The sequence below is a fragment of the Pseudomonas sp. F3-2 genome, assembly GCF_038804275.1.
GTDB lineage: Bacteria > Pseudomonadota > Gammaproteobacteria > Pseudomonadales > Pseudomonadaceae > Aquipseudomonas.
On the sequence record NZ_CP152388.1, the window covers coordinates 687762 to 802092 of the forward strand.

Annotated in this window: 100 protein-coding genes, 4 tRNA genes and 3 rRNA genes (2 of these 107 only partly in view); 47 read left to right on the top strand and 60 right to left on the bottom strand. The window is 60.2% G+C overall.

The genetic code is table 11. From position 1 onward, the window contains the following. The 3 genes from AAGQ88_RS03125 to AAGQ88_RS03135 form a co-directional block, all read left to right on the top strand. On the top strand, positions 1-68 hold the 3' end of the coding sequence (locus AAGQ88_RS03125) for an acyl-CoA dehydrogenase family protein (RefSeq protein WP_342654412.1). It extends 1579 nt beyond the left edge of the window; the window shows 68 of its 1647 coding nt (coding positions 1580-1647); its start codon lies off the left edge, out of view; it ends in the stop codon at positions 66-68. A gap of 223 nt (positions 69-291) precedes the next feature. Continuing rightward, on the top strand, positions 292-1764 hold the full coding sequence (amn, locus tag AAGQ88_RS03130; RefSeq protein WP_256214587.1) for an AMP nucleosidase: 1473 nt from the start codon (positions 292-294) through the stop codon (positions 1762-1764). A gap of 67 nt (positions 1765-1831) precedes the next feature. After that, the gene (locus AAGQ88_RS03135) at positions 1832-2464 is read left to right on the top strand and encodes a pseudouridine synthase (protein ID WP_342654413.1); all 633 of its coding nucleotides are present in this window, start codon (positions 1832-1834) and stop codon (positions 2462-2464) included. Between the two features lie 117 nt (positions 2465-2581). On the opposite strand, the gene AAGQ88_RS03140 is transcribed toward AAGQ88_RS03135, so the two are convergent. From AAGQ88_RS03140 to AAGQ88_RS03150, 3 genes are all read right to left on the bottom strand, one after another. After that, entirely contained in the window at positions 2582-2788 is a 207-nt protein-coding gene (locus AAGQ88_RS03140) for a DUF2788 domain-containing protein (RefSeq protein ID WP_285424271.1), read from the bottom strand. A 23-nt stretch (positions 2789-2811) separates the two neighbouring features. Further along, the gene (locus AAGQ88_RS03145; RefSeq protein WP_093469156.1) at positions 2812-3294 is read right to left on the bottom strand and encodes an Lrp/AsnC family transcriptional regulator; all 483 of its coding nucleotides are present in this window, start codon (positions 3292-3294) and stop codon (positions 2812-2814) included. A 679-nt stretch (positions 3295-3973) separates the two neighbouring features. After that, a complete protein-coding gene (locus AAGQ88_RS03150) occupies positions 3974-4213 on the bottom strand; it encodes a hypothetical protein (RefSeq protein ID WP_306470352.1) in 240 nt (79 codons plus the stop codon). Here AAGQ88_RS03150 and AAGQ88_RS03155 point away from each other — a divergent pair. Then, positions 4199-4942: a DUF6515 family protein gene (locus AAGQ88_RS03155; RefSeq protein ID WP_306470351.1), complete on the top strand. Its 744-nt coding sequence runs from the start codon at positions 4199-4201 to the stop codon at positions 4940-4942. The two genes, AAGQ88_RS03150 and AAGQ88_RS03155, sit on opposite strands and share 15 nt — an antisense overlap. Positions 4943-4972: 30 nt before the next feature. On the opposite strand, the gene AAGQ88_RS03160 is transcribed toward AAGQ88_RS03155, so the two are convergent. Beyond that, positions 4973-5878, bottom strand: a complete 906-nt coding sequence (locus AAGQ88_RS03160; RefSeq protein WP_285424269.1) for a cation diffusion facilitator family transporter — start codon at positions 5876-5878, stop codon at positions 4973-4975. A 28-nt stretch (positions 5879-5906) separates the two neighbouring features. Further along, positions 5907-6332 (bottom strand): polyribonucleotide nucleotidyltransferase, encoded by a 426-nt coding sequence (locus AAGQ88_RS03165; protein ID WP_093469165.1) that lies wholly within the window; start codon positions 6330-6332, stop codon positions 5907-5909. 143 nt (positions 6333-6475) lie between these two features. Here AAGQ88_RS03165 and hrpB point away from each other — a divergent pair, with 143 nt between their 5' ends. After that, positions 6476-9007, top strand: coding sequence for an ATP-dependent helicase HrpB (hrpB, locus tag AAGQ88_RS03170; protein ID WP_342654414.1), 2532 nt, complete (start codon positions 6476-6478; stop codon positions 9005-9007). Between the two features lie 39 nt (positions 9008-9046). Here hrpB and AAGQ88_RS03175 read toward each other — a convergent pair whose 3' ends face one another. Together AAGQ88_RS03175 and AAGQ88_RS03180 are read right to left on the bottom strand one after the other, a co-directional pair. Further along, a complete protein-coding gene (locus AAGQ88_RS03175) occupies positions 9047-10138 on the bottom strand; it encodes an endonuclease/exonuclease/phosphatase family protein (RefSeq protein WP_342654415.1) in 1092 nt (363 codons plus the stop codon). 9 nt (positions 10139-10147) lie between these two features. Continuing rightward, positions 10148-10801, bottom strand: a complete 654-nt coding sequence (locus tag AAGQ88_RS03180; protein WP_342654416.1) for a YciC family protein — start codon at positions 10799-10801, stop codon at positions 10148-10150. Between the two features lie 191 nt (positions 10802-10992). On the opposite strand from AAGQ88_RS03180, the gene AAGQ88_RS03185 reads away from it, so the two are divergent. The 8 genes from AAGQ88_RS03185 (at position 10993) to AAGQ88_RS03220 (ending at position 20483) form a co-directional block, all read left to right on the top strand. Beyond that, positions 10993-11790 carry a DUF2076 domain-containing protein gene (locus AAGQ88_RS03185; RefSeq protein WP_285424204.1) on the top strand — a complete coding sequence of 266 codons (798 nt, stop codon included), beginning with the start codon at positions 10993-10995 and terminating at the stop codon, positions 11788-11790. A 264-nt stretch (positions 11791-12054) separates the two neighbouring features. After that, positions 12055-12534 carry an NYN domain-containing protein gene (locus AAGQ88_RS03190; protein ID WP_093469181.1) on the top strand — a complete coding sequence of 160 codons (480 nt, stop codon included), beginning with the start codon at positions 12055-12057 and terminating at the stop codon, positions 12532-12534. Positions 12535-12620: 86 nt separating this feature from the next. Further along, a complete protein-coding gene (locus AAGQ88_RS03195; RefSeq protein WP_285424203.1) occupies positions 12621-13259 on the top strand; it encodes a 3'-5' exonuclease in 639 nt (212 codons plus the stop codon). Positions 13260-13440: 181 nt separating this feature from the next. Beyond that, a complete protein-coding gene (yedA, locus tag AAGQ88_RS03200; RefSeq protein WP_093469187.1) occupies positions 13441-14340 on the top strand; it encodes a drug/metabolite exporter YedA in 900 nt (299 codons plus the stop codon). A gap of 59 nt (positions 14341-14399) precedes the next feature. Further along, entirely contained in the window at positions 14400-15737 is a 1338-nt protein-coding gene (locus AAGQ88_RS03205; RefSeq protein WP_342654417.1) for a DEAD/DEAH box helicase, read from the top strand. 154 nt (positions 15738-15891) lie between these two features. Next, complete coding sequence (lapG, locus tag AAGQ88_RS03210; protein WP_342655729.1) at positions 15892-16536, top strand: cysteine protease LapG; 645 nt, start codon at positions 15892-15894, stop codon at positions 16534-16536. Next, positions 16536-18482 (top strand): cyclic di-GMP receptor LapD, encoded by a 1947-nt coding sequence (gene lapD / locus AAGQ88_RS03215; protein WP_342654418.1) that lies wholly within the window; start codon positions 16536-16538, stop codon positions 18480-18482. The genes lapG and lapD overlap by 1 nt, the downstream gene beginning before the upstream one ends. Before the next feature lie 321 nt (positions 18483-18803). Next, the gene (locus AAGQ88_RS03220; RefSeq protein ID WP_342654419.1) at positions 18804-20483 is read left to right on the top strand and encodes a methyl-accepting chemotaxis protein; all 1680 of its coding nucleotides are present in this window, start codon (positions 18804-18806) and stop codon (positions 20481-20483) included. A gap of 269 nt (positions 20484-20752) precedes the next feature. On the opposite strand, the gene AAGQ88_RS03225 is transcribed toward AAGQ88_RS03220, so the two are convergent. The 16 genes from AAGQ88_RS03225 to dksA form a co-directional block, all read right to left on the bottom strand. After that, a complete protein-coding gene (locus AAGQ88_RS03225) occupies positions 20753-21022 on the bottom strand; it encodes a DUF2845 domain-containing protein (protein ID WP_093469202.1) in 270 nt (89 codons plus the stop codon). Positions 21023-21070: 48 nt separating this feature from the next. Then, the gene (locus tag AAGQ88_RS03230; protein ID WP_342654420.1) at positions 21071-24070 is read right to left on the bottom strand and encodes a DUF748 domain-containing protein; all 3000 of its coding nucleotides are present in this window, start codon (positions 24068-24070) and stop codon (positions 21071-21073) included. Positions 24071-24136: 66 nt separating this feature from the next. Beyond that, positions 24137-25153, bottom strand: coding sequence for a class I SAM-dependent methyltransferase (locus AAGQ88_RS03235; protein ID WP_342654421.1), 1017 nt, complete (start codon positions 25151-25153; stop codon positions 24137-24139). Positions 25154-25378: 225 nt separating this feature from the next. Then, positions 25379-26557, bottom strand: a complete 1179-nt coding sequence (locus AAGQ88_RS03240; RefSeq protein ID WP_093469210.1) for an acetyl-CoA C-acetyltransferase — start codon at positions 26555-26557, stop codon at positions 25379-25381. 233 nt (positions 26558-26790) lie between these two features. Then, a complete protein-coding gene (locus tag AAGQ88_RS03245) occupies positions 26791-27660 on the bottom strand; it encodes an oxygenase MpaB family protein (protein ID WP_342654422.1) in 870 nt (289 codons plus the stop codon). 50 nt (positions 27661-27710) lie between these two features. Then, positions 27711-29648, bottom strand: a complete 1938-nt coding sequence (gene acs, locus AAGQ88_RS03250) for an acetate--CoA ligase (protein ID WP_342654423.1) — start codon at positions 29646-29648, stop codon at positions 27711-27713. Between the two features lie 144 nt (positions 29649-29792). Next, complete coding sequence (gene pgi / locus AAGQ88_RS03255) at positions 29793-31457, bottom strand: glucose-6-phosphate isomerase (RefSeq protein WP_093469219.1); 1665 nt, start codon at positions 31455-31457, stop codon at positions 29793-29795. A gap of 301 nt (positions 31458-31758) precedes the next feature. Then, the gene (gene panC, locus AAGQ88_RS03260; RefSeq protein ID WP_342654424.1) at positions 31759-32610 is read right to left on the bottom strand and encodes a pantoate--beta-alanine ligase; all 852 of its coding nucleotides are present in this window, start codon (positions 32608-32610) and stop codon (positions 31759-31761) included. Then, positions 32607-33407: a 3-methyl-2-oxobutanoate hydroxymethyltransferase gene (panB, locus tag AAGQ88_RS03265; protein ID WP_285424195.1), complete on the bottom strand. Its 801-nt coding sequence runs from the start codon at positions 33405-33407 to the stop codon at positions 32607-32609. The genes panC and panB overlap by 4 nt, the downstream gene beginning before the upstream one ends. A 347-nt stretch (positions 33408-33754) precedes the next feature. Beyond that, positions 33755-34237: a 2-amino-4-hydroxy-6-hydroxymethyldihydropteridine diphosphokinase gene (gene folK / locus AAGQ88_RS03270; RefSeq protein WP_285424194.1), complete on the bottom strand. Its 483-nt coding sequence runs from the start codon at positions 34235-34237 to the stop codon at positions 33755-33757. 4 nt (positions 34238-34241) lie between these two features. Then, entirely contained in the window at positions 34242-35639 is a 1398-nt protein-coding gene (locus tag AAGQ88_RS03275) for a polynucleotide adenylyltransferase PcnB (RefSeq protein WP_342654425.1), read from the bottom strand. A gap of 776 nt (positions 35640-36415) precedes the next feature. Then, positions 36416-37855: a sigma-54 dependent transcriptional regulator gene (locus AAGQ88_RS03280; protein ID WP_285424192.1), complete on the bottom strand. Its 1440-nt coding sequence runs from the start codon at positions 37853-37855 to the stop codon at positions 36416-36418. Between the two features lie 22 nt (positions 37856-37877). Then, positions 37878-40832: a sensor histidine kinase gene (locus tag AAGQ88_RS03285; protein WP_285424191.1), complete on the bottom strand. Its 2955-nt coding sequence runs from the start codon at positions 40830-40832 to the stop codon at positions 37878-37880. Beyond that, a complete protein-coding gene (locus AAGQ88_RS03290) occupies positions 40816-40992 on the bottom strand; it encodes a hypothetical protein (RefSeq protein WP_002552060.1) in 177 nt (58 codons plus the stop codon). The genes AAGQ88_RS03285 and AAGQ88_RS03290 overlap by 17 nt, the downstream gene beginning before the upstream one ends. Positions 40993-41119: 127 nt before the next feature. Beyond that, the gene (gluQRS, locus tag AAGQ88_RS03295; RefSeq protein ID WP_342654426.1) at positions 41120-42007 is read right to left on the bottom strand and encodes a tRNA glutamyl-Q(34) synthetase GluQRS; all 888 of its coding nucleotides are present in this window, start codon (positions 42005-42007) and stop codon (positions 41120-41122) included. 185 nt (positions 42008-42192) lie between these two features. After that, positions 42193-42639, bottom strand: a complete 447-nt coding sequence (gene dksA / locus AAGQ88_RS03300; protein WP_093469246.1) for an RNA polymerase-binding protein DksA — start codon at positions 42637-42639, stop codon at positions 42193-42195. A gap of 353 nt (positions 42640-42992) precedes the next feature. Here dksA and AAGQ88_RS03305 point away from each other — a divergent pair, with 353 nt between their 5' ends. Both AAGQ88_RS03305 and sfsA read left to right on the top strand, forming a co-directional pair. Continuing rightward, entirely contained in the window at positions 42993-44165 is a 1173-nt protein-coding gene (locus AAGQ88_RS03305; protein ID WP_342654427.1) for a pyridoxal phosphate-dependent aminotransferase, read from the top strand. Continuing rightward, positions 44165-44908 (top strand): DNA/RNA nuclease SfsA, encoded by a 744-nt coding sequence (sfsA, locus tag AAGQ88_RS03310; protein WP_342654428.1) that lies wholly within the window; start codon positions 44165-44167, stop codon positions 44906-44908. The genes AAGQ88_RS03305 and sfsA overlap by 1 nt, the downstream gene beginning before the upstream one ends. Here the strand turns inward: sfsA and AAGQ88_RS03315 are convergent. Then, positions 44877-45215: a Rieske 2Fe-2S domain-containing protein gene (locus AAGQ88_RS03315; protein ID WP_342655730.1), complete on the bottom strand. Its 339-nt coding sequence runs from the start codon at positions 45213-45215 to the stop codon at positions 44877-44879. The two genes, sfsA and AAGQ88_RS03315, sit on opposite strands and share 32 nt — an antisense overlap. A 173-nt stretch (positions 45216-45388) precedes the next feature. Here AAGQ88_RS03315 and AAGQ88_RS03320 point away from each other — a divergent pair, with 173 nt between their 5' ends. The 4 genes from AAGQ88_RS03320 (at position 45389) to deoC (ending at position 49025) form a co-directional block, all read left to right on the top strand. After that, positions 45389-46288, top strand: coding sequence for an ABC transporter substrate-binding protein (locus tag AAGQ88_RS03320; protein ID WP_342654429.1), 900 nt, complete (start codon positions 45389-45391; stop codon positions 46286-46288). Continuing rightward, a complete protein-coding gene (locus AAGQ88_RS03325) occupies positions 46285-47322 on the top strand; it encodes an iron chelate uptake ABC transporter family permease subunit (RefSeq protein ID WP_342654430.1) in 1038 nt (345 codons plus the stop codon). The genes AAGQ88_RS03320 and AAGQ88_RS03325 overlap by 4 nt, the downstream gene beginning before the upstream one ends. After that, entirely contained in the window at positions 47322-48089 is a 768-nt protein-coding gene (locus AAGQ88_RS03330; RefSeq protein ID WP_342654431.1) for a heme ABC transporter ATP-binding protein, read from the top strand. The genes AAGQ88_RS03325 and AAGQ88_RS03330 overlap by 1 nt, the downstream gene beginning before the upstream one ends. A gap of 174 nt (positions 48090-48263) precedes the next feature. Next, positions 48264-49025, top strand: coding sequence for a deoxyribose-phosphate aldolase (deoC, locus tag AAGQ88_RS03335; protein ID WP_342654432.1), 762 nt, complete (start codon positions 48264-48266; stop codon positions 49023-49025). A gap of 196 nt (positions 49026-49221) precedes the next feature. On the opposite strand, the gene AAGQ88_RS03340 is transcribed toward deoC, so the two are convergent. The 3 genes from AAGQ88_RS03340 to AAGQ88_RS03350 all read right to left on the bottom strand — a co-directional run bounded on the left by AAGQ88_RS03340 (position 49222) and on the right by AAGQ88_RS03350 (position 51733). After that, a complete protein-coding gene (locus tag AAGQ88_RS03340; RefSeq protein WP_342655731.1) occupies positions 49222-49518 on the bottom strand; it encodes a TfoX/Sxy family protein in 297 nt (98 codons plus the stop codon). 235 nt (positions 49519-49753) lie between these two features. Further along, positions 49754-50098, bottom strand: a complete 345-nt coding sequence (locus tag AAGQ88_RS03345) for a pentapeptide repeat-containing protein (RefSeq protein ID WP_342654433.1) — start codon at positions 50096-50098, stop codon at positions 49754-49756. Between the two features lie 99 nt (positions 50099-50197). Then, entirely contained in the window at positions 50198-51733 is a 1536-nt protein-coding gene (locus AAGQ88_RS03350; RefSeq protein WP_342654434.1) for an AAA family ATPase, read from the bottom strand. 132 nt (positions 51734-51865) lie between these two features. On the opposite strand from AAGQ88_RS03350, the gene mrcB reads away from it, so the two are divergent. The 3 genes from mrcB to AAGQ88_RS03365 are packed head-to-tail and all read left to right on the top strand — an operon-like array spanning position 51866 to position 55287. Next, positions 51866-54187 carry a penicillin-binding protein 1B gene (gene mrcB / locus AAGQ88_RS03355; RefSeq protein ID WP_342654435.1) on the top strand — a complete coding sequence of 774 codons (2322 nt, stop codon included), beginning with the start codon at positions 51866-51868 and terminating at the stop codon, positions 54185-54187. Positions 54188-54203: 16 nt separating this feature from the next. Then, the gene (locus AAGQ88_RS03360) at positions 54204-54965 is read left to right on the top strand and encodes a tetratricopeptide repeat protein (protein WP_342654436.1); all 762 of its coding nucleotides are present in this window, start codon (positions 54204-54206) and stop codon (positions 54963-54965) included. Next, complete coding sequence (locus tag AAGQ88_RS03365) at positions 54958-55287, top strand: YqcC family protein (protein WP_285424180.1); 330 nt, start codon at positions 54958-54960, stop codon at positions 55285-55287. The genes AAGQ88_RS03360 and AAGQ88_RS03365 overlap by 8 nt, the downstream gene beginning before the upstream one ends. Positions 55288-55289: 2 nt before the next feature. Here the strand turns inward: AAGQ88_RS03365 and AAGQ88_RS03370 are convergent, their stop codons facing one another. Beyond that, positions 55290-55715 carry a DUF4124 domain-containing protein gene (locus AAGQ88_RS03370; protein ID WP_342654437.1) on the bottom strand — a complete coding sequence of 142 codons (426 nt, stop codon included), beginning with the start codon at positions 55713-55715 and terminating at the stop codon, positions 55290-55292. 412 nt (positions 55716-56127) lie between these two features. Here AAGQ88_RS03370 and AAGQ88_RS03375 point away from each other — a divergent pair, with 412 nt between their 5' ends. The 11 genes from AAGQ88_RS03375 (at position 56128) to rrf (ending at position 67813) form a co-directional block, all read left to right on the top strand. Next, a complete protein-coding gene (locus AAGQ88_RS03375) occupies positions 56128-57852 on the top strand; it encodes an acetolactate synthase 3 large subunit (protein ID WP_285424178.1) in 1725 nt (574 codons plus the stop codon). A gap of 2 nt (positions 57853-57854) precedes the next feature. Further along, a complete protein-coding gene (gene ilvN / locus AAGQ88_RS03380; protein WP_093469284.1) occupies positions 57855-58346 on the top strand; it encodes an acetolactate synthase small subunit in 492 nt (163 codons plus the stop codon). Positions 58347-58394: 48 nt separating this feature from the next. Beyond that, entirely contained in the window at positions 58395-59411 is a 1017-nt protein-coding gene (ilvC, locus tag AAGQ88_RS03385; protein ID WP_093469287.1) for a ketol-acid reductoisomerase, read from the top strand. A 153-nt stretch (positions 59412-59564) separates the two neighbouring features. Next, positions 59565-60413: a CDP-diacylglycerol--serine O-phosphatidyltransferase gene (gene pssA / locus AAGQ88_RS03390; RefSeq protein ID WP_074759257.1), complete on the top strand. Its 849-nt coding sequence runs from the start codon at positions 59565-59567 to the stop codon at positions 60411-60413. Between the two features lie 61 nt (positions 60414-60474). Then, positions 60475-61488 (top strand): protein-methionine-sulfoxide reductase catalytic subunit MsrP, encoded by a 1014-nt coding sequence (gene msrP, locus AAGQ88_RS03395; protein ID WP_342654438.1) that lies wholly within the window; start codon positions 60475-60477, stop codon positions 61486-61488. Then, the gene (gene msrQ / locus AAGQ88_RS03400) at positions 61488-62108 is read left to right on the top strand and encodes a protein-methionine-sulfoxide reductase heme-binding subunit MsrQ (protein WP_342654439.1); all 621 of its coding nucleotides are present in this window, start codon (positions 61488-61490) and stop codon (positions 62106-62108) included. The genes msrP and msrQ overlap by 1 nt, the downstream gene beginning before the upstream one ends. Before the next feature lie 503 nt (positions 62109-62611). Beyond that, positions 62612-64148: ribosomal RNA gene (locus tag AAGQ88_RS03405) — 16S ribosomal RNA — on the top strand. 64 nt (positions 64149-64212) lie between these two features. Beyond that, positions 64213-64289, top strand: a tRNA-Ile gene (locus AAGQ88_RS03410). Positions 64290-64315: 26 nt separating this feature from the next. Then, a tRNA-Ala gene (locus AAGQ88_RS03415) sits at positions 64316-64391 on the top strand. Positions 64392-64647: 256 nt separating this feature from the next. Beyond that, positions 64648-67540: ribosomal RNA gene (locus AAGQ88_RS03420) — 23S ribosomal RNA — on the top strand. 157 nt (positions 67541-67697) lie between these two features. Beyond that, positions 67698-67813 (top strand): 5S ribosomal RNA (gene rrf / locus AAGQ88_RS03425). The 16S, 23S and 5S rRNA genes sit together here with 2 tRNA genes alongside, the layout of an rRNA operon. Positions 67814-68060: 247 nt before the next feature. Here the strand turns inward: rrf and mksF are convergent. The 3 genes from mksF to mksB are packed head-to-tail and all read right to left on the bottom strand — an operon-like array spanning position 68061 to position 72866. Then, on the bottom strand, positions 68061-70895 hold the full coding sequence (gene mksF / locus AAGQ88_RS03430) for an Mks condensin complex protein MksF (protein ID WP_342654440.1): 2835 nt from the start codon (positions 70893-70895) through the stop codon (positions 68061-68063). Beyond that, complete coding sequence (mksE, locus tag AAGQ88_RS03435; protein ID WP_285425550.1) at positions 70892-71599, bottom strand: Mks condensin complex protein MksE; 708 nt, start codon at positions 71597-71599, stop codon at positions 70892-70894. The genes mksF and mksE overlap by 4 nt, the downstream gene beginning before the upstream one ends. Beyond that, positions 71589-72866: an Mks condensin complex protein MksB gene (gene mksB, locus AAGQ88_RS03440; protein WP_093462618.1), complete on the bottom strand. Its 1278-nt coding sequence runs from the start codon at positions 72864-72866 to the stop codon at positions 71589-71591. Before mksB ends, mksE begins: the two co-directional genes overlap by 11 nt. Before the next feature lie 144 nt (positions 72867-73010). On the opposite strand from mksB, the gene AAGQ88_RS03445 reads away from it, so the two are divergent. Both AAGQ88_RS03445 and rimI read left to right on the top strand, forming a co-directional pair. Then, positions 73011-73820 (top strand): energy transducer TonB, encoded by an 810-nt coding sequence (locus tag AAGQ88_RS03445; protein WP_342654441.1) that lies wholly within the window; start codon positions 73011-73013, stop codon positions 73818-73820. Then, positions 73813-74265, top strand: a complete 453-nt coding sequence (rimI, locus tag AAGQ88_RS03450; protein WP_074759276.1) for a ribosomal protein S18-alanine N-acetyltransferase — start codon at positions 73813-73815, stop codon at positions 74263-74265. The genes AAGQ88_RS03445 and rimI overlap by 8 nt, the downstream gene beginning before the upstream one ends. A 135-nt stretch (positions 74266-74400) precedes the next feature. Here the strand turns inward: rimI and AAGQ88_RS03455 are convergent, their stop codons facing one another. Continuing rightward, positions 74401-74814, bottom strand: coding sequence for a serine kinase/phosphatase (locus AAGQ88_RS03455; RefSeq protein WP_285425552.1), 414 nt, complete (start codon positions 74812-74814; stop codon positions 74401-74403). Between the two features lie 151 nt (positions 74815-74965). Between AAGQ88_RS03455 and can the strand changes: the two genes are divergently transcribed. Beyond that, positions 74966-75607: a carbonate dehydratase gene (gene can / locus AAGQ88_RS03460; RefSeq protein ID WP_285425553.1), complete on the top strand. Its 642-nt coding sequence runs from the start codon at positions 74966-74968 to the stop codon at positions 75605-75607. A 146-nt stretch (positions 75608-75753) separates the two neighbouring features. Here the strand turns inward: can and AAGQ88_RS03465 are convergent, their stop codons facing one another. The 4 genes from AAGQ88_RS03465 to AAGQ88_RS03480 all read right to left on the bottom strand — a co-directional run bounded on the left by AAGQ88_RS03465 (position 75754) and on the right by AAGQ88_RS03480 (position 80178). After that, positions 75754-76920 carry a hypothetical protein gene (locus AAGQ88_RS03465; RefSeq protein ID WP_342654442.1) on the bottom strand — a complete coding sequence of 389 codons (1167 nt, stop codon included), beginning with the start codon at positions 76918-76920 and terminating at the stop codon, positions 75754-75756. 180 nt (positions 76921-77100) lie between these two features. Then, positions 77101-78723: a methyl-accepting chemotaxis protein gene (locus AAGQ88_RS03470; RefSeq protein WP_342654443.1), complete on the bottom strand. Its 1623-nt coding sequence runs from the start codon at positions 78721-78723 to the stop codon at positions 77101-77103. Positions 78724-78970: 247 nt separating this feature from the next. Beyond that, positions 78971-79621 carry an HD domain-containing protein gene (locus AAGQ88_RS03475; protein WP_285425556.1) on the bottom strand — a complete coding sequence of 217 codons (651 nt, stop codon included), beginning with the start codon at positions 79619-79621 and terminating at the stop codon, positions 78971-78973. 92 nt (positions 79622-79713) lie between these two features. Beyond that, positions 79714-80178 carry an Lrp/AsnC family transcriptional regulator gene (locus AAGQ88_RS03480; RefSeq protein ID WP_342654444.1) on the bottom strand — a complete coding sequence of 155 codons (465 nt, stop codon included), beginning with the start codon at positions 80176-80178 and terminating at the stop codon, positions 79714-79716. 123 nt (positions 80179-80301) lie between these two features. On the opposite strand from AAGQ88_RS03480, the gene mdeB reads away from it, so the two are divergent. Further along, entirely contained in the window at positions 80302-83007 is a 2706-nt protein-coding gene (gene mdeB, locus AAGQ88_RS03485; protein ID WP_342654445.1) for an alpha-ketoglutarate dehydrogenase, read from the top strand. Positions 83008-83111: 104 nt separating this feature from the next. Here mdeB and AAGQ88_RS03490 read toward each other — a convergent pair whose 3' ends face one another. Genes AAGQ88_RS03490 through AAGQ88_RS03505 form a run of 4 tightly spaced genes read right to left on the bottom strand, consistent with a single transcriptional unit; the run spans position 83112 to position 85778 of the window. Then, on the bottom strand, positions 83112-83999 hold the full coding sequence (locus AAGQ88_RS03490; protein ID WP_342654446.1) for a metal ABC transporter substrate-binding protein: 888 nt from the start codon (positions 83997-83999) through the stop codon (positions 83112-83114). Positions 84000-84025: 26 nt separating this feature from the next. Continuing rightward, positions 84026-84895, bottom strand: coding sequence for a metal ABC transporter permease (locus AAGQ88_RS03495; protein ID WP_285425561.1), 870 nt, complete (start codon positions 84893-84895; stop codon positions 84026-84028). Beyond that, the gene (gene aztA / locus AAGQ88_RS03500; protein ID WP_342654447.1) at positions 84892-85644 is read right to left on the bottom strand and encodes a zinc ABC transporter ATP-binding protein AztA; all 753 of its coding nucleotides are present in this window, start codon (positions 85642-85644) and stop codon (positions 84892-84894) included. Before aztA ends, AAGQ88_RS03495 begins: the two co-directional genes overlap by 4 nt. Beyond that, entirely contained in the window at positions 85641-85778 is a 138-nt protein-coding gene (locus AAGQ88_RS03505) for a hypothetical protein (protein WP_177182087.1), read from the bottom strand. Before AAGQ88_RS03505 ends, aztA begins: the two co-directional genes overlap by 4 nt. Positions 85779-85955: 177 nt before the next feature. Between AAGQ88_RS03505 and AAGQ88_RS03510 the strand changes: the two genes are divergently transcribed. Beyond that, entirely contained in the window at positions 85956-86558 is a 603-nt protein-coding gene (locus AAGQ88_RS03510; protein WP_342654448.1) for a flavin reductase family protein, read from the top strand. A 73-nt stretch (positions 86559-86631) separates the two neighbouring features. On the opposite strand, the gene AAGQ88_RS03515 is transcribed toward AAGQ88_RS03510, so the two are convergent. The 4 genes from AAGQ88_RS03515 to AAGQ88_RS03530 all read right to left on the bottom strand — a co-directional run bounded on the left by AAGQ88_RS03515 (position 86632) and on the right by AAGQ88_RS03530 (position 91058). After that, complete coding sequence (locus AAGQ88_RS03515) at positions 86632-88212, bottom strand: aldehyde dehydrogenase (NADP(+)) (RefSeq protein WP_342654449.1); 1581 nt, start codon at positions 88210-88212, stop codon at positions 86632-86634. 13 nt (positions 88213-88225) lie between these two features. Continuing rightward, entirely contained in the window at positions 88226-89884 is a 1659-nt protein-coding gene (locus tag AAGQ88_RS03520; RefSeq protein WP_342654450.1) for a thiamine pyrophosphate-binding protein, read from the bottom strand. Between the two features lie 126 nt (positions 89885-90010). After that, positions 90011-90715, bottom strand: a complete 705-nt coding sequence (locus AAGQ88_RS03525) for a hypothetical protein (protein WP_342654451.1) — start codon at positions 90713-90715, stop codon at positions 90011-90013. Between the two features lie 266 nt (positions 90716-90981). Further along, positions 90982-91058: transfer RNA gene (locus tag AAGQ88_RS03530), tRNA-Met, on the bottom strand. A 444-nt stretch (positions 91059-91502) separates the two neighbouring features. Between AAGQ88_RS03530 and AAGQ88_RS03535 the strand changes: the two genes are divergently transcribed. Continuing rightward, a complete protein-coding gene (locus AAGQ88_RS03535) occupies positions 91503-93560 on the top strand; it encodes a methyl-accepting chemotaxis protein (RefSeq protein ID WP_285425567.1) in 2058 nt (685 codons plus the stop codon). A 314-nt stretch (positions 93561-93874) separates the two neighbouring features. Further along, the gene (locus AAGQ88_RS03540; protein WP_342654452.1) at positions 93875-94531 is read left to right on the top strand and encodes a class I SAM-dependent methyltransferase; all 657 of its coding nucleotides are present in this window, start codon (positions 93875-93877) and stop codon (positions 94529-94531) included. 9 nt (positions 94532-94540) lie between these two features. Here the strand turns inward: AAGQ88_RS03540 and AAGQ88_RS03545 are convergent, their stop codons facing one another. After that, entirely contained in the window at positions 94541-95887 is a 1347-nt protein-coding gene (locus tag AAGQ88_RS03545) for an ATP-binding protein (protein WP_342654453.1), read from the bottom strand. Positions 95888-95892: 5 nt separating this feature from the next. Continuing rightward, the gene (locus AAGQ88_RS03550; protein ID WP_342654454.1) at positions 95893-96603 is read right to left on the bottom strand and encodes a response regulator transcription factor; all 711 of its coding nucleotides are present in this window, start codon (positions 96601-96603) and stop codon (positions 95893-95895) included. Between the two features lie 167 nt (positions 96604-96770). On the opposite strand from AAGQ88_RS03550, the gene AAGQ88_RS03555 reads away from it, so the two are divergent. Next, entirely contained in the window at positions 96771-97562 is a 792-nt protein-coding gene (locus AAGQ88_RS03555) for a VacJ family lipoprotein (protein WP_342654455.1), read from the top strand. Positions 97563-97662: 100 nt separating this feature from the next. On the opposite strand, the gene ychF is transcribed toward AAGQ88_RS03555, so the two are convergent. The 8 genes from ychF to AAGQ88_RS03595 form a co-directional block, all read right to left on the bottom strand. After that, positions 97663-98763 (bottom strand): redox-regulated ATPase YchF, encoded by a 1101-nt coding sequence (gene ychF / locus AAGQ88_RS03560; RefSeq protein ID WP_093462398.1) that lies wholly within the window; start codon positions 98761-98763, stop codon positions 97663-97665. 21 nt (positions 98764-98784) lie between these two features. Next, the gene (gene pth / locus AAGQ88_RS03565) at positions 98785-99369 is read right to left on the bottom strand and encodes an aminoacyl-tRNA hydrolase (RefSeq protein ID WP_093462395.1); all 585 of its coding nucleotides are present in this window, start codon (positions 99367-99369) and stop codon (positions 98785-98787) included. Positions 99370-99444: 75 nt separating this feature from the next. Further along, on the bottom strand, positions 99445-100053 hold the full coding sequence (locus AAGQ88_RS03570; protein ID WP_285425573.1) for a 50S ribosomal protein L25/general stress protein Ctc: 609 nt from the start codon (positions 100051-100053) through the stop codon (positions 99445-99447). 139 nt (positions 100054-100192) lie between these two features. After that, a complete protein-coding gene (locus AAGQ88_RS03575) occupies positions 100193-101134 on the bottom strand; it encodes a ribose-phosphate pyrophosphokinase (RefSeq protein WP_093462390.1) in 942 nt (313 codons plus the stop codon). Between the two features lie 47 nt (positions 101135-101181). Next, positions 101182-101256 (bottom strand) — tRNA-Gln (locus AAGQ88_RS03580). 35 nt (positions 101257-101291) lie between these two features. Continuing rightward, positions 101292-102143, bottom strand: a complete 852-nt coding sequence (gene ispE, locus AAGQ88_RS03585) for a 4-(cytidine 5'-diphospho)-2-C-methyl-D-erythritol kinase (RefSeq protein ID WP_342654456.1) — start codon at positions 102141-102143, stop codon at positions 101292-101294. A 2-nt stretch (positions 102144-102145) separates the two neighbouring features. Beyond that, complete coding sequence (lolB, locus tag AAGQ88_RS03590) at positions 102146-102763, bottom strand: lipoprotein insertase outer membrane protein LolB (protein ID WP_342654457.1); 618 nt, start codon at positions 102761-102763, stop codon at positions 102146-102148. Positions 102764-102767: 4 nt separating this feature from the next. Continuing rightward, positions 102768-104495 carry a tetratricopeptide repeat protein gene (locus tag AAGQ88_RS03595; protein WP_342654458.1) on the bottom strand — a complete coding sequence of 576 codons (1728 nt, stop codon included), beginning with the start codon at positions 104493-104495 and terminating at the stop codon, positions 102768-102770. A gap of 258 nt (positions 104496-104753) precedes the next feature. Here AAGQ88_RS03595 and hemA point away from each other — a divergent pair, with 258 nt between their 5' ends. From hemA to AAGQ88_RS03625, 6 genes are all read left to right on the top strand, one after another. Then, positions 104754-106031: a glutamyl-tRNA reductase gene (hemA, locus tag AAGQ88_RS03600; protein WP_285425576.1), complete on the top strand. Its 1278-nt coding sequence runs from the start codon at positions 104754-104756 to the stop codon at positions 106029-106031. Next, positions 106028-107110 (top strand): peptide chain release factor 1, encoded by a 1083-nt coding sequence (prfA, locus tag AAGQ88_RS03605; protein WP_342654459.1) that lies wholly within the window; start codon positions 106028-106030, stop codon positions 107108-107110. The genes hemA and prfA overlap by 4 nt, the downstream gene beginning before the upstream one ends. Next, a complete protein-coding gene (gene prmC / locus AAGQ88_RS03610) occupies positions 107111-107944 on the top strand; it encodes a peptide chain release factor N(5)-glutamine methyltransferase (protein WP_285425578.1) in 834 nt (277 codons plus the stop codon). Beyond that, entirely contained in the window at positions 107938-108693 is a 756-nt protein-coding gene (locus AAGQ88_RS03615) for a molybdopterin-synthase adenylyltransferase MoeB (protein WP_342654460.1), read from the top strand. The genes prmC and AAGQ88_RS03615 overlap by 7 nt, the downstream gene beginning before the upstream one ends. Before the next feature lie 10 nt (positions 108694-108703). Beyond that, positions 108704-109504, top strand: a complete 801-nt coding sequence (murI, locus tag AAGQ88_RS03620) for a glutamate racemase (RefSeq protein WP_342654461.1) — start codon at positions 108704-108706, stop codon at positions 109502-109504. A gap of 114 nt (positions 109505-109618) precedes the next feature. After that, entirely contained in the window at positions 109619-110137 is a 519-nt protein-coding gene (locus tag AAGQ88_RS03625) for an acyloxyacyl hydrolase (RefSeq protein ID WP_093462609.1), read from the top strand. Positions 110138-110281: 144 nt separating this feature from the next. Here the strand turns inward: AAGQ88_RS03625 and AAGQ88_RS03630 are convergent, their stop codons facing one another. The 6 genes from AAGQ88_RS03630 to AAGQ88_RS03655 all read right to left on the bottom strand — a co-directional run. After that, positions 110282-110590: a YkgJ family cysteine cluster protein gene (locus AAGQ88_RS03630; RefSeq protein WP_093462371.1), complete on the bottom strand. Its 309-nt coding sequence runs from the start codon at positions 110588-110590 to the stop codon at positions 110282-110284. A 150-nt stretch (positions 110591-110740) separates the two neighbouring features. Continuing rightward, complete coding sequence (locus tag AAGQ88_RS03635) at positions 110741-111517, bottom strand: SDR family oxidoreductase (protein WP_342654462.1); 777 nt, start codon at positions 111515-111517, stop codon at positions 110741-110743. After that, positions 111514-111939, bottom strand: a complete 426-nt coding sequence (locus AAGQ88_RS03640) for a nuclear transport factor 2 family protein (protein WP_342654463.1) — start codon at positions 111937-111939, stop codon at positions 111514-111516. The genes AAGQ88_RS03635 and AAGQ88_RS03640 overlap by 4 nt, the downstream gene beginning before the upstream one ends. Beyond that, the gene (gene phrB, locus AAGQ88_RS03645) at positions 111932-113377 is read right to left on the bottom strand and encodes a deoxyribodipyrimidine photo-lyase (protein ID WP_342654464.1); all 1446 of its coding nucleotides are present in this window, start codon (positions 113375-113377) and stop codon (positions 111932-111934) included. Before phrB ends, AAGQ88_RS03640 begins: the two co-directional genes overlap by 8 nt. Positions 113378-113386: 9 nt before the next feature. After that, positions 113387-114325, bottom strand: coding sequence for a MerR family transcriptional regulator (locus tag AAGQ88_RS03650; protein ID WP_342654465.1), 939 nt, complete (start codon positions 114323-114325; stop codon positions 113387-113389). A 3-nt stretch (positions 114326-114328) separates the two neighbouring features. Beyond that, positions 114329-114331, bottom strand: partial view of a DUF523 and DUF1722 domain-containing protein gene (locus AAGQ88_RS03655; protein ID WP_342654466.1) — the final stretch only. The gene runs 978 nt beyond the window's last position; 3 of the gene's 981 nt are visible here — the last part of the coding sequence; its start codon lies off the right edge, out of view — the gene reads right to left on this strand; its stop codon occupies positions 114329-114331.

A 114331-nucleotide genomic window follows, 5' to 3' on the forward strand; every position in this document is an offset into this window, starting at 1 on the left:
TGTATGGCGCGCTGCCGCGAGGGGTGAATGTCGAGGCACTGGTGGACAGATCGTCACCGCAGGTTTAACTGGGTGTACGCGGTCGCTGCGGGAGCAATCGGAGGTTTCGACGGTCGCGAATGCGGTGTGTCTGGCACAGCGAGATCGCCAGGCTTTGCTGCCGGTTCCCGGCAGATCGTCGGCAAGCCAGAGCGCTATGGCCTCCGGCCAGAATCAAAAGCATGATTCGCTAAGCTTGTCGTGCCTTCCCTTGCCGTTGCAGGCAAGATGGTGCCTTGCAAGATCAGAAGGATGCGTATCGTGACCGAAGCTTTTATTGTCGTAGAAACCGCCGAGCAAGCCGTGGACCGGCTTGCCGAGCTGCACGCACGTGCAACCACCGCGCTGAGCCAGGCCCTCAAGCGCTACCTGAAAGACCGCGTTGAGCCCGACGCCGCTGAGCGTCTGTTGTTCCGCTACCCGGAATTGCGCTTGACCTATCACTGCCACGGCGAAGTACCGCTCACCACCCGCGCTTACGCCAAGGTGCAGCTGCCCGGCACATACAGCGTCACCGTCACGCACCCGGCCGCATTCCGTAAATACCTGATCGAACAGCTCGTTCCGCTGATGAACGACTTCACCGTCACGGTCGAAGTGGGCGTCAGCGAGCAGAATATTCCCTATCCTTATGTGGTCGAGCAGGGCGACGAACTGGCCGGCACCGGCGTGACCGCCGCCACGCTGGCACGGGTGTTCCCGAGCACCGACCTTTCGGCGGCCACCGATGGCATTGCCGACGGTCTGTACGACTGGGCCAATACCGATCCGCTGCCACTGGCGCTGTTCGATGCTGCACGCGTCGATTTCTCGCTGCGCCGTCTGGTGCATTACACCGGCAGCGACTGGCGTCATGTGCAGCCCTGGATTCTGCTGACCAACTACCACCGCTACGTCGACCAGTTCATCGTTCATGGCCTGGAAAAACTGCGCGACGATCCGCGCTTCGTAAAGATGGTTCTGCCGGGCAACGTTATCGTCGACAAGAGCATGGATCATGGCGAGGCTCAGGCCATCGTTTCCAGTGTGGTCTGGCACCGCTATCAGATGCCTGCCTACCACTTGATCGCCGAAGACGGTCACGGCGTGACCCTGGTGAACATCGGCGTCGGCCCTTCCAACGCCAAGAACATCACCGATCACCTGGCGGTGCTGCGGCCACATTGCTGGCTGATGATCGGCCACTGCGGCGGACTGCGTCAGTCGCAAACCATCGGCGACTATGTACTGGCCCACGCTTACATGCGCCGCGACGGCATTCTGGACCGGGTGCTGCCGCCAAACATCCCGATTCCGGCCCTCGCTGAGGTGCAGCTGGCGTTGCAGGAGTCAGCCGCGCAGGTGACGGGCGAACGTGGCGACGACCTCAAGAAGCGTCTGCGCACCGGCACCGTGCTGACGTACGACGATCGCAACTGGGAATTGCGCTGGGCGCAGGAGCGACCGCTCATCAACCTGTCCCGCGCTGTGGCGGTGGACATGGAAAGCGGCACGATCGCGGCTCAGGGCTATCGCCTGCGGGTGCCGTACGGAACGCTGCTTTGCGTTTCCGACAAACCGCTGCACAGCGAAATCAAGCTGCCGGGCTCGGCCAACGCGTTCTATGAGCGCGCCGTCACTCAGCACCTGAAGATCGGCATCGCCGCGCTGGACCTGATGCGCACTCAGCTCAATTCGCTGCACTCGCGCAAGCTGCGCAGTTTCGACGAACCGCCATTCCGCTGATGGTCATTCAGGACAAGGGCCACTAAAGTGGCCCTTTGTATTTTCGCTTACGCCGTTTCGAGTCCCCATGCCCCGCAATCAACGTCCCGTTCACCGCCGCCCCGCGCCTGACCGCTCCGGCGCTCCTCGCCGCGTCTCGAAAGCGCCGCCTGCCGAACCCCGCCTGATCCTGTTCAACAAACCGTTCGACGTACTGACCCAGTTCAGCGATGGCGAGGGCCGCGCGACGCTCAAGGATTTCATCGATATCCCCGGCATCTATCCAGCAGGCCGCCTTGACCGGGACAGCGAAGGCTTGTTGCTGCTGACCAATGATGGTCAATTGCAGGCGCGCATTGCTGACCCGAAGCACAAACTGGCGAAAACGTATTGGGTGCAAGTGGAGGGCGAGCCCAGCGAGGAGCAACTGCACAAACTGCGCAGCGGCGTGGAATTGAACGACGGCCCGACGTTGCCGGCACAGGCGCGGCAGCTGGAAGAACCCGAGCTGTGGCCGCGTAATCCGCCGGTGCGATTCCGCAAGAGCGTGCCGACCAGTTGGCTGGAGCTGATCATCAGGGAAGGCCGCAACCGGCAGGTGCGCAGGATGACCGCAGCCGTCGGTCTGCCCACCTTGCGGCTTGTGCGCGTGCGCATCGGTGACTGGAGCATCGACGGGCTGGATCAGGGGCAGTGGCGGGAAGTGCCGGCAAAGTTGTAGCGTCCACCGTTCAACCGTAGGAGCGCGCTTGCCCGCGATTGCAGTGTGTCAGACAAGGCGGATGTGTCAGATCAAACGATATCGCGGGCAAGCGCGCTCCTACAGGGCCCAGCTCGATCACTTGTGCTGCTCGATATACGCAATCACCACGCTTTTGATCACGAAAGCCAGCACGCCCAACCCCAGCACGCCGAACAGGATCATCGTGCCGAAGCGTCCAGCCCTGGATTTCTTCGCCAGGTCCCAGACGATGAAACACATGAAACCGATGAGAACCGTCACCAGGATGGTCATCATCCACTCTTCGAACACCTCGGGTTCCATCGTATGTCTCCGGTGAATCGGGCCTACCCGCCGCGCAGATGCACTAAGGGTAGCTCGGTGCTCGCCAGCACCTGATTGAGCACGAAACTGGAACGCACGCTGGTGACCCCATCGATGCGGGTCAGATGCCCGAGCAGAAATTTCTGGTAGTGATCCATGTCCGGGACCACGACCTTCAACTGGTAATCAGCGTCGATGCCTGTGACCAGGCTGCATTCCAGCACCTGTGGCAGGTTGCGGATGTGCTGTTCAAAATTCTCGAATCGGTCGGGTGTATGGCGGTCCATGCCGATCAGCACGTAAGCGGTCAGGCTCAGGCCCAGTTTCTTGCGATCCAGCAACGCCACCTGACGCTCGATGTAACCGTCGTCCTCCAGCTGTTTCACGCGTCGTGAGCAGGGCGAAGGGGACAGCCCGATGCGTTCGGCCAACTCCTGATTGGAGATGCGCGCATCGCGCTGCAATTCGGCCAAAATACTCAAGTCATATCTGTCGAGCTTGCTCACTATAAGCACCTTTATGAGATCGATTGCGCTGAATTATTCATCCGAAGTGAAAAATTGCGCAAGTGGTGTTTTCATCAGCAACATTCGCAATCCGCTGTCGCCCGGTCAGGCCTATTCTTTTAACCACAATCACTGCCCGGACATAGCGTCCAGCGCGGCCCGCCGAATCAGGCCAGCCGCGGCCTCCAGCCCGACAGGGTTGACCAGGCCACCGGGCTGCGCAATGTCCAGAAGACGATGCGAGGTGAGCCGGCGTCAAAAGCGTCGAGCCAGGACGAAGTCTCCAAGAGAGGGCCAATGAGCCCTCTTTTTTTGTGCCTGCGATAACCGCCGAGGCCCAAACGCCTGCCCCTTGAGCGTGACGTGCCTGCGACGGCCTGGGTCGACAGATTTCAGGCAAGCTCACGCCTACAGTTTCATGCGGCACGCTGATAGAGTGCGGCGAACGGCGCACCCAGAATGCAGTCCTATCCACAGGTATCCGCGCCGCAGTGAGGAAAGCATGAACATGCGCATCTGGCGTTTGACAGGTGTCAGTCTCTTGGCCTTGAGCATCAGTGCTCAGGTGCTGGCGGACGATAACAATCAACAGCAACAGCAACAACGTCAGCAGCAACAGCGCGGGTTCGAGATGCAGCGTCAGCAGCAACAGAACCAGCAGCGTAGCTTCAACGAGGATTCACAGCGTCAGCAACAGCAGCGCCAGCAGCAGCAACAGCAGTATCAGCAGCAGCGCCAGCAGGAACAGTTGCAGCAGCAACGGCAGATCCAGCAGAACCAGCAAGAGCGCTTCGATCAACAGCGCCAGCAGCAGGATCGCGAACGCAATCAACAGCGTCAGGATCAATTGCAGCAACAACGCCAGCAACAGTTGCAGCAGCAACAGCGCCAGCAGCAACAGCAGTTGCAACAGCGTCAACTTCAGGATCGTCAGAGCAATCTGCCCATCCAGAGCCGACCTGATACAGCGGTGCAGACTCAAGAGCCGCGTCAGGGCTTCTACCGCGACCTGCCGCGAGACAGCCCGTGGCGAGGCGGCGACCGTCGTCCCGATAACGGCAACTGGCAGGGCGGCAGACCACCGGGTGGCCATAACGAGGGTTGGGGATCCGGCCCGCGTTATCGCCCCGGTTATGAGATAGACCGCATTCCGGGCGGCTACTCACGTGTGCCCTATCACGGCAGCGACTACTTCTATTCAGGCGGCTATTGGTATCGCCCGCAGGGCCCGCGCTACATTGTGGTCGCGCCGCCGCGGGGCGTTCGTGTGCGCTACCTGCCCGATTACGCGCAGCAGGTCTGGCTGGGCAGCGCGCTGTTCTTCCTGGCCGCAGGCACCTACTACACCTATGAGCAAAGCACTCAGGAGTATGTCGTGGCCGAGCCGCCGCAGAACGTCGAGCCGGTGTATTCGCCTGAGCAGGCGCCGCAGCAGGGCGGTCCTTATGACGTGATCGCTTACCCGTCCAACGGCCAGACCCAGCAGCAGATCGAGCAGGATCGCTACGATTGCTACCGCTACGCCGTGCAGCAGAGCAACTTCGATCCCGCTACGGCTACCTATCAGCCAGCGCCGGAAGTGCTCGGGCTGTACCGGCAGGCGATGGCGAGTTGTTACGCCGGGCGTGGATACAGCGTTCAGCAGTAAGCACGCTTGATGATGTGAAGCGGACCGGCATCAGTTCAAGACTGGACTGTTGCCCCGCTTCACGACTTCCTGCGGGTCGGCATGAACCAGCACTTCGGCTTTGGGGTATTCGCCGCGAATGGCATTCTCGACCTGCTCACACAGCTCATGGGCGGCGGTCAGGGTCAATGCGCCCGGCAGCTCCAGATGCAATTGCACGAACCAGTGATTCCCGGATATCCGCGTGCGCAGGTCATGTGCGCCCAGCACGCCGGGCACGCTTTCGGCCAGCGCCAGCATGCGCGCGCTGACATCCGCTGGCAGTTCGGCGTCCATCAACACCGAAACCGTCTCCCGGGCAATGGAAACCGCGCTCCAAAGGATGTAGAACGCGATCGCCAGACCGAAGTAAGCATCCAGTTGCGCATAGCCGACGTACGCCAGCCCAAGGGCCAGCATGATGCTGAAGTTAAGCAGTAGATCCGAGCGATAGTGCAGCGAGTCGGCCCTGATCGCCGCCGAGCCCGTCTCCTTGACCACCTTGTGTTGCAGCGCCAGCAGGCCGAGGGTCAACACGATCGACAGCAACATCACCAACACGCCCAGGCCCGGAGCACTGAGCGCTTGCGGGTGCTGGATGCGCTGGATCGCCTGAAATCCGATGAGAAATGCACTGACGGCAATGAACAGCGATTGCGCCATGCCAGACAACGCTTCGGCTTTGCCGTGACCGTATCGGTGATCGTCGTCGGCAGGGCGAAGCGCGTAATGCACCGCGAGCAGATTCAGAAATGACGCCGCCCCGTCGAGCAGGGAATCCGTCAGGCCCGCAAGCAGGCTGACCGATCCGCTCAGCCACCATGCCACCGCCTTGCTGATGATCAGGACGCTGGCAACGGCCAGTGAAGCTCGCGTCGCCAGCCGCAATAACCGGGCGTGTTCGGGGCTGCTGCTCATGGTGCTTCCTTGTCAGAACGTTGATGCATCAGGCGGAGGGCACCAGGCCCAGCGACGCCAGTTGCTCGGTGCTGCCTTTGTGCTGGATCAGACGCGGATCGTCCAGTGGCAGCGTGCGGCCCAGTTCGGTCTGAATGATGGCCTGCAGCTTGGCATTGTCGACTGTGCCGTCGGTGCGAACCGCCGGTTCGAGCTTCTCGGGATCGATCTGCGCCTGCTTGCCGCTTGGCAGGTAGATCGCGCCGGTGGCGAAGTCGACGCCGAAGGCAATCACGCCGGGGATGATGTAGAACAGCAGACCGATGGCATCGAGGACGACGATTGCCGGGTCCATCCGGCCGCTGCCTTGAATCTGTCCACGACGGTCAGGATAAAAGATGCTGCCGCAAGCGGTCAGCTGAGTCAGAAGGCTGGCAACCAGAACGCCGCCGATCAAACGCGAAGGAATGCGCATGGGGATCTCCTCAGAGGAAGTCGCAACTATACAAGGCAAATGCCTAATCAATAAGACTATCCGAGTTGCGCGACGGTTCGTTGTCACGGCAAACAAAGCAGCGGCCGCCTCCGTATAATCGGCAGCCTGTTTCTGGAGCCGCCATGAATTCTCTGCCCATTGATGCCGTCTTGCCTGCCTTGCGCCAGGCCCTCGCCGAACGTGACGAAGCCGTGCTTGAAGCGCCACCCGGCGCGGGCAAGACCACGCGCGTGCCGCTCGCTCTGCTGCACGAACCCTGGCTGCAGGGGCAAAGCATTCTGATGCTCGAACCCAGACGCCTCGCCGCGCGAGCCGCAGCCGAGCGTCTGGCTTCGGAGCTTGGGGAGCGCGTGGGGCAGACCGTGGGCTACCGCATCCGGCTCGACAGCAAGGTTGGCCCCGACACGCGCATCGAAGTGGTCACCGAGGGCATTCTCACCCGCCGCCTGCAGGACGATCCTTCGCTTGAGGGCGTGGGCCTGCTGATATTCGATGAATTCCATGAAAGAAGCCTGGACGCTGATCTCGCGCTGGCGCTCAGCCTCAATGGCCGCGCGCTGTTTCGCGATGAGCAAGCGCTGAAGATTCTATTGATGTCAGCCACGCTCGAAGGCGAGCGGCTGTCGAGCCTGCTCGACGACGCCCCGGTGGTCAGCAGCGAAGGGCGCATGTTTCCGGTGACCATGCAGTGGGGGCGACCTTTCGTGCCGGGCGAATTCATTGAGCCACGGGTGGTGCAGACAGTCCTCGATGCGTTGGGCAATGAGTCAGGCAGCCTGCTGGTGTTCTTGCCCGGGCAAGCAGAAATACGGCGGGTCAATCAGCAGCTGGCCGACGCGTTGGGCGAGCGCAGCGACGTGATGCTGTGCCCGCTGCATGGCGAACTGGATCTGAACGCCCAGCGCGCAGCGATCGAGCCCGCACCCAAGGGCATGCGCAAAGTGGTGCTGGCGACCAATATCGCCGAAACCAGCCTGACCATCGACGGCGTGCGTGTGGTGGTCGATGCCGGCCTGGCGCGTGTTCCGCGCTTCGATCCGGGCAGTGGCATGACGCGTCTGGATACCCAGCGCATTTCCCGGGCCAGCGCTACTCAGCGGGCGGGCCGGGCAGGGCGTCTGGAGCCGGGCGTGTGTTATCGCCTGTGGTCTGAAGCGCAGCACGATCAGCTGGCGGCCTATGGCACGGCGGAAATCCTTCAAGCCGACCTCGCTGGGCTGGCGCTACAACTGGCGCGCTGGGGCGTAGAGCCTGTCCAGTTGGCCTGGCTGGACACTCCACCGGCGGCGGCCTATGCGCAAGCCCGTGATTTGCTGGCGGGACTCGGTGCGCTGGTTCGCACGTCGGGCGAAGACTGGAAACTCACCGCCCACGGACAGGCGATGGCGGAATTGCCCGCCCACCCGCGCATCGCTCATTTACTGTTGCGCGGTCAGGAGCTGGGGCTTGGCGCGCTGGCGTGCGACGTCGCGGCGCTGTTGGGGGAACGCGATATCTTGCGCGGTGCCGGCGCCGATCTACACAGCAGGCTGACCCTGCTCGCCGGAACTGAGCGTGCAGCGCGGGGTGCGCAGGGAGGCGTGCAGCGTGCCAGGCAGCTTTCGCGACAATACCGTGGTTACCTCAGACGCCCGCCTGAGCAGGTCGTCGCCGATCCCGATCATCCTCGCTGGCTTGGCGCCTTGCTCGCGCTGGCTTATCCCGACCGGGTTGCCCGTCAGCGACGCGAAGGTGGCGCAGAATACCGTCTGGCCAATGGGCGTGCGGCGCTATTCGGCGAGCCGGATGCGCTGATGAAAGAGCCGTGGCTGGTGATTGCCGATCTGGGCAGTCGGCAAGGCCAGCGCGAAGAACGGATCTATCTGGCGGCCGAGTTCGATCCTGCGCTGTTCGATTCAGTGCTCGCCGAACAGGTGACTCAGCTCGACCAACTGGACTGGGACGAGCGCGAGGGTGTGTTTCGCGCTGAGCGTCAGCGCAAGGCCGGCGAATTGATCATCAGCCGCGAGCCGCTGACCGGGCTGGATGATTCGGCACGCGGCCAGGCGCTGCTTGCCCTCGTGCGACGCAAGGGGCTGGAAATGCTGCCGTGGACGCCAGAACTGCGGCAATGGCAGGCGCGGGTCGGACTGTTGCGCCAACTCGATCTGGAGAAGCCGGGCACCAGCGAATGGCCGGACGTCAGCGACGAAGCCCTGCTGGAACGCCTGGAACAATGGCTGCTGCCGTATCTGGGAAAGGTCACGCGGTTGAGCCATTTCGGCAACCTCGACTTGTCGTCGATCCTGCATAATCTACTGCCATGGCCGCTGCCGCAGCGCCTGGACGAACAGGCGCCGCATCACCTCAGCGTGCCATCCGGGTCATCGGTGCGCCTGGATTACAGTGAACACCCGCCCATTCTGGCGGTGCGCCTGCAGGAGCTGTTCGGTCTGGCGGACACGCCACGCATCGCCAATGGCCGGCAGATCGTCAAACTGCATCTGCTCTCGCCCGCCCGACGCCCCGTGCAAGTCACCCAGGACCTCGCCAGTTTCTGGCGCAACACCTACGCCGAGGTCAAGAAGGACCTGAAGGGGCGTTATCCCAAACATTACTGGCCGGACGATCCGCTGGTGGCTGAGCCAACGGCACGGGTCAAGCCGAGGAAGTGATTCCGCTCTGCGGCACGGAGGCGTCAGCCAGATAAGCCGTTATTTTCCGGCGGGCAGCAAAAAACGGGCGATCACCGGCAGATGGTCGGAGATCAGCAATGTGTCCGCCTGACGGACCTGAGCATCGACGCGTTTGAGTTTCTGGCTGTGGAAAAGGTAATCCTGCGTACGATCCGGCCCGCTGACGCGTGGGTCGTTGGGGAAGCGGGTGTACCACTTGCGCCGCTCGTCGCCATTGGCTTCCGCGTTGCTGGGAATCATCGGGAAGTTGTCCCACATCGGCTGCAGCTCGCTGTCGGGCGAGTAGCGCTGACGCTGCTCGGGCGGCAAGCGCGGGTATTGCCCTTGCGGCAACAAATTGAAGTCGCCGCCGCTGATCCACAGGCTGCCGCTCTGCTCGAACGCATTCAGCAATCCGGTAATGGATTGCACCTGCCGTTGCGCCGTGTCGTCATCCGGCTGCGGTTCGCTCAACTGAGTATTGATCACCGCCAGATCCCCGCCGCCGCGTATGGGCAGGTAGCTCACCAACAGCGCCGGACGCGGCGCGAACAGGCGACCGATCAGGTCGCCATGTGCCGAGGGCAATTGCACGCGCTCCCCCTTTTCAAGCTGATAGCGACTCAGGGTCGCCAGCTTCATGCCGACACTGCCGAGGATGTGCCGGTCAGCGATGAAGTCCGACTTCCAATAGAACGCCTCGGTGCTGCAGGGATAAAGGTCAGTGACACGCTCCTGCAGCAGCGCGAGCTGATTGGTGTATCCGGTGTTCTTGGCGCCGTCGTCGACCTCCTGCAGCAGCACGACGTCCGGCTGCTCGTCGCGAATCACGCGCGCGACTTCATCGAGGTTGTAGGCAATGTCTTCGGGAGTAGGGCGCTCATCCGGGCCGCTGCCGTCAGCCATGTCGTACCAGAAGACGTAGCGCTTGCCCGCCAGATGCTGGATGTTCCAGGTCATGACCTTGAGCGCCTGGCCGGGTAACAGCGTGGGCGGCGCGGCGTCCTTGACGTTGCAACTGACAGGAATCTGCTCATGACGCGGCGGGTGCCAGGTCACGTCATAGATCAGCGCGCCGAGCAGCACCAGCGCGATCGCGAGATACAAGGCATAACGCGTCGGACGGGGCATGGGCGTTCCTCAGGCCGACCGCGCCGGTTCGTCGATCAGCATGAACAGGCGGAACATCACGACGCTGATGAACAACTGCAGAAAACTCGAGGTGCTGTCTACCGCCAGCGACAGCAGCGGGCTTTGTTGCTCGGGCAGCACGTAGTAACTCACCGCTTCCAGCACCGACAGTGGAATGTAGACGCACAGCACGCAAAGCAGAATGCGCACCACGTGGCCTTGGGTCATCTTGAAACTCTCGCGCATGGCTTGAAGCGGACCCATGCCACGCAAGACCAGCAGGTACTCGGAGAACACCAGTTTGATCATCACCCACACGCCGGGAAGGATGAACAGCGACATGCCTGCCATGATCAACAAGGTGCTCAGGATGGTCAGGACGGCAAACTTGGGCCACATAATCAGCGTCGTGGCGAAGAGATCACGTGTCGTCGGCGCTTCGCCGCGGGTCTTCGCATCCAGAAAAAGAATCAGCGCGCCGGTGTACAGCGGATAGAACAGCAGACCGATCAGCAACTGCCACGTCGCCGAGTTTTGCCCGACTGCCAGCCATTGTTTGGTGACGGCTTCCAGAATTACCAGCGGCAGGCACAGCGTAAGGATGCTGGCGAAGTTGCGCCGGAAAAAGTACAGCGAGTCTTGAAGAATGGTCAGCGGATTCATTGAAAGATCACAGGCAGAAGCAGGCCGACACTGTAACGTAGAGCTGCAGAACGGGCCAACCGGATGGGCGATGGCGGCGTTCTTAACTTTTTCTACATTCTATTGAAACGCACTTGAACAGCCCCATTACTGAATGTGTCTGAGCATACGCCCAGCCAACAGAATTCCTACGGCAATCTAACGAGGTCGCCATGAACAGCGAAGAACAAACCCTGATCGACGGCTTGTTTACCAAACTCAAGCAGGCAGAAACCGATTCGGCCCCACGAGATGCGCAGGCCGAAGCGCTGATCAAGGAACACCTGACTCGCCAGCCCGCCGCGCCTTATTACATGGCGCAGGCGATTCTGGTGCAGGAAGTCGCGATCAAGCAGCTGGAAACCCAGAGCCGCCAGCGCGACGAGCAGATTCAACAACTGCAGGCCGAGCTTCAGCGCGCCAGGGCGCAGACCCAGGCCCCAGCGCAAAGCAGCGGAGGGTTCTTGTCGAGCATTTTTGGCGGTGGCTCGCGCGAACCTCAGGCGCAGCAGCCGGCGTCGTCGTTCTCGCGTCCTTCCAGCCCGCAGCCTTCGGCCGGCGGCTGGCGCGACAGTGGACCTGCCAGCCCGCCTCCGTATAACGCGCCCCCACAAGGTGGCTACGCCCAGCCGCAAGCGGCGCCGGCTGCGCCCATCGGCAGTGGTTTCCTTGGTGGCGCGCTGAAAACGGCAGCCGGCGTGGCGGGTGGCGTGATGCTCGCAGAAGGCATCAGCAGCCTGTTCCACCACAACAGCCAGCCGCAGGAGATCGTAGAGATCATCCAGGAAGAACCGGCCCAGCACGCCAGCGACACCAATGTCGGCAATGGCGACGGCGGTTGGGGCGATGACCAGCAGCGTGTCACCAGTAACGACACCTGGGGAAATGACGCCGGTGGTTTTACCGATACCGACTACGGCAATGACACCGGTGGCTTTTTCGGCGGCGATGACGACGATTCCTACGTCTGACCGCTGATCCTGTCATTCAAAACTGAAAAAGCGCGCTTGCCCGCGATAGCAGTGGACCAGCACACAACAGCTGACTGGCCCACCGCAAACGCCGGTAGCGCGCTTTTTCAATACTCCCGCAGCGCGCTGTTCGCGCTCACGCTTCACCGCGCCATTGCCTGCCACGCTGACACACAGCCCTTCAATCCACTTCTCAAACTGGCATACTGAGCGCCGGTCCGGTTTTCGGGCCCTTGTCGCTTGTCAGCGCATCGAGGAGTTCCGGTGAGAAAGATCGCGGTGTTCGCCGACGTACAAAATCTGTATTACACCGTGCGTCAGGCCCATGGTTGCCATTTCAACTATGCCGCCCTGTGGGCCGACATCAGTCGGCGCGGGCAGATCGTCGAAGCTTATGCATACGCCATCGATCGAGGCGACAGCAAGCAGCAGCAATTCCAGCAAATCCTTCGAAATCTGGGTTTTACCGTCAAGCTCAAACCCTACATTCAGCGCTCGGACGGCTCGGCCAAGGGCGACTGGGATGTGGGCATCACGATCGACATCATGGACGTCGCGCCCCATGTCGATGAGGTCGTGCTCGCCTCGGGCGATGGCGATTTCGATCTGCTGCTCGATCGCATCATCAGCAAGCATGGCGTCGAGGCAGTGGCTTACGGCGTGCCTGGCTTGACGGCCAATTCGCTGATCCGTGCTGCCAGCCGATATGTGCCGATCGAAGGCGCGTTGCTGCTCAAAAGCTGACCGCCGACACGCTTCTATCGTTTGCTCCCGGTCTGCGGGCAAGCGCGCTCCTACAGGCAATTTGGTCATTCAAGAAAGGTTCACACATGCAAGAACGCATTGCCGTCATCGACTTCGAGACCACCGGGATATCGCCCAGCAGCAGTTGCCGGGCCACGGAAATTGCCGTGGTGATCGTAGAGCAGGGCGTGATCGTGGAGCGGTATCAGAGCCTGATGAATGCCGGCGTGCGCATCCCTTCCTTCATCGAGTCGCTGACCGGCATCAGCAACAGCATGTTGCGCACCGCGCCGCCCGCCGAGCGGGTGATGAACGAGGTGGTCGAGTTCGTCGGCTCGACGCCGTTGGTGGCGCATAACGCTTCGTTTGACCAGAAATTCTGGGATTTCGAGCTCTCCCGCATCAAGCGCAACCGCGTGCAAAGCTTCGCCTGCTCGATGTTGCTGGCGCGGCGCCTTCTGCCCCACGCGCCGAACCACAAACTCGGCACACTCACCAGCTGGGCCGGCTTGCCCCACACCGGCAAGGCTCACCGGGCCATGGCCGACGCGGAAATGGCTGCCAACCTGACGCTGCACCTGGGCCACCAACTGCGCGATGCCCACGGGCTCGCCGGCGTCTCTCACCAGTTGCTGTGCACGCTGCAAAAAGTCCCCGCGAAGAAGATTGCCGACGCCATCAGCAAGCATCGAGGCCTCGCGGCGGGTCAACAGGACCGGCTTTAACCGGGAATCGGTGGGACCGACGTTGCGCGTTGTTTGTAGGACCGGCTTCAGCCGGGAAGAGGCCAGAGTGGGCGCGTGATGAAAATTGTACGGGTCGAATAAACCTCAGTTGTAGCTGACGCCAGCGGCTTGGACATTTTTAGAATCATTCCAACAATAAACGACTGTATTCGAGCCTTTCATGCCTGCCTCCCGCCGTTTTCCGCTGTTGCTCATCGGTGCCTTCTTCGCGCTTTACGTGATCTGGGGCTCAACCTACCTGGCCATTCGCATCGGCATCGAAACATGGCCGCCCCTGATGATGGCCGGTGTCCGCTTCACCATCGCAGGCTCGATCCTGTTTGCGTTCATGCGGTTTCGCGGCGCACCGATGCCCACCTTCAAGCAATGGAAAGCCGCCGGCATGATCGGCTTTCTGTTACTTGCCTGTGGCAACGGCGGCGTGACCCTGGCTGAGCACGCGGGCGTTGCGTCGGGCGTTGCCGCGCTGGCAGTCGCCGTCGTGCCCCTGTTCACCTTGTTGTTCGGTCTGATGTGGGGCCATCGCAATACCGGTCTGGAGTGGGCCGGCATCCTGCTCGGGCTGGTGGGCATCGCGCTGTTGAATCTGGGCTCCAACCTTCAAGCCAGTCCGATGGGCGCGGCACTGGTGATTTTCGCGGCCGCCACCTGGGCGTTCGGTTCTGTCTGGAGCCGTTACCTGCCGTTGCCGGGCGGACCGATGGCCAGCGCCTGTGAAATGCTCGTCGCCGGCGCAGTCCTTCTGGTGGGCAGCTTCGCCAGCGGGGAGCGCGTGACCCAGTCGCCCGGTCTGTCGGGCTGGCTGGTCATGGCCTATCTGGTGGTATTCGGCTCGATCGTTGCCTTCAGCTCGTACATGTATCTGCTGAAAAACGTCCGCCCGGCCGCCGCGACCAGTTATTGCTACGTCAACCCGGCGGTGGCAGTCCTGCTGGGCGTGCTGTTCGCCGACGAACACATCGGGGCGGCGGAAGCGGCGGCCATGGCCGTGATCATCAGCGCCGTGGTGCTGATCGGCCTGCCGCAGTGGCGCAAGCAGAAACCGCTGCAGAAAGGGTAAACTGCGCGCCATTGTCTTTCACCAGACCTGTGCGCTGACCTTTTTTCAACGGTAATCAAATGACATTCGCCTCTCTTGGCCTGATCGAACCCCTGCTGCGTGCTCTCGAAACACTCGGCTACCAGACGCCAACCCCCGTTCAGGCCAAGGCAATTCCTCCCGTGCTCGAAGGCCGCGACCTGATGGCCGCCGCCCAGACCGGCACCGGCAAGACAGCGGGCTTCGCGCTGCCTCTGTTGCAACGCCTGACCATGGAAGGGCCGAAAGTCGCTGCCAACTCGGTCCGCGCGCTGGTGCTGGTGCCCACGCGTGAACTCGCCGAACAGGTCCACGAAGCCATTCGCCAATACGCCGAGCATTTGCCTCTGGCCACCTACGCGGTGTACGGCGGCGTCAGCATCAACCCGCAGATGATGAAACTGCGCCGTGGTGTCGACGTGCTGGTGGCCACGCCCGGTCGCTTGCTGGACTTGCATCGTCAGAACGCTGTGAAGTTTTCTCAGGTTCAGACGCTGATCCTCGATGAAGCCGACCGTATGCTCGATCTCGGGTTTTCAGAAGAGCTGCGCGCCATCTACGCCGCATTGCCCAAACGCCGCCAGACGCTGTTGTTTTCAGCGACTTTCTCGGACCCGATCCGCCTCCTGGCCGGCCAGATGCTCGACAATCCGCTGAGCATCGAGGTCAGCCCGCGTAACGTCGCGGCGTCTTCGGTGAAGCAGTGGGTCGTGCCGGTGGACAAGAAGCGCAAGAGCGAGCTGTTCATCCATCTGCTCAAGAAACTGCGCTGGAGCCAGGTGCTGGTGTTCGCCAAAACCCGCGTTGGCGTCGATCAGCTGGTGGACCGCCTGCAAGGCCTGAGCATCAACGCCGATGGCATTCACGGCGACAAGCCGCAGGCCACTCGCCAGCGTGCGCTGGACCGTTTCAAGGCAGGTGAAGTGCAGATTCTGGTGGCCACTGATGTCGCGGCACGTGGCCTGGACATCGACGACCTGCCAACCGTCGTTAACCTGGATCTGCCGATCGTGGCCGAGGATTACGTTCACCGCATCGGCAGAACCGGGCGCGCAGGCCAGACCGGCGAGGCGATTTCGCTGGTGTGTGCGGACGAGGTCGAGTTGCTCAGCGCGATCGAGGTGCTGACGCGTCAGACGCTGCAACGCAAGGAAGAACCGGATTTCGAACCCGAGCATCGCGTTCCCGCCACAGATGCCACCGGGGCGATCCTGAAAAAACCGAAGAAGCCGAAGAAACCCAAAGCCAGCGGCGGTGGCGGTAAGCGCAATCTCGGCAAGTGGGTCGACAGCGGTGAATCCGTGGCCCAGGCGCCTGACGTCAAGCCGGTGCGCAAGGTGCCTGCGTTCAACACCGGGCCGCGCAAGCGCAAGCCATGATGCGCTCGGTCGGTGATCTCAAGACGCCATTGTCTTTTGCCCGCCGACCGCTCACCATCGCCTGAGTTACCCGCCTGCCAGATGGATAAAAAAATTGGCAGTACGTCCAGCCCATAAGCGCTTCCGGAGTCGGCTGCTATTCGCGCTGGCGACGATGTGCATGGCGTATGTGGGTTACCTCGCCGCCGACTGGGATTTTTCCGAAATCAGTCGCCGCGCCGAAACCTTGTATGGGCCGTCGGGGGCCGGACGGCAACGCATCGATGCCTGGCAGGATCTGCTGGCAACCGAGAAGCAGGTCAGTGAAATGGACAAGCTGGCTGTGGTGAATCAGTTCTTCAACAAGCAGCTGCGCTACGAAGAAGACAGCGACCTGTGGCATGAGGTCGATTACTGGGCCACGCCTGTCGAATCCTTGATCAAGGGCGCCGGTGACTGCGAAGACTACGCCATCGCCAAATATTTCAGCCTCCGCCGACTGGGTGTTCCGGGCGAGAAACTGCTGATTACCTACGTCAAGGCGCTGCGCCTGAACCGCGCCCACATGGTGCTGACCTACTATTCGAGCCCGAACGCGGTGCCGTTGGTGCTCGACAGCCTGATCAACGACATCAAACCTGCCAGCGAGCGCCCGGATCTGTTGCCGGTATACGCCTTCAACGCGCAAGGCGTGTGGCTGCCTGGCGCGCAGGGCAATAAAAAAACAGGTGACAGCAAACGTCTGTCGCGCTGGCAGGACGTACTGAAAAAAATGGGCGCCGAAGGCTTCCCGACCGAGCCTGGGAATGAGGAGCACTGATGTCACTGTTCAAGCAGCTGTTCATTGCTATCTGTCTGTTTCTGGTGGTCGCCTTCGCCGGCGGCTTCGTCGTCAGCCTGGAAAGCTCCAGGGCGCAGTACGTCAACCAGTTGCGTTCCCACGCGCAGGACGCCGCCACCTCGCTGGCGTTGTCGCTCAGCGCCAACGTCGACGACCCGGCAATGATCGAGCTGATGGTGACGTCGATCTTCGACAGCGGCTATTACGCCAGCATTCGTGTGGTCGATCTGGCGAGCGGCGCTGCAATCGTCGAACGCCGCGCGGCGACCGGCATTCAGGATGTACCGAAATGGTTCGTCGATGCGATAGGGCTCGAGCCTGGCGCCGGGGAAGCCATCGTGAGCCGGGGCTGGCAGCAGATGGCGAGAGTGGAAGTGGTCAGCCATCCCATGTTCGCGCTGGCCAAGCTGTGGCAAAGCGCGCTCGGCAGCCTCGGCTGGCTGGTCGCCTGCGGCGTCGTCAGTGCGTTGGCGGGCGGGCTGCTCTTGCGTCGCCAGCTAAAACCTCTGGACTACATGGTGGCGCAGTCTCAGGCGATCGGCCGTCGTGAATTTCTCACCTCGCCCGAGCTGCCGCGCACACCAGAGCTGCGCCGTGTGGTTCAGGCGATGAACCAGATGGTCGAGAAGCTCAAGGCGCTGTTCGAGGAGAGCACCGAGCGCAGCGAGCAGCTGCGTGTCGAGTCTTATCAGGACAGCCTCACCGGCCTGTCCAACAGGCGCTATTTCGATATGCAGCTCACTGCACGTGTCAGCCAGCTGGAGGACAGCCGCGCCGGTTATCTACTGCTGCTGCGGGTCAAGGATCTGGCCGGGCTGAACGAGCGCCAGGGTGGCCAGCACGCCGACGCTCTCATCGTCGCGGTCGCTGAGCTGTTGGTGCGCCAGTGCGAGCCCTTTGCACAGACGCGCAACCTTGTCAGCCGCATTCGGGGCGGTGAGTTCGCGGTACTTGCGCCCGGCATGGTGCGCGAGGATGCCCTGCAACTCGCCCACAACCTTGAAACATCGCTGCACAGCCTCGAAACGACCGGTGCCTGCGATGTTGCGCCTGTGGCGTACATGGGACTTGCGCCGTACAGCCCCGGTGACTCGTCGCTGATCCTGCTGGGGCTGGCCGATCAGGCGCTGTCGCAGGCCGAAGCGGGCGGCGATCCTACGTGGTGCTGCATTGAACGTGGCGCAATTGGCGATCTGGGCGAAGACCATCATGCCTGGCATCGATTGCTGGACGGGGCCTTGACCCACGGTCGCTTTGAGCTGTTTTTTCAGCCGGTGGTCGATGCCAGAGAGCCCAGCCAGGTGCTGCATTACAAAGTGCTTTCCCGCGTGGTCGATGCGCATGGCCAGACGATTCCCGCCGGGCGCTTCCTGCCGTGGCTCGAGCGCTTTGGCTGGTCGTCCCGGCATGATCTGTTGATGCTCGAGCAGGTGCTTCAGCATCTGCAGACGCACGACCAGCGTCTGGCGTTGAATCTTTCGGCAGCGACGCTGAATGACTCCGGAGCGTTCACCCGAATCGTTGAAGCATTGCGTGCACAGCCTGGGCTGGGGCCGCGCCTGACGCTGGAAATCGGCGAAGCGCAGTTGCCGGAGCAGGCGCTGCTGGAAAAACTGACCCGGCGGTTGCAAGAGGCGGGCTTCTCATTGGCGCTGCAGCACTTTGGCGGGCGTTTCAGCATCATCGGTAATCTGGCGCATCTGGGGCTGGCGTATCTGAAGATCGATGGCAGTTACATCCGGGCCATCGATCAGGAGAACCATAAACGCCTGTTCATCGAGGCTGTGCAGCGGGCCGCGCACAGCATCGATCTGCCATTGATTGCCGAGCGCGTCGAGACCGCCGGGGAGCATCAGGTGCTGGCAGAAATGGGCATCAAGGGTGTGCAAGGTCAGCTCTTTGGTGATCCGGCGCCTTGGCAGTGATTGGCCGTTTCAAAACGCCAGACCATCATATTTCTCCCTGAAACGGCGGTCATCGCGCAGGGTAAAAGCCGCCGCATCCCGCGCTTAAAACATCATTCAAAGCAATAGTCGAAGGCTTTCCATCACGGTTATCGATCCTGAAATCGAATACTAGCCTTGTGACATATTTCGCCTGTAATTTATATAAATAGGATCCTAAAGATCTGGCCCGAACCTGCGATACGGTGAGGTGAAGCTGTCGTCCCGCGACCATTAACTACAAGAGCTATTGGTCATTTTTTATCATCAAAAATGATACTTCCTGCATACAAGGAAATAGTCGTGACGTTGAATCTACGCCGCAAGGTCATTCTCCTTGCCATCATTCCAAGCCTGCTGCTGGCTGCGGTCATCAGCTGCATCACCTGGGTCGTGCTGCAAAAGCTCGCCACTCAGGAAGTGGAGCAAACTCGCGCGCTGCTGCTTGAGGAACGCAAACTGTCGCTGAAAAACTATCAGCAGATTGGCGAGGCGGCGATCAAGCCGATCTACGACGCTTCCGCGCCTGGCGACATGGACGCTCGTGATCGCGCGCTCAAAGTCCTGAAGAGTCTGCAGTACGACAAGGCCAGTTACTTCTTCGGTTACAACTCGTCCTACGTGCGCGTGTTCTGGTCCGACAAGGACCTCGACATCGGCAAGAACTTTTCCGACGCCAAGGATGCCAATGGCGTCTACGTCATCCGTGGCCTGGTCGACAAGGCCAAAGACGGCACTCATTTCTTCCGCTACGACTGGCCGACGCCGGGCAGCGACAAACCGATTCCCAAATTGGGGTACACCTCATACCTGCAGAAGTGGGACCTGGCGTTTGGCACGCAGGCCAATCTGGACGACATCGATAATCAGGTCGCTGCCATCGCGCAATCCACGCAAAGCCGCATCGGCTCCTCTGCCGCGCTGATCGTCGCGATCATCGCGGTGTTTCTCTTGATCGTCGCGCTCGTCGGGCTGGTGCTCGGCAACGGCCTGGTCAAACCGGTGCTGGTGATCAAACAGAATCTGGACGACATCGCCGCCGGCGACGGCGACCTGACGCGTCGTCTTCCTGAGAGCGGCAATGATGAATTGGGCGCGCTGTCCCGCTCGTTCAACCAGTTCGTGGCGAAGATCCACGGGCTGGTTCGCCAGATTGCCGAGATGACCGGGCAGTTGAACAGCCTGGTGGGCGACATGTCGTCTCAGGCGCAACGGTCGGAGGAGGCGATGGGCCGCCAGCGGCAGGAAACCGATCAGGTCGCCACCGCGATTCACGAGATGTCCTCGGCGGCGCATCAAGTGTCGATCAGCGCGCAGGGCGCCTCCCAGGCCGCGCGCAAAACCAGCGATGTCGGGCTGGATGCCAAGACGGTCGTCAACAAAAGCATCGACAGCATTCATGCGCTCATTGGTGAAATAGGCGCGAGCAGTTCGTCGCTCGATCACCTGCGTCAGGATGTGCAATCCATCGCAACGGTGGTGGATGTGATTCGCTCGGTGGCCGAACAGACCAACCTGCTGGCGCTCAACGCGGCCATCGAAGCGGCGCGGGCGGGTGATGCCGGGCGTGGTTTTGCTGTCGTCGCCGACGAAGTTCGCGCGCTGGCCAGCCGCACCCAGCAAAGCACTCAGGAGATCCACGACATGATCAGCTCGCTGCAACGTGGCGCGCAGGACGCCGTGGTCGCCATGAGTCGCTCCAGCGACACCGGCAAGACAACCGGTGAACTCGCCAACGAAGCCGGCACGTCGCTGGATGCAATTGGCCAGTTGATCGAAACCATCAACGACATGAACGCACAGATTGCCAGCGCCTCCGAGGAACAGACCGCTGTGGCGGAAGAGATCAGCCGCAGCATGACGCAGATCGCCCAGGCCGTGGACGAAGTCGCCGACGACGCGCAAGGCGGCGCACAAACCGCACGCAGCCTGACCGCCCTGGGCGACCGTCTGGGTGGTTTGGTGAAACAATTCAGGATCTGAAAATAGCGCGATGTGCGGAGTACTGGCAGCGTCTGTAGGACCGGCTTCAGCCGGGAAGAGGCCAGTACATCCGTTGGAGATGTAGCGTCTGGAAGTCAGTCTTCGCGAGCAAGCTCGCTCCCACCAGTGCGGTGCCTGGCGCGAGACCATGCCATGCCGCAATGCCCTTGTGGGAGTGAGCTTGCTCACGAAGAGGCCAGTGTCTCCGGTGGAGACGTTCCTGCTGGAACCAGTCTTCGCGAGCAAGCGCCCAAGGTTTTTGAGCGGTGCTACTTGCCCCGCTTGCTGTTGATTTCCACCAGCTTGCCACCTTCAAACCGCAGATACTGATACATCCCGTTGTTCGGGCCGTAGATCCATTCCTGAACCTGCACCTGATCCACCTGCCGGAAATGGTTGACGGTTTCCTTGTAGCCGATGATGTCCTGACTGACCGGCTGGCCGCATTTCTGCTGGACTTCGAACATACGGTCGCCTTCGCTGATCAACTGGCTGCCGCAGCGCAGCGTGTCGGCGTGAGCCAAACCGGTCGACGCCATCAAACCGAGAACGATCGCTATCCTCGTACGCACATTCTTCAAAAGTAATTACTCGCTATCCAGGTGCAAAGGGCTCACGACGCGGCCGTCTTTTTCCGGCTGGCCGAGGCTTGCGTCAACGAAATAGACCCGATCATCGGCCAATTGTCCCTTGTCCACCAGATAGTCCTTGATGCTGCCGGCGCGCGCCTGTCCAAGCTGACGCAGCAGCAGCGCGCTGGAACTCCACGACTTGAGCACAGCATCACGCATCTTGTTCTGACGTTCTTCCTTGCCCAGATCAACCCATTGCGCCGGTGGCTGCTGCTTGAGCCGTGTGCGGTAAATGCCTTCCAGCATCGGTGGTTTCTCGTCGTCCGGCACTTGCAGGTCGCTTGCCTGCGCCGGCACCTTGTCACCACGGCGCTGGAGGATTTTGTAATAGGTGCTCTGGTACTCACGCTCCAGACGTTGCTGAGCAATCAGCGGACCATCGCTGGCCTCGGCGCTGGTGCCTTCGATCTCGAGGCGCAGCGCCGGACGCTCCTTGAGTGCGCTGGCCAGTTTGTCCAGTGATGCCTGCGCGTCGCTGCTCAGATCGTCCGAACCGGGTGCGAACGCCACAGTGCCCAGGTCTTCAGAGCCACCGCCGCTGATCAGGCCGCCAATGAACTTGAACGGCGCGGCAGCCGCTTTCACCACCAGATTGCGCAGGGTTTGCCAGACGATCGGCATGACGCTGAACTGTGGGTTGTTCAGATCGCCGGTCACCGGCAGCTCGATCGAAATCTTGCCATCCACGTCCTTGAGCAGGGCAATGGCGAGCTTGAGCGGCAGATTCACCGCATCCGGACTGTCAACCTTTTCACCGAGCTGCAACTGCTCCACCACCACCTTGTTTTCGGCCTTGAGCTGGCCCTTGGTGATCAGGTAATGCAGGTCCAGGTTCAGGCGGCCCTTGCGGATTCGATAGCCTGCGAACTTGCCGGAGTAGGGCGTAAGCGTCGTCAGTTCGACACGTTTGAAGCTGGTGGCGATGTCCAGACTCGCCAGCGGGTTGAAGGGATTGAGCGCCCCTTTGATGGTCACCGGCGCGTAGCGATCCACCTTGCCCTTGATGTCCACCGGCGCAGGCTTGTCCTGACGATTGTCCAGGGTGCCGATCTTGCCGTTGAGTTGTTGGACGGCGGTCGCGAAATTCGGTGTGAGGCTGAAGTCGGCGAAGTTTGCCGAGCCGTTGTTGATGTTGACCTCGCCGATGTGAATGGCCATCGGTTTGTCGGCAGACGCAGTTTTCGCCTTGGGCGCTGCAGGGGCTTTGTCGGCAGGCTGCGGAATCAGCAGGTCGTCGATGTTGGTGGTGCGGTCATCGGCAATCACGAAGCGGGCGTAAGGTTGCTCCAGGTTGATCGCGGCGATGTTGAGGCTGTCACCGAGCTCAAAGTTAACGCCCTCGACGTTGACGCGCTGCCACTTCACGAAATCCCTCGATTTCAGCGTGTCGAGCGTGTGCAGTTGGTCGACCTGGGCTTTGCCGGTGATGCCGAGCGCCAGTGGTTCGGTGCTCTTGAGGTCGACTGCCAGATCGGTGTTGAGCATGCCGCTGCGCACCTCCAGGCGGATGAACGGCGTCACGTAAGACTGCGCGATCCGCAGGTCGATATCGCGGGTGGTGACATTGAGCTTCGCGCGAACGGGCGCCAGATTGACTTCGCCCTCGGCGGTGAGCTTGCCCTGTTTGCCCAGCCCGGTATCGAGCTTCAGCTTGAAAGGCGATTGATTCAGGCTGTCGAAGCCCGTCATGTCCAGATTCAACGGCCCAAGGTCCAGCGCAACGGGTTCCTTCGGCACTTTGTCCGCCAGATGGATGCGGTAGTCGCGCAGTTGGGTGTCGCGCAACAGAACCTGCCACGGCTTCCCCGGTGCTGCGGATTCCTGTCTGGCGGTGGTCTCGGTGCCCGTAGCGGTGGCCGGTTCCTGCTTCGCCGCCTCGTCTTTTTTGGCCTGAGCCTTGGACGGCTGACTGGCGAAAAGCTTCTGCCAGTCGAGCTGCCCGTCAGGCTCCCGCGCGGCCCAGGTTTCCAGGCCCTGACTGCGAATCTTGCCGACGCTGACCAATTGCCTGGCCAGATCGATGGAAGTGTCGCTCACCTCAAGGTTCTTCAGGCGGGCCAGTGGCCGACCATCAGGCGCATCGATGGCGAAAGGCGCGACGCTCAAAGACGTGTTGTCCAGCAACAGCTCGGTTTCTTTGGCCAGACTCAATTTGTAATGGGTATTGAAGTTCAGTACGCCGTCTTTCAGAACCAACGGCAGCGCGTCGCGCACGTACGGCCACCAGACTTTCATCTTGCCGTCGGTGACCTTGAGCGTGCCTTCGGAGGTGATCGGCACCAGACTGATTCGCCCGACCCAGTCGATCTGCCCGCCTTCGGGGCCGGCGGCGACCAGCGTCATATCGGCATTGTCCTCAGGCAGCGTGCTGAGGTTCTTCAGCTCGAAATTCAACGTGTCGTAGAGAAACTCGATCGGCTCGCTGGGGCGCAGATCCTGAAAGTGCACATAACCGTCAGCCAGTTTGATTTCATCGATTCGCAGTGGGAACGGCTTCGAGGGCGGCTCGTCCGGCTTGGCAGGTTCGCTGGGCGGCAACTTGAACAGGCCCGCCAGGTTCAGCGTGCCGTCTTTGGAGAACAGCAGTTCGGTCTTGGGCTTGTCCAGTTCCACGGCCTTGAGGTGCAGGGCCTTGGTCCACAGGCTGTCGATCTGCAGGTCGGCGTACAGACGCTCGAAACCAATCTGCTCCTTGCCGGGCGCACCGATATTGAGGCCCCACAGCGTCACTTTCAGGCTGTAGGGATTGAGCTCCAGACGTTCGACTCGCGCCGGAACCGTGGCGTAATTGGCCAGTTGCTGATTGATCACCCGCAACGCAATGCCCGGCAGGATCAGAAACCCCAGCAAGCTGTAGATTGCGAAGACGGCCAGCAAGGCGCCGATGGCGCGTTTCAATCCGTTGGGCATGTAGGTCGCCGACTCTCTCGATGGGAGGTGCTTGGAGTATGGCACGCCAATCTGGTTCCGAAGTCGATCGCCTCAATGCTCGTGGGAAATTTCTATCCGTTCGGTGGGTAATCAGAGTTGCAGGATCAATGTCTTAAGGGGCGGCTGCTGGTCCTGTGACGGAAAGTCGGCGCCGGGCGCCAGCACCTGGCAGTCGCGCACCGGACGGCCGATCTTGCTCGCGCAACGCAGGACCTGATCGCGCCAGTCATCCATGCTCACCTTCGCCAGGTTGTTGCAGCAGATCAGCACGCCATCGTCAGCGGTGGTCAGCAACGCAGGTTTGAGCAGACTCTGGTAGTCACGCAGCAGATCCACGGTACCAAATGCGCTCTTCGCCCAGGCTGGCGGGTCAAGCAATACCAGGTCGAACTGGCGCGGTTCGAGGCGGGTGTACGCAGGCAGTTTCTGGCCGCGGCGGGATGCGATGGGCAAGCCCGCCAGTTGGCGAATCGCCGGGAAGTAGTCGGACTGAATGAATTGCATCGTCGGCAGCTGCGGATTGAGCAACCCGTTCTCGCGCCCCACCGCCAGATTGCCTTCGGCGAAGTCCAGATTACACACCTCGCGCGCGCCGCCAGCCGCTGCGCTCAAGCCAACGCCGCAGGTATAGGCGAACAGGTTGAGGACACGCTTCCCTTTGGCGTGGTCTTTGACCCAGCCCCGGGCGTTGCGCAGGTCGAGAAACAGCAGCGGATCCTGCCCGGCGTGACGACCGCGAACCCGGTAATTCAAGCCCCATTCATGGCCGATCAGATCCTCGAGCGCGGCCTCGTCCGCCTTGTACACCGCGTCGGTGCGATCGATCCGCGAATTGCCTTGCGAGCGGTCGTTGTAAACCAGCATCAGCTCCAGGCCCAGACGTGCATTGACCGCCTCGTGCAGCGCCAGCAATGACTCGCGATCCAGGCTGTTGTGGAAACTCTGCACCAACAACTGCGGGCCGTAGCGATCGATTGTCAGGCCGCCGGCGCCTTCCTGGCTGCCATGGAACAGGCGATAGCAGTCAGTGCCTTGGGCGTGCAGTTCGGCGAGCAGAGATTGACGGTTATCGAGGGCGACGCTGAGCGCCTGATTCAACGAAGACATGCGCGGCGCCTTGGGGCAGGAATAAGGCGCGCCAGTTTAGCAGTTTGGTCCTGCCGGTGTTATTGGCAAGCAACGGCGCAGGCAGCATCAATCGGCTTAGAGAGTCGTAAGAGCGCGAACCCGTTCCGAGGCGGGATTGCAGCCGATGACCGTGCATCGGCTGCAGGGGGCGTGCCGCGAACCAACCGGCGCGCGCAATCGTTCAGGTGTCGCCGGCGCGGATAATTACCGAGCCAGTGCCAGGGCGACGCCTTGGCCGCCACCGATGCACAAGGTCGCGAGGCCTTTCTTGGCGTCGCGCTTGATCATTTCGTGCAACAGCGTCACCAGCACACGGCAGCCCGATGCACCGATCGGGTGGCCGATGGCGATGGCGCCGCCGTTAACGTTGACCTTCTCCATGTCCCAGCCCAACTCTTTGCCCACCGACAAGGATTGTGCGGCGAAGGCCTCGTTCGCTTCGATCAGGTCTAGTTCATCCAGCGACCAGCCTGCCTTGTCCAGGCAGCGGCGCGTGGCGCTCACCGGGCCGATGCCCATGATCGCCGGATCCACACCGGCATTGGCGTATGCCGCGATTCGCGCCAGCACCGGCAGGCCCAGCGCTTCGGCTTTTTTCGCGCTCATCAGGATTACTGCAGCGGCGCCGTCGTTCAGCGAGGAGGCATTGCCGGCGGTGACCGTGCCGTCTTTCTTGAAAGCCGGTTTGAGCCTGGCCAGCGATTCGGCGGTGGTGCCTGCGCGCGGCTGTTCATCGGTGGCGAAGGCGATCGGGTCACCCTTGCGCTGAGGGATCAGGATCGGAGTGATTTCGTCGGCAAATCGTCCGGTTTCGATGGCGGCGGCAGCCTTCTGTTGCGACGCCGCCGCGAAAGCGTCCTGCGCCTCACGGCTGATGTCGTATTTTTCCGACAGGTTTTCGGCGGTGATGCCCATGTGGTAATCGTTGAAGGCGTCCCACAGACCGTCGCTGATCATCGTGTCGACCATGGTGGCGTGGCCCATGCGCAGACCGGTTCGCGCGCCCGGCAGGACGTAATTGGCCAGACTCATGCTCTCCTGACCCCCTGCGATGATCACGTCGGCGTCGCCACAGCGAATCGCCTGAGTGGCCAGGTGCAGCGCTTTCAGGCCGGAGCCGCAGACCTTGTTCAGGGTCATCGCGGGAACAGCAAACGGCAGGCCGGCTTTGATCGCGGCCTGGCGCGCAGGGTTCTGCCCGGCGCCCGCGGTAAGGACCTGTCCCATGATGACTTCGTCGACCTGCGCACCGTCCAGCCCGGTCTGTGCCAGTAACTGACGGATGACCGCCGCACCGAGGTCAACGGCCGGGATGGTCGCCAGCGAGCCCTGGAAACTGCCGACCGCGGTCCGGGTCGCGGCAACGATTACGACGTCTTGCATGGTACGAATCCTCATTGTTGTGGGTCTGGCGCCGGGTTCGTTCGCGTTGAGCGGGATGTCCGGCACGGCGGAATCAAGGGCGCACATGGTGGCATGAATGACAGGGGTAATTTAAGCCCTCTGTCGTTTTGCTTCACGCGGGACAGCCTCACGTTCCACGACATTCCCCAAGGCTTCAGCGGCGCCTGTCGAGTGAGCGTGCTCCCGCAATCGAGGTGTGGGCGTCGGGCGAATCAAGCGACTCCCATCCGGCGTCTGGCCCGATGAACCGACGCGTTGCGCACGGCCCAGCGCAGCACGGGCGCGGTACGGTTCACACCGGCGCGAATCAGCCTGCGCTTGAAGTCGCTCATCTGGATATCGAACATGCCGCTGGCCCAGGCCGGGAGTAACTCGATACCGGCCTGCATCATCAGATTGCCCATTGGCCTGGCCATACGGCTGGGAGCCGGAGCGTTGCGCAGAATGCTCAGCACCTCGCGGGTGCGTTCATCGCACAGCAGCTGCGGACGCATTCGCTGCAGGTAAGCGGCAATTTCCTGCGAGGAGCGCGGCACGTCTCGCGCGCCCAGACGTTCGGCCACGACAGCGGTTTCGGCGTAGTACCGATCCTGATCTTGTAATGAAAGGTCCGGATTGAGATAGCGCAGATGCGCGGCCATGAAGCTGCTGACCTCGGCCACATGCACCCACGTCAGCAGCTGCGGATCATCGGCGGCATACGGGCTGCCGTCTGGCGCGGTGCCGCTGATCTGCGCATGAATGCTGCGCACCTTGTCGATCAGCCAGTTGGCATCCTGGGTCGAGCCAAACGTCGTGCCGGAAATGAACTGTCCGGTGCGCCGCAGCCGTCCCATCATGTCCTCTCGGAAATTGGAGTGATCCCAAACGCCCGCCAGTACGCGGGGATGCAGCATTTGCAGCATCAGGGCGCAGATGCCACCGATCAGCATGCTGGGAAAGTCGCCATGCACCTGCCAGCACACCGCCTGTGGCCCGAACAGGCCGGGATCGCCTTTGGGGTTTTCCATGTCCAGCTGACCCAGCGCCAGGCCTGTCATGCTCATGACCTGGGTTTCGATGCGTGTGCGAATAAATTCCATGCAGACCCGGTGATCGTGGAGGGAACGCCGAGCCTGCAGGCGCGCGTTCGCTATTGGTTGAGACGCGTGTCGATCAGGCCCTCCACGACACTGGAGTCCGCCAGGGTGGAGATATCCCCCAGACTGTCCAGTTCGTTGCAGGCGATCTTTCGCAAGATGCGGCGCATGATCTTCCCGGAGCGGGTTTTCGGCAAGGCCGGGGCCCACTGGATCAGTTCGGGTTTGGCAAAGCTGCCGATTTCCTTGCTGACCAGTTCCCGCAGTTCTCTTTGCAGTGCATCGCTCGGCTCGATGCCGGCCATGGTCGTCACGAACGCATAAATGCCCATGCCTTTGACGTCATGGGGATAACCGACCACGGCTGCTTCAGCGACGGCATCGTGCAGGACCAGCGCGCTTTCAACCTCGGCGGTGCCGATGCGATGCCCGGAAACGTTGATCACGTCGTCCACGCGTCCGGTGATCCAGTAATGCCCGTCGCTGTCGCGGCGCGCGCCGTCGCCGGTGAAGTAATAACCGGGGTACGGCTTGAAGTAGGTGTCAATCATGCGTTTCTGATCGCCATACACGCCGCGAATCTGCCCCGGCCAACTGGCCTTGATGGCCAGCAGGCCGCTGGTGGCGCCTTCGATTTCCTTACCCTTTTCGTCAAGCAGAGCAGGTTGTACGCCAAACATCGGCTGAGTGGCGCAGCCCGGTTTGAGCGGTGTGGTGCTGACCAATGGGGTGAGCATGATGCCGCCGGTCTCGGTCTGCCACCATGTGTCGACGATGGGGCATCGCTCTTTTCCTACCTCGTGGAAATACCATTCCCACGCTTCCGGGTTAATCGGCTCACCCACCGTGCCGAGTACGCGCAGGCTGTCCCGGCGAGTGGCCTTCAGCGGTTCCGGACCTTCGCGCATCAGGGCGCGCAGGGCAGTCGGCGCGGTGTAAAAGATATTCACGTGATGCTTGTCGATGACCTGCCAGAAACGCGAGGTGTCAGGGTAATTCGGTACGCCCTCGAAGATCAGCGTGGTGGCGCCATTCGCCAGTGGGCCGTAGACGATGTAGCTGTGGCCAGTGACCCAGCCGACGTCGGCGGTGCACCAGTAGATCTCGCCTTCCCGGTAATCGAACACGTATTTGTGGGTCAGCGCCGCCTGCAACAGATAGCCGGCCGTGGTGTGCAGCACGCCCTTGGGTTTGCCGGTACTGCCGGAGGTGTACAGGATGAACAGCGGATCTTCTGCGTCCATGGGTTCTGGCGGGCAGTCGTCGCTGATGCCGTGCAGCGCCTCGTGATACCAGACGTCCCGGCCCTCGACCCAGTCCACCTCGCCCTCGGTGCGCTGCACCACCAGCACCGTACTGACGTTCGGACAGCTCTGCAGCGCCTTGTCGACGTTCTGCTTGAGCGGAATGTATTTGCCACCGCGCACGCCTTCATCGGCGGTGATGACGGTCTGGCAGTCGGCGTCCAGAATGCGGTCGCGAAGTGCGTCAGGTGAGAATCCGCCGAACACCACCGAATGCACGGCGCCAATGCGCGTGCAGGCGAGCATCGCGTAAGCCGCTTCGGGGACCATCGGCATGTAGATACAGACCCGATCACCTTTCTTGACCCCGCGCTCTTTGAGCACGTTCGCCAGGCGGGCAACGTTATGGTGGAGTTTCTTGTAAGTGATTTCGGCAGATTCGGCAGGATTGTCGCCCTCCCAGACAATCGCCACCTGATCGCCGCGCGTAGGAAGATGCCTGTCGATGCAGTTGTAGCTGACGTTCAACTGACCGCCCTTGAACCAGGAAGCCGCGCCGGTCGTGAGGTCATATTGCTGGACCTGCTCCCATGGGGCTGACCAGTCGAGGAATTTCTTCGCTTGTTCGGCCCAGAAGGCATCAGGCTCTTCTACGGATTGGCGGTACATCCGCTGGTAATCGTCGGCACTCAACTGAGCGGCTTTGCGTGTCGCGTCGGCGTGTGGGAAATCGCTGAGATTGAACATGGCGTCTCCTTTTTTCTTGTGGGCTCGTCATGTCATCAGAGTAGTCGGACTCCTCAGGGTTCAGGATTCGGGGTCGTACCCCATCAACACAAAACCCGCCGCCTCTTGCGAGGGGGCGGGTTTCGAGGTGCAGCAGCGGGCCGATCAGCCGCGGTGACGACCGCGGAAGTAATTGATCAGGCCTTGAGTCGACGCGTCTTCGGCCGGAGTTTCTTCGGTGCCGACAAGGCGACTGTAAACACCTTTGCCCAGCTCCTTGCCCAATTCCACGCCCCACTGATCGAAGGCGTTGGTGCCCCAGATCACGCTCTGTACGAAGACCTTGTGTTCGTACATGGCGACCAGCGCACCGAGGCGGCGAGGGCTGATGCGCTCGCACACGATCGTGTTGCTTGGACGGTTGCCCGGAATGACCTTGTGCGGCGCGACGCGCTGCACTTCGTCTTCCGGCATGCCCTTGGCGCGCAGTTCGGCTTCAGCCTCTTCGCGGGTCTTGCCCAGCATCAACGCCTGACTCTGCGAGAGACAGTTGGCGTACAGCCACTGATGGTGATCCGAGACCGGGTTGAAGCTCACGATCGGCACGATGAAGTCGGCCGGAATCAACTGCGTGCCCTGGTGCAGCAACTGGTGGTACGCGTGCTGACCGTTGCAACCCACGCCACCCCAGATCACAGGGCCGGTATCGGTCTTGACCGGTACACCGTCCTGGCGAACGCTCTTGCCGTTGGATTCCATATCCAGCTGCTGCAAGTGCTTGGTGATGTTACGCAGGTAATGGTCGTAGGGCAGGATCGCGTGGCTTTGAGCACCCCAGAAATTGCCATACCAGACGCCAAGCAGACCCAGCAGAACCGGCATGTTCTTCTCGAAATCGGCGTTCAGGAAATGCTGGTCCATGGTGTAGGCACCGGACAGCAGCTCCTTGAAGTTGGACATGCCGATGGCCAGGGCAATGGGCAGACCGATGGCCGACCACAACGAGTAACGGCCGCCGACCCAGTCCCACATCGGGAAGATGTTCTCTTCGCGAATACCGAAGGCCACGGCGGCGGCATTGTTGCTCGACACGGCAATGAAGTGACGGTACAGCTCGGCTTCCGAACCGCCCTGCGCCAGGTACCAGGCGCGAGCGGCGGTGGCGTTCTTCAAGGTTTCCAGCGTGCTGAACGTCTTGGACGAGACGATGAACAACGTGGTCTCGGCGCGCAGCTTGGCGGTCAGTTCATGCAGCTCGGTGCCGTCGATGTTCGCCAGATAGTGACAGCGGACGCCTTTCTGGCCATAGGACAGCAACGCTTCGGAAACCAGTTCAGGGCCGAGGAAGGAGCCACCGATGCCGATGTTGACCACGTCAGTGATCGGCTTCTCGGTGTAACCGCGCCACAGGCCGTCGTGAATGCGGCCGACCAGATCGGTGATCTGGTTCAGCACTTTATGCACTTCGGGCATCACGTTGGTGCCGTTGACCAGCAATTTGTCGCCTACTGGACGACGCAGTGCGGTGTGCAGCGCCGGACGGTTTTCCGAGGAGTTGACCGGTTCGCCGTCGTACTGCGCCTTGATCGCGTCCTTCAGACCGACTTCATTGGCCAGATTGACCAGCAGTTGACGAGTCTCGGCATTGATCAGGTTTTTCGAGTAGTCGAGGAACAGCCCGGCGCTGCTGAGGGTGAAGTCGTTGAAACGCTGCGGGTCTTCGTTGAATGCGTCGCGCATGCTGAAGTTCTGCATGGCTTTGCGGTGATCGGTGAGCGCCTGCCAGGCGGGCAGGGTAGTGACGTCATGGGGAGTGCGGTAGTACGCCATCGCTGCGGGTTTCCTTGTACTTGAACTGCCTTTTTGGACACTGAAAAGCCAGGTGGACACGAATTCGTTAATACGTCAGAGACTAATCCCCGGCAACGCCGATGTCTGCGCCTCGCTTTACCTTTGCTCGGTACTTTTTCTCACAAGGTAAAGTCGCCTTTCTCGGACGAACTGTACCGGTATGGCATTGCTGGTGGGGCTAAGTTCATTGCCTGGCGCCATATAGAGCATGCGCGGCACCCATTCACAAGCTCACCCCCGGGGTTGGTGAGCATAGTTGCGAATACCAGTGTACTGCGCGCTATTCCTTGATCAGGTGAAGATTGTCGATCAGCCGGGTCTTGCCCAGAAACGCTGCGGCCAGTATCACCAGATCCTGATCCTCAGGCATCGCAGGGCGCAGGCTCGTTGCCTGACGTATTTCAAGGTAATCGAGACGCATGCCCACGCTTTCCAGTGCCTTTTTGCCCTCGTCCAGCAGCAGCGCGTGATTCTTTTCGCCCTTTTGCAGGCTGTCGCCGATCTGCCTGATGACCCGATACAGCGTGGGTGCCGCAGCGCGCTCGGTTTCGGTCAGATAGCCATTTCGCGAAGACAACGCCAGGCCGTCGGTGGCCCGCACGGTCGGCTCGCCGATGATCTGGATCGGCATGTTCAGGTCGCGAACCATCGCGCTGATCACCGCCAGTTGCTGGAAGTCTTTCTGGCCGAAAATCGCAAGGTCCGGCTGGACCATGTTGAACAGCTTGCTGACCACCGTCGAAACCCCGTCGAAGTGCCCCGGGCGACTGCCGCCGCACAGGCCTTCCGAGACAACCGGAACCCGAACGATGGTCTGATCGGCCATCCCGTGCGGGTACATCTCTTCAACTGTCGGGGTGAACAGCAGGTGGCAACCGGCTTGCAGCAGTTGTTCCTGATCAGCGGCCAGCGTGCGGGGATAGGTGGCCAGGTCCTCGGTGGGACCGAACTGCAGCGGGTTGACGAAAATGCTCGCCACCACGAAGTCGGCACGCTGAGCGGCTTTCTTGACCAGCGCAATGTGGCCGCTGTGCAGATTGCCCATGGTTGGAACGAGCGCGATCCGCTTGCCTTCGCCGCGGGCGCGAGCGACGGCTGCGCGCAGCTCGCGCACTGTCTTGACTGTGTTCATGCCGAGAATCCGTGTTCTGGGGCGGGGAAGCTGACGTCTTTGACTGCACTGACGTAGGCGCTGATAGCCGATTGAACATCAGCCTGACCGGTCATGAAGTTCTTCACGAATTTAGGCACGCGGCCGCTGATCGACAGGCCGAGCATGTCGTGCAACACCAGCACCTGGCCATCGGTGGCGCTGCCGGCGCCGATGCCGATGACCGGGATTTTCACGGCGTGGGTGATTTCCTGCGCCAGTTCGCTGGGCACGCATTCCAGCAGAATCATCGCTGCACCCGCCTGCTCCAGCGTGATGGCGTCGGCCCGCATCTGCCGCGCCTGCGCTTCCTGACGGCCCTGAACCTTGTAACCGCCCAGCACGTTCACCGCTTGCGGCGTCAGGCCCATGTGCGCGCACACCGGAATGCCGCGCTCGGCCAGCAGACGAATCGAATCGGCCAGCCACGCCGCGCCCTCGATCTTGAGCATGTGCGCGCCGGCCTGCATCAGCATCGCGCTGTTGGCGAAGGTCTGCTCGGCGGTGGCGTAGGACATGAACGGCAGGTCGGCCAGGATCAGCGCACCCTGATTGCCGCGTTTGACGCTGGCGACGTGGTAAGCCATTTCGGCCGTGGTGACCGGCAAGGTGCTGTCGTGCCCCTGAAGAACCATGCCCAGCGAGTCGCCGACCAGCAGCACCTCGACACCCGCCTGACTGGCGACATGGGCGAAGGTTGCGTCGTAGCAGGTCAGCATGGTGATTTTTTCACCCTTTTGCTTCAGGCCCAGCAGGGACGTAACGGTGATATCTGGCATGAAAAAGTCCTCATTCAGGCGCTGTGAACACTACGGCGAGCAACGCGTGATTCATTCCTGGAACTCAGGCACATCGTCGTTGCGCGATGTTTGCAAAGACCTGTTCCGCGCCTTGTGGCCGGGAGTCCGGCTTCGGGACGCTTATCTTCGTGAGGAGGGGGCGGGAAGTCAATTCCGGGTGTTACCGGTTGGGTCAGGATGTTACCGAAGCCTGCTGTATGCCCGCGACCGCCACGATCGCAACGCCAGAGGCAGAAATGCGATGTGCCCGCGATCTGGCGCGAGGCAGTCGCAAGGCCTGTCGATCGAAATATCAGGCAGCCCGCGCCCCTAAGGGCGATGGGCTGCTAGACCGACAGCCGCTCCAGGCCTTCGAACGGGCAGGCGGTGAGCAAGTCATCCAGCGCGCGGCCGTCGGCGAGGGTGATCCCCGGCGCCAGTTCGGCCAGCGGATACAGCACGAATGCACGGGCGTGCATGTGATAGTGCGGCACCTTCAGGCGGGGCTCGTCGATGAGGCGGTCACCAAACAGCAGGATGTCCAGGTCAAGCGTACGCGGGCCCCAGCGCTCAAGGCGTTCGCGGCCCTGATCGTTCTCGATCGCCTGCAAACCATCGAGTAACGTCAACGGATCCAGCAAGGTGTCGAGCCCAGCTACCGCATTGGTATAGCGCGGCTGACCCGGCAAGAGCGAGTCGCTGACGTAAAAAGAGGAAACGCCCGACAGGCTCGTCTCTGGCAATTGCGCCAATGCCTTGATCGCGTCGCGCAACTGCTCGGCGGGATCGGCCAGGTTGCTGCCCAGACCGATATACACGCGTTCCGTCATGGTGTTATTCCGATGCGTCGGCGCCAGCGCGTTTGCGCTTGCCGCCCCCGCTGCGACGACGCTTGCGCGGCCCCTGTCCGGTCGCTTCGGACTTACTGCCCAGATCGCGAATCATATCCCGACGTCCGGCATCGTTGGCGTCCTGATACTCAGTCCACCAGTCGCCCAGCCCGTCGGTTTCCTCGCCCGCAGTTTCGCGCAGCAGCAAGAAGTCGTAGCCGGCGCGGAAGCGTGGATTGTCCAGCAGCAGATCGGCACGCTTGCCGGAGCGACGTGGCAGGCGCTCCTGCATGTCCCAGATTTCACGAATCGGCATCGTGAAACGTTTGGGAATCGCAATGCGCTGACACTGCTCAGCGATCAACTCGTGCGCAGCTTCCTGCATCGCGGGGATTGGTGGCATTCCGCGTTCCTGCAGACGCAACACGCGAGCTGGCAGGGCAGGCCACAGCAACGCAGCGAACAGGAAAGCAGGCGTTACCGGCTTGTTCTGCTGAACCCGCAGGTCGGTGTTGGCCAAGGCTTCGCTGATGAGCGTGTGCGTATAGGTCGGGTTGTACTCCAGCGCCTTGGAGCTGGCAGGGAACAAGGGATCGAACAGTTCCAGATCGACCAGCATCTCGAACGTGGATTCGGCGTACCCCGACAGGAACAGCTTCAGCACTTCTTCAAACAGACGCGCCGAGGGAATATCCCGCAGCATCGGCGCCAGCGGCCGGATCGGTGTAGCGCTGTGTTTCTCGATTCCGAAATCCAGCTTGGCCGCGAAACGGACTGCTCGGAGCATACGCACCGGGTCTTCCTTGTATCGCTGCTGCGGGTCGCCAATCAGGCGGATCAGACGATTGCGGATATCGTGCACGCCGTTGGCGTAATCCAGCACGCGCTCGGTCACCGGATCGTAATAAAGGGCGTTAATGGTGAAATCGCGGCGCTGCGCGTCTTCTTCAAGCGTGCCATACACGTTGTCGCGCAGAATCCGGCCGCTCTCATTGCGCGAGGACTGATTGCTGTCCTCTTCTTCGTCATCCTGCGGATGATTGGCGCGGAAGGTGGCCACTTCGATGATTTCGCGACCGAAATGAATGTGAACAAGCTTGAAGCGACGGCCGATGATGCGCGCATTACGGAACTCGGCACGGACTTGCTCAGGCGTGGCGCTGGTGGCGACGTCGAAATCTTTCGGCGTGATGCCCAGCATCAAGTCGCGTACGCAACCACCGACCAGGTAGGCCTGATAGCCGGCGTTCTGCAGACGCTCGACAATGCTCACGGCATAACGGCTGAACTGTGTGCGCTGCAACGAATGCTGGCTGCTGCTGAGCACTTCGGGCGTTGTGCGCGTGTGTTGCTGCGGCTTGCGCAGAGGGGAACGGAATGACTGGAACAGCTTCTTCAGCATGGGATGCACTGTTTGAAGGAATATTCGGCCAATTTCGAAGAATGACCGCACGATGGGCGGGGATTCTAGCATTTAGTCGAGGGATGGTGTAGGACGCTGCGCGAAGGCCGTCTGAAGCGGTGTGTATGGGATGAAACGGGAGGGGAAAGTGAAGCTGGCGTGGCGCCGGATGCGAGGAAGATGTCTTGTAAGCTACTGGGGGAGCCGAAGCTCCCCCAAAGTGCGTGCTCTTATTCTTATTGTCTGTTGGGCTTTTTGTTTTTGTTGAGCGCCCAATTCACGGCTTTCGCCTGTGAAACCTCCCAATCGGGAGTCAAGAGCAAACGGATTGCTTTGGTCGCTGTGCTGCAGTGATCAATCGATCCAACCAGTTCAGGCTCTACCTTAGGGTAGTTTTTTGTTGTTCTCGGCCTGGTTGCGGGACAAGTCCCAAATGCAACGCCTCTCCAAAAGAATCAGTTAGCTGCGCCTCCGCCGTGTTGTTCTTGTTATGCGTGAGTCGATTCGTCTTGTTTTTATTGTGTTGTTTTACGGGTGACTGATTTTTGTTGTTCTTGTACGAATAGATATAGCAGGACCTGTGCCAACTTTTGCGAAATTAGCTACAGGCCTTTGTTTTCGGGGGTGTGGCAAATTGACGCTATTTTTCGAGGCCGAAAAAAAGCCGGGGATTCGTTACCGTACGCCCCGGCTTTTGTTACGTCCTGCATGTGAGGTAACAGTTTTTTCACAAGCCCGGTATGCCGCGTGCCAGAGCCTTGCGATGGGTGTTACGGTCAGGTTTCGCTGGCCACTCCGGTCTTGCGGCGCGGGATGCCCAGACGCTGGCGACGTTCCCACAGACACTTGCGGCTCACACCGAGTTTGCGGGCCAGCTCGGTCTCGGTCATGTGGTCCTGATGCTCGAGAACGAAGTGCTGAAAGTAATCCTCCAGGGACAGATCCTCGGTCGGCTCATGCGCCGTTGAACTCGCCGAGTTGGCCGCCTGCGGCGCCAGACCGATGAATTCTTCGACGTCCAGGTCGCTCAACTCGATGTCGATGCCCAGCAGGTCTGCAGAGATTTCCGGGCTTTCGCACAGAATCACCGCGCGCTCCACGGCGTTCTCGAGTTCCCGCACGTTCCCCGGCCAAGCGTAGTGACGAATGGCCTGTTCGGCGTCCGGGCCGAATCGCAGATCGGTCCGCCCGGCTTTGGCACTTTGCCGTGCAAGGAACGCGTTGGCGATTTCGTTCACGTCGGCCCCGCGCTCTCGCAACGCTGGCAGCTTCAGCGCGATGACATGCAGACGGTAATAAAGGTCTTCTCGGAATTGCCCGACCTTGGCCAGGCTTTTCAGATCACGGTGGGTGGCGGCGATCAGGCGGACATCGACCTTTTGCGACTGCACAGAACCGACCCGGCGGATCTCACCTTCCTGAAGCACGCGCAGCAGTCGAGCCTGAGCTTCGAGAGGCAACTCGCCGATTTCGTCGAGGAACAGCGTTCCGCCATCCGCCGCCTCCACCAGACCCGCGCGACCCGCGCTGGCGCCAGTGAACGCGCCTTTCTCATGACCAAACAGTTCGGACTCGATGAGCGTTTCAGGAATGGCCGCACAGTTGACCGAGATCATCGGCGCCTTGGCCCGGCGAGAAAGATTGTGCAGGGCACGTGCAACCAGCTCCTTGCCGGTCCCGGATTCACCTTGAATCAACACGTTCGAATCGGTGGGCGCGACCTTACGAATCTTGCTGTACAGATCCTGCATGGGCGGGCACGAGCCGATGATGCCGATCTCGCCATTGCTGTTGTCAGGACCCGCTTTGTCGCTGGCCGATGCCTTGGCGGCAGTGGCCCGCTCGGCCTGAATACTCTGCACGGTCTGGCGGTCGCGCAGGATACGCGAGACCGCCTGGAGCATTTCGTCGTGGTCGAACGGTTTGGCGATGTAATCCACCGCGCCCATTTTCATCGAATCCACGGCCGAGCGCAGGCTGGCGTAGCTGGTCATGATCAACACCGGCTTGCCCTGACCCAGCTTGATCAGCTCAGTGCCCGGGGCGCCCGGCAGGCGCAGGTCGCTGACGATCAGATCAAACGACGGGATGCTGAAACGTTCCTGAGCTTCCTGCACGGATCCGGCTTCACTGACCTGGTACTGATTGCGTTCCAGCAAACGACGCAAGGCAGATCGGATAATGGTTTCGTCTTCGACGATCAAAATGTGAGGCATTGATTCGATTCTCTCGACGGTCTCAGTTCACAGCGGACGTCGCTTCGACATGTCGCGGTAATGTCACCCGAATTCGGGTTCCGCGTTGATGCTCGGGGTCAGCCGGGCTGTCGATGGTGATTTGTCCATAATGCTCTTCAACGATGGAATAGACCAGTGCGAGCCCCAGTCCTGTTCCTTCCCCCGGATCCTTGGTGGTGAAGAACGGTTCGAACAAGCGATCCATGATTGCTTTGGGAATTCCGGTGCCTTCGTCTTCGACGATCAAATCGACCGTATGTTCGGAGGCTTCGCTTCTGACACGCACCGCACTGCCGGCAGGTGAGGCGTCGCGGGCGTTGGACAGGAGGTTTATCAAAACCTGCGCCAGCCGCTGCGGGTCGCCGTCGACCCAGTGGCCGGGGTTGCACAGGTTATAGAACTGCACTTCGAAATTCCGTCGATTCAGGGCGAGCAGACCAATGGCGTCCTGCGCGACCTCGGCCAGACAGACGGCCTCGTCTGCATGTTGGTGCCCGCCCGCATGGGCGAAACTCATCAATGACTGAACGATGCGTGACACCCGCTTGGTTTGCTCGAGGATCTGGCTGCTGATTTCGGTCAGCTCGCCGTCTTCCTCGCGTTCTTCACGCAGGTTTTGCGCAAGACAGGCAATGCCGGTGATCGGGTTGCCGATTTCGTGCGCCACGCCCGCAGCGAGCCGGCCAATGCTGGCCAGACGTTCGGAATGCACCAGCTTGTCTTCGAGCATCTGCGTGTCGGTCAGGTCTTCGACGAGAATCACCAGACCACTGTTACCAGGCGCGAGGGGCTCGTCGATTGCCGCTTTGTGCAGATTGAGCCAGCGAGTCTGTCCATCCAGCGCCAGACGCTGCTTGTGCAAGTGTTCATCCGGAACGTTGATAAAGCCCAGCAGCAGCTGTTTCCAGGGATCGACAATGGTCTCGAGGCGCGATCCGACCACGCGCTGGGCGCCGATACCGGTCAGTTCTTCCATGGCCTTGTTCCACATCAGGATTTCCTGATCCTTGGCCAGAGAGCAGACCCCCATCGGTAACTCCTGCAAGGTCTGCCGGTGGTAGCGGCGCAAGGCATCGAGTTCGGCGGCAAGACCGGTGAGGCGCGAGTGGTAGTCCTCAAGCCGGCTTTCAATGAAATGGATGTCTTCGGTCACATAATTTTCGCTGCCCGATTTATACGGCAGGAAGGTTTCAACCATGTCTTGCGCCACGCTTGGTCCCATCAAACCGGAGAGATTGGCCTCGATCCGGTCGCGCAAGCGACGCAATGCATAGGGGCGGCGTTCGTCGAACGGCAAATAGAGATCGCGCAGCGCCTGCTCGACTTCCTTCTGCGCAGCCTTCGCGCCCAGCGGTTTGGCGAGCTGCGTGGCAAACTCCTGAGGCGAAACCGCGTGCAGCTCCCGACGCTGCGGACGCCGGACGTTATCCACCGCGCAGGCCTCGGCGGCGCTCGCTTCTTCGGGACTGGGATTGCTGAACAGAGAAATCAGCGTGAACACCAGCACGTTCGCCGCCAGTGATGCGATGGCCGCCATGTGCCAACTGGTGTCGTCGAGCACGTAGATCATGTTGAGCAGCGGGATGTAGAACCCCTGGAAATTGCCGATCAGCGGGAACAGCATGCTGACCATCCAGACCACGATCCCGGCGATCAGGCCGGCCATGAACCCACGACGATTGGCGGCCGGCCAGTAGAGCACTGACAGCACGCCCGGCAAGAATTGCAGGGTGGCGACAAATGCCACGATGCCCAGGTTGGCCAGATTCTGCTTGGCACCCAGCATCAGATAGAAGCCGTAGCCCGCCATGATGATCGCGACGATCAGGCCGCGACGGGTCCATTTGAGCCAACGATAGATGTTGCCCTCGGCCGGCGGCTGATAGAGCGGCAGCACCAGATGATTGAGCGCCATGCCCGACAATGCCAGGGTGGTGACGATGATCAAACCGCTGGCGGCGGACAGCCCGCCGACATAAGCCAGTAACGCCAGGCTTTTGTTGTGTGCGGCGATGCCGATGCCGAGAGTGAAATATTCCGGGCTGGTGGTGGCGCCCAGCTTGAGCCCGGCCCACAGCACCAGCGGCACGGCCAGGCTCATCAACAGCAGGAACAGCGGCAGGCCCCAGCTGGCGCTGACCAGCGAGCGCGGATTGAGGTTCTCGGTAAACGTCATGTGATACATGTGGGGCATGACGATGGCCGATGCGAAGAACACCAGCAGCAGTGTCCGCCAGGGGCCTTCTTGCAGCGGGGTGTGAAGGGCAGCCAGAGCGCTCTGGTTTTGCAGCAGCCATTGTTCGAGGCTCTGCGGGCCATCGAATACGCCGTAGAGCGCATAAATACCGATGCCGCCGATGGCGACCAGCTTGATCACCGATTCGAAGGCAATGGCGAACACCAGCCCTTCGTGTTTCTCCCGCGTCGCGATATGGCGTGAGCCGAAGAAAATCGTGAACAGCGTGATCAGGACGCAGAACGCCAGCGCCACGTAATTGCGCACCGGCTCGCGGGTGAGGATCGCGATGGAGTCGGCGACGGCCTGGATCTGCAGCGCCAGCAGCGGTAAAACGCCAAGCAGCATGAAGACCGTCGTCAGCGCTCCGGCCCAGGTGCTGCGAAAGCGGAACGCAAAAAGGTCCGCCAGCGACGACAGTTGGTAAGTGCGAGTGATCTTCAGGATCGGGTAAAGCAGCACCGGCGCCAGCAGAAACGCCCCGGAAACTCCCAGATAGCTGGACAGAAACCCGTAGCCGTATTCATAAGCCAGGCCGACCGTACCGTAAAACGCCCAGGCACTGGCATACACGCCCAGCGACAGCGTGTAGGTCAGCGGGTGGCGAATGATCCAGCGTGGGATCAGGCCGCGCTCACTGACCCAGGCAACGCTGAACAGCACCAGCAGGTACGCGGCGCTGATCAGGATCATCTGCGTCAGGCTAAAGCTCATCGGCATCTCGTTGGCTCTGCAGGATGAAGGTCACCACGATGAGGATCAGCCACAACATATAAGGCCGGTACCAGGCGCCTGTCGCGTCGATCCACCAATCCATGATGGCGGGGGAGAACAGGTAGATGCCTACCACCAGGAGCAGGACCAATCGATAAATGTACATTTGGCCTCCTAGAGTGAGTGACGCCGACACGACAGCCCGAAGGAGCGGCATGGTAACGGATGGCTATCAGGCTGCAAGCGACGTTTCGGCCACCTTTTGTGCTGCGATTTGAAGCAACCGCTCTGGCTCAGTCTATTCGAGCTTCTTCGATCGTGCCGACGCGAGGAATCAGATCGGCGTTCCAGTGTGCAATTCCCCAGTCGAGTACTTCTCTGGGCGTTGCGAACGCCAGTTCGCCCGGCGCGGGTTGACCCAGGGCGCGCAAGGCCCGAAGCAGCAGGGGCGTGGCCTGGTCTGGCGGCAACGGCGGGGATCGATAGGATTTACCCAGTTTGTGCCCGTCTGGCTGGGTGATCAGCGGAACGTGCAGATAGCGAGGCTGCGGCAGGCCGAGCAGTTCTTGCAAGTAAAGCTGGCGCGGGGTCGAGTCGAGCAGGTCGGCGCCCCGGACAATATCGGTGATGCCCTGCCAGCCGTCATCCAGCACGACGGCCAGTTGGTAGGCGTACAGGCCGTCGCGCCTGCGGATCACGAAGTCGCCCGCGTCACGGCCCAGGTGCTGACGAAATTCGCCTTGTACCCGGTCCTCGAAACGATATTCCAGCTCCGGCACGCGAATGCGGATGGCGGCGTTGTCGGGCGAGTGCCCGGCGTTGCGGCAGAATCCGGGGTAGATCCCATGGAAGGGCTCGAGCTGTTTACGCGAGCAGGTGCACGCGTACGCCAGCCCGTAGCTGAACCAGCGATCGATGATTTCCTGATAGGCCGCATGCCGGTCGCTTTGTCTGACCACCTCGCCATCCCACTCGAAGCCATAGGTTTCGAGGGTTTTGAGAATGGCCGCCTGAGCGCCGGGTTCTTCGCGGGGAGGGTCCAGATCCTCCATGCGCATCAGCCACTGGCCGCCGACCGAGCGCGCATCGAGATAAGACGCGAGCGCCGCGACCAGGGAACCGAAGTGCAGATAGCCGCTGGGGGTTGGCGCAAAGCGCCCTATATAGGTAGGGGAGTTCATGGGCGCTGATGGTACTGGAAATGAGATGTGCGAAAAACCGGACGTTACCTCAATGCCTGTAGGAGCATGGCGGGTGTCGGTCCCGATTCATACACGTCCCGGGCAGGCCGGCCTGCCAGCTGCACTTCCGGAATCCGGAAAAAACAAAGGACGCCGAAGCGTCCTTTATTACAGAAAATCCGAGGTCATTTACCGACCTGTTTTTCCTTGATTTCAGCCAGCGTCTTGCAGTCGATGCACATATCGGCAGTCGGGCGGGCTTCCAGACGGCGCAGGCCGATCTCGATGCCACAGGACTCACACCAGCCGTACTCTTCGTCTTCGATCAACTGCAGCGTCTTGTCGATCTTTTTGATCAGCTTGCGTTCACGATCGCGTGCGCGCAGTTCCAGCGCGAACTCTTCTTCCTGACTCGCACGGTCAGCAGGGTCAGGAAAGTTGGCCGCTTCGTCCTTCATGTGATCAACCGTGCGGTCGACTTCCTGCATCAAGTCCTGTTTCCACTTATTCAGGATCTTGGTGAAGTGGGCTCGCATGGGCTTGCCCATGTATTCCTCGCCCTTCGTCTCAACGTACGGCGTAAAACCGCTGATCGTTGTTGAATTGCTTTTTTGCTTTTCTTCGGTGGGCATGAACGGACCGCCTCTCACTCTTCTAAGCCATTGCGCAGGGTAAAGATCCATCGCCGACACCCGCCGGCCCTGCGGCTGCAAGCGGGCGAACTTACCAGATCGAATCGGGGCGCGCTACTCCCGGTTGTCGAGCTTGGCTCTCCAACGCGCCCGTGAACTATGACCGCAGCCAGAGCGTCGGGTTTTATATTATTTTGCGGTGCCATCAGTCTAGCCCCTCCAGCGATAACGCCCGGTTTTCTGGATTGTCGGTTGCAGGACTTCAAAGCGGCGGTCGATAAATCCTGTAGCGCGCTGGTCGCTTGGGTAGAATCCTCAGCTTGTTTCGCACAATCGTCATTAAAGGAAGGCCAATGCCACAGCCCTACAGTGCGCGCAGTCGCGCCATCGAACCCTTTCATGTCATGGTACTGCTGGCGCGGGCCAATGAACTGCAGGCGGCGGGGCACGATGTCATTCACCTCGAAATCGGCGAGCCCGACTTCACGACGGCCGAACCTATCGTCAAAGCCGGTCAGGCCGCTCTGGCAGCCGGAAAAACCCGTTACACCGCAGCCCGTGGCCTGCCTGAACTGCGCGACGCGATTGCCGGCTACTACGCCAGCCGTTATGGCCTGGACATCGATCCGCGGCGGATCTTGATTACTCCAGGCGGTTCGGGCGCGTTGTTGCTGGCAACCAGTCTGCTGGTCGATCCTGGTAAGCACTGGTTGTTGGCCGATCCGGGATATCCCTGCAACCGGCACTTCCTGCGTCTGGTCGAGGGCGCTGCGCAATTGGTGCCGGTCGGTCCGGACGTCCGCTATCAACTCACGCCTGAACTGATCGCCAGCCACTGGAACGAGGACAGTGTCGGCGCCCTGGTCGCGTCCCCGGCCAACCCGACAGGCACGTTGTTGCACCGTGATGAACTTGCCGCGCTTTCATCCTCGCTCAAGGCGCGCGATGGGCATCTGGTGGTTGACGAGATTTATCACGGCCTGACCTACGGCACCGACGCGGCCAGTGTCCTGGAAGTGGATAACGACGCATTTGTGCTCAATAGCTTTTCAAAGTATTTCGGCATGACGGGATGGCGTCTTGGCTGGCTGGTCGCTCCGGAAGTGGCGGTCGGTGATCTGGAAAAGCTCGCTCAAAACTTGTACATCAGCGCGCCGAGCATGGCGCAGAGTGCTGCCCTGGCCTGTTTCGAGCCGCAAACGCTGGCTATCCTCGAAGAGCGTCGTGCCGAATTCGGTAAGCGTCGGGACTTCCTGCTGCCTGCATTGCGTGAGTTGGGCTTCAATATCGCCGTCGAGCCGGAAGGCGCGTTCTATCTATATGCGGACATCAGCACCTTCGGCGGTGATGCGTTCGCATTCTGCCGGCATTTTCTGGAAACCGAGCACGTCGCGTTTACTCCCGGGCTTGATTTTGGCCGCTATCAGGCCGGCCATCACGTGCGTTTCGCCTACACGCAAAGCCTGCCGCGCCTGCAGGAAGCCGTCGAGCGGATCGGACGTGGCCTGCGGAGCTGGCAAGGCTGATGCGTTTTTCTCCTCCACTCGAAGAAGCCCGGCTGATCCAGCGCTACAAGCGGTTCCTGGCCGATATCGAAACCTCTAGCGGCGAAAAGCTGACCATTCACTGCCCCAACACCGGTTCCATGTTCAATTGCATGATGCCGGGCGGCCGGGTCTGGTTCAGCCGCTCCAATGATCCCAAACGTAAGCTGCCCGGCACGTGGGAGATCAGCGAAACACCTCAAGGTCGCTTCGCGTGCGTCAACACCGGCCGTGCCAACAAGCTGGTGGAAGAGGCGCTGCTGGCAGGCGTGATCACAGAATTGAACGGGTTTACTGCAATCAAGCGCGAAGTCGCTTACGGGCAGGAAAACAGTCGCGTCGATTTTCGTCTGGATTACCCCCTGGGCCCGCTGTTTCTTGAAGTGAAGAGCGTGACGCTGGGTTTTGACGACAGCAATGTCGCGGCATTTCCTGACGCCGTCACCCAGCGCGGCGCCAAACATTTGCGTGAACTGGCGACGCTGGCGCGGGAAGGCGTGCGGGCAGTGCTGCTGTATTGCGTGAACCTGACGGGTGTCGAGGGTGTACGGCCGGCGGAAGAGATCGACGCCGCCTACGCGGCAGCCCTGCGCGAAGCCGTTGCGGCCGGTGTGGACGTCCTGGCGTATGGGGTGCAGTTGACGCCCGACGAAGCGCGCATCGACCGGCGACTACAGATCCATCTGCATGATCTCAATCATCCCGTGCCTGTTCTGGCAGATTGATCCACACACCGTCCGCATCTTCGTCGCAGGCGATTGCGCCCAGGGCCTGACCCTCGCAGGGGCCCGCAACGCATTCGCCGCTTTCTATGAGAAACAGGGCGCCGTGAGTGGCGCATTGAATCAGGCTGGCGCTGCTGTCCAGAAACTGGTCCGGCTGCCATTCCAGTGCCACGCCCCGATGAGGACAGCGATTGCGGTAGACGTAAATCTGCCCGGCGCGACGGATTGCCATCAGCGCCAGGCCCTCGACCTCAAAGCCAACGCTTTTGCCCTCTTTGATGCGGTCGCTGTTGCACAGGTATTTCAGCGTAGGCTCCTTCGCGCTTGACGCGTAAATGCAAATAATTATCAAATTGCCCGGCTTCGACCTGCAGCATCGACAGTGTGCCAGCTCGCTGAATTGCGAGTCGACACGACGTACCAGAGGAACCGCTGACAAGCGCACTCCGTTTCGCCTTCCATATAAGGGATCTCCCCGTTATGCGTTTCATGACCCGACTGACCGCGATCTTGACCGGCCTGGTGATTGCGAACCTGGCCTTGGCCGACACTCCATTGCCGCAACGCTGGGTCAGCGCCGGGGGCGCGTTGACCGAGTGGGTCGTGGCATTGGGCGGCGAGTCGTATCTGGTCGGCGTCGACACCACCAGTCAGCACCCGCAGACGCTGAAAACGCTGCCCAGCATCGGTTATCAGCGTCAGTTGTCGTCGGAAGGCATCCTCAGTCTGCGTCCGGACATTCTTGTCGGGACCGAAGAAATGGGGCCTCCCGCTGTCATCGAACAATTGCGTGCTGCCGGCATCAAGGTGCAAGTGTTATCTGCCAGCGCTGATGTGTCTGCACTGAAAGGTAATCTGGAAACGCTTGGCACATTGCTCGGCAAACAGGATGAGGCCCGTCGTCTCAGCGAGAGCTTCGCGCGGCAACTGGACAGTCAGCACACGTGGGTCGATCAGGCGCAACAACATCAGTCGGCCCCTGGCGTGTTGCTGCTGGTCAGTCATGCGGGCGCCGCGCCCATGGTTGCAGGCGCAGGGACCGTGGGCGACTGGTTGATCAAGCAGGCTGGAGGCCGCAATCTGGCCACCCACAGCGGTTATAAGATTTTCTCCGCCGAGGCCATGGCGGGGCTCAGTCCCGAGGTGATGGTGTTCACCGACCGCGCCCAGAATGGCGCTTCGGCGCGTGACGCCCTGCTCAAGCAGAACCCGGTACTGGCGGCCTCTCGGGCTGCGCGTGACAACAGATTCGTGGAAATCGACCCAACACTGCTGGTGGGCGGCTTGGGCCCACGTCTGCCTGAGGCGATCAAGCACTTGAGCAAAGCCTTCTATCCTGCAGATACCTCCATCAACGCCAAGGTGTCGCCCGCTCAATGAGGGTCATCCTGCAACCGCGAACGCTGTTCATTGTGCTGAGCGTGGCATGTCTACTGGCCGTCTGGCTGTCTCTTGCGCTAGGGCCGGTCAGTCTGCCGCTGATGGATACCTTGCGCGCCGGCCTGCGCCTGCTCGGCTTTCCGATTGCCGGCCACGACTTGCAGCAAGCCGAATTGATCCTTGGCCAGATCCGTCTGCCGCGCACGTTGCTCGGTCTGGCGGTGGGCGCAGTGCTGGCGCTGTCTGGCGTCGCGATGCAAGGCCTGTTTCGCAATCCACTGGCCGACCCCGGTCTGGTTGGCGTTTCCAGCGGCGCAGCACTCGGCGCAGCTGTCGCCATTGTGGCAGGCGCTTCACTGGGTGGGCTGCCGGAAGCCTTCGCACCGTATCTGCTTTCCCTCTGTGCCTTCGCTGGCGGATTGATGGTGACCGGTGTCGTTTACCGGCTGGGCAGGCGCGATGGCCAGACCAGCGTCGGCATCATGTTGCTGGCGGGCGTGGCAATGACGGCGCTGGCCGGCTCAATCATCGGGCTTTTCACGTATCTGGCGGACGACGCGACGTTGCGCACGCTGACATTCTGGAACCTGGGCACGCTCAACGGCGCGAGTTACGCGCGTTTGTGGCCGCTGTTGCTGGTCTGCGTGCTCGTGATCGTTTGGCTGCCGCGTCGGGCGAAAGCGTTGAACGCGCTGTTGCTGGGTGAGTCCGAAGCGCGTCACCTGGGTATCGAGGTGGAGCGTCTCAAGGGCGAATTGATCCTGTGCACCGCGCTCGGCGTGGGCGCGGCCGTGGCGGCGGCCGGACTGATCGGGTTTGTCGGTCTGATCGTGCCGCATCTGGTCCGGCTGATCGCAGGCCCCGATCATCGGGTGGTGTTGCCTGCGTCGGCGCTGGCTGGTGCGAGCCTGCTGCTGTTCGCCGACGTCTTTGCCCGTCTGGTGCTGGCTCCGGCGGAGTTGCCGATCGGTATCGTGACGGCATTCCTCGGCGCGCCCTTCTTTTTATTCCTGCTGGTCAGAGGGCGGACCTGATGATGATCGCCGAAAACCTCTGCGTTCACCGGGACGGCAAGGACGTCCTGATGAATGTCGACCTGACGCTTGCCCCAGGCGAAATTCTTGGTGTGCTCGGTCCGAACGGCGCAGGAAAGAGCACGCTGCTCGGCGCCATGAGTGGTGAACTGAAAACCGCGAAAGGGCGGGTCAGCCTGGACAACCGCGCGCTGGCTGAATGGAGCGGTCGTGAGCGCGCGCGGCGCCTGGCGGTTTTGCCGCAGAGCTCGACGTTGAGCTTTGCATTCAACGTCCATGAGGTGATCGCCATGGGGCGACTGCCACACGATACGGGCCGGGAACGCGATGCCGAGATCATTCGTGCGTCACTTGAGGCAGTCGACTCGCTTCATCTGCAGGATCGCAATTACCTGACCTTGTCAGGGGGTGAGCGTCAGCGGGTGCATCTGGCGCGAGTGCTGGCACAATTGGCAGGGGGCGAGGGCGCCCAGACGCTGTTACTGGATGAGCCGACGTCCATGCTCGACCCCTTGCACCAACACACCACCTTGCAGGCCGTGCGTGAATTTGCTGATCGCGGTGGTGCCGTGCTGGTCATCCTGCACGATCTGAACCTGGCTGCGCGCTACTGTGAGCACCTGTTGCTGCTCGAAAACGGTCGACCTTATCTGTCAGGGTCGCCGCAGGTCGTGCTGGCGCCCGAGCCGCTGAAGTCGGTGTTCGGGCTGGACGTACTGGTGCAGCCTCATCCCGAGCGAGGTCATCCGCTGGTGATTGCGCGTTGAGCCAGCGGCCGGGTCTGCTGCGCGCTCGGCGCCCTTTTACACACTGCGCTTGCAGGCAATGTCCTAAGGACATTTCCGATACTCGCGTAGGCTGACTCTCTCGCCGTCCCGAGACCCTTTCTTCGTACCCTCGCTGGATTATCGTCCGCTCAACGACAGCATCGAGGAGGCGGGATGAACGCAGTAAACGACAACAGCGAAGCGTTGGCACAGCAGGCGATTGGCTTGATGGAGCTGACATCGTTGAACGCCGATGACACTCAGGAACGGATCATTGCGTTATGCCAGCGCGCGCTCACGCCTGTCGGGGATGTGGCCGCCGTGTGCGTTCTGCCCCGATTCGCAGGACTGGCGCGGCGCACGCTCGATAACCTGCGGGCGCGAGACGTCAAAGTAGTCGCGGCGGTCAATTTCCCCGGCGGAAGCCCGATGATCGCATCCGTGGAGTCGGAAACCCAGGCGGCCATTCTGGCGGGCGCTGACGAAATCGACCTGGTCTATCCGTTCCATGCGCTGTTGGGTGGCAATAAGCACATCGGTGGCGAAATGATTGCGGCCTGTAAGGCGAAATGCACGCGACGCGCCAGCCTGACCATCACGCTGGAGACCGGCGTGCTGCGGGATCCGCAAATGATTTACGGCGTGTGTCGGGTCGCCATTCAGGAGGGCGCCGGCTTTCTGAAGACCAGCACGGGCAAGCAGATCATCAGCGCCACCCCGCAAGCCAGCCGCATCCTGCTTGAAGCCATCGCCGAGACAGGCGCGCATGTCGGGCTGAAGGCTTCGGGCAATGTACGCACACTGGCAGAGGCGCAGGTTTACATGGAGCAGGCCAGCGCCCGATTCGGCGATTTCTGGCTGGAGCAGGGGAGGTTGCGTTTGGGTGCGACGAGTCTGCTGGATGATCTGTTGCTGCATCTGGGCGTGGGTTCGTAGCGCTTCTCGTCTCTTCTTCTCTTTTCTTCGGGCAAAAAAAGACCCGGCAAAAAGCCGGGTCAAAAACCGTGATTAGCCTGATGAGGAGATAATCTGAACGTCCGAACCAAGGAGCCATTCAGGTTACCGGCCAGTCTCGCGACTGGATGTGATAATCATAGTGATTCTCATTTGTAAGTCAACAGGCAATCCCAAACTATTTTCCTGCCTGCATGACCTGAGCGGCAGCCTGCCGATTGCCCAGTCTTTCAAGCTGTTGATTGAGCGAGTTTTTTCGTTCGATGGATAAATCGCACCAGTGCAGGTCGAGCAGCGCGCCTTCAAGCGCGTAGAGAAGTACTTTCGAGGCGCGAAAGCCTTTGGTTCTGACGGCGCGATAAGCGTGAATGGCGCCAACACGACGAAGGTCGGCCGCGTTATGTATGCCTGCAGCATGCAGCCATTGAGCCGAGGTCTTCCCCAGATTTTTCATGCGTTGCAGTTCATCATCCATGATCATGACATGCGTCCTTGTGACTGTAGCTCCTTGTTAAACAGCTCCAGGACTTGACGCAAACTTCAGGACAAGCCGTAAGAATGAGTGTAGTTGCGATGGCGGGTGCGGAAGGTGATGACCTGTAAAAGTCGGCTCAAGGCGCCGAACGGTCACTAAATGGCAGGCAGCACGGCACGGGCCCGGCATGAGGGCGCATGCAGGGCGTCGGTGTTTTTGCTGTGGGAATCAGAACTTAGCGGGTGCGATAACGCAGGCGAGTGCCGAAGTTGACTGACATGAGGATCTCGTCCGCGCTCAGCTCGGGTGGAAAGTACGCCCCGGAAATCTGAGCGTGAGCAATGCTGGCGCCTTCGAGCAGCGTGGTGCGGAAGTCAACGCCGCGCAGATCCGCAGAGCGAAAATACGCATCGCTGAAGTCGATGTCCGCAGCGTTGAGTTCGCGAAGGTCAAGACCGCGAAAGTCGCCGCCGGACAAATCGATGGAGCCTGTTTTGGGGCGCTGGAGATTGAAAGCGGTGATGTCGTCTTTGCGCAGTAAAGCGAACAGCGGTGAGTCGAGCTGCTTGGGCTGGTTCATCTGGCGTCCCCTTGTTGGAATTCTGACGCCATTATAATGCCACTATTCTCGAGCCGTGAAGCGATATCTCCACGACTCGACCACCGGTGAAGTCCTGCCTTACAGCCCTGGCAGGCGCTGGCGAATGTCAGTGACCAGCCTGTCCAGATCGCCGCTGATATTGGTTTCAACATGCCGGCTGCGCAGGATTTCGTCCGCAGTCAGAGGCTCGCGGCTGGCAAGCTGAGCTTCGATGACCTCTATCGTCGCGTCGGAAGGGTCCTGATTGTGTGCCTGACGTTGGGCCAGCCAGCCCTGGATGACGGCTTTAGGCGCCGCGCAGTCGAGAATCAGGAACGGCGCGCCGGTCGATTCGGCAATGTGCGCCGTCGCGAGACGTTGCTCCAGTTTCAGGTACGTGGCGTCGATCACGACCGGCAGCCCCGCATGCAGGACGACCGCCGCCAGCTCGTTCAGGCGCGCGTAAGTTGCATCGCTCGCATCGGCGGAATACAGGTCCTTGCGGTCTTTGAACAGGCGCTTGCGCTCGACATCGGAACGCAGGCGAACGGCGCCCAGCGCTTCGACCAGGCGCATGGCCACATGGCTTTTGCCAACGGCGGAGACGCCATGAGTGATCGCCAGGAAATTCGAGGGAATTGCGCTGTAGCTTTCCGCCAGATTGGCGTAGTTGCGATATTGGCGCAGCGTGGTGGCGCGCTGCACGTGATCGGCATCGGCTGAGAGGCTGAACAGGGCGACCTTGGCGCGGACCAGCGCCCGATACGCTTTGTAGAAGTTCAGCAGTTCCAGGCCTGCATAGTCGCCGGTGAGCTCCAGATACTGGCTGACGAAGCGACGCGAAAGGCTTTTCAGGCCACGGTCTTCCAGGTCCATCGCAAGAAACCCGACATCGGCGTACACGTCGGTCATGCGGAACGGCTCGTTGAATTCGATGCAGTCGAAGATCACGACCTTGCCGTCGATCAATGTGGCGTTGCCCAGATGGATGTCGCCGTGACACTCGCGGGTGAAGCCTTCGAGCTTGCGTTGCGCCATCAGAGGCTTGAGGCGCTCGAAGCTGGTTTTCGCCCAGGCTTCCAGAGCCTGCAGCTGGATCAAGTCAGCCTTTTCGCTCAGGAACGGCAGAATCTGCTCGAAGTTCTGTACGACAGGCGCCATTACGCTGTCTGGCGAACCATACGGCTTATCGGCCGCCACCACTGGCGCCTTCAGATGAAACTCTGCGACCTGTCTGGCCATGTCGTCGATGTGCGCCGTGGTCAGTTCGCCGTTGGTTTGCAGCGTGCTGAGCAAACCATCCTGAGGGAACTGGCGCATTTTCAGAACGTATTCGATGGCCTCGCCTTCACCGCCCAGCTGCGGCGCTTCGGCAGTGCCGGTCACTGGCAGCACTTGCAGATACAAATCTTCGGTCAGGCGCTGGTTGAGCATCAATTCCTGCTCGCAGAAATGCTTGCGGTCGGCCAGCGTGGTGAAATCAAGGAAGCCGAAATTGACTGGCTTTTTCATTTTGTAAACATAAGGGCCCGTGAGCAGCACCCAGGAAATATGCGTTTCAATGAGCTGGAACTGCTCCACCGGATGTGGAAACAGAGCGGGGTTTTGCAGGGCTGCTATCAATGTCTGGCTCACGGACGATCCTTGAAAGATTACAAATCGGTGGAGAAGTGTCTGAAGGCGGCCATTATGGCCGCTTGGCGCATCGCTGCAAACCGCTGTGAGCGGCTCTGCCGATGACTTGGAAAGTGCGTATAATCCGCCGCCATGACCCGATCCCGTACTTCCAAAAAATCCCCGAAACCCGCCAACAGCCGCGTTCGCAGCCTGTTGGGCTGGGCCCTGAAACTCAGTCTTGTCGGCCTGGTGATCCTGGCCTGCTTCGCCGTTTACCTGGACTCCATCGTCCAGGAGAAATTCTCCGGCAAGCGCTGGACGATCCCGGCCAAGGTCTACGCTCGTCCGCTGGAATTGTTCGTCGGCCAAAAGCTGTCGCGCGACGACTTCCTGATCGAGCTCGATGCGCTGGGCTATCGCCGTGAAAGCGTCGCCAACGGGCCAGGTGCTGCGTCGGTGAACGGCAACAGCGTCGATCTCAATACCCGCGGTTTTCAGTTTTATGAGGGCGCCGATCCTGCACAGCAGATTCACGTGCGCTTCTCCGGGGACTACGTCGCCGACCTGACCGCGGCCAACGGCTCCAAGCTCGCCGTTGCGCGCCTTGAACCGCTGATGATCGGCGGGCTGTATCCGAAGAACCTTGAAGACCGGATCCTCATCAAGCTCGATCAGGCGCCGCCTTATCTGCTCGACACACTGGTTACCGTCGAAGACCGCGATTTCTACCACCACTTTGGCGTATCGCCGAAGTCCATCGCCCGTGCCTTCTGGGTCAACGCATCGGCAGGCCAGATGCGCCAGGGCGGGTCGACGCTGACTCAGCAGTTGGTGAAAAACTTTTACCTGACCAACGAGCGCAGCATTACGCGCAAGCTCACCGAAGCGATGATGGCTGTGCTGCTGGAGATCCATTACAGCAAGCAGGAGATTCTCGAGGCTTACCTGAACGAAGTGTTCGTCGGTCAGGATGGTCAGCGTGCGGTGCACGGCTTTGGCCTTGCGAGTCAGTATTTCTTCAGTCAGCCGCTGTCCGAGCTGAAGCTGCATCAGGTGGCGTTGCTGGTCGGTCTGGTCAAAGGGCCTTCTTATTACAACCCGCGTCGCAACCCGGACCGTGCGTTGGAGCGGCGAAATCTGGTGCTGGACCTGCTGGAGCAGCAAGGCGTCGCCACGCCTGAAGCGGTGGCGGCGGCGAAGAAAATGCCGCTGGGCGTCACCAAGACAGGTTCTTTGGCCGACAGCTCGTTCCCGGACTTCCTCGATCTGGTCAAACGCCAGTTGCGTCAGGACTACCGGGACGAAGACTTGACCGAGGAAGGGCTGCGGATCTTCACCAGCTTCGATCCGATCCTGCAAATGAAGTCCGAAGCTGCAGTGCGTGAGAGCTTCGCGAAGATAGCCGGGCGCAAGGGCGCGGACGAAATGGAAACGGCGATGGTCGTGACTAACCCCGAGACTGGCGAGGTTCAGGCGCTGATCGGCAGCCGGCAGGCGGGCTTTGCCGGCTTCAATCGGGCGCTGGATGCGGTCAGGCCGATTGGCTCGTTGGTCAAGCCGGCTATCTACCTGACCGCGCTGGAGCGGCCTCAACAGTACACCCTCACCAGTTGGGTGCCGGACGAGCCGTTTCAGGTGAAAGGTGCGGATGGCCAGATCTGGAAACCGCAGAACTTCGATCACAAGGCCCACGGGAATATCTTCCTGTACCAGGGGCTGGCGCATTCTTACAACTTGTCGAGCGCCAAGCTGGGGCTTGATCTGGGCGTGCCGAATGTTTTCAAGACGCTGACCAAGCTGGGCGTGACCCGTGACTGGCCGGCGTTCCCATCGATGCTGCTGGGCGCTGGCGCCTTGAGCCCGATAGAAGTCGCGACGATGTACCAGACGATCGCCAGCGGTGGTTTCAATACGCCATTGCGCGGGATCCGCAGCGTGCTCACGGCAGAGGGCGAGCCGCTCAAACGTTATCCGTTCCAGATCCAGCAACGTTTCGATCCGGGTTCGATCTATCTCCTGCAGAACGCCATGCAGCGTGTCATGCGTGAAGGCACAGGCAAGTCGGTGTACAACGTCTTGCCGAGCACGCTGAATCTGGCGGGCAAGTCCGGCACCACGAACGACTCCCGTGACAGCTGGTTTGCAGGTTTCAGTCAGGATCTGCTGGCGATTGTCTGGATGGGGCGCGACGATAACGGCAAGACGCCGTTCACCGGTGCAACTGGCGCGTTGCAGATCTGGACCAGCTTCATGAAAAAAGCCGATCCGCTGCCGCTGGACATGGCGATGCCTGACAACGTCGTGCAGGCGTGGGTCAATGCGAGCACCGGACAGGGCACCGATCCAAGCTGCCCGAACGCTGTGCAGATGCCGTATATTCGCGGCAGTGAGCCGCAACCCGGCCCGACATGCGGTGGACCGTCAGCGCCTGCCGATTCGGTGATGGACTGGGTCAAAGGCTGGTTGAACTAAGCAAAGAGGGTGTCAAGTGAACAAGTGGTGGATTCCGGCTTTAACGGCCTTGGCTTTGCTTAACGGTTGTGCAAGTCAGACGCGCAGCGCCATTCCGGTGGTGGACTCCGGGTCGCGCGTGTCCAACAGCGAGCGCGTTTCATCGAACCGCAACAACACATATCGCGCGCCCGCCCAGAACCAGGCTCAGCCTCAGGCCATTCCCGAGGATTCAGGCGTCGTGGTGATGGTGCCAGGCGGCGCGAATGCCAGTGCTGCGCCGATCTCGACATTCGTGCCGCCGAGCAATAACGCCCCCATCAGCACCGCCCCGATCGATACTTCACCGGTCAATCTGGCGCCGGCGGGCAGCACCTATACGCCGCCAGCAGCTACCAGCAACACCTACAACATGCCATCTTCATCGGTGCCGACCGGCATTCCGTCGGCGTCCAGCGGTGGCCTGTCGGCTGACGAGCAGCTTGATGGCCCGGTGCTGGCCTTGCTGACCACCGCTCAACAGCAGCAGAGCAGCGGCGATCTCAACGGCGCGGCCTCCAGCCTCGAGCGCGCTCAGCGGGTCGCTCCGCGTGAACCTCAGGTTCTCTATCGTCTGGCACAGGTTCGCCTGGCTCAGGGCGACGCCCCGCAGGCCGAGCAACTGGCCCGTCGCGGCCTGACCTATGCCAATGGCCGCGCCAGTCTTCAGGCAAGCCTTTGGGGACTGATCGCGCAATCACGCGAGAAGCAGGGCGATGCGGCCGGTGCAGCCTTGGCGCGGCAGAAAGCCAATGGATAAACGCTTCCCGGAGATCGCTGACCAACTGCTGTTGATCGAACGCGAGCTTCGTGTGCTGGGCTGGTGGAGGGAGGTGCCGCCCAGCGACGAAGAGCTCGCTAGCCGCGAGCCGTTTTGTGTCGATACGCTGGATTTCGATCAATGGCTGCAGTGGATTTTCCTGCCACGCATGAAGACCATTCTCGAGCAGGACCTGGCGCTGCCCAGCGCCTCCGGCATCCTGGAAATGGCGCAGATGGTGTACGCCACCCGCGCTCGCGAAACCCGTGAGCTGCAAGCCCTGCTGGCTCAGTTCGATCGCCTGATCACTGAATCGACCTGACCTCAGTTGCAGTTGTCGTCGAGGTACTGCTTGACCTCGACGATACGCGCCTGACGTTCCTCCTCGGTAAAACGCCGGAATTCTCCATTCACTTCTTCGCGCACTCGCGGATTGTTCTGTAGCTGCGCAAGGTTGGTGCGCTGTCTTTCGCACGCCTCCTTGCGCTTGGCATCCTGGGCCGCGACCTGCCTTCTGATCTTCGCGTCCGTGGCTTGCTGTTCTTCGGCGCCGCTGGACTGCGAGGGTGAAGGCGGAGGCGGTACGACGGGCTTTTGCGTCTCGATCTCTTGCGCAGGCTGTCCTGCCGGCGGCTGCGCGTCGAAATGAGTCACGCCCTGGGCGTCGACCCATTTATAGATCTGGGCCGCCTGACTGACCACCGGGCTGACCGCACATGCCAGCGTGGCGGCAAAAATCATCCAGCGCATTACTGCTTCCTTAACGTCTGTGGCTGTCTGGCGGAAAACTATCACAAGCCTGCCACGACGACCTCATTCGGTGCTTTTTCATGCCCGGTGGGTGAAGAAAGCGCATGGATGACTTGACTTGCAGGGAGCGAATCAGAACAATCCAAAGTTCGCTGTAGAGGGACTGCCAGAAGCAGACCGTCTCGGTAGATCATGAGGCGCACACCCGCGCCGACCTGTAACACCCGCAACGCGTTACCTCGCGCTGGGTGGGAAGACCCCGAAACACTTAAGGGGCGATCCCAATACTTGCTCAGTCAGTGCTGACGTAGTCGGCGACCACCGTCGCTCATGCTCTGCTTTGCAGTAAACCTATTAAGACCCGTCTCCTCGTTTGTGTGGACGGTATTCTGGCGTTTTAGAGGTGAACAACGTGGAGCTTTTATCTGGCGCTGAAATGGTCGTCCGCTTTTTGCGTGACGAAGGCGTTGAGCATATCTATGGGTACCCGGGTGGTGCCCTCCTGCATATTTACGACGCGCTGTTCAAAGAACCGGCTGTGAGCCACATCCTCGTTCGTCACGAACAGGCTGCCACTCACATGGCCGACGGTTATGCTCGTGCCACCGGCAAAGCGGGCGTGGTCCTGGTGACCTCTGGTCCCGGCGCCACCAATGCGATCACCGGTATCGCCACGGCCTACATGGACTCGATCCCGATGGTCGTGCTGTCGGGTCAGGTTCCGAGCACCATGGTGGGGACCGACGCATTCCAGGAAACCGACATGATCGGTATCTCCCGGCCGATCGTGAAGCACAGCTTCATGATCAAACACCCGTCGGAAATCCCGGAAGTGCTCAAAAAGGCCTTCTACCTGGCGCAGTCCGGCCGTCCTGGTCCTGTCGTTGTCGACATTCCGAAAGACATGACCAACCCGGCGGAGAAGTTCGAATACGTATTCCCCAAGAAAGCCAAGCTGCGTTCTTACAGCCCGGCTGTTCGTGGTCACTCCGGTCAGATCCGCAAAGCCGTGGAAATGCTGGTCGCGGCCAAGCGCCCGATCATCTATGCCGGCGGCGGCGTAGTCATGGGCAACGGCTCGGCGCAACTGACCGAACTGGCACAGCTTCTTAATGCTCCGGTGACCAATACGCTGATGGGTCTCGGTGCCTACCCTGGCACCGATCGCCAGTTCGTCGGCATGCTCGGCATGCACGGCAGCTACACCGCCAACCTTGCGATGCACCACGCTGACGTGATTCTGGCTGTCGGCGCACGCTTCGACGACCGCGTCATCAACGGGCCATCGAAGTTTTGCCCGAACGCCAAAGTCATCCACATCGATATCGACCCGGCGTCGATCTCCAAGACCATCAAGGCTGACGTGCCTATCGTCGGTCCGGTCGAGAGCGTTCTGACCGAGATGGTCACCACCCTCAAGGAAATCGGCGAGACGCCAAGCAAGGATTCGGTGGCTACCTGGTGGAAGCAGATCGATGAGTGGCGTGCCGGTGGGGATCTGTTCCCGTACAACCGTGGCGACGGCAGCCTGATCAAGCCTCAGACGGTCATCGAAACATTGTGCGAAGTCACCAAGGGCGATGCTTACGTTTCGTCCGACGTGGGTCAGCACCAGATGTTTGCGGCTCAGTACTACCGCTTCAACAAGCCTAACCGCTGGATCAACTCTGGCGGCCTGGGCACGATGGGCTTCGGTCTGCCGGCGGCCATGGGCGTTGCGCTGAGCTTTCCGGATGCGGACGTCGCCTGCGTGACAGGCGAGGGCAGCATCCAGATGAACATCCAGGAACTGTCGACCTGCCTGCAATACAACCTGCCGGTGAAGATCATCCTGCTCAACAACGGCGTGCTCGGCATGGTTCGTCAATGGCAGGACATGAGCTACAGCGGCCGCCACTCGCATTCCTACATGGAGTCGCTGCCTGACTTCGTGAAGCTGGTCGAGGCGTATGGCCACGTTGGCATGAAGATCACCGATCTGAAAGACCTGAAGCCGAAAATGGAAGAAGCGTTCGCCATGAAGGATCGCCTGGTGTTCCTCGACATCCAGGTCGACGTCGCCGAGCACGTTTATCCGATGCAAATCAGAGACGGCTCGATGCGTGACATGTGGCTGAGCAAGACGGAGCGGACATAACCATGCGGCACATCATTTCGCTACTGCTGGAAAACGAACCGGGTGCCCTGTCTCGCGTCGTCGGGCTGTTTTCGCAGCGTAACTACAACATCGAAAGCCTGACCGTGGCGCCCACCGAAGACCCGACCCTGTCGCGTCTGACGCTGACGACCGTCGGGCACGATGAGGTGATCGAGCAGATCACCAAGAACCTCAACAAGCTGGTTGAAGTGGTCAAGTTGGTGGATCTGTCGGAAAGCGCCCATATCGAGCGTGAGCTGATGCTGATCAAGGTGAAGGCCACCGGTGCTCAACGTGCCGAGATCAAACGCACCACCGATATTTTCCGTGGGCAGATCGTCGATGTTTCCAGCAGCGTTTATACCGTGCAGCTGACAGGGACGAGCGACAAACTGGACAGCTTCATCCAGGCCATCGGCACCACTGCCATCCTGGAAACCGTACGCAGCGGCGTCACGGGCATTGCCCGCGGCGACAAAGTGCTGAGCATCTAACCTACATTTAGCGAATGGCCTGAACGGCCGAGATAACAGGGGAATTTCATGAAAGTTTATTACGACAAAGACTGCGACCTTTCGATCATCCAGGGCAAAAAAGTTGCCATCATCGGTTACGGTTCGCAGGGCCACGCTCAAGCGTGCAACCTGAAAGACTCCGGCGTTGATGTCACCGTTGGTCTGCGCAAAGGTTCGGCCACTGTCGCCAAGGCTGAAGCCCACGGCCTGAAAGTGACTGACGTCGCTACCGCCGTTGCCGCTGCTGACCTGGTCATGATCCTGACCCCGGACGAGTTCCAGTCCCAGCTGTACAAGAACGAAATCGAGCCGAATATCAAGAAAGGCGCCACCCTGGCCTTCTCCCACGGTTTCGCGATTCACTACAACCAGGTCGTGCCACGCGCTGATCTGGACGTGATCATGATCGCGCCAAAAGCGCCAGGTCACACCGTACGTACCGAATTCGTTAAAGGCGGCGGCATCCCTGACCTGATCGCTGTTTACCAGGACGCCTCGGGCAACGCCAAAAACGTCGCGCTGTCTTACGCTTCGGGCGTGGGCGGTGGCCGTACCGGTATCATCGAAACCACGTTCAAAGACGAAACCGAGACCGACCTGTTCGGCGAACAAGCCGTTCTGTGCGGTGGTACCGTCGAGCTGGTGAAAGCCGGTTTCGAAACGCTGGTCGAAGCGGGTTATGCGCCAGAAATGGCGTACTTCGAGTGCCTGCACGAACTGAAACTGATCGTTGACCTCATGTACGAAGGCGGTATCGCCAACATGAACTACTCGATCTCCAACAACGCCGAATACGGCGAATACGTGACCGGTCCTGAAGTCATCAACGCCGAATCCCGTCAGGCCATGCGCAACGCTCTGAAGCGCATCCAGGACGGTGAGTACGCGAAGATGTTCATCGCCGAAGGCGCCAGCAACTATGCGTCGATGACCGCCAAGCGTCGTAACAACAAGGCTCATGGCATCGAGATCATCGGTGAGCAACTGCGCTCGATGATGCCTTGGATCGCCAAAAACAAAATCGTCGACCAGACCAAGAACTAAGCGTCACGCCATCTGGTTCCGGTTTACGAAAAGCGCGGCCTTCGGGTCGCGCTTTTTCGTTATGGGGGCTCATCTGGTATAAAGCTGCATCGTTTGCCGGCGCATTGGCGCCGCGAGCACTTGTCGAAATTTCCCAGCTGCAAGGTGTTGTCCATGAGCGAACGTCCCGAAGAGCCGAACAAGGCCTCTGACGCCGAAAGCCTGCTACCGATCGATGAACATATTGAAGAAGGGCACGATGCCGAAGGGCGCAAGGTCCGTCATCGCGGTATCTATCTGCTGCCCAACCTGTTCACCACCGCGAACCTGTTCGCCGGTTTTTACGCCATCATCAGTGCCATGAGCGCTCAGAGCGCAATGAGTGCGGGCGATCAGGTCGGCGCGAGTAAATATTTCGCGTTCGCCGCGATCGCCATCTTCGTAGCGATGGTGCTCGATGGCCTGGATGGTCGCGTGGCGCGGATGACCAATACGCAGAGCGCATTCGGCGCTGAATACGACTCGCTCTCCGACATGGTCGCCTTCGGCGTGGCGCCGGCGCTGCTGGCGTTCGGCTGGGCACTTGGCGACATGGGTAAGGTTGGCTGGATGGTCGCCTTCATTTATGTAGCGGGCGCTGCCTTGCGTCTGGCGCGCTTCAATACCCAAGTGGGCAAGGCCGACAAGCGCTACTTCATCGGACTCGCCAGCCCGGCTGCTGCCGGCGTCGTGGCCGGTACGGTCTGGGCGTTCAGCGATTACGGGATTCAAGGCTCCAAGCTGTCCTTCCTGGTCGCGTTGCTGGTTGCCGCAGCGGGCATGCTGATGGTCAGCAACATCAAGTACAACAGCTTCAAGGAACTGGACCTCAAAGGCCGGGTGCCTTTTGTCGCCATCCTGGCCGTCGTGCTGGTGTTTGCCGTGGTGTTCAGTGATCCGCCGCGCATTCTGTTGCTGATCTTCCTGGGCTACGCTGCCTCGGGCCCGATCCAGTATCTGCTGCGCCTGCGTCGGCATAAGTAATCAATTTCCCGCATACTCCGCAGTCATAGGTACATCAGTTCTCTATCGCTGCGGAGTCAGTATGCTGATCAAGTCGCCATCAGCGTCCGATTGCAAAGAGTCGGACGTTACGCCTGAAGCCCTTTACCTTTCTCGCCGTGCCGTGCTCGGCGCAACCTTTGCCGGATTCGCCGCCAGTGCGCTGCCACGCTGGTCCTTGGCGGACGAGGTTTCGCAGTATGCCGGCGTCGACCCGGGCGCAGCCCCTGCCTGGCTCAAAACCAGGCTGACCGCGACCCGGTGGCAGGCCGTCACGGTTAAAGACGAAGCCATCACGCCGTACAAGGACGCCACGCATTACAACAACTTCTATGAGTTCGGCACCGACAAGGGCGATCCTGCGCTCAATGCCGGATCGCTGAAGACCGAGCCGTGGAGCGTGGTCATCGACGGGGAGGTCGGCAAGCCGGGCAGGTACGCGCTTGAAGACTTCATCAAGCCTTACCAGCTGGAGGAGCGAATCTATCGGCTTCGTTGTGTCGAGGCCTGGTCGATGGTCATCCCGTGGATCGGGTTTCCGATATCCGAGCTTCTCAAGCAGGTCGAGCCTACTTCCAGCGCGAAGTACATCCGTTTCGAAACACTGCAGGATCCACAGAGCATGCCCGGGCAGCGTTCCGGCTTTGCCTTGATTGACTGGCCTTACGTAGAAGGGTTGCGCCTTGATGAGGCAATGAATCCGCTGGCAATCCTCGCGGTCGGCATGTACGGACGCGAGCTCCCGAACCAGAACGGGGCTCCGTTGCGCCTGGTCGTTCCATGGAAGTACGGCTTCAAAAGCGTGAAATCCATCGTGCGCATCAGTCTTGTGAGCGAGCAGCCGAAGACGACCTGGCAGAGCATCGCCGCCAACGAATACGGTTTCTACGCCAACGTGAATCCAACGGTCGATCACCCGCGATGGACTCAGGCCCACGAGCGGCGTCTGCCGGGCAGCCTGTTCAGCCCCAACATCCGGCAAACCGAAATGTTCAACGGGTATGGGGAGCAGGTCGCCTCTCTCTATACGGGGATGGATTTGCGGAAGAATTATTGATGCGCTTCTGGTTCTGGCGTCTGTCTGTTTTCGTCGCGGCATGTGTTGCGCCGGCGCTGTGGTTCCATCAGGCATGGATTCTCGATCTCGGGCCTGATCCGGGCAAGGCGCTGGTGGACCGGTTTGGACTGGGTACGCTGATCGTGTTGCTGATAACGTTGGCCATGACCCCGCTGCAGCGCATCACCGGCTGGGCGGGCTGGATTGCGGTGCGTCGTCAGCTTGGGCTGTGGTGTTTCGCGTATGTCGTGCTGCACATGCTGGCTTATAGCTTCTTCATTCTAGGTTTCGATTGGGCTCAACTTGGCGTGGAGTTGGTCAAGCGGCCCTACATTATCGTAGGGACGCTGGCTTTCCTCTGTCTTCTGGCACTGGCCGTTACTTCCAACCGCTATAGTCAGCGCCGACTTGGCACGCGGTGGAAGAAGTTGCACAGGCTTATCTATGCAGTGCTGGGCCTTGGTCTGCTGCATATGTTCTGGATTGTCCGGGCTGATCTCAAAGAGTGGTCCATTTATGCGAGCATCGGCGCGCTTCTTCTTCTCATGCGGCTTCCTGTGATTGCAGGTCGCTTATCGCGGCGAAGAGCCCCTAAATTGGATGCGGCGAGAAAAGTTTGAATTAGTGCTTGACGCCCCTCTCAATGTCTCTATAATTCGCCCCACTTCCGGCGCAGGCGAAACGGAAAACTCCTTGAGATTCAACGAGTTAGACGAAGTAAGCAGCGCGGAGGGGCTTCGATTCAGGTCACTGAATCGGCAGCGGTGAAAAAGGTGGTTGACAGCAGATTGTAACGCTGTAGAATTCGCCTCCCGCTGACGTGAGACGCCAAGTCGAACGAAGCGCAAGTGGTTGAAGTTGCAAAGGAAACTTTGAAAACTTCTGAAAATAACCGCTTGACAGATGATGAGGACGCTGTAGAATGCGCGCCTCGGTTGAGGCGAAAGGCTCTTAACCAACCGCTCTTTAACAACTGAATCAAGCAATTCGTGTGGGTGCTTGTGTCGTAAGACTGAAGTCGCAAGATTATCAGCAACGCAAGTTACTCCACGAGAAATCATGGTTTAACCAACGATTGCTGAGCCAAGTTTATAGGGTTTTCTCAAAACCCGATTGCAGTATTGAACTGAAGAGTTTGATCATGGCTCAGATTGAACGCTGGCGGCAGGCCTAACACATGCAAGTCGAGCGGATGAAGGGAGCTTGCTCCCTGATTCAGCGGCGGACGGGTGAGTAATGCCTAGGAATCTGCCTGGTAGTGGGGGACAACGTCTCGAAAGGGACGCTAATACCGCATACGTCCTACGGGAGAAAGTGGGGGATCTTCGGACCTCGCGCTATCAGATGAGCCTAGGTCGGATTAGCTAGTTGGTGAGGTAATGGCTCACCAAGGCGACGATCCGTAACTGGTCTGAGAGGATGATCAGTCACACTGGAACTGAGACACGGTCCAGACTCCTACGGGAGGCAGCAGTGGGGAATATTGGACAATGGGCGAAAGCCTGATCCAGCCATGCCGCGTGTGTGAAGAAGGTCTTCGGATTGTAAAGCACTTTAAGTTGGGAGGAAGGGTTGCTGATTAATACTCTGCAATTTTGACGTTACCGACAGAATAAGCACCGGCTAACTCTGTGCCAGCAGCCGCGGTAATACAGAGGGTGCAAGCGTTAATCGGAATTACTGGGCGTAAAGCGCGCGTAGGTGGTTTGTTAAGTTGAATGTGAAATCCCCGGGCTCAACCTGGGAACTGCATCCAAAACTGGCAAGCTAGAGTAGGGCAGAGGGTGGTGGAATTTCCTGTGTAGCGGTGAAATGCGTAGATATAGGAAGGAACACCAGTGGCGAAGGCGACCACCTGGGCTCATACTGACACTGAGGTGCGAAAGCGTGGGGAGCAAACAGGATTAGATACCCTGGTAGTCCACGCCGTAAACGATGTCAACTAGCCGTTGGAATCCTTGAGATTTTAGTGGCGCAGCTAACGCATTAAGTTGACCGCCTGGGGAGTACGGCCGCAAGGTTAAAACTCAAATGAATTGACGGGGGCCCGCACAAGCGGTGGAGCATGTGGTTTAATTCGAAGCAACGCGAAGAACCTTACCAGGCCTTGACATCCAGTGAACTTACCAGAGATGGTTTGGTGCCTTCGGGAACACTGAGACAGGTGCTGCATGGCTGTCGTCAGCTCGTGTCGTGAGATGTTGGGTTAAGTCCCGTAACGAGCGCAACCCTTGTCCTTAGTTACCAGCACGTTATGGTGGGCACTCTAAGGAGACTGCCGGTGACAAACCGGAGGAAGGTGGGGATGACGTCAAGTCATCATGGCCCTTACGGCCTGGGCTACACACGTGCTACAATGGTCGGTACAGAGGGTTGCCAAGCCGCGAGGTGGAGCTAATCCCACAAAACCGATCGTAGTCCGGATCGCAGTCTGCAACTCGACTGCGTGAAGTCGGAATCGCTAGTAATCGCGAATCAGAATGTCGCGGTGAATACGTTCCCGGGCCTTGTACACACCGCCCGTCACACCATGGGAGTGGGTTGCACCAGAAGTAGCTAGTCTAACCCTCGGGAGGACGGTTACCACGGTGTGATTCATGACTGGGGTGAAGTCGTAACAAGGTAGCCGTAGGGGAACCTGCGGCTGGATCACCTCCTTAATCGAAGACTCAGCTTCTTCGCAAGTTCCCACACGAATTGCTTGATTCATTGAAGAAGACGATTGGGTCTGTAGCTCAGTTGGTTAGAGCGCACCCCTGATAAGGGTGAGGTCGGCAGTTCGAATCTGCCCAGACCCACCAATTACCGGTGCACCCTGTAGCGATACGGGGCCATAGCTCAGCTGGGAGAGCGCCTGCCTTGCACGCAGGAGGTCAGCGGTTCGATCCCGCTTGGCTCCACCATTACCGGTGTTCGGTGGTACCGCGGTACAGACAGTTGTCCTGTGTAGAGCTTAGAAATGAGCATTTGCCTCGCAAGAAGGCGGAATGTTGATTTCTGATCTTTGTCAGAATCGTTCTTTAAAAATTCGGGTATGTGATAGAAAGATAGACTGTGATCCACTTTCACTGGTGGTGATCAGGCTAAGGTAAAGTTTGTGAATGCAAACTTTCGGCGAATGTCGTCTTCACAGTATAACCAGATTGCTTGGGGTTATATGGTCAAGTGAAGAAGCGCATACGGTGGATGCCTTGGCAGTCAGAGGCGATGAAAGACGTGGTAGCCTGCGAAAAGCTTCGGGGAGTCGGCAAACAGACTGTGATCCGGAGATGTCTGAATGGGGGAACCCACCTAGGATAACCTAGGTACCTTGCACTGAATACATAGGTGCATGGAGCGAACCAGGGGAACTGAAACATCTAAGTACCCTGAGGAAAAGAAATCAACCGAGATTCCCTTAGTAGTGGCGAGCGAACGGGGACCAGCCCTTAAGTTGATTTGAGATTAGCGGAACGCTCTGGAAAGTGCGGCCATAGTGGGTGATAGCCCTGTACGCGAAAATCTCTTGTCAATGAAATCGAGTAGGACGGGGCACGAGAAACCTTGTCTGAACATGGGGGGACCATCCTCCAAGGCTAAATACTACTGACTGACCGATAGTGAACCAGTACCGTGAGGGAAAGGCGAAAAGAACCGCGGAGAGCGGAGTGAAATAGATCCTGAAACCGTATGCGTACAAGCAGTGGGAGCCCACTTTGTTGGGTGACTGCGTACCTTTTGTATAATGGGTCAGCGACTTATTTTCAGTGGCGAGCTTAACCGAATAGGGGAGGCGTAGCGAAAGCGAGTCTTAATAGGGCGTCTAGTCGCTGGGAATAGACCCGAAACCGGGCGATCTATCCATGGGCAGGTTGAAGGTTAGGTAACACTGACTGGAGGACCGAACCGACTACCGTTGAAAAGTTAGCGGATGACCTGTGGATCGGAGTGAAAGGCTAATCAAGCTCGGAGATAGCTGGTTCTCCTCGAAAGCTATTTAGGTAGCGCCTCATGTATCACTGTAGGGGGTAGAGCACTGTTTCGGCTAGGGGGTCATCCCGACTTACCAAACCGATGCAAACTCCGAATACCTACAAGTGCCGAGCATGGGAGACACACGGCGGGTGCTAACGTCCGTCGTGAAAAGGGAAACAACCCAGACCGTCAGCTAAGGTCCCAAAGTCATGGTTAAGTGGGAAACGATGTGGGAAGGCTTAGACAGCTAGGAGGTTGGCTTAGAAGCAGCCACCCTTTAAAGAAAGCGTAATAGCTCACTAGTCGAGTCGGCCTGCGCGGAAGATGTAACGGGGCTCAAACCATGCACCGAAGCTACGGGTATCACCTTCGGGTGATGCGGTAGAGGAGCGTTCTGTAAGCCTGTGAAGGTGAGTTGAGAAGCTTGCTGGAGGTATCAGAAGTGCGAATGCTGACATGAGTAACGACAATGGGTGTGAAAAACACCCACGCCGAAAGACCAAGGTTTCCTGCGCAACGTTAATCGACGCAGGGTTAGTCGGTCCCTAAGGCGAGGCTGAAAAGCGTAGTCGATGGAAAACAGGTTAATATTCCTGTACTTCTGGTTATTGCGATGGAGGGACGGAGAAGGCTAGGCCAGCCTGGCGTTGGTTGTCCAGGTTTAAGGTGGTAGGCTGAAATCTTAGGTAAATCCGGGGTTTCAAGGCCGAGAGCTGATGACGAGTGTTCTTTAGAACACGAAGTGGTTGATGCCATGCTTCCAAGAAAAGCTTCTAAGCTTCAGGTAACCAGGAACCGTACCCCAAACCGACACAGGTGGTTGGGTAGAGAATACCAAGGCGCTTGAGAGAACTCGGGTGAAGGAACTAGGCAAAATGGCACCGTAACTTCGGGAGAAGGTGCGCCGGTGAGGGTGAAGGACTTGCTCCGTAAGCTCATGCCGGTCGAAGATACCAGGCCGCTGCGACTGTTTATTAAAAACACAGCACTCTGCAAACACGAAAGTGGACGTATAGGGTGTGACGCCTGCCCGGTGCCGGAAGGTTAATTGATGGGGTTAGCTAACGCGAAGCTCTTGATCGAAGCCCCGGTAAACGGCGGCCGTAACTATAACGGTCCTAAGGTAGCGAAATTCCTTGTCGGGTAAGTTCCGACCTGCACGAATGGCGTAACGATGGCGGCGCTGTCTCCACCCGAGACTCAGTGAAATTGAAATCGCTGTGAAGATGCAGTGTATCCGCGGCTAGACGGAAAGACCCCGTGAACCTTTACTATAGCTTTGCACTGGACTTTGAATTTGCTTGTGTAGGATAGGTGGGAGGCTTTGAAGCGTGAACGCCAGTTTGCGTGGAGCCATCCTTGAAATACCACCCTGGCAACTTTGAGGTTCTAACTCAGGTCCGTCATCCGGATCGAGGACAGTGTATGGTGGGTAGTTTGACTGGGGCGGTCTCCTCCTAAAGAGTAACGGAGGAGTACGAAGGTGCGCTCAGACCGGTCGGAAATCGGTCGTAGAGTATAAAGGCAAAAGCGCGCTTGACTGCGAGACAGACACGTCGAGCAGGTACGAAAGTAGGTCTTAGTGATCCGGTGGTTCTGTATGGAAGGGCCATCGCTCAACGGATAAAAGGTACTCCGGGGATAACAGGCTGATACCGCCCAAGAGTTCATATCGACGGCGGTGTTTGGCACCTCGATGTCGGCTCATCACATCCTGGGGCTGAAGCCGGTCCCAAGGGTATGGCTGTTCGCCATTTAAAGTGGTACGCGAGCTGGGTTTAGAACGTCGTGAGACAGTTCGGTCCCTATCTGCCGTGGACGTTTGAGATTTGAGAGGGGCTGCTCCTAGTACGAGAGGACCGGAGTGGACGAACCTCTGGTGTTCCGGTTGTCACGCCAGTGGCATTGCCGGGTAGCTATGTTCGGAAAAGATAACCGCTGAAAGCATCTAAGCGGGAAACTTGCCTCAAGATGAGATCTCACTGGAACCTTGAGTTCCCTGAAGGGCCGTCGAAGACTACGACGTTGATAGGTTGGGTGTGTAAGCGCTGTGAGGCGTTGAGCTAACCAATACTAATTGCCCGTGAGGCTTGACCATATAACACCCAAGCAATCTGCGACTCGGACGAGCACAGATTGCGGTGACTGTGAAGACGACACGCACCGAAAGTTTGCAACACACAAGCACGAAACACCTGATCACATACCTGATTGGCTGAAGCGCGGCCCTTGGCCACGGTTCGGTACCCGAATTTCTTGACGACCATAGAGCGTTGGAACCACCTGATCCCATCCCGAACTCAGAAGTGAAACGATGCATCGCCGATGGTAGTGTGGGGTTTCCCCATGTGAGAGTAGGTCATCGTCAAGATTAAATTCCAGAACCCCATTTGCGAAAGCAGATGGGGTTTTGTTTTTGCGCGTGAAAAATCTGCGGCGCCTGCCCCCTATCGTCTAGCTCTGCAACTCCGCCTCATCCGTCACGGGGTTATCAGTCGTCGGCTCACGCAATCCCTCAAGCATTTGCTAATGCGCTTGTTATACCCGGCAGTACAAGATAGCGCTCATAAAAAACCCCGCATCGCTGCGGGGTTCAGTTAACGCTCATACCATCTGGGTTACTCAGCGGTTTCCGCCGTAACTTCAACGGCCTTTACCGCGGTGACTTCGTCACGACGACGAATGTATTTCCAGTCCGCTTCGTCGATATAGATCCCGGCCGGTCCACTGCCCCCTTCAAGGTCGATTGCGACGTGGGCCGAGACCTGCGGCTTGACACTCGCCAGGATCGGCACGAAGCCCAGTTGCAAGCTGGTTTCAAGCAATGCAGCCTGGTTTCGTTCGTCGATGTCCGCTGCTTCGTCCAGGTAATAGGGCAAGCGCACACGACCGGCTTGTTCGCGATCCATCAAGTGCAACAACAAGTACATGTTGGTCAGCGCTTTGATCGTCATGGTCGTGCCATTGGATGCCGCGCCATCGATATCAGTGTGGATAACCGGCTGGCTGTTGACCTTGGTGATTTCGAATGCAAGTTCGAAGAGGTCTTTGAGACCCAGCTGGTTATGGTTGGCAGCCACGAGGCGCGCCAGATACTCCTTCGCTTCCTCGTTCTTATTATCTTGCTCAGCGCTTTGGCTCAGATCGAACACAGACAGCGTTTCGCCTTCCTCGTACTGACCGGCGCTGTGGATAATCTGATCGATGTGCTTGAGCGCTTCCTTGTTTGGGGCAAGGACGATACGGAAGCTTTCGAGGTTGGAGACCTGGCGACGGTTGATTTCACGGTTGAACAACGCCAGTTGATGCTCGAGGCTGTCATAGTCGCTACGGATGTTGCGCAGCGTGCGGGCGATATCGGTAACCGCCGCACGGCGGGCCTTGCCCAGTGTCAGTGCTTCGTCCTGGCGATGCGCGTAGGCATTGATCAGCAACTGGAGGCGACGCTCCATGTCGTCTTCGCTGTCGAATTTTGCCACGCCTTTGAGACGCACCTGCGCGTACAGCGCCTCAATCTGGCCATCGCAACGCAAAAGTCCTTGCCAGCTGTCCTGGTAATCGTTGAGCAGCGGCAGCAGGTTTTCGAGCGAGTCGTCCACCGGTTCCATGAACGGCGCGCCAAACGGCAGGTCTGCCGGAAGCAGTTGACGCCGACGCAACGCATCGTCCAGCGTGCGTTGCTTGGATTCGAGATCGCCGATCTGACGACCGACCAACTGCAATTTTGCCGACAGTTGCTGGACGCGTTCGGTGAATGCGTCGCTGGAACGCTTGAGTTCGTCCTGCGCTGCTTCCATCTGCGCGAGCTGTTCGAGCTTCTCACCTTCCTCGGCGCTCAGCGTCTGTGTACGGCGGAAATCTTCCAGCGCCTTTTGCGCATCCAGCACCTGCTGGTAAAGCGCTTCGGTCTGAGTCTTGCTCGCTGCTCGGTCAGCCGCAACGGCTTGTTGCGTTTTGAGTTGCTTGAGTTCTTTCTCCAGACGCTCTTTCTGATCACGCAGGGCAGCACGATCGGCCAGCGCTTGCAGGGCAGGCGGCTCGATGTGGGACAGGTTGATCGACAGGCCCGGCACTTCGAAGCGCTCGCCCTTGAAACCGTCAAGGATTGCTTCGAGCGATTTGACCCAGGCCTCGCCGTCGTCCAGTGCGATGCCTTGTTCACCCAACGGCAAACTGAACAGCGCGCTGTTGAACAGGCGCATCAAACGCTCGACATCCGGTTGGGAGAATTCTTCGCGCAGCCGGGCGTAGCTGTTGTTGTCTGCGTGATCGAGTTGCTGTTTGACCGACTTCAGGCGCTTTTCCAGATCGCGCAGGCGCTCATCCAGATCCTCGGCGCTGAACTGACGCGACTGAGCCAGCGCACCGGCCAGTTCGTCGTGCGCGTCTTTTGCGGCCAGCAGCTGTTGCTCCAGCGTTTTGACATCGTCTACCAAGGCAAAGCGGTTCTTCAGCACGGCCAGCTCGCCGATCCAGCGCTGAATATTGCTGATCTCACGCTCAAGCCGCATCAGCTCTTGCGTACTGCCGCGTTGATCGTTCTGCAGGGCGTCCTGCTCGCCGCGGTAGTGCTCGGCCTGAATGACCAGCTCTTCCTTGCGCGCGTTGGAATAGTCCTGCCAGGTGCCCAGCAACGAGTCGAGCAGCGGCGACAGGCGATGCAGTTTGCCGCGCAGGATGTCGCGTTGTTTTACGCCGTTGGCCAGCGCCTCGACCAGCGGACCGGCGAGCACCAGCGCGTTGTAGTCCTGCTCCATGCGGCGTACGTCGCGGAAGGCTTCTTCGCACGCGGCAATGTAATCCACGCTACCGGAACGCAGGCTGTGCTCGAACGCGTCGAGGAACAGCTGCTTGAGCTTGGCGGCGGTGATTTCGCGCATGTGCAGCAGGTTGATGAACAAGGCGCGGAAGGTCTTCAGGCTCTGTTCGCTGGTGGAACGCAGCGGGATCAGCGTCAAGTCCAGAGGAATCGACGTGTGTCCGCCCACCAGCAGGCGACGCAGTTCGTCAGGCTTGAGTTCGTAGGCCTTGAGCCCCTGGCTTTCCAGATTGGTGAACAGCTCTTTCTGACGCAGGCAGGTGTCATTCTTCTGGTAATGAGCCAGGTCCAGCTTGCCGGCATAGGCGAAGAACTGGTGCCCGAAACCGCCACCCGGTCCGCGGCCGACCACGCCGATAACGTGCGGGCCGTGGGGCAGGGCGACTTCGACCAGGATGTAACTGGTGTCCGAGGCAAAATAGAAGCGACGCGACTGATCCAGGCTGTATTTGCCGAAACTCATGTCCGACATGCGCGCCAGAATCGGGAATTGCAGCGCGTTGATCGACGCACTCTTGCCCAGGTTATTCGCGCCGTAGACCGACAGCGGGTGTTCCAGCGGAAACAGCCCGAGGCTGTAACCGGCAGTGTTCAATAGCGCGAAGCGGCGGATGCCGTAGCGTTCCTGGCTCATGCGTCAAGCTCCTGTTCTTCGGCGATCGCGCGGGCAAGGGCCTGCTCTTCGGTTTCTTCAGCGTCATCAAAAACGGTCAGATCCAGTGGATCGTCGGTCTGCAGCAGCTTTTCGTCGCTGTCATCGTCGATCAGCACAGGCGTCGGCAGGGGCAGATCGCTATGCAGACTGGCAGCCAGATCGCGGTCTTGCTGGACCGACAGGCAGACATCGAGGAAGCGGTGCATCGGCGGCAGGAAGCGATAGATGCCGACCTCTTCGGCAGCAAAACCGAGCTGGGTCATGCGGCGCATGATCTTTTCTTCCAGCTCTTCCTGCGTCTGCACTTCGGCCTGGAGGAACAGATCGCGGTACTTCTCGAGCAGCGAAGGCAACTCGTCGCGCCCCAGACTCCCGCCATCGAGCACGGCGACCGGGTCGCGGCCCTGATCGGCCAGATGCTCGACGAGAATGAAGGTGAACAGCGCCAGGCGCTGAGCGGTCTTGTTGACCTGCGCTGCAGCCAGGTCCGGCACGAAGTAATAAAAGCCGCGTGTGTCACAGATCAGCTCGAAGCCCAGTGCCTTGAACAGTGTGCGGTACTGATCCTGGAAGTTGGACAGTTGCGCATACAGCTCAGGGTCGCGGCGGCTGATGTGGTAACCCTTGAACAGCTCGCGAAAGATGGGCGCGAGCTGGGACATTTCGGATAGATCAAGATGCATGGGCGGTGCCCTCGGAATTCTCTGGGTTTGCGTCTTTGCTCGAGAGCAGGGCGAAGGAGCGCAGGCTGACGCGGTGCTCCTGAGTCAGGTATTCGCGGCGTTCGAGTCGCTCGCGCTTGAAGCGTTTTTCCCGCGACAGGCGCGAGAACCAGTACAGCAATTCGTCGGTCGCGCCGGTCGGTTCCTGCTCCAGCAGCCAGACCATCAGATCCGGCATTGGCAGCGCCTCTTCACAGCGCTCGACCATTTCCTTGACGGTGCGCGGCGCACGCGGCGGCTCGCCCTTGCGGGTGAGACTGGCCTTGGGGAAGCGCGCAGGTTTTGGCTCGAAGCGCGCCAGGGCGTAGACGTACGCTTCGACCTGGTTCGCGCTGCCGAGAAAGGTGCTCTGCGGACGCGTGAACATGGGCATGGCGGCCTGCGGAACGGCGTCGATGCCTTTGCGGCGAATGGCTGAAAGAGCAAGCGCCGCCCCTCGAGTGACGGCGTTGTGACGACGTGCTTCTTCACGCAGCGGCAGCAACAGCTCGCGGGCATGACGCAAGGTCAGCTGAGCGCTGGTCTGCATTTCTAGAATGCGCGCATGGGTGCGCAGCAGCATGTCGTCATCGACCAGTTGGCCCAGGCGTTGCTGATCGGTGAGCATGCGCAGCAGCACGTTCTCGACCTTGCGCACTCCTTGCTCGAACGCGCCATCGGCGTTCACCAGCTGAATCATCGGCTCGACGTATTCGTCCCACGTCGCCAGTACCTCGGCGTAGCGCTGACGCAGCGGGATCTGGCGATCACTGGTCTTGGCGCGTTCGGCGACCGAGACCAGCGCCTGTTCATCGTTGGCCAGCTTCTTGAGGACGTCGCGCACGCGCATGTCCAGCAACCGCAGTTGGCGGGCAAGGTCATTGGCATCACGGGCCTCGAACGCTTCCTGAATGTAACCGGCCAGTCGTTCGAGGTGACGCAGATACGCTTCGATTTCCAGGCACAGGCCCAAGCGGTGTTCACGGCGCAGATAAGACAGGAAGTCGTGAATCTGAGCGTTGAGCTCGAACCGGTTCGGGCTTTTCGCCACGGGAACCAGGATGTCGAGACGAATCCACACGTCCAGCAGGTTGGTAATGTCCTGGGGCGTGCTTTCCAGTTGCTGGGCGGCCAGTTGCAGTCGCAGTTCGCTCAGGCTCAGGGTGCCTTGGTCGAAATGCTCGCACAGTGGCTCAAGAAGCGCCCAGTGTTCGGCAAGGGCGCGCAGGACGCGCTTAGGTTCGATCATCGGATGGCCGCTGGTTGGCAAATAAAAGCGGCAATTGTACTGCATCGTCGGGTCTGGTTTTCACCCTCAGTCGATCAACTGCGGCGTGATTCGTCCAAGGCCTGTAGAATCCCCCTCCTGAATTCATCCACAGGTGGCTGACCTTTGCTCAACGAGCCTCGCCGTCGCGCTTATCTGACCGCCATGCAGGTGGTCAGCTGGCTGCCGCGCACCGAATTGCCATTCGCCGCACCCTCGCGCGCAGAGCTGCTCGCGCCGCTGCCAGCGCTGGTCGATACGCCCGCGCAGGTGGTGCAACCGGCTGCCGCGTTGCCTGCCAGCGACGAAGCGCTTGCGGCGAGCAGTACGCCGGCGGCCCGCACGGTCGAGCGGCCGAAGATCGAGGTGCCGCGCCCGTCATCCTCAGTCAGACCAGCGGCCAAAGCCGATGAGGATGACGCTGCGCCTGCGGTGGTCAAGGCCGCTGTCGTACCGCCGCCACGCTTTGCCTTGCAGCTGTTGCGCGCGGGCAGTTGCCTGCTGCTCGTCGAGCTTGCCACCGGCGAGCCGTTCCAGAGCCGCGATCCTTCATATCTCCTGCTCAAGGACATGTTGCGTGCGGCCGGTCTGCCGGACAGTCCGCAGATCATCGGCGAGCCTGTGCGCTGGCCCTTGCTGGTGCGTGGCCAAATGGATCAAGGGCCTGAGGCTGCGCGGGATTTCGTTCAGGGTTTCCTGTATGCCCGTGTCGAAGAACAGCCTTGCACATGTTTGTGGCTGATCGGACTTCCAGCGGTACGTTTTGCCGCCGAAGCCGACGCCGAATCCTACAATCTCGAGCTCCAGGTCGACGGCCTCGGGCTAGCCTGGGCGCTGCCGGGTCTTGAACTGTTGATGGACGAGCCTCAGCGCAAGGCCGATGTCTGGCGCGCCATGCGTCGATTGATGGGCCGTTGGAAGAGCGTAAATGAGTGATGCCGTAACGTTTCGCCGCATGACCGAAGCGGATCTGGACGCTGTATTGAAAATCGAATATGCCGCATTCAGTCATCCATGGACGCGCGGCATTTTTCTCGATGGCCTTAAGTCGTATGAAATCTGGCTGATGTTCGAGGGCAATCAGCAGGTCGGGCACGGCGTGATCAATGTGATCATCGACGAAGCGCATTTGCTGAACATCACGGTCAAGCCGGAGAGCCAGGGTCGCGGGCTTGGCCTGTTGCTGCTCGACAAATTGATGAAGCGGGCCTACGAACTCAATGGGCGCGAGTGCTTCCTTGAGCTGCGTGCCAGTAATCAATCGGCCTACCGATTGTATGAGCGCTATGGCTTCAACGAAGTCGGCCGACGTCGCGATTATTACCCGGCCGTCGGTGGTCGCGAAGATGCGTTGGTGATGGCGTGTACGTTGGTCGATTAGGTTTTTGATAGTGCGGCAAGCTTGCTCGCGCTGACAATGCGACAACCGCCGAAGACCAGGCCGATTGCAGACGCCTTCGCGAGCAAGCTCGCACCCACAGGAACAGTTCAACCAGACGACTGATGCTCTGCCGACTCAGACGCCAGGTTTGCCATCCAACGGGTCGAGAATCGCCATTTCTTCCTCATCCAGACCATCGCCACCACCGATGTCGTCTTCGTCGACGATACTCAAATCGAAGTCGGCAGGGCCGCCTTCGCCTTGTTCCCGTGCCGAGCGCGCGCCGTCTTCATCGATCAGCGTTTCCGGGCTCATGTCATCGTCGGTGGGATTATGGTCGTCGGTCGAGGCGCCGGTCATCCCGGCTTCTCTGACGCGCTCGTCCGGGATATAGGTTTCCAGCTCGTCGGCAGGGATCGTGTCACCGATTCTGCCGCTCGGCTCATTGTTGTCGTTGAAGTTGAGCTCTTCCATCGAGCCCATGCGGTCTTCGTTGTCATCGATGGGCTCAGGTTGAGTAGCGCCGAAGGGGCGGCGTGGATCGTTCATGGCAAAATCCTCATTGTTGGCGGTCATAGTTGGGTGGACCTGACGTGCCGGTGAAGATTCCCTCCGGTTCTCGATCGGTAGTGGCCTGAAGGCGTGACTTGAAGCGCCGAGCCCCAGTCATAGCTGAGCATCATTTCCGAGGCATCAACGCATGAACGAACTACAAGACTTGATCGACAACAACGAACGTTGGGCTGCCGCCATCAAGGAAGAAGACCCCGAATTCTTCGCCAAGCTGGCGCGCCAGCAGACGCCTGAATTCCTCTGGATCGGTTGTTCGGACGCTCGTGTCCCCGCCAATGAAATTGTCGGCATGCTGCCAGGCGATCTCTTCGTCCACCGCAACGTTGCCAACGTCGTGCTGCACACCGACCTTAATTGCCTGTCGGTCATTCAGTACGCGGTCGATGTGCTCAAGGTCAAGCACATCCTCGTCACCGGCCATTATGGTTGCGGCGGCGTGCGTGCATCGATGCAGGATCGCCAGTTCGGCCTGATCGATGGCTGGCTGCGGACCATCCGCGACCTGTACTACGAGAACCGCGAAGTGCTGGCCAAGCTGCCCACCGAAGAAGAGCGCGTAGATCGTCTGTGCGAGCTGAACGTCATCCAGCAGGTGGCAAACGTCGGCCACACCAGCATCGTGCAGAACGCCTGGCATCGTGGCCAGAAACTGTCTATCCACGGCTGTATCTACGGCATCAAGGACGGCCGGTGGAAGAGTCTGAACGCGACCATCAGCGGCTTTGAGCAGTTGCCACCCCAGTATCGGTTGCGTCCGCTCGGGGAGTGATGGCCTGACAGAGGCCGGTTAGTGCGGCGCGATTCTCAAGCGTCAGTCAATGGCGGGCCAAGCCTTGGACTGCGCTTTGTCTGACCTGAATCTCAGGTAGAAAAAGCGCAGCCATGGGCAAACGCGATCCCGTTGGCGAGGCAGTGTCAGATCTTGACCTGCTTCATTTCAGGCAGCGGTTTCTGCAGCTGCTTGAGCTGGCGTGAGACAGTCCCCGTGCGGCATTTGGCAGCTGCCTGATCGGGCTTCATCTTGCGAACCGAGGTGTAGAACAGCTTGCAGGTCGAGACCTTGTCGGTCACCTGCCAGCGGGTCATGCACTGTTGCAACAGTGACGCTGCATCCGCTCCCGGTTTCTGGCCCATGCCGGCTTGCCAGCAAGCGGCGCTCAAATCCTGCCCCATCACCTTCAGGCCAGCGTCGTCGGCCTTGGTTTCGTCGCCGCCATAATTGCTCTTGTCCGCTGCATACCAGATATAGCTGGGATGATTGGCGCCAATTACCGAAACTGCCTGTCCGGTTGCGGGGCTGATCGTCGCCAGACCCAGCAAAGGCACGTCGACCTTGTATTGTTCTTTGATCCAGCTGCGTACAGGCGCACCGAAGGCGACCATCGGCAGCGAGGTACCTGATGAACGCTGGCTGACCTGCCTCACCATGGTTGTCTGGTAATCATTGAAGTAGCTGTAGACGCCTTCCAGATCCTTGCCTGCATTGGACGGCGCGGCGATTGGCGCGATGTCGATAATGGTCTGATAGGCCGGCGTCTGATCGGCAGGGATGTCGTTGTCGGTGAGCAGTTCAGCCCAGCGATCCGTGGTGGCCGAGCGCAAATAATCCTGCGCCTGGGTCAACGAATAATCAGGCGGGAAATGCAGCAGCTCGACGCTTTTGCGGTTTTCCAGTGCCATGCCCAGCGGCAGGAATAGATACCAGTTGTAGGCAAACTTCCCGTCTGCATTGAGTTTTGTCGCACCGGTATACGCCAGATCGCCCGCATCCAGTAGAGCAGTCAGCGGCTTGTCGTAGCCATCCGGTACGCCGCTGATATCCGCGTAAAGCGCATCGCTATCCGTGCGCACTGTCACTTTGGCGGCGGCGTACCCGTCGCGCTGCACGCTCTGCGTCAGGTAATGCTCGACTGTTTGCCCGAGTGTCCAGTCGCGAAAGCAAATGACGTTGCAGTTGTTGGGATAAGCGAAAAGACGAGTGACACGTTCCGTGCTGCCCAGCTTCACGCTGACGTCCGCCTGAGCCATGAAGCTCAGCGTCAAGGCGGCGAGGGCGATACTCAATGATGCGGTTTTGGTCATGCTCATGTCCTTGTTGGCGTGGCCATCCCTCTGCGTGGATGGTGTTTCAATGATGAAACACTTCGACATGGCTGGAAATGGATTCAGACATGAGCCAGGGAGATTTTTGCACGCCCACTTGAGACATCCGTATCGGGTGACAGCGATGACGTTGCCGCGCCACCGCTGCCAAGCGCAGGCTTAAAGGACGAAGCGTTGAACCATGGTGTTCAGATCAGTCGCGAGCATTGCCAGGGCGTTGCTCGCCACGGTCGTCTGCTGCGCACCCGATGCCGATTGCGTTGACAAGTCGCGGATACTGCTCAGGTTGCGGTCGACCTCATGCGCCACCTGCGCCTGTTGCTCGGCGGCGCTGGCAATCAGCATGTTGCGATCGCTGATTGTCGACGTCGAGCTGATGATCACCGTCAGCGCCTGGCTGGTAGCGGCCGCCTGCTCAAGCGTCTGACTGGCCTGCGCCGCCGTGACGCGCAGGGTTTGCGCGGTGTCCTGAGTGCTTTTCTGGACATCGTTGATCAGGCTCTCGATTTCCGTCGTCGAAGCGCTGGTGCGCTGCGCCAGTGAGCGGACTTCGTCGGCCACCACGGCAAACCCGCGACCTGCCTCGCCAGCGCGGGCAGCCTCGATGGCCGCGTTGAGCGCGAGCAGGTTGGTCTGGTTTGCGATCGCGCGGATGACTTCCAGAATCTTGCTGATGCTCAGGGTACGCTCGGCCAGGCCGTCGGCCTGATGCGAGGAATCAAGCACGTTGTCGGTCAGCTCCTTGATCGAGTCGATCGTACCGGTCAGGCGCAGACGACCTTCAGCGGCGGCCTCGTTGGAGGCCTTCGATTCCGTCGAGGTATTGCTGGCGTTGTCGGCGACTTCCACCGCCGCCTGGCTCATCTGGTTCACGGCCACGGCGGCCTGTTCGATCTCATCGTTTTGCGCTTGCAGGTTCTTCGCGCTGGCCTCGGCGATCGCGCCCATCTCCTGTACCGACTGGCTCAATTGGCTGGCAGCGGCGTAAATCTGATCGATGGTGCCGTGCAGGTTGCCACGCATCTGACCGAGCATCTTCAGCAACTGCGCGGTCTCGTCCTTGCCCTCTGCAACGGGCTGGGGACTAAGGTCGCCTTCGGCGATGGTGCTGGCGATCTGCAGCGACTGACGCAGCGGTCGGATGATGCTGACGCTGAGACGCCAGGCCAGCAATAACGTGAGCACCAGCGCCACGACGATGGCGCTGACGGCGATGATCCGGGTCTGTTGAAAACGGCTGCTTGCGCCCGACACTGCGGCCGCCGCGCCTTGCTTGTTCAGCTCGCGCAGCAGTTGAACCTGCATGTCCATCAGGTCGCCCTGCAGGCTCAAGCTGGTGTTGAGCAGCATTCGGGCATCATCGAGTTTGCGTTGCTCGATCAGGGCGATCTCGTCGTGCAGCCCCGGCATGAATGCGCTGTAGGCGTCTTGCAGGGCCTTGATCGAGTCGCGCTCGGTGCTGTCGGTGGCATGGGCGAGGTAATCACTGAAGCCTTTCTCGACCTCGTTCTTGAGCTGTTCGACGTTGATCTTGCTGGTGACCACGGCGCCCGGATCGTCAGCGTTGGCGATCAGTCGGGCGCTCTCTCCGCGCAGCTTTATCAAGTCGATGGCAATTGCGTCCGCCATGGCAATGCTCGGCAAGGTGCCGCTTTCAACGGCTTCTCCCTGATCGCGGATGCTCTGCATCTGAAACAGGCAAAATGCGCCGAGGGCCACTAACAGCAAAGCCGTCACGCCAAAGCACAACACCAGCCGCTGAGCGATCCTGAAACGCCGCAAAAAGGCGGGCCTGGACGAAGGACGAACTGAACGACGCAATAACCTTTTCACTGCAAACCAATCCCATCGACGAATTCACCGGAGACTTGGTTATAGAGACGTTCCATGATGTCTTTGTGACATCGGAGCAGGAATGTTGCAGATTTGTGCTGATTTGACGGCATTCCGATGAGCGGACGTTTTCATCCCTTCGGCTGCACGCACTTTCAAGCAGCTGCATGAGCGACTGGGTGCGCCTCGCGTGTGCTTACCCGCCGATTTCTTCCATGAGTTCCTGCAAAAACCGCTGTGCGCGATCGTGTCTGATTCGGGCCATTCGCTTGCCGGTAGTGGTCTGAAAGCCTTCGGCCAAGGTGAAGATCTTGGTCTTGAAGTGGTCTACCGCGAAGCGTTTGTCATCCAGCGCCCGTCGTTCGGCCTGTGGATCGGAGGGATCGTAGAGATGGCTGCCCATGCGTCCTGACACGTAAAACAGCCGGGCGACGCCGATCATGCCGATGGCGTCGAGGCGGTCTGCGTCCTGGAGGATTTTTGCTTCCAGCGTATGGGGCGTGATGTTGGCCGAGTAGCTGTGGGATTCGATGGCGTGGGCGACCGCCTGCGTGCGCTCCTCGTCCCAGCCCATTTGTGACAGAAGCTCGGTCGCCTTGGCGGCTGCCAGACGCGACGCGCTGGAGCGAAAGGGTGAGTTTTTCTCGATTGCAACGCAGTCATGCAGCAACGTCGCCGCCAGTAACAACTGAGGATCGCCACCTTCCTTGTCGCGAATCGCGCAGACATTGCTCCAGACCCGATGCAGGTGCGACACATCATGTGAGCCATCGACTTTTTCAGCCACGGTGTGTGGGATCAGCTTGTTGGCAAGGTCCTGGAAGGGCGCGAAGGAGAGGGCGGTCATGGAGGGTCCTTTCGATGCGGGCTGGCGGTCGTGGCCAGCATAAGCAAATTGACCGGCAAGGCGGGTTTCGGTTCGTCGCGCCCGCGAGGCGTTCACGGCCGCAGTGGCAGGGCGGTTTTGTAGCGGACCTGTTTAAGCGACAGGCTGGAGCGGATTTTTTCGACTTCCGGCATCGGCGACAGGCGCTCGATGATGAAGTGTTCCAAAGCCTGCATATCGGCCATGACCACCCGCAGCAGATAGTCGGCGTCCCCGGTCATCAGGTAGCACTCCATCACCTCCTCGCACTCGCACACGCGGCGCTCGAAATTCTGCAGGGCCTCGCGGCTCTGCTCCTTCAGGCTGATGGATATGAAAACGTTCAAGCGCAGACCCAGGTGCTCCGGCGCAAGCAGCGCAACGTATTCCCGGATGCAGCCTGATGTTTCCAGCGCCTTGACCCGCGCCAGGCAGGGCGAGGGTGACAAGTGCACACGTTTGGCCAGCTCGACGTTAGAGAGGCTGCTGTCGCGTTGCAGTTCTCTGAGTATCTTCAGGTCAGTGCTGTCGAAATTCATCGTGCTTCAATCCGCCAATTTTGAAGTTTTTTATGCTGAGCATCATCGCTATTTTCCCGCAGGTCGGTCATTAAAGCTGCGACGTCAAGCATAGACTTTCCCGTAAATAATACGGAGGTGTCTATGAGCCATTTCGAGTCCGGCATCCGAGCCGCCGCTGTTGAGCGCAGTCATCCTGATCACCAGGAGCTGATCGAGTGGCGAGACGCGCTGTTGTCGCTGGCTGAAAATGCCGGGCCCGAACGCGCTCGCGAGATCCTCGACATGCTCGCCGCGGTGGCCCGCGACCCGAAAATCGGCTGGCGGCCTGCTCACGGCACGCCCTACATCAACACCATTGCTGTGCATCAGCAGCCTGCGTTTCCGGGCGATCTGGCTCTCGAAGAGCGGCTGGCTTCAATCATGCGCTGGAACGCGCTTGCGATGGTCGTACGCGCCAATCAGGCCTACGGTGAGCTGGGCGGGCACATCGCAAGCTATGCCAGCGCGGCGGATCTGTTCGAGGTCGGCTTCAACCATTTCTTCCGTGCGCAGAGCGACAATCCCGGCGGCGATCTGGTGTTCTATCAGCCGCATTCGGCGCCCGGTATCTATGCGCGGGCGTTTCTGGAGGGGCGTCTGGACGAGAACGATCTGGCTCATTATCGCCAGGAGATCGCCGGCCCACGCGCAGGCGCCCGCGGCCTGTCGAGTTATCCGCATCCATGGCTGATGTCCGACTTCTGGCAATTTCCTACGGGTTCGATGGGCATTGGCCCGATCAGCTCCATTTATCAGGCGCGCTTCATGCGCTATCTGCAGCATCGGGGCTTGCAGGAAACGTCGGCCCGGCATGTCTGGGGCGTGTTCGGCGATGGTGAAATGGACGAGCCGGAAAGCATGTCGGCACTGACGCTGGCGGCGCGTGAAGGTCTCGATAACCTGACGTGGGTGGTCAACTGCAACCTGCAACGGCTCGATGGACCGGTGCGCGGCAATGGCCGGATCATCGACGAACTGGAGGCGCTGTTCAGCGGTGCGGGCTGGAATGTGATCAAGCTGGTGTGGGGCTCGGACTGGGATCCGCTGTTTGCGCGTGACGCCGACGGCTCGCTGGTGAGAACCCTGTCGCAGACGGTCGACGGTCAGTTTCAGACGTTCGCCGCCAAGGATGGCCGCTATAACCGCGAGCATTTCTTCGGCCAGAGCGAGGCGTTGGCGCGACTGGCTACTGGCTTGAGCGATGAGCAGATCGACCGGCTCAAGCGCGGTGGGCACGATCTGGTGAAGATATTCGCGGCCTACGACGGCGCATTACGACACAAGGGACGGCCGACGGTGATTCTTGCCCAGACCAAAAAGGGCTTCGGCATGGGCGAAGCGGGGCAGGGCAAGATGACCACGCATCAGCAGAAGAAACTCGATCGCGAGGCGCTGCTTGCCTTCCGCAACCGGTTTCACCTGCCGCTGAGCGACGATCAGGCCGAAAACCTCAGCTTCCTCAAACCCGACGCCAGCAGCGCCGAAATGCGTTATCTGCGCCAGCGTCGTCAGGCGCTTGGAGGGCCCATGCCCAGTCGCAAGCGTGTGGCCGAGTATGTCGGCGTCCCGGCGACCGACCGCTATGCCACGTTTGCGCTGCAAGCGCAGGGCAAGGAAATGTCGACCACCATGGCGTTCGTGCGCATGCTCGGCAATCTGCTCAAGGATACGCAGCTTGGCCCGCGCGTGGTGCCGATCGTGGCGGACGAGGCACGCACGTTCGGCATGGCCAGCTTGTTCAAGCAGATCGGAATCTATTCCAGCGTCGGCCAGCGCTATGAGCCGGAAGACATCGGCTCGATCCTGAGTTATCGCGAAGCCATCAATGGCCAGATCCTCGAGGAGGGCATCAGCGAGGCCGGTGCGATCAGTTCGTGGGTGGCGGCGGCGACCAGTTATTCAACTCACGGTTTGCGCATGTTGCCGTTTTACATCTATTACTCGATGTTCGGTTTCCAGCGCGTGGGAGATCTCATCTGGGCCGCCGCAGACCAGCGTGCCCGAGGGTTTCTGCTGGGCGCAACGGCGGGGCGGACGACGCTGGGCGGGGAGGGGTTGCAGCATCAGGACGGCTCAAGTCATCTGATGGCGGCGACCGTACCGAACTGCCGCGCCTACGATCCGGCATTTGCAGGCGAGCTTGCAGTCATTCTCGACCATGGCATGCGTCAGATGCTTGAGCACGATGTCGACGAGTTCTACTACGTGACGTTGATGAACGAAAACTACGCACAGCCTTCGCTGCCGGACGGGGTCGACCAGGCGATCATTCGCGGCATGTATCGCTTTGACGAGCATGTGGTCGAGAAGCCAGCTGGGCGGGTTCGCCTGCTCGGCTCAGGGACGATCCTGCGCGAAGTGATCGCAGCGGCTCAGTTGCTGGCGCAGGACTGGCGCATCGAAAGCGAAGTCTGGAGCGTCACCAGTTTCACTGAGCTCGAGCGGGAGGCGCGCGAGGTCGAGCGCTGGAATCGACTGCATCCACAACACGCTCGGCGCGTCAGCCATCTCGATGCGTGCCTGCCTCAGGGCGCACCGGTGGTTGCTGCATCCGATTACGTGCGAGCCGTTCCGCAGTTGATCGCCGCAAGCGTGGCGAGCAACTACACGGTGCTGGGTTCGGACGGTTTCGGCCGCAGCGACACCCGCGCGCAGTTGCGCAGTTTTTTTGAGATCGACCGGTTTCACATCGTACTGGCTGCAATAACCGCATTGATGGGTGAAGGCGCTGTGTCGGCGGATCTGGCGGCTCAGGTGATCGAACGCTATGGAATTGAGGTCGACAGCGGCGAACCGTGGGCGCGCTGACCGAGGCGCCTGGCGCTCGACGCAGTGGTTGCAGACCGGTGAGCCCGAAAACGGCGCAGCCCCGGTTCGATGGCTGGCCCCGGTTCCGGGCGGCGCTGACGGCCTTACTTGCCCTGCATCGCCGCGGTCAGCTTGTCGACGTTGTAACGAAACATCTTCACGTAAGTCGACGCCGGGCCGTCGGCCGGGGACAGCGATTCCACATACAGCTCGCCGCCAGGATGGGCGCCACTGGCCTTGGCGATCTGCTGGACCAGGCGGGGGTCGCCGGAGTTCTCGAAGAAGTAGGCGCTGACCTTTTCCTGCTTGATCTGATTGATCAGCTTGCCAACGTCAGCGGCCGACGCTTCGGTTTCGGTGGAGAAACCCAAGGGCGACAGAAAGGTCACGCCATAAGCGTCGCCGAAATAGCCGAAGGCATCGTGGGACGTGAGGACCTTGCGTTGTGCGACCGGGATGGCATTGATCTGCGCGCGAGCATAGGCGTCCATGTCCTGCAGCTGGGCGATGTAGCGATCACCGTTGGCTTTGTAATCGGCAGCGTTTTCCGGGTCCGCTTTCTGCAGTGCCTTGATGATATTTCTGACGTAGACGACGCCATTCACTGCACTGTTCCAGGCATGCGGGTCGGTGATCTTCTTGCCGTCTTCCTCCATGCTACGGGTCATGATGCCGTTGGATAGCACCACCGGCTGGCCTTTGTAGCCGGACGCGGTGATCAACCTGTCGAGCCAGCCTTCCAGGTGCAGGCCGCTGACAAACACCACGTCAGCTTTTTTCAGCGCCTGTGCATCATTGGGTGTCGGTTCGTACACGTGCGGATCGCCATTAGGGCCGATCAGCGAAGTGACATGCACGTGTTCGCCGCCGACGTTATGCACCATGTCGGCAAGGACCGTGAATGAAGCCACAGTTTCCAGGGTTTTTGCCTGGGCGAAGTTCGCCAGGCCTGACAACGCCAGCATGGCGGTCAGCAACGTCAAACGCTTCATGGGATTTCCTTTCGCTAAAAGAACGATCAGCCGGACAGATGAACCCTCGGGAACAGACGGCGCAGAAAACCGCTGCGTCCAAAGAACAGTGAGAACACATAAAAACCGCTGGCGGTCAGCACGATCGCCGGCCCCGACGCGACGCTTGCGTGGTAGGACACGATCAGACCGATGAAGCCCGACAGGGTAGCGACCGCTGTCGAGATCACGATCATGCCGGTCAGCGAACTGGACCAGAATCGCGCCACCGTGGCGGGAAGCATCATCATCCCGACGGCCATCAGCGTCCCCAGCGCTTGGAAACCCGCGACGAGGTTGAGCACCACCAGCAGCAGAAACAACACGTGATACAGCGAGCCGCGACCGCCGACCGCCCGCAGAAATCCGGGATCGAAACATTCCAGGATCAGCGGCCGATAAATCAGTGCCAACAGGATCAGGGTGAACGAAGCGATACCGCCCACCATGAAGATCGCTTGATCATCGATGGCCAGAATGGTGCCGAACAGCACGTGCAGCAGGTCCACGTTGGAGCCGTGCAGCGAGACGATCAGTACACCGGCGGCCAGCGATGTCAGGTAGAAGCTGGCGAAACTGGCGTCTTCGCGCAGCGTGGTGAAGCGGCTCACCAGTCCGGACAGCAGCGCCACGGCGAGTCCGGCGATCAAGCCGCCGAAGCCCATCGCTGGCAACGACAGCCCTGCAAACAGGAAGCCCACCGCTGCGCCGGGCAGCACCGCGTGGCTCATCGCATCGCCCACCAGACTCATGCGACGCAGCATCAGCAGCACGCCCACCGGCCCCGAGCCAATGCCCAGCGCCAGACACGCCACCAGCGCGCGGCGCATGAACCCGAAATCGACGAAGGGCTGAATCAGCAGGCTGTACAGCGTCACAGTGAGGTCTCCTCATCGATTGCGCACGCCTGAGCGTCCGGGCTCCAGTGTTCAGCCATGTTCTTGGCCCGGCGCAGGTTGTCGGCGTGCAGAATGTCAGCGGTATCGCCCCAAGCGATGGTTTCGCGCGCCAGAAGCAAGGTGCTGGGGAAATGCTGGCGCACTTGCTCGATGTCATGGAGAACGGCGATGACTGTGCGGCCTTGGCCGTGCCAGTTGCGGATCAACGTGAGCAGGTCGCGCGTGGTGCGCGCGTCGATGGCGGTGAACGGTTCATCGAGCAGGATCACCGAGGCATCCTGTAACAGCAGGCGGGCAAACAGGACGCGCTGAAACTGGCCCGACGACAGCGAGCCGATGCTGCGCTGTTCGAAGCCGTTCAGCCCGACGGCTTGCAGGGCTTGCCGCGCCTGCTCGGCATGTTTGCGCGTCACACCGCGAAACGCTCCAATGCTGCGCCATGCGCCCATCATCACGGTGTCGGCAACGCTGAGCGGAAAGCTGCGGTCGATCTCGGCTGCCTGCGGCAGGTAGCCGATATGCCGCGTGGCCAGTGCGCCACGATCGACGCGTCCGAGTGCAGGCTTGAGCGTGCCGGCGATGGCCTTGATCAGCGTGGATTTGCCCGCACCATTCGGCCCGACGATCGCCGTCAGACTGCCCGCGGCAAACCGACCGCTGACGTGATGCACAGCCGGGCGCCGCTCATACGTCACCGTCAGGTCGTGAAGATCGATCGCGGCACTCACGGAATTGCCACCGCCCAGGCGATGCCCAGCCAAAGCACCGCCAGCAGAACCAGAGCGACCAGCGCCCGCTTGCCGGCCGACTGGGCCAGCGCTGAGGCTGCAAGCGTGGGGGAACGTCGAAGGGGAGATTTCACGAATGATCAGGCCTGAAATGTTTTGTTATAGTATTACATCACTTTTTTTGGCCGTGAGGGAAGGGCTATTTTTCGTCGGTTCAGCAAGCGGACAGTCAGACGTTGCGTGCGGTATTTTCCTGCGTACTCAAATCCCTGTAATTTCCTGAACAGATTTTCTTTTCCGGGATTGTTTCCATGACCGCTTCTCATCGACGTTCAGTACCTTTGGCCAAGTGCTACCGCCTGCTCAACCACGGCCCGACCGTGCTGGTCAGTGCAGCGCATGCCGGGCAGCGCAATATCATGGCGGCCGCGTGGGCGATGCCACTGGATTTTCAGCCGCCGAAGGTAACGGTGGTGCTGGACAAAGCCGTGTGGACGCGGCAGTTGCTGGAGGGCTCAGGCACCTTCGTGATCAATGTGCCAACGGTCAGTCAGGTCGATATCGTCGAAACTGTCGGCTCGACGTCCGGATTGGAAATTTCCCATGAGAAGGACGTCGACAAGTTCACGGCTTATGGGCTTGAAACATTCGCGGGTGGGGTCGTCGATGCACCGCTGCTGGAAGGCTGTGCGGCCTGGCTTGAATGTCGTCTGATGCCGGAGCCACACAATCAGAATCAGTACGACCTGTTCATCGGCGAAGTGGTGGCGGCCTGGGCGGACGAGCGCGTGTTTTCGGATGGGCACTGGCATTTCGCAGGTCACGATGAGCTGCGCACGCTGCACCATGTGGCGGGTGGTCACTTCATGGTGATCGGTGACGAAGTGGTGGGCAAGGTGCTGGGGCGGCCCTGAAGCCGCGCCCGTTCGCCAGCGTGCCCCGTCAGAATCGAGCGGGACACGTGGCGCGAGCGGGAGAGTGCGCCGGTCAGTCTTTGGAGAGCTGACCGTTGATCAGGCGCCAGGTCTGGAGCGGATTGCCCTGCTGCAGCGCCGGCGGCAGCAGCGAATCAGGGACGTTCTGATAGCAGACCGGACGCAGGAAGCGATCGATGGCCGTAGCGCCCACTGAAGTGCTTCGGCTATCGGACGTCGCCGGGAACGGCCCGCCATGGACCATTGAGTAACTGACTTCGACGCCGGTCGGGAAATCGTTGAACAGAATGCGTCCGGCCTTGCGCTCCAGCGTCGGCAGCAACGCCTGAGCCATCGCCTGATCACCCTCGTCGTAATGCAGCGTCACAGTCAGCTGACCGTCGAATTTTGAGGCCACTTTCTGCAGGTCGGCAGCGTCCTTGCAGACGATCAACAGCGCACTGGGCCCGAAGTTCTCGTCTTCCAGCGCAGGGTTGGCGAGGAAGGTGGACGAGTCCGTGCGGAAAAAAGCAGGTCGCGCCTGAAACGAACCCTCCGCCTCACGGCCCTCGGCCACCAGCGTCACGCCCGCTGCGTTATGCAGATTGTTCAAACCGTTGCAGTAAGCGCCATGAATGTTGGGGGTCAGCATCGTCGTCGGGGTTTTGTCGGCCAGCGCTGTCGCGGCGGCTGAAACGAAGCTCTCCAGCGCATCGCTTTCCAGGGCCAGCAGCAGGCCCGGGTTCGTGCAGAACTGTCCGGCGCCCAACACCAGTGAGTCGACGAAACCTCTGGCGATGCTTTCAGCCCGGGCCGACAACGCCGAGGGCAGCAGAAAGACCGGGTTGATGCTGCTCATTTCGGCGTAAACCGGGATCGGCACAGGTCGCGCCTGAGCGGCAGCGACCAGCGCCAGTCCGCCACGGCGGGAGCCGGTGAAACCGACTGCCTGAATCAGCGGGTGGCTGACCAGCGCCTGACCGACCGAAATATCCTTGTCGATCAGCAACGAGAAAACGCCTTCTGGCATGCCCGTTTCGCGTGCAGCTTTTTGAATCACTCGGCCGACCAGCTCGCTGGTGCCCAAGTGAGCCGGGTGCGCCTTGACGATGACCGGACAGCCAGCGGCCAGCGCCGATGCGGTGTCGCCGCCCGCTACCGAGAACGCGAGAGGAAAGTTGCTGGCGCCGAAGACTGCGACCGGGCCCAGGCCGATGCGGCGCAGGCGCAGGTCGGCGCGTGGCAGGGGCTGGCGTTCGGGCATCGCGGTGTCGACCACTGCGCCATGCCAGCGACCGTCGCGCAGCAGGCTGGCGAACAGCCGGAGCTGGTTGACGGTGCGCATCCGCTCACCTTCAAGCCGGGGGCGGGGCAGCCCGCTTTCAACGTGAACCCGTTCGATCAGCACGTCACCCAGATCCAGCAACCCCTGCGCAATGGCGTCCAGGAACGTGGCGCGCTGTTCGTCGCTCAGTTGCCGGTAGCGGTCGAACGACGCTTCGGCCAGCTCGCAAGCGGCCTGGACATCGGCGGGCGTGCTGGCGCCGAAGGTGGGCGTGAGTGGCTCGCCAGTCGCGGCGGCGAGGGCGAACACGTCCCCTCCCTGGCCTTGAACCGTACGTTGACCGATGATCGTTTCACCAAGAATCTGCATTGCGCAACACCTCTTAATCAAGACGAGCCTGGGGTGTGATCTGCCGTGGATCGACGCGCAACTCGATCAGCGCAGCGACGCCCGCTTCTTGCGCACGCTGAAAGGCTGCCGGGAAATCTTCGCTGCGTTCGACCCGCTCGGCATGAGCACCGAAGGATTTGGCGAGAGCGATGAAATCCGGATTCGCCAGCCCAGTGGCCGACACGCGTCCTGGATATTCCCGCTCCTGATGCATGCGAATGGTCGCAAGCATGCCGTTGTTCACCACAATGACCACTATCGGCGCGTTGTATTGCATTGCCGTGGCCAGCTCCTGAGGGTACATCATGAAGCAGCCATCGCCAGCAAAGCAGACGACAGTTCTGTGTGGGGCATGCAGTTTGGCCGCAATGGCTGCCGGCAAGCCGTAGCCCATCGCGCCATTGGTCGGCGCCAGTTCGGTGGCTGGCTGGCGGTAGCGATAGAAACGATGAACCCACACGGTGTAGTTGCCCGCGCCGTTGGTAATGACCGCGTCGTCCGGCAATACCTCATTCAGGTGCGCCACCACCGCGCCCATGTGCACGCCCGCCAGTTGCGGGTGCGCGAGCGGCGGTGTCGAATGCTCCAGATAGTCGGCCCGCGCTTCGCTGGTCCAGGTTTTCCAGGCGCTGCTGACAACCGGCTCCATGGCTGCGGCGGCGTGGGCGAATTCGCGAAGCGACGACAGGATGGGCAAGCGCGAGTGATAGACGCGATTGAGCTCCTGAGGATCGGGGTGCACATGAATCATCGGCTGTTGAGGCGTCGGGCTCTCGATCAGCGTGTAGCCCTGCGACACCGTTTCGCTCAGCCGGGAGCCGATCACCACTAGCAAGTCGCTCGTCCTCACTCGCTCCAGAAGCTTGGGCGAGGTGCCCAGACCGAGTTGGCCGACGTAATGTCTGTCGCGATTGTCGAACAGGTCCTGGCGTCTGAACGACGCAGCCACGGGCAGATCGTTGGCTTGTATGAAGCGCCGCAGCGCATCGCTGGAATCTGCGTCCCAGCCTGTGCCCCCGACGATCACCAGCGGCTGTTTTGCCGCAGCAAGCAGGCTGCGCAGCGACGTGAGTGAAGCGCTGTCAGGCGATGCGCGCGCAATGCGCACCGGTTGCGCGTCGGCCACTGCGGCGCTGCCGAACAAAATCTGTTCGGGCAGGGCAACGACCACCGGGCCTGGACGACCCGACATGGCGATGCTGAACGCTTTACTGACGACTTCCGGAATGCGCTCGATGCTGTCGATTTCGGTCGCCCACTTCGCCAGACCGCCGAACATCTGCACGTAGTCCACTTCCTGAAAGGCCTCGCGCCCTTTGAACGCGCTTTCGATCTGGCCGATGAACAGAATCATCGGTGTCGAGTCCTGTCGGGCAGTGTGTACGCCGTTGCTGGCGTGGGTCGCACCGGGGCCGCGCGTCACGAAGCAGATGCCGGGGCGGCCGGTCAGCTTGCCGTAGGCGTCGGCCATGTTCGAGGCCGCGCCCTCGTGACGGGTGACGAAGGTGCGAATCGAGGTCGCGTCGTGCAGTGCGTCGAGCACCGGCAAATAGCTTTCGCCGGGAACGCAGTAAATCGTGTCGACGGCATTGCGCAGCAGCGCCTGGACGAGAATCTGGCCGCCATTACGCGGTTGCTTGGCATCGGGCATGGACGTTGAATTCCTTGATTCGGGTTTCCCGCAGGACGAGCGTCGAGGGGGGCCTACAGTGGCGCTCCCATCGACAGGTCCAATTGGGTGTAGACCAGAACCATGGCAATTGCATCGATTGCCGGTTTACTGCTGAGCGGCGCTGTACCCTTCGAACGCCGTCTGCTGCTGGATCGCGGCAATGATGTTTTTGCGCGTGGCAGGTTGCTCGTTGCCGTCTTTGTCCACAAAGCTTTCGCTCTGCAGCTCGGCGTCATCGCCTTCGCCGACAAAGGTGAATCCGAGGAACTCGAAGGCTTCACGGTCCACATTGGCTTTCGAACGCGGAGTGCGCAGCGGCAGCGTCACGTTGGCGCCGTCCTTGCTGATGACGAACACTTCGGCTTCTTTTTTCGCCCGCGCGGTTTTGCTCTTGCCGCCGCCCGGATTGCTCACTGCTTGATGAGTCTGGTTGAGCACCTTCAACGCAAGGCTGTACACCAGCTCCTGAAAGCTTGGGTCATCTTTGTAGCTGGAGAGAATCCGGCTGATCGGGAATTTCGTGCTGAGGTCTTCCAGCGCAGCCATGTCGGCCGCTTCGGCATCCTTGAGCTGTTTGAGCTGACCCATCAACTCGTACGCCTGGTCATCGTCGAAACGGTCGTGAGCCTGACGGATGGCAATGCGCAACTCGCGAATCTGATCGCTTTCCTTTGCACTCTGAAAGGCATCCAGGACCATTTCGCTGATGGTTTTCGCCTGCGGCACATGCTGTGAGAGGTTGATGGCGTCTTCGTAAGCTTGCTTGGAAGACAGAGCGGTCACGGCTGCATCGGTTTGAAAATCAGACATTGAACATCCATTACTTCATTAACGGGATTTGAGACGCGAAAAGCGCTGGGCGTTTCGAAGGGGGGGTTAATCTATTGGACGAGGCCTCGGTTGTCACGAGTGGCCTTGTGATTCGAAGCCGTCGTTCGCCGGCAGTGGTCAACTGCACGGAGTCGATCCGGGAAGTTAACGCGACGCCTGGACCCGATGGTCAAGCGCAGAGACTGGCGGGTATCAGACAGCCAGAAACAACAAAGCCCGCACAAGGCGGGCTTTGTTGAGGTACTTGGTGGCTACACAGGGACTTGAACCCCGGACCCCAGCATTATGAATGCTATGCTCTAACCAACTGAGCTATGTAGCCAAGTGGCGCGCATTATTCGCTCGAATCGAAGATGTGTCAAGCGCCTCTTTGAAAATTTTATAAGTGTGATCAATCGGTTAGGGTTTCAGCCCTGCCGCCGCCGAGAATTGCAGCGGGAATGTCACGACGGTGACAATTTTTGCAGCACCCGTTGAGTTGATTTGCCCCACTTTGGCGCATTTCGTGTGCACCGTCTTTGCGCTCGTGCCCATTTAGATGGCTTCGTGCTATCGGTCCATTTCTTGCTTAAACCAGCCCAAGGGTGGGCCGGGCTGAACGTCGCTCCTTCCCTACATCACCGACCGCTTATACGTCCTCGACACAGGAGACGGGCGGTTATCGTTTTTGAAACAGAGACATGGCATTTTGCCTGTAAGTAATGTTGAGGACCCTGGCCGCGGTCACGAGCTGCGCCATGGAGTTATCGCTGAGGAGTAGTCGGGTATGCAGAGTCTTTTGTCGCCAGGAATCCGCCTGCTCGGACAGTTTGGGTTTGCACGCAAGTTTCAGGTGCTTTTCATCTTGTTCATGCTGCCGCTTGCCGGCAGCCTGTGGATGATCGGGCAAGACTACAGCAGCAAGCTGGCCGTCATTTCCGAGGAGCAATCCGGGGTTCGTCAGTTGCTTGCACTGGATCAACTGGACGCTCAACTGACGGCGCAACGTAACCTGGCCGCGCGCTGGAAAGCCGCCGACATCCTTCATGATCCGACGCCGGCCGCCAAAGCCGCCATGTCTGCGCTCGACGCCGCGAACCCTCAGCTCTCGCAAACCCTGTCCACCCTGGCTGACGAGCTGAAAGCGCGCCAAGTCAGTGCCGATACGATGGCCCGTTTCCAGGCGCTGCAGGCATCGGTCAAGGGGATGGACTCCGAGTCACTGCGTACCGTGGGCTGGTGGCCCGATGGATACGATCGCTTCACGGCGGCGCTGACGGCGCTGCAAAGTCTGCGTGAACAGATCGCCATCGACAGCGGGCTGATCCTCGACCCGTGGCTTGAAACCTACTTGCTGATGCAAGTCGCCACGCAACAGGCGCCGGATCTGATCGAGCGTATCGGTCGGATGGCCAGCATCGGTCAATCGTCGATTGCTTCGGGGCAGTTCACCTTGCAGAGCCGTTTGCAGATGCGGGATCTGCGCAGTCGCATCGGCGACGCTCGCGACCAGTTGGTCAAGACCGTGAGTTCGTTGCAGGCGAAATCCTACCCTGGCATGGAGGTCTGGACGCGTCAGTACAACGACAGTCTTCAGCGCCTGGACACCGAACTGAAAACCCTCGATGACGGCGTTTTCGGCGGCACGATCAAGCTCGACACGTCAGCCTTCGAGCGCAGCGTCGACAGCACGCTCCAGGCTCTGGCTGCGCTGCGTAATCAGTCCTTGTCCTCGTTGCACAGCCGGCTGGATTACTACCACGATCGCAGCATCCGTCAGTTCATCCCGGTTGCCGCGACGTTCAGCATTCTTGCTGTGGCCGCGTTGTATCTGTTCATGTGCCTGCAGGCCTCGATTCGTCGCAGTGCTCAGGGCATCACGACCCTGGCCGAGTCCCTTCGTGACGGCAATCTGTGCGTCGAGGTTCCGGTGCAAGGGCGTGACGAGCTGGCGGCGATCAGCACCGCGCTGAACGTTGCGGTCGTGCAGTTGCGTACCAGCCTGCTGGGCGTCAACCATGAAACCCAGCAACTCGGCTCGGCGGTGCTGACGCTCAATTCGCAGTCGGGCAGCACGCTCAATGAGGTGGAGGATCAACAGCAGCAGATCAGCCAGATCGCGGCGGCGGCCACTCAGTTGGCCGCGACGTCGCTGGGCGTTGCCAAAAGCTGTGAGGAAGCGTCCGGCAGCGCGCAACAGACGCGGCAGATTGCCGAAGACAGCAGTCGCGACAGCCTGCGCACAACGGCGAGTATCCAGCAGTTGAATCAGAAACTCACTGATACGGCCAATGCCCTGGGCCGTGTCAGCGAGCAAGGGCAGCAGATTCAATCGGTGGTGGACACCATTCGCGGCATCGCAGAACAGACCAACCTGCTGGCGCTCAACGCTGCTATCGAAGCCGCTCGGGCGGGCGAGCAGGGACGTGGTTTTGCCGTGGTGGCCGACGAGGTGCGCAGTCTGTCCCAGCGCACGCAGGCCTCGACTGCGCAAATCGCCGGCACGGTCGACAGTCTGCGCTCGACGGTCAGCCAGGCCGTCACCCTGATGGAAGCTGCGTGTGGTCAGGCGGTGAGCGATGCGCAATCGGTCACCGGCCTGGGCGAGCGCCTGGGCGAGATTGCCAACGCCGTTCAAGTCGTCACCGACACCTTGGCTCAGATTGCTACTGCAGTGGAAGAGCAGGCAGCGACCGCCGATGAAGTCAGCGGCAATATCCAGCACGTTGACCAGGCCGCCGGGCGATTGCTGGAGGGTGCACGCGCGGTGAATCAGGCCGCCGACACGCTGAGCAAAGGCAGTCGCGCGTTGAGCGACAACACCGCCAGATTCCAGCTGAGCTGATGACAGCCCCGGCAGTTAAAGCCGGTCCTGCGGAGAGCACGAAGAGCTCGCAGTGTCCGTAGGACGGGCTTCAGCTGGGAAGAGGCCTGCACGAACACCCTCCGTCCGACGGCGTGATACCCGACGCCTTCCCGGCTAAAGCCGGTCCTACAAGAGCCCGCCGAGCACGTGGCGTCGGTCGGGCCGCACGGACCGCGCCATGTCGGTGAGCACAGTGCCTTCATATACGCTCAGATAGTGGTCGCTCGATCGCGGCTGACGTATAAGAATCGTCATTTTTCGGGCTTCCACTCATTCATTCGCAAGGCGTCCTCATGACTGACAGCAGTGCCGCAGGCGCGGCGGTTTATTCTCCTTTCACCTTGGCGCTGTATGACGCGTGGGTGCTGGGCATCTCCAATCGTTACGCCTGGCGCTGCCCGACCAAAGAGGTCCTGCTGCCATTCTTCCGCGCCAACGCAGGCCTTCGGCATCTGGATATCGGCGTGGGCACCGGTTACTACCTGGCCAACGCGCAACTGCCGGCGGACACCCAGATCACGTTGCTTGACCTCAACCCGAGCAGCCTGGAAGCGGCCAGGCGCAGGATTGATCGGCCAGGTACACGAACCCTTCAGCACGATGTCATGACCCCCATTCCGGGCGATGAGCTGTTCGACTCCATTTCGCTGTTCTATCTGCTGCATTGTTTGCCGGGTCCGCTGGACGCCAAGGCCGCCATCTTCGGGACGCTCAAGCACAACTTGCAGCCGGGCGGCGTCCTGTTTGGCGCAACGATTCTGGGTGATGAGGCCGGGCACAACGGTTTCGGCCGCAAATTGATGGCGGTGTACAACAAGAAAGGCATTTTCGGGAACCGCGGCGACACCCAGCTCGGATTCGAAGCGCACTTGCGTCAGCACTTTCGTGACGTCACGCTAAAGCGCGAGGGCAAAGTCCTGCTGTTTCGCGCGGCCCAACCGATCGTCTGACGCGCGCCTTCAGCCGAGCGGCAGCACAACGCGGGCTTCGAGCCCGCCTTGCCGGCGGTTGTGCAGGCTCAGCGTTCCTCCGTGCTCGAGCACCGTCGCCCGCGCTGCGGACAAGCCCAGCCCGACGCCGCCGGTCGTTCGATTACGCGATCCTTCGACACGAAAGAACGGCGTGAACACTTTTTCATGAAGTTCTGAATCGATCCCCGGCCCGCGATCCTTCACCTGGATCAGCACATGTTCGGCGTGCGCCTCGAGGTAAACCTCAGGCTCGCGTCCGTACTTGACGGCGTTCTCCACAAGATTGACCAACGCGCGTTTGATGCCGATCGGACGACCCATGTAGACGAGCCTGTTAGGCCCGTGGAATGTTACTTCCGCGCCTGCATCCTTGAAGTCGTCGACCACGGTTTGCAGCAGTTGGGCCAGATCGAACGCGGTCGCTTCTTCAAGCCGCGCATCGTCGCGGAAGAAATCCAGCGCCGAGTTCACCATCGCCTGCATTTCATCGACGTCCCGGAACAGCCGGGATTGCTGCTCGGCGTCTTCAATGAACTCGCCGCGCAGGCGCATGCGGGTCAACGGTGCGCGCAAGTCATGGGAAATGGCGGCGAGCATTTGCGTGCGGTCATGCAGAAAGTGCTGGATCTGCGCCTGCATGGCGTTGAATGCAAGGATGGCCTGACGGATTTCCTGAGGGCCGATCACCGGAATCGGCGGCGCGCGGAAATCGGTGCCGAAGCGCCTTGCACCTTGTGCGAAACGCTCCAGAGGACCTGCGAGATGCCGCGTGGCAATCAATGCGACGACCATCGTGGAGGACAGGATCAGCGCAATGATGATCAGGTTGCGCGGCAGCTCCCCAAGTCCCCAACTGCGCGTGGGCACTGAATACATCACCCACGAGCGGTCGCTCAATTCAATCATCAGGGCATAGCGGCTGCTTGCCGCGCCGCTTGGCCAGTCGGCAGGTTCATAGGCTTCGATGCTCGCGTCAGGCCTGCTCAGCAGCCGTCGAAGCAATGCCGAGCCGGTGCGGAATGTCGGGTCTTCGATGGCTGGCAGATGCGCGTCTTCGTAGTGCGGCAGCCATTGACTGCTGAAGTCCTGGTCGCTGGCGGCGGCGGCAATCGCGGCCCGCTGTGCAGGCGGAACCGAGTCGATGATGCGCGTGATCGCCGCTGCCTTTTCCATCAGGCCCGTTTCCATCAGCGGAGGCCTGGCCCAGACACCCCCAAATACGCTGACCACACCGTTGAGCGCCAGTGAGGCGAGCATCGCTGCCATGGTCGTCAGTGCGATCCAGCGGGCCACCGTGTCGCGCGGGCGGCTGAGTCTGTCCCGTAAGCCTTCCATCAGGTTCACTTTTTGATCACCGAGGGCGTGAACAGATAACCGACGTTGCGGATGGTCCGGATGATCGGGGCGCTGCTCAGGTCCGCCTCCAGCTTGCGGCGCAGCCTGCTGACCTGAACATCGACGCTGCGATCGAAGGCGTCATGGGTCTCGCCGCGCGCCATGTCCAGCAATTGCTGACGCGTCAGGATGCGCTGCGGATGTTCGGCGAACACCAGCAGCAGTTCGAACTCACCGGCAGAGAGCGGGATCATGACCCTTTCCGGCGAGCGCAATTCGCGTCGGGTCACGTCGAGTCGCCAGCCCGCGAACTCCAGAGCAGGGCGCGGCGTATCGCCGACAGTGCCCTGCAGTTGCGCCGTACGTCTGAGCACCGCGCGGACTCTGGCCAGAAGCTCCCGTGCATCGAAGGGCTTGGTCAGGTAATCGTCGGCACCAAGCTCCAGCCCGACGACGCGATCGCTGAGCTCACCCATCGCCGTCAGCATGATGACCGCAACGTTGTGCTCCGCGCGCAAGCGTTGGCACAGCACCAGGCCGCTGTCGCCCGGCAACATGACGTCGAGGATGATCAGGTCAGGCTTGCGGCGTTCGATCGCGGTCCACAGCGACGCTCCGTCGGTGGCAATGTCGACGCTGTAACCGTGCTGCGCGAGGAATTTCTGCAGAAGCGCGAGGACTTCGAGGTCGTCGTCGACCAGTAATAGATGAGTCACAGGGGACACGCTGCTGGAATGAACATGAGTGCGTATCTAAAATCATTCGGGCCGCTGCGTCATATATTTCAATCCGGAAATAAAGCGCCTGACGGGCAATAATTCGGCAATCATCGAGCAAGAAAGCGCATGCAGCATCGGCCTCAGTCCTTGCCCGAGATGCTCGCATGCCCATTATCAAATCGGTTTCGCCTTCTGTTCGATCTGCCGTCGCGGGCTGTCTGGCGCTGCTCGCCAGTGGCTGCGCGAACACGCTGCCTGTTGGCTCGGCATCCTGTGACCGCGCTTCGTACTCGGTCCACGACCCGGCCGAGTCCTTCAACCGAGGCATTTTCGTACTCAACCGAGGTGTCGACGACTACGCCCTGGCGCCGGTGGCCAGAGGCTATTTGCATTTGCCCGGTTTCATACAGACGGGTGTGCATAACTTCGTGGCGAACTTCGGAGAGCCGAAAGTCTTCATCAACGATCTTTTGCAGGGTAATGCCCAGCGCTCGATCAACACCCTAGGGCGTTTCGTCATCAACTCGACGGCAGGCGTGGTGGGGTTGATCGATGTTTCAGGCAAGCTTGGCATCGAACGCCACAAAGCCGATTTCGGACAGACTTTCGGGGTCTGGAACATCGCCGATGGCCCTATCATCGAGCTGCCGCTGCTGGGCTCCGCCAATGCGAGAGACGCCGTTGGCAAGTTGCTGAGTTTCGCCATCGACCCGTTCGGGGATAACAGCGATACAGTCGATGCGCTCGGCACGGCCAATACGGTGGGCGCCGTCGTTGACGGGCGAGCGCGTCTGCTGCCTGTCACGGACAGATTGCAGCAGCGGCCCGATTACTACCTGGCGCTTCGCGATGCGGTGGCACAACGGCGCGCCGACTTCGTTGCGGATGGAAAGGAGGGGGCTGTCGTAGAGCCCGTCAAACGTTGCCCTGACGGCGCCGCAGTGAATAAGGACTGACTGCTCGGTTCGCCTCACAAGCCAGAAAACAAAAGGCCCCCGCATCCATTGATGCGGGGGCCTCGTTGTTCAGCAAGTGCGCGGCCGTTGCCGCGATCCATCAAACGTTGAAACGGAAGTGCAGCACGTCGCCGTCCTTGACGATGTAGTCCTTGCCTTCCAGACGCCATTTGCCTGCTTCCTTGGCACCGGCTTCGCCCTTGTACTGGATGAAGTCGTTGTAGGCGATGCACTCGGCGCGGATGAAGCCTTTCTCGAAGTCGGTGTGGATCACGCCCGCCGCTTGCGGCGCGGTTGCACCCACGCGCACGGTCCAGGCGCGTACTTCCTCGACACCGGCAGTGAAATAGGTCTGCAGGTGAAGCATTTCATAGCCGGCGCGGATGACGCGGTTCAGACCGGGTTCTTCGAGGCCGAGGGCTTCGAGGAACATGTCCTTTTCTTCACCGTCGTCGAGCTCGGCGATCTCTGCCTCGATCTTGTTGCAGACCGGAACCAGCATGGCGCCTTCTTCTTCGGCGATCGCGCGAACGACGTCCAGATGCGGGTTGTTTTCAAACCCGTCTTCGGCCACGTTGGCGATGTACATGACCGGCTTGGTGGTCAGCAGATGGAAGCCTTTGATCACGGCTTTCTCATCGGCGCCCATGTTCTTCATCAGGCTGCGCGCGGGCTTGCCTTCGGTGAAGTGAGCGATCAGTTTTTCCAGCAGGCCCTTCTGGACCACGGCATCCTTGTCGCCGCCCTTGGCGTTGCGCGCGACTTTCTGCAGCTGTTTCTCGCAGCTGTCGAGGTCGGCGAAAATCAGCTCCAGGTCGATGATCTCGATGTCACGCTTGGGGTCGACGCTGTTGGAGACGTGAATCACGTTCTCGTCTTCGAAGCAGCGAACCACGTGAGCAATGGCGTCGGTTTCACGGATGTTGGCCAGAAACTTGTTGCCCAGGCCTTCACCTTTGGAAGCACCGGCTACCAGACCCGCGATGTCGACGAACTCCATCGTGGTCGGCAGGATGCGCTTCGGATTGACGATCTCGGCCAGCGCCTGCAGGCGTGGATCCGGCATCGCCACGATGCCGCTGTTCGGTTCGATGGTGCAGAAGGGAAAGTTCTCCGCCGCAATACCGGATTTGGTCAGGGCGTTGAACAGGGTGGACTTGCCGACGTTGGGCAGGCCGACGATGCCGCAATTGAATCCCATGGTGTTTCCCCTCGAGTGATGTCAGGCCTTCTGGCTGTGCAGGACGCGCATCGCCTTGGCGAAGTCGCCAGCGAGTACATCCGGCAGCACGCCGAGGGCAAAGTCGATGCTGGCGTCCAGTTTTTCCTGTTCGGCGCGTGGCGCACGACCCAGTACGAAATTGGAGACCAGACTGGCATCGCCCGGGTGGCCGATGCCAAGCCGCAGACGATGGAATCCGTTCTGGTTGCCGAGCTGCGCAATGATGTCGCGCAGGCCGTTATGCCCGCCGTGCCCGCCACCCAGTTTGAGTTTGGCGACGCCCGGAGGCAGGTCGAGTTCGTCGTGAGCCACCAGAATGGCGTGTGCCGGGATCCGGAAAAAACCTGCCAGAGCCGCAACCGACTGGCCGCTGCGGTTCATGTAGGTCGTCGGGATCAGCAGACGAACGTCTTGGCCTTGATGGCTGAATTTAGCCGTCAGACCGAAATACTTGCGGTCAGCGGTCAGATTGACACGCTGTGCGCTGGCAATACGCTCAACGAAAAGAGCCCCTGCGTTATGCCGGGTCTGTTCGTATTCGGGGCCTGGATTTCCCAGGCCGACGATCAGTTGGATGGCGGTCACGTCAGGGGCTCTTCCTTGGGTCGAGTGTGATGATGCCGGGCATCATCACGGGTTCAACCGGCTAGCGAGTAATGATTACTCAGCTTCGCCTTCTGCAGTGCCTTCTTCGTCCTGAACAACACGTGGAGCGTGGACGTTTGCGATGTCCAGGTCCTTGCCGTGAGCCAGAGCGACGAATTCAACACCTTTTGGTGCTTTAACGTCGGACAGGTGAACGTTGTCACCGATTTCCAGCGCGCCCAGGTCAACTTCGATGAACTCAGGCAGATCTTTAGGCAGGCAGGACACTTCCAGTTCAGTGGTAGTGTGCGAGATCTCGCCGCCTTTCTTGACCGGAGCTTCTTCGTTGATGAAGTGCACAGGAACGGTAGCGGTCAGTTTCTGGCCGGCTACAACGCGGATGAAGTCAGCGTGCATGATGAACTGCTTGGCCGGGTGACGCTGCATGGCCTTGATCAGTACGTTCTGCTTGGCACCGTCAACGCTCAGTTCGATAACGTGGCTGTAAGCAGCTTCGTTTTCGAACAGCTTGGCGATTTCCTTGGCTTCGATGGTGATCGAGATAGCTTCTTTGCCACCACCGTAAACAACGGCAGGAACAGAGCTGGCGAGACGACGCAGGCGGCGGCTCGCACCTTTCCCCAGGTCGGTACGCGCTTGGGCGTTCAGAGTAAAGTCAGTCATTTTGTATCTCCAAAATAGCCATCATCGGGTGGCGTTTGCGACCAGCGCCAAACCGGGATGGGCAAAAAAGCCCCGCCCCAACAGTGCTTGTTGGGGCGGGGCGCTTTTCGTCAACGGATGATTCGAGAGGGCAGGGCCCTTAACGGAACATCGCGCTGATCGATTCTTCGTTGCTGATGCGGCGAACCGCTTCTGCTACAACCGGTGCGATATCCAGCTGGCGGATACGGTCACAGGCTTGTGCTGCTGCGGACAACGGGATGGTGTTAGTTACCACCAGTTCGTCCAGCACGGAATTTTCGATGTTTTCGATTGCGCGACCCGACAGCACAGGGTGTGTGCAGTACGCAAAGACCTTGGCAGCGCCATGTTCTTTGAGGGCCTTGGCCGCGTGGCACAGGGTGCCGGCGGTATCGACCATGTCGTCAACCAGAATACAGGTACGGCCTTCGACGTCGCCGATGATGTGCATCACTTCGGAGTGATTGGCCTTCTCGCGGCGCTTGTCGATGATGCCCAGATCCACACCCAGGGATTTGGCAACCGCACGTGCGCGCACGACGCCGCCGATATCCGGGGAAACGATCATCAGGTTTTCGAAGCGTTGGTCTTCGATGTCATCCACCAGAACCGGGGAGCCGTAGATGTTATCTACCGGAATATCGAAGAAGCCTTGAATCTGGTCAGCGTGCAGGTCAACGGTCAGCACACGGTCGATACCAACGACGGTGAGCATGTCCGCAACCACTTTAGCGCTTATAGCCACACGAGCAGAACGCGGACGGCGATCCTGACGGGCATAACCAAAGTAAGGAATTACAGCAGTGATTCGAGTCGCCGAGGAACGACGGAAGGCATCAGCCATCACGACGAGTTCCATCAGGTTATCGTTGGTCGGAGCGCAGGTCGGCTGAATAATGAAGACGTCTTTACCGCGAACGTTTTCATTGATCTCAGCGGTAATCTCGCCGTCGGAGAACTTACCAACAGAGATGTCACCGAGAGGGATATGCAGCTGACGTACGACACGCCGAGCCAGATCGGGGTTGGCGTTCCCCGTAAAGACCATCATCTTGGACACGCGCAGTACCTGGAGGCTTAGGGTATGCCTGGATGACTATAGGAAAATGGCAGGGGCGGCTGGATTCGAACCAACGCATGGCAGGATCAAAACCTGCTGCCTTACCGCTTGGCGACGCCCCTGTATCTGTTGCTCGAGTGCCTGGCACTCGGTTCTCTTAGAGCAGTGTCTGTAACTTTCGGTGCAACATCGACATGTTGCTGCCTTTTGCTACAAACCCTGTAAGGGTCTCTGTAAGAAGGGCCGAGACTTTATCAGCTTCAGCTTTGTTTGGGAAGGCCCCAAACACACAACTTCCAGTTCCGGTTAATTTTGCTTCGGTAAATTTACCTAGCAAATTCAAAGCGTTACGTACATCTGGATAACGCCTTGCTACAACCGGTAAGCAGTCGTTTCGACTGTTTCCCTTGGGAACGGGGCGCACTTTAATGGGCGCAGTGTCACGTGTCAACAGTGGATCTGAAAAAATTTCTGCTGTACTTACAGATACTTGCGGCACAAGTACGAGATACCACGGTTCTTCGGGGGTTACAGGCGTCAGTATCTCGCCCACGCCTTCGGCAAAAGCGGCGAATCCACGGACGAAAACCGGGACGTCAGCGCCAAGCTTGAGGCCCAGCGCCGCCAGGCGATCTTCGTCCCAGCCCAGCTTCCAGAGGTGATTCAGACCCAGCAGCGTGGTGGCCGCATCTGAGCTTCCGCCGCCGATGCCGCCGCCCATGGGCAGGATTTTCTTCAGCCAGATGTCGACGCCCAGCGTGCAGCCCGATTGTTCCTTGAGGGCGCGTGCGGCCTTGACGATGAGATTGCTGTCGTGAGGCACGTCGGCAATCTCGGTCTGCAAACGGACTTCTCCGTCCTCGCGAAGTGCAAAACTCAGTTCATCGCCGTAGTCGAGAAACTGAAAAATCGTCTGCAGCTCGTGATAGCCATCGGGGCGGCGCCCGGTGATATGCAGCATGAGATTGAGTTTGGCGGGAGCCGGCAGCGTGAGCAGGGGGTGCGCCATGTTCACTGTCCCAGTTTGCGTGGTTGCCAGTCCTTGATGACCAGCGTGACATCCAGATCCTGGCCGTGCAGTTTCATGCGCTCGGGCAGCGTGTAGCCGTTCTGTTCGGTGTAGCTCAAATATTCGATCTGCCAGCCATCCTGCTCCAGGCCAGACAAGCGACTGCCACCGTCCAGCGTCAGGCGGCTTTTGCTGTCAGGCGCCGGCAGGCCGCGAACCCACCAGACCAGATGCGAAACCGGCAATTGCCAGCCCAGTTGATCTTTGAGCAATGTTTCGGGATCGGGCGCGTCGTAGCGACCCTGATTGGCGACTTCCAGCGACACGGCGCCGGGGCGACCCGTCAGGCGGGCCGCGCCACGGCCCAGCGGACCCGAAAGGCGAATGTCGTAGTAATCCTGACGTTGCAGCCAGAACAGCGTGCCGCTGCCGGAGTCCTTGGGCGCACGAATGCCGACTTTACCGTTGATCTGCCAGCCATCCAGGCTGCTCAGCTGTTCTTTGTTCACACGCCACTGGCTGGCGTTGCCCTGACCTTGCACGGCTTCGCGGGAAGTGACGCCGGCGCAACCGGCGAGCAGGGCAATGAGGCTGAATACGACTACGTGGCGCAATAACATAAATTCAAAGAGTCTCGGAGCCGGTCAGGCGTTTGAGGGTGCTGCGCAGAACCGGGCTGTCAGGTTGCTGTTCGAGGGCCTTGCCCCAGATTTTGCGTGCTTCGCGCTGTTGGCCCTTGGCCCACAGGACTTCACCCAGGTGTGCGGCGACTTCGTGATCGGGGAAGCGCTCGAGCGCCTCGCGCAGCAGGCGTTCGGCCTCGTCCAGATTGCCGAGGCGATAATTGACCCAGCCCAGGCTGTCGAGCACGGCAGGATCTTCCGGATTGAGCTGGTGCGCGCGTTCGATCAGTTCCTTGGCTTCGGCGTACCGCGTGGTGCGGTCGGAGAGCGTATAACCCAGGGCGTTCAGCGCCATGGCGTTGTCAGGCTCGCGCTTGAGAATGGCCCGCAGATCAGTCTCCATCTGCTGAAGATCATTGCGTTTTTCGGCCAGCATGGCGCGGGTGTACAGCAGGTTGAGGTCGTCCGGGTATTGCTTGAGCGCTGTCCCCAACACCTGCCAGCCACGATCGCTCTGGTTGTTGTTGGTCAGGGTTTCGGCTTCGATCAGGTACAGCTGAATCGCGTAATCGGGCTGATCTGCGCGTGCCTGAGCCAGACGCCTGGAGGCTTCGGCCGTATTGCCATTGCTCATCAGAATATCGGCCTGGCGCAGTTGCGCGGGCAGATAGTCATTGCCAGGTCCCACCTGGGCGTATTCGCCGAGGGCGTTCTGCGGGTCGTTGCGTTCTTCGTAGATGCGGCCCAGGTTCACGTGCGCCGAATCGACATGACTGCCGCGTGCTACGAGGTCTTCCAGGTAACCCTGGGCTTCGTCCCACGCCTTGTTTTCAAGGCAGACCAGCGCCAGCGAATAGCGCAATTCGTCGTCGTCCGGGTACTGCTGAACCAGACTCGAGAACTGCACCTTGGCGTCTTCCATGCGGTTCTGTTCGACCAGCATGCGTGCGTAGGTCAGGCGCAGGCGTTTGTCGTCAGGGTATTTCTTGATGCTTTTTTCCAGCAGCGGAATCGCTTCCTTGCCACGGTTCATGCTCTGCAGCAGCCGCGCGTGGAGGAGAATCGGCGCCACTTCGCCCTCGCCGGGCGGATTGTCTTCAAGGAGCTTGAGCGACGCCGCGCTATCGCCTTCCTGCTGCAACAGCAGCGCTTTGCCGAAAATCAATTGACCGTTTTTCGGGTACTTGACCAGCAGGCGATCGAAGCTTGCGATCAGCCCCTTGCGCGTATTGGAGTCGGTTTCCGCCGCTGACAGCGCGAGGAAGTCGAAATGCGTGTCGCCCTGACCCTGCAACACCTTTTCCATGTAGCGCATGGAGTCGTCGTAGCGTCCGGCGCGTGCCAGCTGGATGGCGGCGGCGCGCTGGGCTTCGAGATTGGCCGGATCGTTCTTCGCCCAGATCATCGAGGTGTCCAGTGCAGCCTGATCGGCGCCCAGGTACTCGGCAATGCGGAAAGCGCGCTCGGAGATCCCCGGATCCTGGGTCTGGATCGCCTGGGTCACGTAGTTGTCCAGCGCGATGTCGAAACGGTTACGTTGCCCGGCCAGCTCGGCGGTCAGCAGGCTGACGACGGTTTCCTGGGTGAACGAGCCGTAAACCTGGGGTTTGGCTTCAGGCGCGGGAGTCGCTTCTTTCGCCGGAGCAGCGGGCTCCGTGGAAACAGAGGCCGTAGACTGACAGCCACCAAGAACGACAAGGGCAAAGAACAACGCGGAGGATTTATTCATATAGAAGAGAGGGCGGCTTACCTGCGGTTTGGAAGCATCATGACACAAGGCAGGGAGCAAACCCACAGCCCGCGCGAAATCTAGAGACCCTCAATCTACAGCGTGCGCCCGGACAATTTGCCGCACGCGCAGCGCTGTAATGCGGATCACTATAGGGACAATAGACTCTCCCGGACGTTCTGAATCTCTTGCGGTGGTTGTCCTGAATCTATTGAAGTAGGACAATTGTCGGCTTCACGTCACCATCAGCGACCTTGAATGGCCTTTCTTGCTCTGGGTATCAACCATAAGACTGCATCAGTGGATGTCCGCGAGCGCGTGGCATTTACGCCTGAGCAGCTGGTTGAGGCATTGCAGCAGCTCTGCCGCCTGACTCAAAGTCGCGAAGCGGCCATCCTCTCGACCTGCAACCGCAGCGAGCTCTATATAGAGCAGGACCAGCTGACCGCCGAGGTCGTGCTGCGCTGGCTGGCCGATTATCACCATCTCAATATCGATGAGCTGCGCGCCAGCGCCTATGTCCATGAAGACGATGCGGCCGTGCGCCACATGATGCGCGTGGCGTCGGGGCTCGATTCGCTGGTGCTGGGCGAGCCGCAGATTCTCGGCCAGATGAAATCCGCCTACGCCGTAGCGCGAGAGGCCGGCACCGTCGGCCCCTTGCTCGGCCGATTGTTCCAGGCGACGTTCAGTGCTGCCAAACAGGTGCGGACCGACACCGCCATTGGCGAAAACCCGGTCTCGGTGGCGTTTGCCGCGGTCAGCCTGGCCAAGCAGATCTTCAGCGATCTGCAACGCAGTCAGGCATTGCTGATCGGGGCCGGGGAGACCATCACGCTGGTCGCCCGGCACCTGCACGATCTGGGGGTCAAGCGTATCGTGGTCGCCAACCGCACGCTGGAGCGCGCAAGCATTCTGGCTGAAGAGTTCGGGGCGCATGCGGTGCTGCTGGCCGACATTCCGGCCGAGCTGGTCAACAGCGACATCGTCATCAGTTCCACTGCCAGCCAGCTGCCCATTCTGGGCAAGGGCGCGGTGGAAAGTGCGCTGAAACTGCGCAAGCACAAGCCGATCTTCATGGTCGACATCGCCGTGCCGCGCGACATCGAGCCTGAAGTCGGTGAGCTGGACGACGTTTACCTGTATACCGTCGACGATCTGCATGAAGTCGTCGCGGAGAACCTCAAAAGTCGTCAGGGCGCAGCCTTGGCCGCCGAGGAACTGGTCAGCCTGGGTGTCGACGATTTCATGTCGCGTCTGCGCGAACTGGCGGCGGTCGATGTGCTCAAGGCCTACCGCCAGCAAAGCGAGCGTCTGCGCGACGAAGAACTGCAGAAGGCCCAGCGCATGTTGGCCAACGGCAGCAATGCCGAGGATGTGTTGATGGCGCTGGCCCGTGGCCTGACCAACAAACTCATGCATGCGCCAAGCGTGCAATTGAAAAAGCTGTCCGCCGAAGGCCGCGTCGATGCGTTGGCCATGGCCCAGGAACTCTTTGCCCTCAACGAGGGCTCCACGGATAAACCCCCGCAATGAAAGCTTCACTGCTCAATAAGCTGGACGTGCTCAGCGACCGTTTCGAGGAATTGACCGCGCTGCTGGGTGATGCGGAAGTCATTTCCGATCAGACCAGGTTCCGTGCTTACTCGCGCGAGTATGCGGAAGTCGAGCCAGTGATCCAGGCGTACAAGCAACTGCAAAAAGTGCAGAGCGATCTTGACGGCGCTCAGGCCTTGCTCAAGGACAGCGATCCTGACATGCGTGAAATGGCCGTCGAAGAAGTGCGCGAGGCCAAGGATCAGTTGCTGGTGCTCGAAGGCGAACTGCAAAAGATGCTGTTGCCCAAGGACCCGAACGACGGTCGTAACGTGTTTCTGGAAATCCGCGCCGGCACCGGCGGCGACGAAGCGGCCATTTTCTCGGGCGACCTGTTCCGCATGTATTCGCGGTATGCCGAGCGTCGCGGCTGGCGGGTGGAGATTCTTTCCGAGAACGAAGGCGAGCATGGCGGCTTCAAGGAAGTCATCGCGCGGGTCGAGGGCGAAAACGTCTACGGCAAGCTGAAGTTCGAATCCGGCGCGCACCGCGTGCAGCGTGTGCCGGAAACCGAATCACAGGGCCGTATTCACACTTCGGCCTGTACCGTGGCGGTGCTGCCTGAGCCCGATGAGCAGCAGGCGATCGAGATCAACCCCGCCGACCTGCGCGTCGACACCTACCGCTCCTCGGGTGCCGGAGGTCAGCACGTCAACAAGACCGACTCGGCGATCCGCATCACGCACTTGCCCACCGGTATCGTGGTGGAATGTCAGGAAGAGCGCTCTCAGCACAAGAACCGCGCCCGAGCGATGGCCTGGCTGTCGGCCAAGCTCAACGATCAGCAAACGGCCGCTGCCGCCAATGCCATCGCCAGTGAGCGCAAATTGCTGGTGGGTTCCGGCGATCGTTCCGAACGCATTCGCACGTACAATTTTCCACAGGGACGAGTGACGGACCATCGCGTTAATCTGACGCTGTACTCGCTGGATGAAGTTTTGGCCGGCGGAGTCGATGCAGTGATAGAGCCGTTACTTGCCGAGTATCAGGCAGATCAACTCGCGGCACTGGGTGAGTAAATGACCATCATCGCCAGCTTGTTAAGAAGCGCCGAACTGCCGGACTCTCCGACAGCGCGTCTGGATGTCGAACTGCTGCTGGCGGCTGCCCTGGGCAAGCCGCGCAGTTTCCTGCACACCTGGCCCGAGCGTATCGTCAGCACCGAAGCGGCACAGACGTTCGACGGCTATCTGCAACGCCGACGAACCGGTGAGCCGGTGGCCTACATCCTGGGTCAGCAGGGCTTCTGGAACATCGACCTTGAAGTCGCCACGCACACATTGATTCCACGTCCGGAAACCGAAATGCTGGTGGAAACCGCATTGGAGTTGCTGCCGGGCCCGATCCCGCATCGCTTGCTCGATCTGGGCACCGGCACCGGCGCCATCGCGCTGTCGCTGGCCAAGGATCGTCCGCAGTGGTCCGTCACTGCAGTGGATCGGGTGGATGAAGCCGTCGAGCTGGCGGAGCGAAATCGCCAGCGACTGCATCTGGACAACGCCACTGTGCTGAGCAGCCATTGGTTCAGCGCAGTGCAAGGTCAGCGATTCGACCTGATCCTGAGCAACCCTCCTTATATAGCCTCCAATGACCCGCATCTGGTCGAAGGCGACGTGCGTTTCGAGCCTAGCAGCGCGCTGGTGTCCGGCACGGACGGCCTGGACGATCTGCGCCTGATCGTCTCGCAGGCGCCAGAACATCTGGAACCGGGGGGCTGGTTGCTGCTGGAACATGGCTACGATCAGGGCCCGGCGGTACGCGATCTTCTGCACAGCCACGGTTTCGAGCAGATCCAGACACGTCGGGATCTGGGGGAGCATGAACGCATTACCTTTGGACGCGTGCCGTGCTGACTGACGACGAGCTGCTGCGCTACAGCCGGCAGATTCTCTTGCAGCAGGTGGATATCGACGGTCAGTTGCGCCTCAAACAGAGCCGCGCGCTGATCGTCGGCATGGGCGGGCTCGGTTCGCCGGTCGCGCTGTACCTGGCGGCTGCCGGCGTTGGCGAACTGCATCTGGCGGATTTCGACAGCGTCGATCTGACCAATCTGCAACGCCAGATCATTCATGACACTCAGAGCGTCGGTCAGGGCAAAGTCGATTCGGCCATGAACCGGCTGACGGCGATCAATCCGCAGGTTCGACTGGTCGCTCATCGCGCTGCGCTGGATTCGGATTCGCTCGCAGCTGCCGTTGAGGCCGTCGATGTGGTGCTCGATTGTTCCGACAACTTTTCAACGCGCGAGGCCGTGAACGCTGCGTGTGTTGCGGCGGGCAAGCCTCTGGTGAGCGGCGCCGCCATTCGCCTCGAAGGGCAGCTGTCGGTATTTGATCCGCGTCGCGCCGAGAGCCCGTGCTACCACTGCCTGTATGGGCACGGCAGCGAAAGTGAACTCACCTGCAGCGAGGCTGGCGTGATCGGGCCGCTGGTCGGATTGGTCGGCAGCCTGCAAGCGCTTGAGGCCCTGAAGGTGCTGGCCGGATTTGGCGAGCCGCTGGTCGGCCGCCTGCTGTTGATCGATGCCCTGAGCACTCGATTCCGAGAGCTCAAAGTCAAACGCGATCCGGGCTGCAGCGTCTGCGGCAGCGCTCGCCAATGAACGGTCGCGTATGAACAGAGACAGCGACGCCCCGGTAGGCGTGTTCGACTCAGGCGTCGGCGGCCTGTCGGTGCTAGGCGAAATCCATCAGTTGTTGCCGCGGGAATCGCTGCTTTACGTTGCCGATTGCGGGCACATTCCGTATGGCGAGAAAACCCCTGAATTCATTCGTCGCCGCTGTGTGGCGATCGCCGAATTCTTTCGCGAGAAGGGCGCCAAGGCGCTGGTGCTGGCCTGCAACACCGCAACGGTCGCCGGCGTAGCGGACCTGCGCGAGCGCTACCCGGACTGGCCGATCGTCGGCATGGAGCCAGCGGTCAAACCAGCCGCCGCAGCCACTCGCAGCGGCGTGGTCGGTGTGCTGGCGACGACCGGCACGTTACAGAGCGCAAAGTTTGCCGCGCTGCTGGATCGGTTCGCAGCGGACGTGCAGGTCATCACGCAACCGTGTCCCGGCCTGGTCGAACTGATCGAGACCGGAGACCTCGCCAGCGCGCACATCCGACAACTGCTGCACAGCTACGTCGAGCCTTTGCTGGCCGCTGGTTGCGACACGATCATCCTCGGCTGCACCCACTATCCATTTCTTAAACCGCTGCTGCGCGAGATGATTCCGGCGTCCATTTCCCTGATCGACACCGGCGCTGCGGTTGCCCGCCAATTGCAGCGTTTGCTCAGTCAGCGTGACCTGCTGGCGACTGGGGCAAGTCATCCCACACAATTCTGGACGAGCGGTGATCCAGAAAATTTCAGAAACATCCTACCGTTACTCTGGAAAAAATCTGACAGTGTGCGAAGCTTCGTTTCGTGAAAAAAACGTGAATAGCACTGTTTGCCGCTGAACTAATGTTCAGCGCCGGATTTCTACAGCACGTCTGTTGATATAAAAATTTTTCTAACTGCACTCGAAAATGGGATGTTTCAGATGAAGCGACTGTTTTGTTTGGCTGCGATTGCGGCCGCTTTAACGGGGCAAAGTGCAATCGCACAAGCTGATGGGGTTGAGTTTTCGGTGGGGCAGACCGGCGAATCGACCATGACTTATCGCTTGGGCGCGCAATTTGATTGGGATAAGAGCTGGTGGCAAACCGGCGTCGGTCGTCTGACCGGTTACTGGAGCGGTGCTTACACCTATTGGGAAGGCGACAAAAACTCGAGCAACAACAGCCTGTCTTTCTCGCCTGTCTTCGTTTACGAATTTGCCGGCGATAGCGTCAAGCCGTATATCGAGGCAGGTATCGGTGCTGCTGTATTCCAGCGCACGGAAGTTGAAGGCAACAAACTGGGCAGCGCGTTCCAGTTCGAAGACCGTCTGGGCTTCGGTCTGCGCTTTGCTGGTGGACATGAAGTCGGCCTGCGTGCCACTCACTACTCCAACGGCGGCATGACCACCAACAACGACGGTATCGAAAGCTACGCCATTCACTACACGATGCCGTTCTAAGCGATCCATCGCTGCGGCTCGTCGAGCTGTGGGAGTCGGTTGGCTGACGCGGGTGCATCCGCAAAGGATGCAGCGTCTGCTGCGTCAGCCTTCGCGAGCGAACTCACTCCCACAGTGCCTGCAACCCTTGCGGATCCGTGACACTCACAGATACGCCGTTGCAATCCCTTCCCGCTCGGTGATGCACTCGGGCGCACCCATCTCGAATTCTCTGCAGATCAACGGACGTCTGTCGTAGATCGTGCACATCATCGTGTCGCGATCGAGCGCGGCGCACCAGCCGTCATCCAGGCGCAGCATCACTTCACCGCCCCAATCGTCAGTGTCGATGAAACGCTCGGGTACACCGGTGTCGGTGATCAGCATCACTTCCAGCTGGCAGCAGCACGCTGCGCAGGTTGAGCAGGTGACGACAGGATCGGCAGGGATTTGAAGCACGGGGATGGCAGTCATGGGCGGCAGTGTAAAGCAGCGCACAGCAGACCGGTGGTCAGTCTGACGGACGTGGCTTGCAGGGGAATCTCCTTGAGGGCGCCATGACTCAGGCCCGGTCTTGATGGCCGCCATCGCGTCCGCAGGTCCAGGCAGGGTAAGAATGACGATTTACGACGCGCGCTCGCCCTCATCGGCATCGCGCATCATGCGTTTGCCCAAGGTGAGCTGAACACGTTCAGGCAGCAGTGCGAGGAGTTTCAGTGTCAGCACCAGCGGCAGCGGAAAGGCAATTTCCAGCGGTCGACGTTTTTTCACGAGTCGGCTGGCAATGTAGCGCGCGGCTTTCGGCGCGGACCAGCGCATCGACATCGGAAAGTGGCTCGTCTGCGTGTGTTGCGTGTCGACGACGCCGGGGCTGATGATCGTGACGTCGATGCCTTCGCGCGCCAGGTCGATGCGCAGCGATTGCAGCAGATACCGCAAGCCTGCTTTCGATGCCCCGTAGGCTTCCGAGCGTGCAAGCGGCAAGAACGCCAGCGAACTGGCGACGCCGACCAGGTGCGGTGCCTCGCTCAGGCGCAACATAATCAGCGCTTCCTGAATGCAATAGGAGGTCGCGATCAGGTTGGTCTTGACCACGCGCTCGACGGTTCTCGCATCGAAACGGCTGGCGTCGATGTATTCGCATGTGCCTGCGTTGAGGATGACCGTGTCTACGGCGCCCCAGACCTGGCCGATGCGCTCGCCGATGGCCGTGACGTCGTTCGGTTCACTGATGTCGCCGGGGGCCAGCAGCACCTGACGCGGGAAGCGTTGATCCAGCGCTTCGAGCGGCTGGACATTGCGCGCCGTCAACGCAACCCGATGCCCGGCGTTCAACAGCTCTTCGGCAAGGGCCAGCCCCATGCCGCTGCTGGCGCCTGTCAGCCAGATGCGACGTTTCATGCCAGCCTCCGTTTGAGCCAGCGAATCATCCGGCCCATGACGGGCAAGTGTTCATACAGCAACGCGCCTGCGTCGAAGAAGTCGCGGTGCTGAAAGACTTTGTTTTCTGCCCACAACAAATGCGAGCAACCCTGGACGGCAATCGGTTCGCCCTGGTTGAGGCGAGGATGGCAGTAGGTCCTGGTCCAGCGCACATAGCCCTTGCCCTCGCGCACCTGGTCGAAGGCGTGGAATTCAAACTGCAGATCACTGACGTTGGCGTAAAGCTCGGCGAAATACCTGCGCACTTCTGCCAGACCTTGGGCCTTGCGCATGGGGTCGGCGAACGCGATATCGTCCGCGTACAGTTCGCCCAGGTGCTCAAGGTTGTCTTTGTTCAGCGCCGCAAAGCGCCGGGCATAGTCGCGCAGGAATTCACTCATGGTCCTGAGTCTCTGCTTGTCGGTGCGGCAATGATTTGAAGGCCTGAAGCGCTCGCTCGCGGCTCGACTTCAGGTCGACGATTGGCGCCGGATAACCCTCGACGCCGAACAGTCCGCCCAGCGATGCCGGGTTATGAATGTCACGCTTGTTCAGCTCTGCGAGCTCCGGTATCCAGGTTTTGATGAAGCGGCCGTCAGGATCGAACCGTTCGGACTGGCTGATGGCATTGAAGATCCGGAAATAGGGCGATGAGTCGGTGCCGGTCGACGAACTCCACTGCCAGCCACCATTGTTTGCCGCCAGATCACCGTCGATCAGGTGCTGCATGAAAAAGCGCTCGCCTTCGCGCCAGTCGATCAACAGGTTTTTGGTCAGGAACATCGCCACCACCATGCGCAGGCGGTTGTGCATCCAGCCGGTTTCGAGCAATTGGCGCATGGCCGCATCGACAATCGGCAACCCCGTCCGACCTTGCTGCCAGGCCTCCAGATCCTTGGGCGCCTGACGCCAGTTCAGCGCCTCGGTTTCCGGACGGAACGCGCGATGGCGGGAAACGCGCGGAAAACCCACCAGCACGTGTTTATAGAACTCACGCCAGATCAGCTCGTTGATCCAGGTCACTGAACCGGTGTTTCCGCTTTCGAATTCCCCGTTGTTGCTGCGCAGGGCAGCGTGCAGGCATTGACGGGGAGACACGACGCCAGCGGCCAGGTAGGCCGACAGCTGGCTGGTGCCCGGTTTGGCCGGAAAATCGCGCTCGTCCTGATAGTAATGCACCTGCTCATCAGTGAACTGCTCCAGACGCTTGCGGGCTTCATCCTCGCCTGCCGGCCACCGTTTGCGCAGTGCGTCGGGCGGGGTAGCGAATCCCTTCACGTGCGTCGGAATCTCGTCGCTTTTGACCGAGACGGGCTGCTGCGCTTTCGGCAGACGTACGAGCGCCGGCATGGAGTAATGCAGGCGCCCGTAGCACACCTTGCGAAACTGGGTGAAGACCTTGAAGTAGTTGCCGCTTTTGGTCAGCACGCTGCCGGGCTGGAAAAACAGCTGATCGAGATAGCGCCTGAAGCCGATGCCGTGTTTGTCCAGCTCGGCTTCGACGTTGCGATCGCGGGCGGTCTCATTGACGCCATATTCATCGTTGACATGGACCTGCTCGATCCCGTGTTGCCTGCACACATCGAGCAGCGCTTTGGGCGCATGTTTCCAGGTGTCGGCATGAACGATCAGCAACGGCACCTTGAGGGCGGCCAGCGCCTTTTCGAGCTCGACGAGGTTGCGCAGCCAGAAATCCACCTTGCAGGCGGCATCGTCATGGCTCAGCCACTGGCCCGGACTGATCATGTACACGGCCAGCGTCGGGCCCAGCTCCATGGCCGCGCTCAGGGCAGTATTGTCGTGTACGCGCAAATCGCTGCGCAGCCATATCAATTGCATGGTCGTGTCCTAGATAAGCCCGAGATGCTGCAGCGCGGTCTGGGCGGTCAACGGGTCTTCAGCGAGCGTCAGTCCGGCGATCTCACTGGCAGATACGGATAACTCGGCCGAATGGATGCGCACCGTCGGGCCAATAATCAACGTCGGGCACTCGATGTTCTGAAGCAGCCGAGGCAACTGCGCCAGATTCAGCGACTTGCTCGAATACAGCAGCACCGCGCGCGGCTTGAGGTACTCGCAAGCCAGGGCCAGTTCACCGGCAGGCAACGGCCAGTCGAAGACTTCCACGGGGCAATCGGTGCTGCTCAACAGCCAGGCGGTCAGCCATACGTGAGGCTCCAGCGGCAGATCGGACTGGTTGACCAGCAGCAACGGCGCCCCATTGACCTGCCGGTTGTTGTGGTAAAGCCGGGCGCCGAATTTGCTGCGCAGCCAGGAATAAAAGAACACGCGTTCCAGCTGCGCGCCGAATTGGCCCTGCCAGCGTTGTTCGAGCGAGGCGAGCAGCGGCAACAGCAACTGCTCACACAACGTGCGCGGCGGATACAGCGACATTGCACGGTTCAGCGTGTCGTCCAGCCGCCGCTCTGCAAGCGCGGTGATGGCGTCCTGCAAACTCTGACGCAACTGATCCCAATCGTTTTCCGGATTGGGCGGCGGCGCTTCTTTCTCGTCGATGAGCTGTTTGACCTGACTGACCGATACGCCGCGGTTGAGCCAGGTCAGGATCGCCAGCACACGATCCACGTGTGCGGTGCTGTAAAGCCGATGCCCCTTTGGCGTGCGATGAGGCACGATCAGCCCGTAGCGTCGCTCCCAGGCGCGCAGGGTGACCGCATTGACGCCCGTCAGGCGCGCGACTTCGCGAATCGGCAGCCAGCCTTCTTCGAGCGCGCTGGCGTACGCCTGCGGGTCATTGTCCAGTGTTTCCGAATGGTTGTTTTTCATGTGTCA

What these genes read in the sequence shown, in the direction of transcription:
- AAGQ88_RS03465 (WP_342654442.1), bottom strand. Translation starts at nt 76,920, where the DNA reads ATGACCAAAACCGCATCATTGAGTATCGCCCTCGCCGCCTTGACGCTG.
- AAGQ88_RS03635 (WP_342654462.1), bottom strand. Translation starts at nt 111,517, where the DNA reads ATGAAACGTCGCATCTGGCTGACAGGCGCCAGCAGCGGCATGGGGCTG.
- AAGQ88_RS03135 (WP_342654413.1), top strand. Translation starts at nt 1,832, where the DNA reads ATGCCCCGCAATCAACGTCCCGTTCACCGCCGCCCCGCGCCTGACCGC.
- msrQ (WP_342654439.1), top strand. Translation starts at nt 61,488, where the DNA reads ATGCGCTTCTGGTTCTGGCGTCTGTCTGTTTTCGTCGCGGCATGTGTT.
- ispE (WP_342654456.1), bottom strand. Translation starts at nt 102,143, where the DNA reads ATGGCGCACCCCCTGCTCACGCTGCCGGCTCCCGCCAAACTCAATCTC.
- AAGQ88_RS03305 (WP_342654427.1), top strand. Translation starts at nt 42,993, where the DNA reads ATGCCACAGCCCTACAGTGCGCGCAGTCGCGCCATCGAACCCTTTCAT.
- ychF (WP_093462398.1), bottom strand. Translation starts at nt 98,763, where the DNA reads ATGGGATTCAATTGCGGCATCGTCGGCCTGCCCAACGTCGGCAAGTCC.
- AAGQ88_RS03630 (WP_093462371.1), bottom strand. Translation starts at nt 110,590, where the DNA reads ATGACTGCCATCCCCGTGCTTCAAATCCCTGCCGATCCTGTCGTCACC.
- AAGQ88_RS03455 (WP_285425552.1), bottom strand. Translation starts at nt 74,814, where the DNA reads ATGAACGATCCACGCCGCCCCTTCGGCGCTACTCAACCTGAGCCCATC.
- AAGQ88_RS03325 (WP_342654430.1), top strand. Translation starts at nt 46,285, where the DNA reads ATGAGGGTCATCCTGCAACCGCGAACGCTGTTCATTGTGCTGAGCGTG.
- AAGQ88_RS03240 (WP_093469210.1), bottom strand. Translation starts at nt 26,557, where the DNA reads ATGCAAGACGTCGTAATCGTTGCCGCGACCCGGACCGCGGTCGGCAGT.
- dksA (WP_093469246.1), bottom strand. Translation starts at nt 42,639, where the DNA reads ATGCCCACCGAAGAAAAGCAAAAAAGCAATTCAACAACGATCAGCGGT.
- AAGQ88_RS03160 (WP_285424269.1), bottom strand. Translation starts at nt 5,878, where the DNA reads ATGAGCAGCAGCCCCGAACACGCCCGGTTATTGCGGCTGGCGACGCGA.
- AAGQ88_RS03510 (WP_342654448.1), top strand. Translation starts at nt 85,956, where the DNA reads ATGACCGCTTCTCATCGACGTTCAGTACCTTTGGCCAAGTGCTACCGC.
- AAGQ88_RS03225 (WP_093469202.1), bottom strand. Translation starts at nt 21,022, where the DNA reads ATGGCGTCGACCGGTTTGGCTCACGCCGACACGCTGCGCTGCGGCAGC.
- can (WP_285425553.1), top strand. Translation starts at nt 74,966, where the DNA reads ATGAACGAACTACAAGACTTGATCGACAACAACGAACGTTGGGCTGCC.
- AAGQ88_RS03285 (WP_285424191.1), bottom strand. Translation starts at nt 40,832, where the DNA reads ATGCCGATGAGCTTTAGCCTGACGCAGATGATCCTGATCAGCGCCGCG.
- AAGQ88_RS03490 (WP_342654446.1), bottom strand. Translation starts at nt 83,999, where the DNA reads ATGAAGCGTTTGACGTTGCTGACCGCCATGCTGGCGTTGTCAGGCCTG.
- mrcB (WP_342654435.1), top strand. Translation starts at nt 51,866, where the DNA reads ATGACCCGATCCCGTACTTCCAAAAAATCCCCGAAACCCGCCAACAGC.
- AAGQ88_RS03180 (WP_342654416.1), bottom strand. Translation starts at nt 10,801, where the DNA reads ATGAATCCGCTGACCATTCTTCAAGACTCGCTGTACTTTTTCCGGCGC.
- AAGQ88_RS03345 (WP_342654433.1), bottom strand. Translation starts at nt 50,098, where the DNA reads ATGAACCAGCCCAAGCAGCTCGACTCACCGCTGTTCGCTTTACTGCGC.
- rimI (WP_074759276.1), top strand. Translation starts at nt 73,813, where the DNA reads ATGAGTGATGCCGTAACGTTTCGCCGCATGACCGAAGCGGATCTGGAC.
- AAGQ88_RS03525 (WP_342654451.1), bottom strand. Translation starts at nt 90,715, where the DNA reads ATGTCTGATTTTCAAACCGATGCAGCCGTGACCGCTCTGTCTTCCAAG.
- ilvN (WP_093469284.1), top strand. Translation starts at nt 57,855, where the DNA reads ATGCGGCACATCATTTCGCTACTGCTGGAAAACGAACCGGGTGCCCTG.
- hrpB (WP_342654414.1), top strand. Translation starts at nt 6,476, where the DNA reads ATGAATTCTCTGCCCATTGATGCCGTCTTGCCTGCCTTGCGCCAGGCC.
- panC (WP_342654424.1), bottom strand. Translation starts at nt 32,610, where the DNA reads ATGAACACAGTCAAGACAGTGCGCGAGCTGCGCGCAGCCGTCGCTCGC.
- pgi (WP_093469219.1), bottom strand. Translation starts at nt 31,457, where the DNA reads ATGGCGTACTACCGCACTCCCCATGACGTCACTACCCTGCCCGCCTGG.
- AAGQ88_RS03330 (WP_342654431.1), top strand. Translation starts at nt 47,322, where the DNA reads ATGATGATCGCCGAAAACCTCTGCGTTCACCGGGACGGCAAGGACGTC.
- AAGQ88_RS03175 (WP_342654415.1), bottom strand. Translation starts at nt 10,138, where the DNA reads ATGCCCCGTCCGACGCGTTATGCCTTGTATCTCGCGATCGCGCTGGTG.
- AAGQ88_RS03140 (WP_285424271.1), bottom strand. Translation starts at nt 2,788, where the DNA reads ATGGAACCCGAGGTGTTCGAAGAGTGGATGATGACCATCCTGGTGACG.
- deoC (WP_342654432.1), top strand. Translation starts at nt 48,264, where the DNA reads ATGAACGCAGTAAACGACAACAGCGAAGCGTTGGCACAGCAGGCGATT.
- AAGQ88_RS03165 (WP_093469165.1), bottom strand. Translation starts at nt 6,332, where the DNA reads ATGCGCATTCCTTCGCGTTTGATCGGCGGCGTTCTGGTTGCCAGCCTT.
- AAGQ88_RS03595 (WP_342654458.1), bottom strand. Translation starts at nt 104,495, where the DNA reads ATGAATAAATCCTCCGCGTTGTTCTTTGCCCTTGTCGTTCTTGGTGGC.
- AAGQ88_RS03520 (WP_342654450.1), bottom strand. Translation starts at nt 89,884, where the DNA reads ATGCCCGATGCCAAGCAACCGCGTAATGGCGGCCAGATTCTCGTCCAG.
- mksB (WP_093462618.1), bottom strand. Translation starts at nt 72,866, where the DNA reads ATGATCGAACCTAAGCGCGTCCTGCGCGCCCTTGCCGAACACTGGGCG.
- AAGQ88_RS03535 (WP_285425567.1), top strand. Translation starts at nt 91,503, where the DNA reads ATGCAGAGTCTTTTGTCGCCAGGAATCCGCCTGCTCGGACAGTTTGGG.
- acs (WP_342654423.1), bottom strand. Translation starts at nt 29,648, where the DNA reads ATGTTCAATCTCAGCGATTTCCCACACGCCGACGCGACACGCAAAGCC.
- AAGQ88_RS03340 (WP_342655731.1), bottom strand. Translation starts at nt 49,518, where the DNA reads ATGGATGATGAACTGCAACGCATGAAAAATCTGGGGAAGACCTCGGCT.
- lapD (WP_342654418.1), top strand. Translation starts at nt 16,536, where the DNA reads ATGTCACTGTTCAAGCAGCTGTTCATTGCTATCTGTCTGTTTCTGGTG.
- AAGQ88_RS03515 (WP_342654449.1), bottom strand. Translation starts at nt 88,212, where the DNA reads ATGCAGATTCTTGGTGAAACGATCATCGGTCAACGTACGGTTCAAGGC.
- AAGQ88_RS03640 (WP_342654463.1), bottom strand. Translation starts at nt 111,939, where the DNA reads ATGAGTGAATTCCTGCGCGACTATGCCCGGCGCTTTGCGGCGCTGAAC.
- murI (WP_342654461.1), top strand. Translation starts at nt 108,704, where the DNA reads ATGAACAGAGACAGCGACGCCCCGGTAGGCGTGTTCGACTCAGGCGTC.
- yedA (WP_093469187.1), top strand. Translation starts at nt 13,441, where the DNA reads ATGCCTGCCTCCCGCCGTTTTCCGCTGTTGCTCATCGGTGCCTTCTTC.
- msrP (WP_342654438.1), top strand. Translation starts at nt 60,475, where the DNA reads ATGCTGATCAAGTCGCCATCAGCGTCCGATTGCAAAGAGTCGGACGTT.
- sfsA (WP_342654428.1), top strand. Translation starts at nt 44,165, where the DNA reads ATGCGTTTTTCTCCTCCACTCGAAGAAGCCCGGCTGATCCAGCGCTAC.
- AAGQ88_RS03650 (WP_342654465.1), bottom strand. Translation starts at nt 114,325, where the DNA reads ATGAAAAACAACCATTCGGAAACACTGGACAATGACCCGCAGGCGTAC.
- AAGQ88_RS03185 (WP_285424204.1), top strand. Translation starts at nt 10,993, where the DNA reads ATGAACAGCGAAGAACAAACCCTGATCGACGGCTTGTTTACCAAACTC.
- AAGQ88_RS03625 (WP_093462609.1), top strand. Translation starts at nt 109,619, where the DNA reads ATGAAGCGACTGTTTTGTTTGGCTGCGATTGCGGCCGCTTTAACGGGG.
- phrB (WP_342654464.1), bottom strand. Translation starts at nt 113,377, where the DNA reads ATGCAATTGATATGGCTGCGCAGCGATTTGCGCGTACACGACAATACT.
- prmC (WP_285425578.1), top strand. Translation starts at nt 107,111, where the DNA reads ATGACCATCATCGCCAGCTTGTTAAGAAGCGCCGAACTGCCGGACTCT.
- mdeB (WP_342654445.1), top strand. Translation starts at nt 80,302, where the DNA reads ATGAGCCATTTCGAGTCCGGCATCCGAGCCGCCGCTGTTGAGCGCAGT.
- AAGQ88_RS03280 (WP_285424192.1), bottom strand. Translation starts at nt 37,855, where the DNA reads ATGCCTCACATTTTGATCGTCGAAGACGAAACCATTATCCGATCTGCC.
- lolB (WP_342654457.1), bottom strand. Translation starts at nt 102,763, where the DNA reads ATGTTATTGCGCCACGTAGTCGTATTCAGCCTCATTGCCCTGCTCGCC.
- gluQRS (WP_342654426.1), bottom strand. Translation starts at nt 42,007, where the DNA reads ATGAACTCCCCTACCTATATAGGGCGCTTTGCGCCAACCCCCAGCGGC.
- mksE (WP_285425550.1), bottom strand. Translation starts at nt 71,599, where the DNA reads ATGCATCTTGATCTATCCGAAATGTCCCAGCTCGCGCCCATCTTTCGC.
- AAGQ88_RS03195 (WP_285424203.1), top strand. Translation starts at nt 12,621, where the DNA reads ATGCAAGAACGCATTGCCGTCATCGACTTCGAGACCACCGGGATATCG.
- mksF (WP_342654440.1), bottom strand. Translation starts at nt 70,895, where the DNA reads ATGAGCCAGGAACGCTACGGCATCCGCCGCTTCGCGCTATTGAACACT.
- AAGQ88_RS03475 (WP_285425556.1), bottom strand. Translation starts at nt 79,621, where the DNA reads ATGACCGCCCTCTCCTTCGCGCCCTTCCAGGACCTTGCCAACAAGCTG.
- AAGQ88_RS03275 (WP_342654425.1), bottom strand. Translation starts at nt 35,639, where the DNA reads ATGCTGAAGAAGCTGTTCCAGTCATTCCGTTCCCCTCTGCGCAAGCCG.
- AAGQ88_RS03320 (WP_342654429.1), top strand. Translation starts at nt 45,389, where the DNA reads ATGCGTTTCATGACCCGACTGACCGCGATCTTGACCGGCCTGGTGATT.
- amn (WP_256214587.1), top strand. Translation starts at nt 292, where the DNA reads ATGCGTATCGTGACCGAAGCTTTTATTGTCGTAGAAACCGCCGAGCAA.
- AAGQ88_RS03480 (WP_342654444.1), bottom strand. Translation starts at nt 80,178, where the DNA reads ATGAATTTCGACAGCACTGACCTGAAGATACTCAGAGAACTGCAACGC.
- pssA (WP_074759257.1), top strand. Translation starts at nt 59,565, where the DNA reads ATGAGCGAACGTCCCGAAGAGCCGAACAAGGCCTCTGACGCCGAAAGC.
- lapG (WP_342655729.1), top strand. Translation starts at nt 15,892, where the DNA reads ATGTGCATGGCGTATGTGGGTTACCTCGCCGCCGACTGGGATTTTTCC.
- AAGQ88_RS03235 (WP_342654421.1), bottom strand. Translation starts at nt 25,153, where the DNA reads ATGTCTTCGTTGAATCAGGCGCTCAGCGTCGCCCTCGATAACCGTCAA.
- AAGQ88_RS03555 (WP_342654455.1), top strand. Translation starts at nt 96,771, where the DNA reads ATGCCCATTATCAAATCGGTTTCGCCTTCTGTTCGATCTGCCGTCGCG.
- folK (WP_285424194.1), bottom strand. Translation starts at nt 34,237, where the DNA reads ATGACGGAACGCGTGTATATCGGTCTGGGCAGCAACCTGGCCGATCCC.
- AAGQ88_RS03540 (WP_342654452.1), top strand. Translation starts at nt 93,875, where the DNA reads ATGACTGACAGCAGTGCCGCAGGCGCGGCGGTTTATTCTCCTTTCACC.
- AAGQ88_RS03245 (WP_342654422.1), bottom strand. Translation starts at nt 27,660, where the DNA reads ATGGAATTTATTCGCACACGCATCGAAACCCAGGTCATGAGCATGACA.
- AAGQ88_RS03365 (WP_285424180.1), top strand. Translation starts at nt 54,958, where the DNA reads ATGGATAAACGCTTCCCGGAGATCGCTGACCAACTGCTGTTGATCGAA.
- AAGQ88_RS03545 (WP_342654453.1), bottom strand. Translation starts at nt 95,887, where the DNA reads ATGGAAGGCTTACGGGACAGACTCAGCCGCCCGCGCGACACGGTGGCC.
- panB (WP_285424195.1), bottom strand. Translation starts at nt 33,407, where the DNA reads ATGCCAGATATCACCGTTACGTCCCTGCTGGGCCTGAAGCAAAAGGGT.
- AAGQ88_RS03570 (WP_285425573.1), bottom strand. Translation starts at nt 100,053, where the DNA reads ATGACTGACTTTACTCTGAACGCCCAAGCGCGTACCGACCTGGGGAAA.
- ilvC (WP_093469287.1), top strand. Translation starts at nt 58,395, where the DNA reads ATGAAAGTTTATTACGACAAAGACTGCGACCTTTCGATCATCCAGGGC.
- AAGQ88_RS03290 (WP_002552060.1), bottom strand. Translation starts at nt 40,992, where the DNA reads ATGTACATTTATCGATTGGTCCTGCTCCTGGTGGTAGGCATCTACCTG.
- AAGQ88_RS03205 (WP_342654417.1), top strand. Translation starts at nt 14,400, where the DNA reads ATGACATTCGCCTCTCTTGGCCTGATCGAACCCCTGCTGCGTGCTCTC.
- hemA (WP_285425576.1), top strand. Translation starts at nt 104,754, where the DNA reads ATGGCCTTTCTTGCTCTGGGTATCAACCATAAGACTGCATCAGTGGAT.
- prfA (WP_342654459.1), top strand. Translation starts at nt 106,028, where the DNA reads ATGAAAGCTTCACTGCTCAATAAGCTGGACGTGCTCAGCGACCGTTTC.
- AAGQ88_RS03370 (WP_342654437.1), bottom strand. Translation starts at nt 55,715, where the DNA reads ATGCGCTGGATGATTTTTGCCGCCACGCTGGCATGTGCGGTCAGCCCG.